The following is a 112506-nucleotide window of genomic DNA, read 5'->3' on the forward strand; positions in this document are numbered from 1 at the left end:
AAATAAATCAGCGAATGTGGGGGCTTTAATCTTCATAGTCACACTTTTCGGTAGTGTGCTAATTATAGCATATCACCCACCTTTTGTGCAGAGGTTCCTTAATGATTTTGTCGATTAGCGGCCGAATTCATAACATCAATGTTTTTTTTGAGATGTCAGAGACTTCCAGTCTTACTTTTGGATGATTAGACTGTTATATTTCCTTGGATTATTCTCAAACTAAAGATTTTTAAAGGACGCGATAATGGATTTCGTAAAGCTTTCCGAACAGCGTTTTACCGCTAAAAAATTCGATGTCAACAAAAAGATTCCTCGTGATGACGTCGAAAAATTAAAGACAATTCTTCAGCTCTCTCCTTCTTCCGTCAACAGCCAGCCTTGGGTCTTCCTTTGGGGCACAAGCGACAATTCCAAGAAACGCGTTCGTCCGGCAATTGCCGACTTCAACTGGAACCGCATCGACACTTGCTCCGACTTTATCGTGATCGCCGTCAGAAAGGGTTTGGACGACAAATTCCAGCACACCCTTCTCGACCAGGAAATCAAAGACGGCCGCATTGCCAACGAAGAAATTGCCAAAGAATGCTTCGAATCCAGAAAATTCTTTATTGATCTGCGTGAACGTACCGGCCAAACTCTCAACTGGGAAACTAAGCAGGCCTATATCGCAATGACAGCATTGCTTTACGGCGCCGCCTCCCTCGGCATTGATTCCACACCGATCGAAGGTTTCGATGAAGACAAGATGGATAAACTCCTGAATCTTGATAACTACGGTGTGCATTCCGTCCTCGTCGTGACCTTGGGCTACGACGCCGAAGACGACCACAACCGTACTCGTCCGAAGTCTCGTCTGGAACAGAGCAAGATCTTCTTCGATCTGGATAAGTTCCCAGGCTAATATATAGATCAACCGCATGCAGCCGCCTTTCGAGGCGGCTTTGTTTTGTCCGGAACTGCGGTTCTCGGACAATTGAGATACGCCGTCATGCTCGTTTTCTCGACTTTCTTTGAACGCGAGCCTTTTAGATAATAAGTTCACCACTTTCACCCAAGGATTTGATGTTGTTTAGGAAACTCTGGCTTTCTTTATGCGCCGGCGCGCTGCTGGCGGCTCATCCGCTTCAGGCGGAGGAACCGACTCAGCTTCGGGAAGTCAGAGTCGCCTACATCGGAATCCTGCCGTCTGAAACCACTGAGCACGCCGTCTACCCTACTTTCGATTTTCTAAAGTCACAGCTCGGGCACAAATACCGATTCAAGCTTTTTGATATTTCAAACCACGATTTCTTAGAAGAAATCAATGTCCTGAAGCCTCATTTACTCTTTGCTCCGAGCGAGATTTATCTTCAGCTTGCGGCGATTCCCCAATTGAACGCTCACGACATTGCTGCTTTGAAGTCGGTTTTCTCTTCTAAGACCAGTGCGTCTGTGGGTTCAGTGTTTATTACACGCGCTGACCGAAACGACATCAACACCATCGCCGATATGAAGGGCAAACGCGTTGCTGCGGCCAACAACGAAAATTTAAGCGAATGGTGGGCAGCGTTAGGAGAACTCAAGGAGCACGGCTACGCTCCGAACCGTTTCTTCGGAAGCGAACGATTCACCCGTGAACGTCACCTCGGAGCCGTAGAAGAAGTTCTTGCCGGATCGAGCGACGTGGGTATTCTTCCGACTTGCCTTCTTGAGGCTTACGAAGGAGTAGGCTTCGTGGCTCCGGGTTCACTGAAAGTGATCGAGCCTTACGATAATGCCAAGGATGAGTCGCCCTTCTACTGCCGCCGCTCTACTCGTGCGCTTTATCCCGGCATTGTGATTTCTTCGCTGGCGAACGCACCTGACGACATCGTCAAAGACGTCGTTCGCACCCTCTTTACGATGTCGCCTTTCCAAGGCAACGAATGGGCTGCCGGTTACGATTACACGGAAGTGCTCCGACTGATGAAAGATCTGAAGTTCGGTATGTACGAGAACCTCAGGGACTACTCTTTGGGCGCCCTTCTTCAACGGTATAAAACTGAGCTACTGATCCTGCTAACGATCCTGCTGTTTTTAATCGGCAACGAGCTGCGCGTCCATCATTTGGTCAACAAACGGACGGCAGAGCTCAAAGGTGCACTGGAAGCCAAGAACGCCGCAGAACAAGAGGCCGTCCTCGGCCGCAAACGGCTCTCTCATATCGAGCGTTCAGGCGTTATTTCGCAGATGTCCAACATCATTGCGCATGAGTTAAAACAGCCCCTAGGCGCACTGCTGAACTATGCAGCCGTCTTGAAACTGCGACTGAACGACAAAATGGCAGAAGACCCATTAACCAAGACCGTCGTCGAGAATATGGATGCGGAAACCAGACGCATTTCCCGTATCGTGGATTCGGTGCGCAAATTTGCAAAAAAAGAGCAGCCTGCACATATCGAATACGATTTAGTTCGAATCGTAGAAAAGGCGATCCGCACTTTCCATCAGCAGGAAGAAGCAAAAACAGCAGTTCCCTTCCGAACGGATGTGGCCACAGCGCCGGTTTTAGCCGATCCTCTTTCCTTGGAACTTTTAATTTTGAATTTAATCCGAAATGCCGCAGCTGCCAGTAAAGAGTCCGGCAGACCCAAGCTCGGCGTTTCGTTAGAGCCGGCAGGCAAACGCTGGAAGGTCACCGTTTGGAATAACGGTCTGGTCCTAAGCGACGAGCAGTTCACACGATTGGAGCACGCCGCTGAGTCCACCAAGCCTGAAGGCCTGGGATTGGGTCTTTCCATTGTGCGTGAGATCGCCGATATGCACTCGGCGTCGCTGCACTTTGAACGCCTGACAAAAGGCGGCGTACGCGCTGAACTTATGATTGATCGTTTAGCGACCAAAGATCCGGAGAAAAAAATCAATGAATAAAGAACATACCTTGATCCGCCTCGTCGACGACGACGAAAGTTTATTGTTTTCTACCAAGATCCTGCTGGAGGCCCTCGGCTGGAAAGTGGCTGCTTATAACTCTCCGACGGAGTTTTTGGTCCGCGACAACCTCAGTATTCCCGGCTGCGCCGTATTAGATGTGCGCATGCCGCAGATGACCGGGCTTGAAGTGCAGGAAACGCTCATTGAGCGCGGCTTTGCTCATTTCCCGCTGATTTTCCTTTCCGGACACGGCGACATTCAAATGGCAGTGAACGCCATGAGCAAAGGCGCCCTGACCTTCTTGGAAAAGCCTGTCGATCCTGAGCGGCTGAACCAAGAAGTCACCCGTGCAGTAAAGCTGGGCATCAGACGAGCGGAAGAAGCCAACGAATTAAATGCATTAAAGCGCCGCTATCGGCAACTCACCAACCGAGAGAAAGAAGTCCTGTCTCTGGTCGCCGAGGGGCTGACCAATAAAGAAATTGCCGACCGTCTCGAACTCTCTGTGCCTACGATCAAAATGCATCGAAGCCGAGCCTCCGAAAAACTTGCAATGGATTCTGTCGCCGAAATCACGCGTGCGCTCATCCTGCTTAACGAAGCTTCCGCGAAATGATCAGAAGAGAGTTTCTCGCCGGCTTGACGAGTTTGAGCGCTTTAGCTGCGGCTCCCGCCATCTCTTTTGCTCAGGCTCCCATGAACCTCGGACAGCAATGGGATGTCATTGTAATCGGCTCCGGCTTAGCGGGTTTGTCTGCCGCTTTATCCGCTTCTGAAAACGGTGCCGATCGCATCCTCGTTATTGAAAAGCTTCCCGTACTCGGCGGCCACTCGCGCTTATCAACCGGCTCCTTCTTAGCCGTTTCCCCGAAGCGGCTTGAACCACTTGGAATCCATACATCGGTAGACGCTGTTCTGGAAGAAATGATGGAAGTCGGAGGCGGACTCGGCAATAAAGATTTAGCTCGGCTTTTGCTCTCTGAGAGTGAGGCGGCCATGGATTGGCTGGAAACGCACGGCCTGGTTTGGAACCCGGAACCTTATGTCGCCGTCGGCTCTCCCTCGGCCTACGCTTTCAGAACGATCCAAGGTTTCACCGGTTCTCACTACATATTCAAACTCAATCAGAGAGCACGCGAACGCGGCGTCCGCTTTTTGTATGACCAGCCGGTCACCGACCTTCTTCAGGATCCGGTTTCCGGCAACGTCAACGGTGTCGTTGTTAAAAGCAAAAACCATGAAGTGATCTACATCCGCGGCAATGCCGTGGTTATTGCAACCGGAGGATATTCGGCAAACAACGCTTTATGCCGCAAATTCAATCCTGAAATCTCGGCGCTTATGCCCTCGACAGCGAATCCCGGAGGAAGATATCTTGACGGAGCTTGGGGCGATGCGTTGGAATTTACCAAGCCCTTCCACGCAGCTACGGTTGATTTGGATAAGATTCAAAGGATTTGCTTTCTTGGCGGTCGCCTAGTCGACTACACCGGCGCAGACATCTATCTGAACAAAAACGGTCTTCGGTTTGTCAATGAAGGGGCGTCTCACGGAGACGTGCTTGCCGAACTCTTGAAGCAGCCTCAAAGAGCAATGTGGGTGATCACTGACTCCCAGTCCAAAAAAGGTTTGTCTCTTGAGAACAAACTCGCCGACGGGGCGGTTAAAAAATTTGATTCTCTTTGTCAGGTCGCTGCCTTCATCGGCTGTCCGGCAGAGACTCTGGAAGAAACCGTTACCAGATACAACGACTTTGTTCTCAAAGGCGTGGACGAGGATTTCGGCAAGAAAGTTATGCTGCAGACCATCAGTTATCCGCCTTTTTACGTCGGCCAGGAAAGAGTGGGCGTTCACTATTGCTGCGGCGGACTCAAGTTCAATGAAAAAGCTCAAGTCTTAAATACCTCCGAAGAACCCATTGCCGGCCTTTACGTTGCCGGTGAGGCCTCAGGCGGTGTTCACGGAAAAGACCGCTTGGGCGGCATCGGCTTAACCGATGCCGTGGTATTCGGCAGAATTGCAGGACGAGAAGCGGCGCTCCTTGAAAGGACGTCCGAGCATGCTGAATTTCAGTACGTTCCGCCGAGAAGCCACAGCATTCAAGAGCTTGATGCTTCTGCGGATTTTGAGCCGACGAGCGATTAAGTACCGTCTCACGGTTTGCTCTAAACTATTACCCAACTTTAATTCTTGGTTGAACTATGAATCCGGACAAGGAAGAACCCGTCTTCGGCGCAGTCGTCGTCGCAGCGGGAGTCGGTTCAAGAATGGGCACCGGCAGCCCGAAACAATATGAACTTATCGGCAGCAAAACGATGCTGGAACGCTCGGTTCAAGTACTCCTCGACGAGCCTCGCATTAAAGAGCTCGTGGTCGTCATTTCACCAGCCGACATAATCGGTCAGAGACTTGTATTTGAAGATCCCCGCGTCCGCATCGCACGTGTAGGAGGACAGACACGGGCCGACAGCGTTAAAAACGGCATCTTGTTTTCTAACCTGAAGTCTTCGGACTGGGTGTTAGTCCATGATGCGGCCCGTCCCTGCCTGCTAACATCCGATGTCACCAAGCTGATGGATTACTGCCAAAGACATCAGGAAAGCGCCATACTTGCCGTTCCGGTCAATGACACTCTTAAAAAAGAAGGCGAAAACGGCACAATCGCCTGCACCGTGAGTCGAGACGGTTTGTGGGCTGCTCAGACCCCGCAGTGTTTCCCAGTCGGCGAATTAACCCGCGCCATGAATGAAGCAGGATCGGCCGTCACGGACGAGGCAAGCGCCATGGAATTTGTCGGAAAGCATCCAGCGCTGGTCGAGGGCACGCCGACCAATATTAAAGTCACGCGCCCGATGGACCTCTGGCTCGCACGAGCCATCTTTTTAGCTCGCAAAGAAAAGGAAAATAATGAGTAACTGCAAAATCAGAGTCGGCCAGGGTTATGACGTTCACCGTTTGGTCGAAGGACGTCCGTTGATTTTAGGCGGCGTTCAGATTCCGCATTCTCTAGGCTTGGACGGACACTCCGATGCCGATGTTCTGCTGCATGCCGTCACCGATGCTTTGTTCGGGGCTGCTGCCATGGGCGACATCGGCAGGCACTTTCCGGACACCGACCCAGCTTATAAGGGCGCCGACAGCACCAAATTGCTTTCCGAAGCGCTGAAAAAAGTGTGGGATAAAGGCTGGAAACCGGTGAATGTAGACTGCACAATCATTGCTCAGAAACCGAAACTTGCCCCATTCATGAACCAGATCAATTCTTCTTTGGCTGCTATATTGCAGCTTCCCGTCGACTGCGTGAACGTCAAAGCCAAGACCAACGAAAAGCTCGGCTTTGAGGGAAAAGAAGAAGGGATTGTGGCTCAAGCGGTCATCCTGCTTGAGGCCCGTGCTTAATCAGCCTTTTCGGGCGTTTCCTTGCCTTCGGTAAGTTTTCTGACGACGGAGGCCTTCGGAACCACCGGAATCGTCATCTGAACGCTCAAACCGTTCGGAATATTCTGGGCTAAGCGGACGGAACCTCCGCCGGCCTTAGCGACGCGGTTGACAATAGACAGACCCAATCCTGTCCCTGAGGCATTTCCGCGGGCAGTATCGCCGCGCTCAAACGGACGCAGAACGCGTTCTAAATCGCTTTCCGGAAGACCTTTGCCGTCATCGGCAACAATCAATTCGGCTGCTCCTCGCTTCTTCAAATAGTGAAGCGTAATGGACAGACGGAGAATGCCGTCGGAGCTGCGGCCGTACTTGCCGGCATTGACAATCATGTTTTGAACAGCACGCGCTAAATCCGTCGGATTGGCGCGGACTTCCAAACCGTCTTCAATCGAAGTAAGAAGCTGAATATCAGGCTGTGAGGCTACACGATTGGCGGCAATCACATGCCTGACGGTATCGGAAATATTGACGACTTCAAGTTCGGCCTCGCTCTGTCGGACGTATGCCATGAACTGCTTAACGATGCTTTCCATCTGATCAAGATCGCTGCACATGGCTTCTCGCGTCTCTTCGGAAAGCGGAGCCAATTCAACTTCAAGTCTTAATCGGGTAATCGGTGTACGAAGGTCGTGGCTGACGCCTGCGAGCAGAAGCTCGCGGTCGCTCGCCAAGCGCTTCAGGTCTGAGACCATCACGTTAAAGCTTTCGTTAACTTCACGGATTTCACTCGGACCGTCGAGAGGCAGCGGCTGCGGGAAAACGCCGCGGCCGAGCTCTCGCGCATACTCACTGAGTTTTGCGAGAGGGTCAATCAAACGGCTGGTTAAAAGTACCGTAAACAGGGCGCAGATGAGCAGCATCCCTGCGAACCAAAACATCCAGTTGGCACCCAATCGAGGGTTTTCGGCCGTTCGTTCTGCTCGGATCCAATATTCGTCCCCATCGATCTCGAAACTGACCCATAAACCGGGAATGCCGTTCAGGCTCTGAGCAAGAATGGTCTTCTTGCCCAAAGACGAACGGACATTATCAAGAATCAGATCGTTGAGACTGTCGCTTTCCAGCGGAACAATACGGTCGTACGGTTCTTTCGGGAGTATCGTCAGGCCCTCACGCTGAGCCAATGCCATGATGAGGTCAAAACGATAACTCGTATCGGCACTGATCAGCGCATAGCGGGTCAGTGTCGTAATTGCGGTAATTCGCAGTGAGGCAGCTTGGGCTCGCGGCGCCTCATTCAAGACAGCCAAGCCGTAGAGCCAAGCGCAGACGCTGGTCAGCACCAGAATAAAGAGCGCTCCGAAAGTTTTCCAAAACAACCCGGAAAAAAACTGCGAACCGAAGCCCTCCTTGCCGGCCTTGTCTGCCATATTGCCTCACTTTCCGATCACAAATTATTTCTTATCCTGAGCGTCGGAAGCGCCGTCAGGAATAAACACGTAGCCTAAGCCCCAAACTGTCTGGAGATAACGAGGTTTGGAAGGATCAGGTTCGATAATTTTACGCAAACGAGAAACCTGAACGTCCAAAGAACGGTCAAAGGCTTCGTATTCGCGGCCGCGGGCCATTTCCATCAGCTTGTCGCGGGAAAGCGGAACTCTCGGATGACGTGCAAATGTCTTGAGAACCGCAAATTCACCGGTTGTAAGCGGAATTTCTTCATCGCCTTTAGAAAGTTTGCGAGTACCCAGATCAAGAGAGAAGTTGCCGAAACGAACGACTTCATCTTCTTTGCTCGGAGCTCCGGGAGGATCAACCGGCTCTCTGCGGCGCAGAATGGCATGCAGACGGGCCAGCAGTTCGCGGGGATTGTAGGGTTTCGGGAGATAATCGTCGGCGCCCAATTCAAGGCCCAAGATTCGATCGATGTCTTCTCCTTTAGCGGTAAGCATCAGGATCGGCGTTGTGTCATTGGAAGCACGGATTCTCTTCAGTATGGAAATTCCGTCTTCGCCCGGCATCATGACGTCCAAAACCACGGCGTCAAAACGTTCTCTTAGCCACAGACGATTCATCTGTTCGGCATTTTCTGCCACAGATACGTGGAAACCGTTATTTGTAAGGAATTGACGAAGCAAATCGCGTAAGCGGCTGTCGTCGTCAACCACGAGGATGCGTGGAGGACGCTTGTTGCTGAGGGCTCCGCCGTCTTTTCTCAATGTCTCTGATTCTTGCATAGCATCTCCTGTCGGAAGATTTACAAATTACATGATGCTACAAAATTTATCCTCTTTTTGGTTTTCTTGCTACATGCCCCTATTCCTTTTGGGCAATAAGTTGAATAGGATTATGAAAATAAAAGAAAGAGGCATTTATTTTGAAAGAGATCCGATATCTACCCGTTGTTTTGCTCTTGCTGCAGCCCGTAGTCGGTTCTGCTCATAATCCGGGACATCCGTCACCGTCAGAAACGACTGCAACTGTCGTGATTGACGCTTCCTCCGCCGAGGAAAACAGCTCTATTCCTCGCCCGCATGCGCCAAACGCAGCTTCTAATCCTAACGTTCCCAAATGTCACTGGGATAAATTGGACGCCGAAGGCCGTGCTTCTGTTTGGCCGACGTTATCGGCCAGGCACCGTGATTACCATTGGCGGCTCATGACCAGTGAAGAGCGCGCCGAGCTTCGGTCTTTCCTTCCGAAGATGGAAAGACGCCGTTTGCGTGAACGTTTTGTGACAAATCATCAGCATGCGCGCGATAACGATCGTCCTTACGTCCTATACAAGCGCCTCTCAAAACAAGAGCTCTGCGAGTTAAGAGAGCAAGTGCGTCAGGCGAACAAACAGCTTGTCCTTTCCAAAATGCTCAAGACGCCCGCCCAGATCGAGTACGAAGATCAGTTCCTTTCAAAACTCGCTGAGATGAACGATTTGAATCATCAGATGGTCATCGTCACGATTCAGGAGTCCGCTATGGAAAGTATGGCGGCTGCCGATCAAAAGGTCACGCCTGCCGCCCAAGAGAGTGCTTCTGCCCGCGTTTCTCCTTAGTCACAGACCGACTAAAATACTCTGCACTATAGGAGTGTTGTATGGCAAGCGCATTACTTTGTCTTGAGTCTTCCGGAAATCTGTGTTCCGTCGCTGTCACCGGTTTCGATCGTGAGGCTTACCTTCAATCCGAGCCCGGACAAAAACACACGAAAGTCATTCTCGGAATGATCCGCGGCTGTCTGACTGCTGCAGGCGGCAGCCGTGAAGGACTTCAGGGAATTGCCTTCGGATCCGGCCCCGGCGCCTTTACCGGACTGCGCGTTGCCTGCGGCTTGGCTCAGGGTTTGGGCTGGGCGCTCAATATCCCGCTCATTCCCGTCAACACCCTGCTCGCGCTCGCCTACATCCATCATGAAACATTGGAAGAAGGCTCCCGCCTTTTGGCCGCGATCGATGCACGTATGCATGAGTGCTACTGCGCTGTCTTCCGTTACGAAAATCATGAATTCAAGGAAGTCACGGCGCCAGCGCTTTGCAAACCATCCGAACTTTTAGCGATCGCAGATGACAACGGCGCCGAATTCCTGTGCGGAAATGCTTTCCGAATCTACGCCGATGAAATCGGAGATCCCGCTCCTAAGAAACTTCTTTCTACGGACGACGTCAACGCTCAAATGATCGTACCGCTCGCCCGAAAATATTTTGAAGAAAATAAAACAGTGGACGCCGCAGAAGCGTCCCCGCTTTACGTTCGAGACCATGTCGCATTGACGATTGAAGAACGCAAAGCAGAAAAATCCCGTTGAGAATCTTTATGGCTGAAAATCTCCTCATCACCCGAATGACTTCGGATGACATCGATGATGTTGTCCTTCTTGACCGCTCCATCTTTTATGATCCGTGGGCTCGAACGTCATTCTCCGGTTCTCTGAAGAAAGACACCTGTCTTGTTCTCAGAAGAGACGGTGAGCTTGAGGGATATGTGATTTTCAGCAGCATTTTTGACGAAGGAGAACTGCTTCGCATCGCCGTCAATCCGCTGTCCCGCCGCAAAGGTTATGCCACGATGCTCATGAAGGAACTAAGCAAGCTGGGACGCGAACGCAACATCGAACATTGGTTCTTAGAAGTTAGAGCCGGAAATCTCGGAGCGATTAAACTTTATGAGAAATTCGGTTTCATCATGATGGGTCGGCGCAAAGGGTACTATCCTTCGCCTAACGGTCGGGAAGACGCCATCACGATGCACGCGTATAGGAAGAAATAAAAGGTGCTTGATCAAAGGAAGTCAGACATATGGAATGCACTCGGCATCGGTTCTCAGTGGATCGAGCGAGATGAGCTGGCTAAAGCTGCCGAAGAAGCTGCAAAAAACAAAGCTGAGGCTTTGGCCGCTGCTTCTCCGAAGCCTCAGCTGCAGAATTCCGTTCCTGCCGCCGCTTCGGCTCCTTCCTTTGTAAACCGTGCGCCTCAAACTCCTCAAGCCAGTTCGGCTCCTGTTGCAAACGCACCTGCGGCAGAGCCAGCCCGCGTTACCGCAGGAATTGCTAATCGCAGCGCTCCGCCGCCCAAAGCGGCTCGTCCCGAGCCGGCGGCGAAGCCAGCTTACCGCAGTGCCAGCGAAGCACGCGGCGTGCGTCCCGAAGCGTATACGGAAGCACGTATTCATCAGATTGCAACCGCCGATTGGCAGACTTTAAAACAGCTCGTGCAGGACTGCCGAGCCTGTGAAATCTCCTCGAGCCGTCTGCATCCGGTTTTCGGACAAGGCAATCCGCCCTGCCGCCTAATGCTGATCGGTGAAGCTCCCGGCGCAGAAGAAGACCGTTTGGGGCAGCCTTTTGTCGGCCCCTCGGGCAAACTGCTGGATAAGATTCTTGAGGCAGCCAAGCTCGATCGCGAGAAGGACCTGTGTATTTTCAACACACTGAAATGTCGTCCGCCGCTGAATGCCACACCGGAAAAAGCCGAAACCATGGCCTGCCGTCCATTCCTGGAACGCCAAATCGAATTGATTGACCCGGAAGTGATCGTTGCAATGGGCAAGCCTGCCGCTTCCTGGTTCTTCCCGGATCTCAAAACGCTCAATCCTTATCGTGGCAAAGTGCACAATTTGACTGTACAAAGCAAGCCTCGGAAGGTCATCGTGACTTATCATCCTTCTTACCTGCTGCGCTCTCCTCAGGAAAAGCGCAAGGCATGGCTGGATTGGTGCTTAATACTCGATACCCTAAGCTAAACAAATGACAAAAGCGATATTTGACTCTTTGCCCGTTATCGGAAAATCTCTTGCAGAAATAAAACCCTCAGACAAATATCGAGAAAAATGTCCGGCAGGCAGTGCGCTTGCCATGTCCATCGCCCAAAACGCCGTTCAGCTCAAAAAACAAAATAAGCTTCTGACGGTCATTTGCGCCGACCCGAGTGATGTCATTCGTCTGCAGGATGAAGTCACTTGGTTTGATCCTTCTTTAAAACTCACGGTTTTTCCCGACTGGGAAACCTTGCCTTATGACGTACTGAGTCCTCACGCCGATCTTGTCGGCGAACGCCTTCAGACGCTGTATCTTCTTTTAAACCGTCAAAAGCGCCAGGACCCGGTTGACGTCTTAATCGTTTCTGCAAGTACTGCAACACAGCGCTTGGCACCGAGAAACTATATCGGCTCGACAACCTTCTTCTTCCGCAAGGGCGACCGCATTGATCCGACTGATCTTCGCGCCGAATTAGTTGCGAGAGGCTATGAACATGTCTCTCAAGTGGTCGCACCCGGCGAATTTGCCAGTCGCGGCGGACTGCTTGACCTCTTCCCGATGGGCTCGGCCAAGCCTTATCGTCTGGATTTCTTTGATGACGAACTCGACGAGATCCGAGTCTTTGATCCGGACAATCAACGATCGGTAGAAAAAGTTGACGAAATCCGCCTGCTTCCGGCCCATGAATTTCCGATGGACAAGGAAGCTAGGTCTGCCTTCTGCTCCCGCTGGCGTGAAACCTTTGAAGGAGATCCGAGCAAAGTCACACTTTACAAGGACATCGAAAACGGCATCGCGGCACCCGGTGTCGAAAACTACTTGCCGCTTTTCTTTGACGAAACGGAAACCCTCTTCGATTACATCGGCTCAGATGCTTCGCTGATCCTTCTCGGGGACGTCAACAGCGCCATCGAGCATTTCGATAAAGAAACCGAACAGCGTGCCAAGTTCCTTCGCGCGGACGGCGAACGTCCGATTTTGGATTTCAAGCGCCTTTATCTCAGTGCTCCGCAGTTCTTTGAATTTGCCGGACAGTACGCGCGCCTCTCGCTCACCGATAAAGAAACAGCGACGCCCAATTTCCCGTCTGTCGCCATTGAACGCAGAAAGGATGATCCTCTCGAGGGATTGAAGGCGTACAAGGATCTTTGCTCAGCCCGCGGCCGCAAACTCTTGGTCATGGCAAACTCAGCCGGCCGTCTGGAAACCATCTCAGACGTCTTCAAAGAGAACGCCCTTAAAGCGCCGTTGGTACCGGGATTTGAGAAGTTTTTAGAAAGCAGAGACAACTTTGCGCTTTGCTACGGTCCGCTCTACGACGGAATGGAACTAGAGAATCCGCCGATTTCCATTCTGACGGAAACAGAACTTTATTCGAACTCCGATCGTCCGGTCAGACGCCGGCGCCGCAGAACAGAGCGCGAAAGCAACATCGAGATGATGATTCGCGACCTCTCCGAACTTAAAGTCGGAGACCCTGTCGTGCATTTGGATCACGGTGTCGGCCGCTATCGCGGTCTGACTTCAATGAGCACGCCGGACGGTGAAGCAGAATTCCTGCAGATTGACTACGCCAAAGAAGCCAAACTTTACGTTCCGGTTGCTCAGCTACATTTGATCTCTCGATATTCCGGTGCTGATCCGGAAACCGCACCTCTGCACTCCTTGGGCAAAGGCGATTGGGAGAAGGCTCGCAAGAAAGCGGCTCTCCAAGTGAGGGATACGGCTGCCGAACTCTTGAACATTTATGCCCTGCGTCAATCCCGAAAAGGCTACGCTTTCAAATTCAGTTTGGCTGATTACGAAGCGTTCTCCGAAGCCTTTGCTTTTGAAGAAACGGAAGACCAGCTCGCCGCCATTAACGCCGTTTACCGCGACATGATCTCGGACAAACCGATGGACCGCTTGGTCTGCGGCGACGTCGGCTTCGGTAAGACCGAAGTTGCTCTTCGCGCTGCGTTTATGGCTGTCATGGGCGGAAAACAAGTCGCAGTTCTTTGCCCGACAACGCTGCTTGCCGAACAGCATGCTCAAACCTTCCGCGATCGTTTTGCCAACTGGCCGGTGAGAATTGCCGAACTTTCCCGATTCCGCTCTTCAAAGGAAGTGAACGCATCGATCGAAGGTATCAAAAACGGCACGATCGACATCGTCGTCGGTACGCACAAACTGCTTTCCGATAAAGTCCAATTTAAAGATCTCGGCCTTGTCGTCATCGACGAAGAACACCGCTTCGGTGTTCGCCAGAAGGAACAGCTCAAATCTCTTCGTTCGGAAGTCGACATTCTGACGCTGACGGCAACTCCGATTCCTCGCACTTTGTCGATGTCTTTGGAAGGCATTCGAGATTTCTCCGTTATCGCAACGGCGCCGCAAAAACGTTTGGCCATCAAGACCTTTGTCCAGCGTGAAAGCGACTCTCTTATTCGAGAGGCAGTTTTGCGTGAATTAAAGCGCGGAGGTCAGGTTTACTTCCTCCATAACGAAGTCGAAACCATTGAAAACGCCCGCATGCGTCTCGAGCAGCTCCTTCCGGAAGCCCGCATCGGCGTTGCACACGGACAGATGAACGAGCGGGAACTTGAACGCGTCATGCGTGACTTCTATGCTCAGCGCACCAATGTGCTGCTTTGCACAACGATTATCGAAACCGGCATCGACATCCCGAACGCCAACACAATCATCATGCATCGTGCCGACAAATTCGGCTTGGCTCAGCTCCATCAGCTGCGCGGCCGCGTCGGACGCTCCCACCATCAGGCTTATGCCTATTTGCTGACGCCGGGCGAAGGTGCGATGACCAAAAATGCCGAGAAACGGCTTGAAGCCATTAAAGAAATGGAAGAACTCGGCAGCGGTTTCTATTTGGCTATGCATGACTTAGAGATCAGAGGTGCGGGTGAGGTCTTGGGCGAACATCAATCCGGCTCGATGACCGGCGTAGGTTTCGACCTCTACACCCAGATGCTCGATTCTGCCGTCACTGCCTTAAAAGAAGGCCGCGAACCTGATCTGCTTCAGCCGCTGGAAGCCACGACAGACATCAATCTGCATGCGCCTGCCCTGCTCCGTTCAGACTATGTTCCTGATGTTCATAACCGTCTGACTTTCTACAAACGCCTTGCACAAGTCAAAAACAAGGAAGATCTTTATCAGATTCAGGAGGAGATTGCCGACCGCTACGGCAAGCTGACTCAGGAAGCCAAGAATCTGATTCTTACGCACCGTATACGTGTGGAAGCCAAGCCTTTGGGTGTTCTAAAGATCGACGCAGGTGAAGACTCCATCATCTTTACCTTTAAAGATAAACCCTCGTTTGACCCCGGAAAGTTCTTCCGCATGCTTCAAGCAAACCGAAATATGCGCATGCTCGGGCCGAATCGGTTACGATTAGAAACTTACACTGATACCGCCGAGAAAAGGGGCGACAACATCTTACGAATCCTCAAGGAGCTCAAGTGAGTCACGATTTAGTTCTTCAAACCAAGATCGGACGTGAAGAAACTTTGGAAAAGTTTCTTCATACCATTGGCAAAAAAGGCACGATCAAAGATCCCTGTGCGGTTCGTCTGCGCCGTGTCAACCGTGAGGAATTCGAGGCTCGCTGGGCTCAGAAAGCAAGAGCCCTTCAAATCGATGCGAATTGGATCGAGCCGGGATTAAAGCTGAAGAATTTCAAGCTTTTTGCCACCGATATGGATTCCACTTTCCTGAATTTGGAAACACTGGATGAAATGGCCTCTTTCGTCGGCAAAGGTGAGGAAGTCGCCCATATCACCGAGCTCGCGATGCAGGGCAAAATCAGAAATTACGCAGAAAGCCTAACTGCTCGCGTCAAGCTGATGGCCGGCGCCGACGCTTCTATTGTTGATCGTCTGATCGATCGTCACATCAAGCCCAATCCAGGCGCCGAAAAACTTGTTGCCGCCTTCAAAGCCGCGGGCATTCCGATGCTGCTCGTCTCCGGCGGCTTTAGCTGCGTAACAGAAGTTGTTAAAGAACGGTATGGATTTACGCACGTGATCAGCAACGAACTTGAAATCGTTAACGGCAAATTAACCGGACGAGTCACCGGACCGTTCGGCACGCCGATTATCGACGGTCGCGGCAAGATTTCTTACGTATCGGCTTACGCACTACAGCACGGAATCGAGCTCTCCGAACTCATCACTATGGGTGACGGCTCCAATGACATTCCTATGCTGGAAGCTGCCGGACTTTCCATTGCATGGCACGCAAAACCAAAGGTTAGACCGCACGCCAAACAAGCTTTTGACTTTGCGCCTTTATCCGGTGTTTTAGCCTTGTTCGATTAATCGAAAAATTCAAAATTTTTGATACCTCTTACACGCCTGCTCAAGGCGTGTAATTTTGTCTGGAACCACAATAGGCAGGTCGAATGGAATAACAGAGCTCTCAGCTCTTACTCGCATAAACCGGCCTCAATCATCCCCCTCTAGAACAACTCAATGTACTCATTACGCGAGAAGAATTTAACCACTACAGAATGAAAGGTTTAGGCTGAAGCCAATACATTTAAGGAGACACCAATGGTTAAGAAAGTATTATCTGCAGTTGCTTTAGCTTCTGTCTTTGCCGCTGCTCCGGCTATGGCTCAGACGGGCGGATTCACCGGCCCCGGAGCCACTCAAGAAGGTACGGTTGCTCAGCTCAAAACGCTCCCTGATGACGCTCATTTGATCTTGAAAGGCAACATTGTACGGAACGTTCAAGGTGACAAGTACGAGTTCAAGGATGGCACCGGCACCGTCGAACTTGAAATCGACCGTAAGTATTGGAACGGTCAGAACGTCAAGCCCGAAAACACCGTGAAGTTAATTGTCGAAGTCGACAAGGACCTTCTCAAGACCGAATACGAAGTCGATGCTCCGGTTGAAGTTCTAAAGTAATCGCAACTTAGTCAGTTTTTAGTATCGATCCTCCCGCTATTTGCGGGAGGATTTTTTGTTTGTGGGCAAAAATTATTAACCTGGAAATATCGAAATAACAATAATAAGGTCTTTCCCTTAATTTGCAATTACAACACGAATATTCGTGCTGTTATTGTATAAGTAAATTTTCAATTTCTAATTAGATCTCCTATATCCAAATTATTTAAACCAAATATCGTCTTGTATATTTTTATACGTGCGTTATTTGAACGTATATCTATGCAAAAACAGTCTCCTTACAATTTGTAAAGAAGCCTAGACTCAAAGTATCGCAATCATTTATGGAGAGTTTAAATGACACTTCGTGTCACACCTTGGGGAAAGGATGATTTCAAAGCGACCAGCGAAGAGGCTGAGTCCAAAGACTGGGCCTATTGGCAAAACCGTCTGAATCGCGCCTCCTTGGTAATGCTGGCAGAGGAAGGAATTATCGATAAAAACATTGTCCCAAGAATCGCTGCGGCACAAAAACACGCAGAAGATCTTCAAAATCTGCCTGGCGCTCCTCGCCTCACAGACATCATGCCGTTGGAAAAAATGCTGATCGAATCCTGCGGTGAAGAAGCTACGCTCATTCACACAGGGCGAAGCCGCCAAGACATGTTCACGACATTGAATGAGGCTCGTCTGCGCTTAGCAGTTTTGGATTTTTATGAAGCACTAAACAAACTGCGGACAAGACTTCTGTCGATCGCTCGAGAAAATATCGAAACATACATTCCGGCGTACACCAACGGCGTCCAGGCTATGCCGATCACTTTGGCCTTCTATCTTTGGGGATTTTTGGAATCCTTCCAAAGAGACTCAGACCGAATCATTGAAAGCTACAAACGCATCAATCAATCTGCACTCGGCGTGGCTGTGCTCGCCTGCTCCAGCTGGCCGTTGAATCGCGAACGCTTGGCTGAATTATTGGGGTTTGAAAAGCCCATCACGAACGGTCTGGATGCCGCTCAAATCAGCCTCTTTGACATTCCTTTGGAGGCTGCCTCGAATGCCGCAAATGTGGCTATCCGAATCGGCACACTCGTTCAAGACCTCGCGCAGCAATATTCACAGACACGTCCTTGGCTGCTCTTGGATTCCGGCGCCGCTTACGGCTCTTCAGCGATGCCGCAAAAACGCAATCCCGGCATTCTCAATAAAACTCGAGGGACAGCAAGCGACGTTGTCGGCGCAATGCAGACATCTTTTTTACGAGCCCATAACTTACAGCTCGGTATGTATGACAACAAAGAAAGCGTGTTGGAAGACTGCTCCGGTGTGTTCGTCAAAGGTGTCGAAATGCTGGAACTGATGGAACAGGCTTTCTCTTTGCTCAAGGTCAATCCTGCTCGTAGTCTCGAGGAGCTAAACAGCGATTGGACAACCACGATGGCGCTTGCCGAGGCCTTACAGCGACAATTCGAAATTCCTTTCCGTATCGGTCACACCTTCGCAAGTCAAATCGTGACCTACGCCAGAGCACGGGATCTCCATCCGGACAACTTCCCGTTTGAAGCCGCAAAAGAAATCTTCGGCAATGTCACCGAGCAGCTTGAAGACAAACGACTTCCGTTTGAACTTACACAGGAAGAATTTCGTACAGTTCTTTCTCCGGAACATGCCGTTCAGTCGGATGTCGGAACGGGCTCTCCGGCCCCGGCTAACGTACGTAGAGGATTGGACGAAATCGCCATACGATTAGAAGAAGACGAACAACGTCTCCGCGCATGGAGGAATGCTTTAGCAGACAGCGATAAAGCGCTCGACGAAGCATTCGAAAAACTTCTCAACAATAAATCTCAGGAGAAAAAATTATGATCTGGATTGGATTAGCAATCGTCGTTGTCACGTTCTATCTCATTTACAAGAACTACGAAGCGCGTTTGGTTTTAGCTTTGTCCGGCTTGGTGATGGCGTTCATCGGACAAGTTGTTGTCGGCACAAACGGAGGAGTCTCTGCCGCTGTGGATGCTTTCGTTAAACAATTAGTCAACGGGGGCCTGGTTCCGACCATTGTTACCGTGATGGGTTTCGGTTACGTCATGACTTTTACCAAATGTTCAGACCATTTGGTAAATCTTCTGGTTAAACCATTGGCTCGCGTTCCGGTAATTGTCATCCCCGGCGCCGTCATCATTACTTGGCTGCTAAACATCGTGCTGCCGTCAGCGGCAGGCATTGCTGCCGCAGTCGGTGTCCTTCTTATTCCGGCACTAATCGCCCTGAAAGTTCGTCCGGTGATGGCTGCCGCTGCCGTCTTCATCGGAACATGGGGTTCCGTCGTCAGCCCCGGCTTGATGTTCAACCCTCAGATCGCCGACATTGCCTTTAAAGCCAAAGAAATTCCGGCTCCGGATGCAATGATCGTGATTATGCAGGAAGCTCTCCCCTGCGCTATCGGTGCACTGGTCGCTGCCATCTGTCTGACGATTATCTGCATCGTCTTGAAAGAAGGCGTCGGATCAACGGAAATCGTCAAAGAACTTCCCGAAGGCGAAGAAATCCAGAAAGACTTCAAGGTCAACCCTATCAAAGCCATCATCCCGATTATTCCGCTTGCATTGCTGGTTCTTGCTTCCAAACAGGTCGGCGTTCTCCCGACAAAGGCTTTCTCGGTTCCCGTCTGCATGCTGATCGGTACAGCCATCGGCCTGATCGTTGCTTTAGTCAATAAACAAAAAATCGGCGATGCTTCCAAGAAATTCTGCCGCGGTGCCGGTGACGGTTTCTGCGACGTAGTTATCCTGATTGCGGCCGCTGCTATGTTTGCCTCGGGCATGAAAGCCATCGGCTTAACCAGCGCTCTCGTAGATGCGATGAAAGGTTCTCAGTCTGTCGCCATGTTCGCTGCCGCTGCAGGTCCCTTCGTAATGGCCGCTATTTCCGGTTCCGGCAACGCTGCCGCCTTAGCCTTCAACCAGGCAATTACACCGAATGCCGCTGACTTCGGTTTGACCATTGTTCAACTCGGTGCAGTTGCTCAGATCGCAGCAGGTTTAGGACGTTCTATGTCTCCAGTTGCAGGCGGCGTTATCATTCTGGCCGGTATCGCAGGCGTCAACCCGATGGAAGTGGTTAAACGTACAGCCATCCCGGCGATCGTCGCTTTGATCGTTGTTACGCTGCTGATGTTTGCAATGAGTTAAACACTGCTCCTTAGCGACAATTGATTTTCAAGCTGCTTGGAAGACATGGCCAAGCAGCTTGTCTTTTGCCGTTTGAAAATTTTCAATAATGCAGATGCCCTTTCAAATCTTCTAAAGCTAATGCTTGTCCTCCATAGCACGCCTTTCCGGACGCTGGAGGACGGAATGGAATGGTGTTCGTTTTCTTGTGTCGTTGGCCTGCTCCAAACAATTGGGCTTGCCTTTCGTTAAAGCCTTGTCCAAAGCGGCATATTGTGCATCAAGCTCAAAGACAACCTTTCGAAATTCAGGATTTTCCATCCATTTTGCAACCATCTGATCATGAGTCATTAGAGAGTCTTCGCGCACTACCGACCTCCTTGGTCTTTTTACCGTTTCGGAAGATACGCTGTCCTGACTGTTTGAGGATAGCTGAGAGACGGAAGGTTCTATGCTCGGCTTTTTGCATTTGAATTCCAAAAAAAGAGCTCCTCTTTCGATTAGAAAAAGGAGCCAAAACTTCTTCCTAAGATCTCTGAAAAGGAAGGACTACTACCTCAAACGTATCTATTTCAATGTCTTGACCTCTGCCGACAGTTTGACCAAACTCAATGCAACTTCTGCAGCTGCTTCAAGCGACGGAATGGGAATGCATTCATAGACGCTGTGATAATTCAACCCGCCTGTGAAAACGTTCGGACAAGGCAAGCCGCGAACAGAGAGACGAGCTCCGTCAGTACCGCCCCGGATCGGCTCTTCCGAAATAGGAATGCCCGCCTGGCGATAGGCTTCTCTAACGATTTCCATAACCTTGGGTGTCTTCTCAAGGTACGGACGCATGTTTTCATAACTATCCTTAATTGTTAAGGAGATATCTGCTCGCGATTCTTCTTCTGCAAGTTTTCGAGTCAAGTCTTTCAGCAAAGTCTTCTTTGCCTCGAACTTTTCTTTGTCATGGTCGCGGATCAAGATTCGGACGGAGGTTTCCGCAACAGTTCCTTCGATCTTATTGGGATGAATGAAGCCTTCATAACCTTCGGTAGTTTCCGGAGCCTGTTCTTCAGGGAAAGCGCCTATCAGCCGAGAGGCTAGCTTGATGGAATTAACCATTTTGCCTTTAGAAAGGCCCGGGTGGACTACCACACCTTTAATTGTCACCATGGCGGTTGCCGCATTAAAGTTCTCAGTCTCTAACGTACCGATTTCGCCGCCGTCAAAGGTATAAGCGTATTCAGCGCCGAAATGCGGAATATCAAAATTCACGGTTCCTTTAGCAATCTCTTCATCGGGCGTGAATGCAACACATATCTTGGCGTGTGTAATTTCCGGATGATCTTTGAGATAGGCCATGCAAGCCGTAATAGCGGCAACGCCGGCTTTATCATCTGCGCCTAAAAGAGTTGTTCCGTCGGTGAAAATCACTTCCTGACCAACATACTTCTTGATCTCAGGAAAATCGTTTTCTCGGAAATAGATTTGTTTTTCCGGATTCAAAAGCACATCACCGGTCTCGACTTGAATAATTTGAGGTTTGATATTGACTGCTGGGGCATCCGGTGAGGTGTCCATATGAGCAATCAAACCAATGGCAGGGCAATCCTCGAAGCCTTTTGCGGCGTCAAGCGAAGCATAAACAACACCTCCTTTGCCGATATGCGCGTCTTCCAGACCATAAGACTTGAGCTCTTCCACTAAAAACTCAGCCATCTTAAGCTGATTCGGAGAAGAGGGCTCATCCTGACTTTCTCGGCAGGATTGGGTTTCGAACTTCACGTATTGAAGAAATTGAGAAACTAAATTTGGGAATTTTTTTGTTGACATTTTTCGATGAGAATTTGAACTTGAACAAAACGAATTATTTTCGTAAAAACAAGATAATGTTATAAGTAGAACCACCTACTACTAAAGTAATATTTTTAAAGTTTTTTACTTATTTTTCATATAGATAAAAACATAAAAATCAACAGGGATTTTTGATTGAAATTAGTGAATATCCCAATTGATTTACTTGAATTTGCTTATTTGTAAATTTCCGTTACATCCTTAACATGACCTCGTTCACTCCACTCAACGAGGTAAAAATGTCCTTTTCCGCTTGGGTTGCTTTGGCCGCCGTCATTGCAACTATTTACGGACTTATTAAGCGTTATGAAACACGCTTGGTCCTGCTGCTCGCCGGTTTAGTTATGTGTTGTTGTTCGTTGGACCCGATGGCTGCCTTCGAACAGTTCGATAAGTCCATGACAAATCGAGCGTTAATTATCTCAATCTGCTCTTCCATGGGTTTTGCGGCATGCGTTACTTTAACTAAATGCGACCTTCATTTGGTCAGCCTTCTTACCAAGCCGCTTAACAAACTCGGTATTCTGCTTCTTCCGTGCTGCATGCTCGTGACGGGCGTGGCTTCCTTGGCGATCGGTTCCCTTGCCGGCTTATGCGCAGCCATCGGCCCGACACTCATCGCTCTTATGCTCCGAGCAGGCTTCAGACCGGCGATCGCCGCTGCTGCCATTATTTCCGCCACACTTCCGAATTATTGGTCTCCGGGATCAACAGATAACATTCTGGTCGCTCAGTTAGCCGGTATTCCGGTGATGGAACAGATCAACCACATTTCCTTCAACATCCTGATTCTTTTCGGCCTGTGCATTGTTGCTTTAACCACGATTTGTTTTATCTTCGGCGATTACAAAAAAGGCGGCTTCCAGCAGTCCATTAACGAAAAAGGACTCATCCGGCCTCTTCCGGAACTTCCCCAGCATCCCAACCTTCTCAAGGCTTTTGCTCCTCTCCTTCCGGTCGTGCTGCTCTTTGTCATCTCGCTTTGGTTTCCCAAAGTAAAGATGAGTGTTGCAACCGCCATGCTGATCGGTTTCATCTATGTCATCTTCGTCACACGCAGCAATCCTGCCGAGCTTGTTAAAAAATTCTTTGACGGCATGGGATCCGGCTACGGCAGCATCATCGGTTTAATTATTGCCGCAGGCGTCTTTGCTGCCGGCTTAAGAAGCTGCGGCGTGGTTTCCGGCTTCATCGACTTCCTTAAAGATTCTTCCGAAATTGCCAAGCTCGGCGGATCCTTCGGTCCGTACATTCTCGGCGTAATGACCGGCTCCGGTAACGCTGCAGCATTTGCCTTCTGTGAATCCGTCGTTCCTCATGCAGCCGAATTCGGTATGAAGATCCAGGACTTAGGCTTCTTAACCTGCTTGTCCGCAACGTTAGGCCGTGTTTCTTCTCCGCTTGCAGCCGGCGTCATCCTTATCGCAGGCATTGCCGGGACTTCTCCGCTCGAAGTCATTAAACGTTCAGCACCGGTGAGCTTAACGGCTATTGCTTTCACTCTCCTTCTTGTTTAACTCAACATCAAATCCGACATGAAAAAACTCACATTAGCCCTTCTTTCCGTCCTTGCTTTCGGCTCTGCTGCAGCCGCTCAGGATTCTGTCACTGTTTACGGACGCATCGACCTCGGCGTCGGTATTTCAAGAATCAATGACGGTTTCGGTTCAAAAGAGAACAATGCTCAGATGGTTACCGGCGCCGGTACGTCCAATCGTATCGGTATCAAAGGAGAAGAAGATTTAGGCAGCGGCTACAAAATTAAGTTCGTATTAGAGAATGGCTTTGACGCTGACACCGGTGCCGAAGCAACCGAAGGACTCGCCTTCAGCCGTGAAGCAACTCTTCAGATTGTCTCTCCATTCGGTACATTGGCGGCCGGGCGCTCTTCAATCCTCGGCACCGACGGCGGAAGCTTCAATATGCTGGGTAACGTCAACCCGTTCGGAACAGGTATTTGGGAGCTCGGCAACCAAAACATCGTCTACGGCAAGATGCCTGCCTCCCGTTTTGACAACGCCTTTACTTACCGTTCTCCGGAATACAGAGGACTTCAGCTGACAACAGAATACTCGATGGGTGAAGAAGGTAAAGAAAACCGCTCGACCTCCAATCATTATTTTGGATTGGGTGTGACGTGGAAAGGAGGACCAGCCGAGACGGTTGTCTTATTTGAACGAGTAAACGAAGCATTGACCACAGAAAAAAGAAGCCCCAAGGACATGTGGCGTATTACGGCCGGCGGAAATTGGAAGTTTTCTGCGGCAACCGCTTACCTTTCCCTGCAGTATTTCAAAAATGCCGATGCGCTTGGAACCGCTTCCTATAGTGCTTTAAAGGATAACGGCATCGGAAGCATCACTTCTGCTCAAATGAAAAAACTCGACGGATTGGAAGGTGAGAACATCATTCTCGGCTTCTCCACGCCGGTGATGGGTGGAAAAGTCTTAGGTGCTGTCGGCTATATCCATGCCAAAACCGATGAACTCTCAAAGAAGCTGAAAGCTGACGGCGGCTTCATTGCTCTTGGTTATCAGTATCCCTTCTCTAAAACGACACGTTTGTACAGTGCTATCGGAGCATCGGCAGCAAAATACAAATCCGGGGATCAATCGGTTAAACCGAGAGGATTCTACGGAACACTCGGACTTTCACATTATTTCTAGCAAGAAGAAATCGGCGTACTTAGCGCTGAGGTCGGTTTAACTCACCGACGTATGGACGAATGCTGCGAAGAGGATGGAGGGCTTCTTCAATGGCGTTCGTCCAAAATTCTTCAGATTCGATGTCCGCTTCGAAATTCTTCGTGAAAATCTCCTCGTACGGCAAGGTGGCATTATCCAAAAGCACCGATTTACCGATACGAGGAATTTCCGTTTTTTCCACTTCTTCCAGTTTCTTCAGCATCATATTGGCAGAGAGGAAACCGACGGTGTATTGAAAATCGTGGTGCGGTGAGTCTGCGTTATATACGTTGTAGAAATGCGGCTTCCTGGCCCACATGTACTGGTCTACGCCTTCAACCGTGTCACCGTAGCAGTCACTCCAGCATTTTCTGGTCAGTTTATTGATGTATTCGACGGAAAGATAGCCGTTTTTCCGCGCTTCAAAGACCTCTTCTGCAAGTCTGAATCTAAACGGGATCTCGATCAAATTAATCATGACTCGCCGCAAACCATGCCAAAGCACGGCAGCCTTTTCCTGAGGCGAAGAAGCTCCCTGCACCAGTCTCCTCAGGAACAGCTCTTCAAAAAGACGACCGATAAGTTCATATCGGGTTTCGGAAAGTCTTCTCTCCTGCATCGGAAGATCACTGATCGAGTATCTAAAAAACGCGTCGCCCAAGATATGGGCTGTTTCAAAGGATCGGTTGATATTCGGCTGGTAATCAACGTATATCGCCACCGCTTTGTCGTAAGGAACTTCAACGCACCAAGCGCCTCCTGAGCCGGCCGAATAATTATGCGTCTCCAGCCAGTGACCTTGTCTGCAGAGCTCAATGAAATCTCGAAACTCAGGAAAGTAAGGTTCGACGGCCTCTGTGATTTCCTTTAGTGTTCCGTCAAGTGTCTTCAGAGATTCAGGCCCTTCAAGATGCGGAAGTGCTGACCCTAATAGTGCCACCGGAATCGTGGGAGACTCCGGACGATTTGTACCTTGATTGATATAGGGAGCTGCAAACCGAAGGCATTCGCGAATCTCAGACAGCTTCTTAGAAAATGCGCTGCGCATTGCTTCGAAGCTCTTTCTATCCAGGCCTTCGATAACCAATGCGTAGTCAAGCGTACTCATGCCGAGCCTGGAGGCTCTGAGTAAGTGCGCACCGGCTACGGCATTAAGGATATCGCAGAACATGGAAGAATTTGTCGCAAAACAAGCAGACAAAGCGTTGAAGAACAAAGTTCTCAGTTCTGGATCCGAAGTGTTTTTGACTGCAAAGTTAGCAACAGACGGCGTAGATTTTTTTACGGTTCCGTCCGGCAGTGTCACGTTCGTTCGAATACTGCTTTTGAGATGCGTATACAACGAAAACAACGGTCCGAGAATCAACCGTTCTTCTTCTAAGGCCTCAACGGGAAACTTCAGCCAAGGCTTAACCTCTTTAAAGCGCTTTTGCTGCTGCAGCCAGCGGTCGAGCTTATCCGAAAGAATTGTCTTTTGTTCAGCAGCTTCTTGTAGGTTTTCCTTTACTTTCTGAAGAGCTTTTTCAGCGCTGTCTATCGTTTCAAGAATGAAGACTTTCTCTGCAGCAATTTTGCTGTCGGCAGACGATAAGGTTTCTGCAGCCCGACAAGCCGCTAACAGCGTTTCTTTGAGACGAGAGATTTGCTCCAATATTTCAATTAATTGCAGCGCTGCAACTTCGTCTTCGGGTTTAAAAAACTGAAGACGGTTAATCATAGAAATGCCGTTCAGCAAAGCCCGTCTCCTAGCGAAGTATGTTTCGCCGGAGAGATCCGAGAGGCCTTTTTTCGACCAGATTTGAACTGTTTCTAATTTCTTTTTCATCTGTGCAGACAACCTAGCATTAACGTTCCGACTTCTTATCGTTTGAGGAACCCGAATCTTCTAAATAATGAAGTTATATTTTTCCTGCAGACGCCTCTTTTGTTCGCCTTCGATTTCTCTTCTTCTTCGGACATAAAAATCGATGAACATCTGAACTCGTCTCAATTTAGAGGCTGCTAACGTTGAACCGATGTAATTATCGAGATTCGGAATCTGCCAGCCGTTGAGGATCGGGATAAGCTGTCCGTTCATCACCTCTTCGAAACAATGATGAAGCGGCATATCAAGAACGATGCCGCAGCCTTCAACTGCCGCGGTTTTTGCCAACAAAATATTGTTGAACCGAATCATCGACTTCCAGCGAAAAGTCTGCTGCCGACCGTTCTTAACCAAAACTTCCGAATGCGGCCTGACTCGGCCCGTATAGACCACACCTGCATGATCGGACAGTTCGTCCGGATTTTCGGGATAACCGGCCTTTTCTAAATATTTGGGCGAGGCGCATGGAACGAACAATGATCGAGTGACCCAGTTTTCCACAAGGTTGGCATCATTGACGGGGCCGTAATACAGCATCAAATCGCATTCTCCGCCCATGAACGCCTTTGGATTGTCGTCCCCGATGACATCGAAAGTAACTTGAGGATGCAGCTGCTGAAATTCGGCAATCAATGGAACAACCTGAGTCTGGAGGAATCCGGGCATTGCACCGAAACGAATGCTTCCCTTGTCGCCTTCTTCGAGTTCCGAGGTCTTCTCCAGCGCCCGACGCACCATCACAATATGAGGTTCAATTTTCGAGCGAAGTTCAAGTGCAACTTGGGTGGGATTCAGACGTTTCCCTCGCCGTTCCAGTAGTTGCACGCCTAACTCTTCTTCCAGTCCTGAAACCATTCGAGATAATTGAGAGCGCTGAAGATTTTCGATATCGGCAACACGCGTAATGGAGCCTTCGTCCATAATTTTGAACAAAAGCTCCCATCGCCCCAGGTGAAGTGCTTTCCATTGGCTGTTAATCATTTTGCTCCTTGAGTTGAATGTAGGCGTAGTTCTGATCGTCTTCCGGCTGCTTATTAAAGATTGTAAGAACTCGGTGCAAATTAAGCACGAAAGAGGCGTTTTTTGTAATTTGAAAGAAAGCGTTGCAGGTAACAAAGGTAATTCGCTTTCTCGTACTGATCTCCTGCTCAGAGCGGGAACTTCCGACTTCATACGAAACCTGCATAAAGCTTTTAGCCTCAAAGATCTAAATTTCCATAGTGAATTTGCCTTTGCTTCCATCCATTTAAGTAATTTCATAGTCAAAAGTTATCAAAGACAACTATCCCTGATATTAGGGAGGTTATGCCGAGACGTTCTTGCTCCCTTATTGCTTACAATTCTGAACAAACATTCAGCCGGGCAGTTACAATCCTGTTATTCATGCGCTTTTGAATTCCATAATTCGATAATTCGATGAACAAACCTATTCAATTAGCTTTTGCCGCACTCGCGCTCTGCGCCGCTCAGCAATGCTCCGCCGCATTGCCCTTGAGCTTTCCTGTCGCACGCGATTGGCTTTATGAGAGAAGCGACAAGCTCAAAGCCAGCGAAGAACAAGTCCAAAGCAAACGAGAAACTCAGAAATCTTTGGAAACTCTGGGCGGCCCAACCGTAACCCTGCAGGCGATGCAAATTGCTGGACAGAAGAAAATCGATATCGATAAATCGATCCCGAATCCTTTGGCTGGCGCCCCGCTTCCAATCCAGCTCCCCGGATCTTTCTCAGTCGGAGTGCACGAAAAAATGTCCTTGAACGGGCCTCGTGTCGCAGCAACCGCAACTTGGCCGATTTATACCGGCGGAAAAATTTCTGCCATGCAGGATGCGAGCAAATACGCCGTTGATGAAGCGGTGGCTCAAAAGCGTGCCGACAGCGAAGATTTAGACGCTCAGCTTGCGGGTTATTACTTCGGAACACAATTAGCGCTCTCGGTTGAAAGGCTCCAAAAGGACATGCTGAACCACCAGGATCAGGAACTTGCCAAAGCGAAGAAATTTGAAAAGCAGGGAATGATCAGCAAGATCGAAAGAATGTCCGTCCAAGTCCAGCGAGACAATAGAAACCGCGAATACCTGAAAGCCAAAGACAACGCTAAGGTTGCCCGTCTCCAGCTGGCTCGACTGCTCCGAGATGAAGAGTTCGGAAAGTTGACGACGCCGCTTTTTGTTCTGAACCGTCCGCTCGAACCTTTGAAGTATTGGGTGGATACTGCATTGGCCTCCAACCCTCAGATCGCAGTCATTCAGGCCAAGGCCGATCAAGCCCAGCAAGGCGTCAAGGCTTCTAAAGGCGCTTGGATGCCGCAGGTTTTTGCATTCGGAACCTACAACTTTGTTAAGCATTACCAAACGCTTGTCGAGCCGAACTGGATCGGCGGTGTCGGCGTCAACATTACACTTTGGGATGCTAAAGACAGAAGAGCCAGCATCCGCAGTGCTGAAGCAACAGTCAGGCAGGCCGAAGCCGGGAAAGCCGAAGCGATCAACCAAGTCAGAACCGGCGTGGAAGTCGCTTGGTTAAGAACACAAAACGCCATTAATCAATATAAATTAAGCGCCTCTACTGTGAAGCTAGCTTCCGAGAACCTAAAACTCAAATCCAAGAGCTTCGACGAAGGCTTGGCGACCGCGCTTGATGTTAACGAGGCTCGTAATCAGCTTTTTGCAGCAGAAGTCGGACGCCGGGTCGCAGCGTTTGAGTTTGTATCGAATTACGCCATGCTGCATGCCATCGCCGGTCAGATGAGCGAATTTATGAATGCCGTCAACAAGCACGAAGTGATTGTGGAAAATTAATCATGGAAGAAAACAATAAACCTCTTCAACCGCAGACAACCCCGACTTCTCAAAAACAGGAAGTCAAAGCTCCGAAAATCAGCGTTATTCTCATGCTGGTCTTTGTGCTTGGCTTGACAGCCTTTATTGTATGGGGCATTTATAAAGCCGCCTTCCCGCCTGCTCCTCCTCTTCAGGGACAAATGGAATCCCGCACAATAAGCGTCGCTTCAAAAGTTCCGGGACGCATCCATAAGGTCTTAGTTTCCGAGGGCGATTTTGTTAAAGCCAATCAGCCGGTTGCGCTGATGAGTCTGCCGGAACTTGAAGCAAAACTTCAACAGGTCCAGGCTCAAGAAAGAGCTGCCCAGGCAAAACAAAGCCTTGTTGATGAAGGCGCACGCCCTCAGGAAAAGCAAGCCGCCCGTGCCCAGTGGGAGCGCGCTCAGGCAGCAGCTGCTTTAGCCCTTAAGACATATAACCGAATCTCTGCACTCTACAAAGACGGTCTGGTCTCCAAGCAAAAGTATGACGAAGTCCAGACTCAGTGGATTGCCGCTAAGCAGCAAGCAGATGCTGCTAAACAGATGTACGACATTGCCGAAATCGGTGCCCGCAAGCAGGAAAAATCCGCCGCTTTTGATTTAGCCGAAGAAGCCAAAGCCGGCGTTAAACAGGTTGAATCCCTCACTGTGGATAAGACTTTAAACGCACCGCTTGACGCCCAAGTAGATAAGGTTATTTTGGTTGAAGGCGAAATTGCGGCTGCCGGGTTCCCTGTCGTTACCTTGGTCGACTTAAATGACCAGTGGGCCTCCTTCAATATCCGCGAAGAAAATATGCCGGGTATCGAAATCGGTAAAGTTTTGCATGCATATGTTCCTGCCCTCGGAGATAAGAAGATCGACTACAAGGTTTACTACATCAGTCCGCGTGCCAATTACGCAACCTGGAGAAGCACACGCATGGATTCCGGCTATGACATGAAAACTTTTGAGGTCCGGGCCCGGCCTGTCGAGAAAATTGACCATCTGCGCCCGGGTATGAGCGTATTAGTTGAAGGTTTTAAGAATTAGGATCGGATAATGCTTTCTCCGTTAGGCTGGTTAAATGCGGCAGCCGCCGTCGCAGTGCGCGAAATTCAGCGGCTTTTACGCACACCGCAGGAAATCATCGTCTGCGGATTCCTTCCGATCTTTTGGGTCTTAGTTGTCTGGCTGCTGCTCGGAAACGGAATTGTGACTCAAGTCCCAACCGGCATTGTCGACAATGACCACTCACAGCTAAGCCGTGATGTGATTTCAAAAATCGATGCTACTCGTTCCGTCGGACTCGTTCCTTTTGCCTCCCATTCTGAAGCCGATAAGGCATTAAGAAACGGAACAATTTACGGTTTTATTGAGATTCCTTTCGGCTACTCACGAGACGTCACGAAAGGTGCAGGCGCCCCGATGGTGCTTTATCTCGATGAGAATCGCTATGCGGTTGCCGGAACTCTTCAAGCGGACTTAACAAGCGTGGCTACAGCGATTTCGCAGGAGCGCATGATCAAAACTTCAATGCTGACCGCAAGCGGAGTCAAAGGAGCCGAGAGGCTGGTCACAGGACTGCACTCCGACTTCTATGCACTAGGCAACATGCAGTTCAGTTTCCTCGCTTTCCTGGGAAGTAACTTGGTGCCGGGCGTCATCATGCTTGCTGCCATCTTATCTTTCGTTTCATCCATTGTTCGTGAGAACTATCAATACCGAATCAATGATTGGTTTGATACCGCAAAGGGAAGCGTGACCGCTGCATTGTTCGGCAAACTGCTCCCGCATTTCTTTTTCTACTCTCTCCTCATTGCTTCCTACATTGCCTTATTTGCCGGTTTCGGAGGCTTTGCTCCGGCTGGATCCCTATTTATTTGGTTTATCTGCGGCGCCGCGTGTTTGGCCGTGATGGCATGCACAGGAGTGTTAATTGTGGGTATCGCGCCAAACTGGCGTTTTGCCCTTGTCGTCACTTCCGGCTATGCCGCTCCTGCGCTTCCCTTTACGGGATTTTCCATGCCGCTGGATTCCATGAGTGAAATGGCTCGGATGTTCTGTAAATGCCTGCCGCTAACATGGTTTATTGAGGGTCAAACTCAACAGTGGACACTGGGAGCAAAAATTTGGGAGATGGGAACAACTTTTACAGCGTTTGCGATTCTCGCTTTTATCCCTCTTGTTATCGGCATACCGATTTTTAAGTGGAAGTACGGAAAGTTTGCAAAACAGGAAAAAATTTTGGAGGCAAAGCATGAACTCTAAATTTCCATCCCTGCTGAAATGCTTCCTATTTACCTTAAAGCAGTGCACCACAAATCTCGCCTGTGCTCCTTTTTTTTGCTTCGCGATCTTTTTCTATTCTTTCTACTACTGCTGGCCCTACATGGAACAGCTGCCTGATCATCTGAACGTCGTAGCTGTAGATCAAGATAATTCTGCACTGTCTCGTCGTTTGACTCAGGCGATGAGGGCTTCTCCCAGCCTTCAGGTCACTCAGCAAACAACCAGCCTGCCCGAAGCCGAAAACCTGATGCGCAAAGGAGGGATCAGCGCAATCTTAATTATTCCTCCGAATTTTGAGATCAACACGCTGACCAACGTGCCGACCGCGTTAGTCCTAGTCACCAACGGTGCCTTTATCGTCAAGAGCCGCGGTTCAATGAGCGGTGTGGGCGGACCGCTGCAAAAAATCGTAGCGGCATCTATCAGTGCGCATCTCGTGGAACACGGGGTGCCCTTATCGGAAATTGCCCGAGCTGCAAACAACCCTCCGTCTATGATCGTTCAAAGTATGTTCAATACGGTCAACGGCTACCTCAATTTCACCGTTCCCATCGTGTTCATGATCATTTTCCAAACGGTCTTCGTCTGCGGTATTGGAATGCTTATGAATGACTGGTTCTGGAAGAAAAAGTATCCATTTCCTCTTGCCCTAGGCGCCCGCCACCCGATGTATTTTCTGGCCATGTACGCTCCGTTTTTCTTTCTGAGTCTGTTCTGGATCCTGTTTATCGAGGGGCAGTCATTCTCCTTCCATGGGGTGAACTCATTCAAAAACGTGCCGGGCACGATTGTCGTTTCAATGATCTACGCCTTTGCCATTACTTCCCTAGGCTTGCTCATCGCGGCCTTTTTGAAGCGCTACCGATTTGTTGTTCAAATCGTCGTACCTTCCTCGATCCCGTTTGTATTTATTTCAGGCAACCTGTATCCGTGGCAAAATATTCCTTGGCCTCTGCAGGCTTTCGGATGGCTTTCCCCCACGACCGCGGGGGCATTTGCCATGCTTCGAGTCTCTCAAGCCGGAGCCTCGCTTTCCGGCGTTGCTTTCCCATATTTAACGCACCTTCTTTTGTTGGGAGCAACATTCCTGACCGGCGCCTATATTCTGATTTACAAAACTCAGAACGATCCTCAGTCTTTGGCCGAGATGGAAGATCTGCGGAACGGCATCGTGGACGAAAAACTTGCGCCGGAACTCACGCCGAAGCAGGAAAAAGAACCGACAGGCAAAGCGGTTTAGTCAGCGAATTCATCGTCATCAAGCCGGATCCTAGAGTTCCGGCTTGACCGCTTTAAAAGTCACGCCGAGCTTGTCCAACTTGCTTCGAAGCGTGTTGGGATGCATTCCTGAAAGAGCAGCAGCTCCGTCGGTGCCGGAAATCTTCCCTTTAGCTGCCTTCAGGACTGCTTCGAAATAATGCTTCTGCATCGCCTCAAAGGTTTCCAGTTTAATCAGCTCATCGGAGACGACGGACATCGCAGGTCCTAATCCTCCGGCTTCTCCTTCGAAGATGACACGAATGTTTTGATAGTCCGAAGAGGTCAGGACTGAACGTTCCAGCGTGTTTTCAAGTTCACGGACGTTGCCGGGCCACTTGTAGTTCAGCATCTGTTCGACAGATTTTTTCGACAGAACCAGAGGCTGAGAGATGCCGTATTTACTTCTCAGACGGTTCAGGAAGAATTCGGTGAGCGGGAATAAGTCTTCCGCTCTTTCCCGCAGAGGAGGAATTCGCAGAGGAAACAAATTCAGGCGATAAAGCAAGTCATTTCTAAAACGGCCTTCTTGGACCATCTCCTTGAGATCTCTATGTGTCGCGGCTACTAATCGGAAATCCACGGGAATTGATTGCACGCCGCCGATTCTTGTCACGACTTTCTGCTGCAGAACGCGAAGGAGGCGCACTTGAGCGGCAAGTGAGAGCTCTCCGATCTCATCTAAGAAAAGTGTTCCTCCGCAAGCACGTTCAAAGACGCCTTTCTTCTGGATTTTGGCGTCCGTAAATGCGCCCTTCTCATGCCCGAAGAATTCATCATCAATCAGGGTCTCCGGAATCGCTCCGCAGTTCAATTTCACAAACGGCCCGGATTCCCGCTTAGAGAGCTGCTGGATCAGGTTCACAACCACTTCTTTACCGCAGCCCGTTTCTCCTAAAACCAGCATCGGTACCTCGGTTGAACTAACCTTCTCCACTTTCGCCGTAATTTCTTTTAGTGAGGGCGTACGCGCCGTGAAGCGATTAACCAAAGCCATTCGGCTTTCTCTTACACAATCCTTCAGGCCGTCGTTTTCGTGAATTAAATCCCGGTTGTTTGCCAGAAGCACGGAATTCAGTGCGTTGGATGTCATTAACGAGAAAGAGTCATGAAGTGACTTCAAAAGATTGCGCTGTGCTTCGTTGAACTGATCATAGCGACGGCTGTAAAAGCAGACGACACCCAAGTGTCGATCTTCTTTGTCCATCGAGAGCATCAGATAGGACTTCACATCGGGAAGGCACTCAGATAGAACTTTTTGAGTGAACCGATCTTCCGATATGTCCGAGCAGTTCAAAACTTTGTCAATGATTTTGAGCGGACGAAGAGATCTGGGCGGTTCAACCGAACCCAGCGGAGAAGAAAGGCCATTTCGTCTGCAGTGCGCCACAAACACAATCGAGTGCTTCTGAACATCGAAGATATTTACGAAAGCGCCGTCCGCATCAAGAAAGTCCTGAAGCACCTCAAAAACACGAGATAGTGACTCTTCTGCGTTAATCGAAGAATTGATCGCAAGGATCGCTGGGAGTTGGAGGTCTTTATTCACGATATTTAGTGACTCACGATATTTCATACTATTTTAACTCACGAAATATCGTTAATAATCTTTACGTATTAATACGCAATTTGAAATTATCTTAATTTTCAAGTAGTTAAGATTTTCGAAAAAGTTGGCACGGTCTTTGCAATGAGATTAATCAAAAGCAATTCACTCACTTACATCCATTGGAGAAAATATGAAGACCACACCTTCTCGCCGTTCTTTCCTGAAATTAGCGGCAGGCTGCACAGCTCCGGCTTTCGGAAGTCTCGCATTCGCGGCTCCTCAAACTCAACAAAAATTCGATAAAGTCGCTGACGTCATCGTCATCGGCAGCGGATTTGCCGGCCTGGCCGCAGCCTTAGAAGCCAAAGAAAAAGGGGCTTCTGTCATGCTGCTTGAAAAAATGCCTGCTTACGGCGGAAACTCTGCCATCAACGGCGGGGCTTTCGCTGTTGCCGGCTCTCCGCTTCAGGAAAAAGAAGGCATCAAGGACTCTCCTGAACTCATGCTCCAGGACATGATTAAGTCCGGCCGCGGTTTGAGCCACGTCGATCTTCTGAAGAACATTGTTTACGGTACTCGTCCTGCTTTTGATTTCACCGTCAAGTACGGTGTTAAGTACAAACCTTTCGTTCAGCACTTCGGCGGCCACAGCGTCCCCCGTATCATGCAGACCGTTGAAAGTACCGGCGGCGGCATCACTCGTCCGCTCGTTGAAGCAGCCAAAAACCTCGGGGTGGACATGCACTTAGGCTGCGCCGTTACTGACCTTGTTCTCAACGACGAAGGCCGCGTCATTGGCGTCAAGGTTCTTGAACGTCATGACTATCGCAAAGAAAACTCCGGCGTTCCTCAGGTTTACGGTGCCAGAAAAGGTGTGGTCGCTGCCACCGGCGGTTTCTCTCAGAACGTTGCTTTCCGTATGCAGCAGGATCCGACACTCGGGCCGAACCTTGAATCCACCAACCATCCCGGCGCCACCGGTGAAGTTCTCCAGAATATGCTGGCCATCGGCGCTCTTCCGATTCAGCTGGATCAGATTCAGCTCGGACCGTGGTCTTCTCCTGACGAACGCGGCTTCGGCTTAGTTTCTCAGTTCAACACGATTGCCGGTTTCCCGAAAGGCATCATGGTTGACAAGCGTACCGGCAAACGTTTCGTGAACGAACTGGCCGACCGCAAAGCTCGTTCAGACGCAATCCTCAAGCAGCTCGACGAAAACGGAAAACCCGTTTATCCGATTTGCTTTACCGACAGCGTCGGCGTCAAACAGGCTCAGACTCTTAAGAACGGCCTGAAGTACGGTGTTATCAAGAAATTTGACACTTTAGGTGAACTTGCCGATGCCTACGGCATTCCTAAAGAAGCTTTGATCAAACAGGTTGAAGAATTCAACGCCTATGTCCGCGAAGGCAAAGATAAGCAATTCGATCGTCCGCTCGCACTGGCTATCGAGATTAAGAAGGCTCCGTTCTATGCAGCCCGCGTCTGGCCGAAAGTCCACTACTGCATGGGCGGTGTCGGAATCACAAAGAACGCTGAAGTCTTAAACGTCAGAACACAAAAACCGATTCCCGGGCTTTACGCAGCAGGTGAAGTAACCGGCGGAACACACGGTGCCAGCCGTCTCGGCGGATGCGCCATCGCTGACGGTCTTGTCACCGGCCGAGTCGCCGGAGACGCAGTCGTCGCCAACACTCCCGTCAACCTCGAATAGCCTCACCACGGAAAGGATAACAACATGAAATCGCTCAATCTCCTCGTCCTCGCTGCCGCATTATTTATCGCCCTTCCGGCATCCGCTCAGCAGGTAAAGCCCTATCACCAGAACATTAAAGACTGCGCCGCCTGCCATACCAAAGAAAACGCAGTTGCCGGCAATCAGTTCGTCACGCCCGACAACAAAGCCTGCTTGACCTGCCATCAAAGCTATGCAGCTGTCGCAGAAAAAACCAAGAACCTGAAGAACGGTGAGCCCAATCCGCATGCCAGCCACCATTACGGCGAAGGCATTGCCTGTACGGCCTGCCACTCCGAGCACAAGACTTCTCAGGTCTACTGCAACAACTGCCACGAATTCAAATATCAGATTAAGTAATTACTCGAATACTCCCCAATACGACCCAAAGAGGAAAATAAAATGAGACTTTCTATCATCGCTTTACTCCTTATGTCTGCCGGAATCGCCAACGCCGGAGTTGTTACGCTCAACGGCTCCAACCTCACTCAGGACGAAGCCTGGGCCATCGCCGAAGGCAAAGACACCGTCGCCATCGCTCCTGAAGCCATGGACCGCCTCAAAAAAGCCCATGAACTTGTTCTTCTGGCAGCCAAAGGCGGCACACCGGTTTACGGCCTGACCGTCGGTGTCGGCCTGAACAAAGACAAACCGCTCTTCAAAGCAAACGGCGAACTCTCCGAAGAAGTCATTGAAGCTTCGAAAGCCTTTAACCACAATGCTCTGAGAAGCCACTCCGCTGCCATCGGCCCCATGATGTCCAAAGAACTGACTCGTCTGCAGATGGTCATTCGTTTGAATACCCTTCTTGCCGGCCAGACCGGTGCTCAGCCCTACGTTGCCGAGCTCTATAAAGAATTCCTGAACAAAGGCATTACACCGGAAATCCCGTCCCGCGGTTCCGTCGGTGAAGCCGACATCACGATGTCTTCTCACGTCGGCGCAGTGATGATGGGTGAATGGCGCGCTAAGGTTGACGGCAAAGAAATGAGCGGTAAGGAAGCGCTTCAGAAGGCCGGTCTTAAGCCGCTGGTTCCGGAAGGAAAAGACGCTCTTGCCATTTTGTCCACCAATGCCGCAGCTGTCGCTGAGACGATGGATGCCGCTCGTCATGCCCGCACCATCATCGATGCCACACCCCGCGTCTTTGCCTTGAGCTTGGAAGCTCTGAACGGCAACATTGCTCCGGTTCTTCCTCAGGTCACCAAAGTTCACCCCTTCTCCGGCTTGGAAGAAGAAGCCGCTAAGATTCGCGACAACCTGAAAGGTTCTTACCTCTGGGAAAAGAACAAGGACCGAGCTCTTCAGGATCCTCTGTCCTTCCGCACAACAGTCTACACCATGCGTGAAGCCCGCGAAGCTCTCAAGGACTTAGATAAAGAAATCAAGGTTCAGATCAACTCTTCCGACGACAATCCCGCAACCATCCTGAACGCCGGTAAGGATTACGCAGACCACAGTCAGGTTGCTATGTACTTCGTCGAAGGCAACGGCCTGAAAGGCGCCATCATCCCGACATCCAACTTTGAACCGCTGCCCGTTGCCATGGCTGCTCAGCGCCTCGGCATCGCGATGACTCATTTGTCTCATAACAGCGTCCAGCGCACGATCCATCTGTCCGACGACCATTTCACCGGTCTGACACGCTTCCTGTCCGATCCTGAAAACAAAGGTCACGCCTTCGGTGCCATCCAGAAGCCCTTCGTTGCCATGCATGCCGACAGCCTCGCTCAGAGCAACCCGGTTTCCGCTCTTGGTACTCCGGTAGCAGGCGACATTGAAGACACCTACACCAACCTCCCGCTAGTTGCTGAAAGACTCAAACGCATCGCCGACAATACAGGCTACGTCTACAGCCTTGAAATGCTTCACTCCACACAGGGTATCGACCTGAGAAAGAAACTCAAAGGCGACTTCAAGATGTCCGAAGCTACCCGCAAGCTCTATCAAGACTATCGTGCCAAAGTCCCGTATGTCAGCCGTGACCGTATCTACACGGACAACATCGAAGACGGCAAGCAGATGATCATGAACGGTGTTGCTTCTAAGTAATCAGAAGAGGAGATAGAAATGAAGAAATCAGCTTTCTTTGCAGCACTTCTTTGTGCCGTCTCCTCCGGCGCCTACGCCGCTTCCGACGTGACGCTTTACGGAGTGGTTGACGGAGCCGTCTCGGTTTCCAAAGTCAAAGGCCAGGCCGCACGAGTGGGTTTTGACAACGGCATTTGGGCCGGTTCCCGCTTCGGTATCAAAGGCAACGAAGATTTAGGCAGCGGATACAACCTCGGCTTCATCCTGGAGCAAGGTTTTAAGACTTTCTCAGGCGACGCCATGAATTCTTCCAAGGCCTTTGCCCGCCAGAGCACATTATCTCTGTCCGCTCCTTTCGGTACCTTTGCTGCCGGCCGTACGGGCGGTTTGTCTTCCGACTGCGGAACCTACAACATCCTGCACGGTTCTTCACTCTGGACGTCTTACTACAGCACGGGCAATATCTACGGCACGTTCATTCTGTCCGACCGTATGGACAACGTCCTGCTGTACAACACACCGGATATGAACGGCTCAACCGTTCACTTCATGTATTCCAACGGCATGGGTGAGAACGGCGACGAACAGAAATGGTCTAAAGACGATCACTACTACGGCGTCGGCTATGAGTATGCCAAGGGCCGAGCTCTTTTCAGCGCCATGTGGGAAATGTATGACCACAAGGAACACAATCTGAAGAGCTCTCAGATCTTCACGATGGGCGGATCTTATGACTTCGGTTCCTTCAGCCTTTACGGCGCCTATCAGTTTGCTTATCGCGCCAGCCGCTTGCCGACTTACGCATTTGCCAACGAGTTAGGACCTAAAGGCGCCAACCAGCACGGCTTCTCCGCCTCCATCGGAGTTCCTGTTGCCGGTGGTACGGCTAAGCTCCAAGGAAACTACGGCTTCGGAAAGATCAAAGAGGGCTCACGCGACTACAGTATGTATTCGATTGCCACCGCCTATGAATATCCGATCAGCAAGAGAACGCTGTTCTACTCCTTCGCCGGTTACGGCCAAGGCAAGAAAGCTGCTTCTTCTATCGGAGAGCTCAACAGCTGGACAATCAGCGCCGGTTTAAGCCACAGCTTCTAACCTGCGTCTGCAGCACTGAAACTTTTTCATTGAGTTGATAACAACACGGCTCCTGCTTGAGATCTCAAACAGGAGCCGCTTTTTATTTTCTGTAACGCTGCGCCAAATGTCTTGCCCCGGAAGACTAAGGTTCTTTTACAACTTCGGCGAAGAGGTCATAGTCGGAAGAATCCGTGACTTTGACGTCCACAAAGTCTCCAGGCTTCACATTCGGATTGTTTTCAATAAAGACTAAGCCGTCAATATCCGGAGCGTCGGCAGTAGATCTGGCCGTCGCAATACCGTCTTCATCGGGCGCTTCATCCACTAAGACTTTGATCGTCTTGCCTACTTTCTCGCGCAGAAGTTCTTTGGAGATTTCGCTTTGAACTTCCATGAAGCGCTCTCTTCTTTCTACGCGAACGCTTTCCGGAAGAGCTCCGGGCAGATCATTCGCAGCCGCGCCTTCTACGGGAGAATAAGCAAAGCAGCCAACGCGGTTGAGACGAGCTTCTTTCAGGAAGTCCAAGAGGTACTGGAATTCTTCTTCAGTTTCTCCCGGGAAGCCGGTGATGAACGTTGAACGAATCGTGATGTCCGGACAAATCGCACGCCAAGCATTGATGCGTTCCATGTTGTATTCGCTTCCCGGGCGTTTCATGGCCTTCAGAATTCTCGGATGAGCGTGCTGGAAAGGAACGTCGAGATACGGCAGGATCTTGCCTTCAGCCATCAGCGGAACGATTTCATCAACGGAGGCATACGGGTACATGTAATGCGGACGTACCCAAACGCCGAGTTTGCCGAGCTCTTCGAATAAGACCTTAATGTTGGTCTTCACGGCCCGTCCGCCGATGAAGTCCAGTTTGTACTTCACATCCTGACCATATGCCGCCGTGTCCTGCGCAATGACGAGCAGTTCTTTCACACCGCTCTTGACGAGATTAGATGCCTCACGAACGACGGAACCGATCGGACGGGATACCAGCGGACCTCTCAGCGAAGGAATAATGCAGAACGTGCAGTGATGGTTGCAGCCCTCGGCAATCTTGAGATAGGCATAGTGTTTCGGGGTCAGAAGAACGCCGCCTGCAGGCACCAAGTCACCGAAAGGCTCATGCGCTCTCGGAAGGTTGTCATGCACCAGACGGAGGACCTCTTCGGTCTGCTCAGGACCTGTCACGCCGAGCAATTTCGGGAAACGCAGGGCGACGAAGTTGCCTTCCTCGGTATTTTTACCGCCCAAGCAGCCGGTCACAATGACCTTGCCGTTTTCGCTCAACGCTTCGGAAATCGCTTCCAGAGACTCTTGAACTGCGGCATCGATGAAGCCGCAAGTGTTCACGATCACAAGATCAGAGTCTTTGTAGGTCGAGCTAATGAGGTACCCTTCGGCTCTGAGTTCGGTAACGATGCGTTCACTGTCGACAAGCGCTTTAGGACAGCCCAGAGAAACAAAACCCACGCGGGGAGGACGTTTGGTCATTTACTTACTTCACAAGTGGTCGTTTAAGAGTTTCGGCAGCTGCTTCATAGCCGCCGAGATTACGGATATTTTTATATCCGAGCTTGCTGAGAATCTGACTTGCCATTTCCGCACGGCGCCCGGAACGGCAGTAAAGCTCAATATCATCGTCAGGCTTGGCACCTAAGGCCTTAAATTGATCCACAAAGTCCGGCGCGGAGTAGTTAGCAACCAAGGCGCCTTCAACCTTGCCCGTCGTCGCAATTTCCGACGGGGTTCGAACATCAACCAAGAAAGTTTTAGCTTGAGCAGCAGTCATCATCAGTCCAAAAAGAACAGCTATCCCTAAAATCTTCTTAATCATAGTTTTTCCTTTCTTTTGCAACGTATTCGCGTACCAGCGTGAGTACATTGCCGTAGTTTTCCGCATTGGTCCAAAGATTTAACTCGCCGTGCAAACCGGCCTGCAGCGTAATCTTTTTCCAATAAGGCGCTTCGTGCACGGCAACAACTTCTCCCCACTCAAACATACGGGAGCGGGAAGAGTGTTTGTTGATGTAGAAGGTGTTCTTGAGTCTGATGATTGAACCCAGCAGGCTAAGAATCAAATCCAAGAAACTTGTGAGGGCTGAAGCCGAAGAACGATACTCACAGAAAACTCCGTCCTGATCCAGCCGGTAATAAACCTGGCGATGCGGCTGCATGACAAGCATGAGCCAAATCACAAACGCCGCCACGCCGGGCACGATCAAGAGCGCCCACGGGGAGTCAAAGATAAGACTGCGGGAAAAGCGGCTGATCACGAACAAAATAAAAACGAAGAAAGCGAAAGCCCAAGCACATTTCTTAGCGTCAATTAATTTGAAGCCGGGCTGAATGTAATACCAGCTGATCTCGCCGGATCTTCTTCTCGAACTATCGCTTGCAGATGAATGCGCCATGGCGTCCTGTTACCTTATCTCTTCTATAGCTGTAAAAATGCTCGGGATCGGAGTATGTGTCACGTTCGCAATCGGTGACTTCAGTCACACCGGCCTGCTTTAAAGCTTCCTTGGCAAAGCGGGCTAAATCCAAGTGCCAGACGCCCTCTCCGATCGATTCCAATGCATCGTCGGCTGCGGCTTTAACAGCAGATGCTCGGTAGTAGTCTGCGACGTCGTCCCGCACTTCGAAATGATCTTTGCGGATATGCGGTCCGATCCAAGCGATGATTTCGTCTTCTTCGCCAATTTCTTTTCTCATGGCTGCGACGGTGTTTTGCAGGACCCCGTCAGCTAAGCCCTTCCATCCGGCGTGAGCGGCTGCAATAACGATTCCTTTTTTGTCGCAAAGCAACACCGGCACACAGTCGGCGGTCATGACAACGCAGGGAATACCGGCGGCAGTCGTAAATTCGGCGTCGGCTTGTTCTTCAGCGTTGTTGTCCTCTGCTCTGACAACTTGAGAAGAATGAACTTGGCTGAGCCACTTGGGCTCGGCGCCTAACATGTCGGTCACAATCCTGCGATTTCCGCGAACCGAGTACTTATTGTCTCCGACATGATTTCCGAGATTAAGGCCGCAAAAGCCGTCTTTGTCGCCATAGGCGCCGGCAGACATGCCGCCTGAACGCAGCGTAAAGAAAGCTTTGATGTTTTCCGGAGCGTTCCATTCGGGAACGATCACTTCCAATTCCGGTTTACTTTGCATGGACTGCATCCTTATTCTTTCGTGCGTTCGATTTTCCAGTTGGAATCGGCGTCATCATCGTCGTCTCCGAAATCGAAGTCATCCCAAGAGCTGATCCTTCCGACGGCTTTCTGATTCTCTGACAACTCATCGTTGTCGATCATGACAACCGGATCTCCGAAGACTTCGGAAGGACGATCCCACGGACCGAAGCCCAATTCATCCATCAAATCCCTAAAATCCTGGGGCGGTTCGGCAAACCATTCCATCGTTTCTTTGGTGACCGGATGGATCAGCCCCAAACGACTGGCATGCAGCGCCTGTCGATCGAAAGAATTCAGCACGGAACCATCTTCTTTGGGTTTGGGAAGCTTATTGCGGTAGAGGGGATCTCCGATCAGCGGCAGGCCGATGGATTCCATGTGCACTCTAATTTGATGAGTACGGCCGGTTTTTAATCGGCAGGCAACCCAAGAGAAAGGCTTACCTTTGACTTCTTTCTGATCAATGCAGCGAATATGTGTTGTCGCGGGTTTAGCTCGGCCGCCTTTTCCGATCGTAAAGCGCAGCGGATTTCGAGGATCACGTTCAATAGCCGCTTCAATGACTTTATCCGCAGGTGCCTTACCGCGTGTCAGTGCCCAGTATTCGCGTTTTACTGTGCGGGCCTGAAGCTGCTGGACCAAATCGAGCATGGCTTTTTCGTTTTTGGCCACAACCATCAAACCGGTGGTGTCGCGGTCCAAACGGTGAACAATACCGGCGCGAGGCAGTGTTCTGAAAATCGGGTTGTAAGCCAGCAGACCGTTTAAGAGCGTGTCGTCCCAATGGCCGGCAGCCGGATGTACAACCAATCCTGCCGGTTTATTGATGACCAAGATGTCGTCATCTTCGTAAACCACGTCGACGTCCATCGCCGTAGCAATGAAATCCATATCTTCAAGGCGAGGCTTAATTTCAACAGAAACTTCGTCGCCGAAACTCATTTTTTCTTTGGGTTTATCAACAGTTTTGCCGTTGACTTTGACCAATCCGTCTTCAATCAGGGTCTTCAGACGAGAGCGGGAAATGTCTTTTAAAGAAGAAGCCAAGACTTTATCGAGGCGCTCTCCGTCAAGATCGAGGGTAACTTCAAAAGTTTCAATTTTTGAAGATTCCTGTAATTCGGTTTCTTCAAAAGCCTCAGTCTGACTATAATCATCTAATTCAATATTCATTTTGACCTTAAGTTCTATGTCTTTTGCCCTGAAAACAATAATCAAGCGGACATTAACGGCCGCCTGTCTGGGTTCCGTTATTTTAGCGACTACATCGTGCAGTATGTTTAAAGGGGTTGAAGACCCGACGGAAGGCTGGACGGCTGACAAACTGTATGTCGAGGCCCGAGACAATCTGAATGAAGGCAACTACGAAACGGCCCGTGACTACTATCAGAAGTTAGAGGCCCGTTATCCTTACGGTCGCTATTCTCAGCAGGCCCAAGTTGAGACTGCTTACTCTTACTTTAAAGAAGGAGAACCGCAGCAGGCCATCGCAGTCTGCGATCGTTTCTTAAGACAATACCCTGAGCATCCGTTGTCTCCGTACGCCCTCTACATTAAGGGCATTGCCACTCTGGACGAAGATGAAGGCTGGATGAGCTATCTGACCCGCCAGGACCTTTCTAAGCGCGACGCTCAGGCTGCGCGCGATGCTTTCGATATTTTCAAAGAATTAGTGCTTCGCTTCCCGAACAGCCGCTACGCCCGCGATGCTCGCGAACGTATGCATGAGCTCGTCGAAGCTCAGGCTAAGTACGAAATTAATACTGCCAAGTATTACTACGTTCGCGACGCCTACATCGCCGCGATTAACCGCGCAGAAAACGTTCTTCTGAACTTCCAGACTTCTCCACAGGCAGAAGAAGCTTTGCTCATCATGCGTGACAGTTACAACAAGCTCGGCATGGATGACAAGGCCGCTGATATTCAGCGAATTCTGGATGCCAATAAGAACCGCGGTTCTTACGATACCTACCTGCGTGCCCAAGAACTTGAAGCCGCACAAGCTGCCGCCGCTCCGCAAGCAGGCACAGCTTCCAAATAAGCTGTTTTAATGCGAAATAAGAAGTTTTTTGCCGTGACAGGAGCAGCGCTGCTGCTTCTGGCCGGCTGCCGCACTATTCCTCAGAACCCTGAGGAGATGACCTGCGGCGATCTGCAGTACCTGGCCGAGGAATCTATCGATAAACTCGGTCTACCCTTTTTTGCTACTCAGGTTAAATATCCCGGCGACTGGCGCCTTTTTGCCCGTAATCAATGGATTAAAGAAGGCAGCCGTGTCCGCGTCCGTGACAATAAACGCGATTACCTTCAGATGGAAATGCTGGAGATCGGCGGCACAATCATGGAGCAGACGCCCTATCGTGTCCGAATTCCTGTCGCGCAGTGCAAGAACGCCAACAAAGAACGCATGGCGACGCTTGAGTACAAAAATCTTATCATTGATTCTCCCGAGAAAATCTCCCGCACAGAGGCAGTGGACTTCAAAGGCAAAGAATCCGTGGACTATCTTGCTCGCCTCATCTGCGGTTTCCAGCCGATCCCGGCTTTAGACAAAACGCAAGTCATGGCACAGAAGTGGAAGAACTGCACGCCCGACTCAGCGAACTGAAATAACTGCTCTAAGAAAATTACGAATTTTCGAAAGCACCTTCTTGAAATTCTATGACCGACCTCCTTTTTAGGAGGTTTTCTATTTGATCTGAAACGTATTTTTTCAAACGCAGGAAGTGATCTCTAGAAAGATTTTATATAATGATAATCATTCTTATTCTCATTCTTTTTTTTTTACTTTTCTACATTCGAGATCATCTTATGTTCAAACTCTTTGCCTCTGCTTTCATCGCCGGTACCTTAGCCATGTCAGCTGCCGCAGCCGCCGACCTTCCTAAAGAAATCAACATTGTCTACGTCAAAGCTCCTTTCAATCTTCAGAACATCGTTATGAAGGAAAAAGGAATGCTGGAAAAAGCATTCGAAAAAGACGGAGTGAAGGTCAACTGGAAGACGATTACTTCCGGCTCCAAGCAAACCCAAGCTATGGCCGGAGGCGCGATTGATATTTCCGCAGTTATGAACACCTCTTCTCTACTGATGGCCAACGGCGCCGGTAATAAGGTGCTGATCGCAACCGGCGTTGCGCATCCTGCAGACACTTTTGCGATCGTCGGTAAACCCGGTGCAAATTTCTCCGTTAAGGATCTCAAAGGCAAAAAGATCGCCGGTCCTAAGGGCACCGTCTTACATCAGCTTTTGGTCGCTGCATTAGCTAAGAATGGAATGTCAATTAACGATGTTGAATTCATCTCCATGGATCAGCCTTCTGCACTTTCGGCTCTTTTAGCCGGCCACATCGACGGTGCTTTGCTGGCTGCCAGCGGCGTCATCAAAGCAGAAAAATCCGGTTCTAAAGTAATCACCACCGCCAAAGATTTGGTGAACGTGAATCTTGTGACGACAGTGCGCGAAGACTTTGCCAAAAAGTATCCTGAAGCATTGGATGTCGTAGTCAAAGTCCAAAGAGATGCCCTCGCTTGGATTGAAAAACATCCAGAAGCAGCTTTGGCTTTAGGCGCTAAAGAACATGGCATTGACATTGGAGAAGCTAAAAAATTAGCTTCCTGGTCCAATTACTACAACACTCTGACGGAAAAGGACATTAAGGGCTTGGAAGAGGATCAGAATTTTCTCATCAATAACAAGATGATGGAAAACCGTGTAGTCGTGAAATCACTGGTCCTTCCGTCTGCGCTCAAATAACTTCAGAAGTTCAAGATGTATCAAGAAATCGACGATTGCATCTTTCTGCGCGAACCTGAAGGCACCGTAAGTTTCTGTCGCGACGATCTTTACCGTTATTCCGGACCGCGTTCCATGATCGCAAGTGCTTTAGTTTTCAGGATAATGAAAGAAGCGATTCATGACTTGTCTCCTTCGGACATTCCTGAAAGAAAAGCCTTCATGATCCTCAGCGGCCATGCAGGTCCCGGAGTCCGAGACGGATTTGAACTGCTCACCCGGGCTTTTACAGAAGGTCGATATCGTGTTGACGCTGTCGGAGCCCCGAAAGAGGCTCCGCGTTCGGCTGCCGGCGGCCATATGTTTTTCCGAATCGGCTACAAAAATAAAGCTATGCTTTACGTTTTGTCTGATGAACTCTTCGGAGAAAAGTGGTTTCGACAGGTTCAAATGCATCAAGAGGGCTCCGTATCTGCGGAGGCTCACGCACAGTACCTTGTTTACAAAAATGACCTCTGCGGAAAAATTTTGTACTTACCGTCAATTTTTTCCATTCGCTGCCCTTGTTCACCCGACGAATTAATCATGTTGGCACCGAAGGTGGATTGATTTTTTCAACCTTATCGTTCAGTACACGCCGGTCTTGTTTTGGGATCGGCGTTTTTTTCAGAAGAAGAAAAAAACTTGTCCGCTTAGCTAAAGGTCTCTGCAGCAAAAAATTTTAGAATACGGAACTAAATACTCTAACTCAGCCTACTCAAACAAATTTCAAATCCTCGGGTTATGCAGACTATTTCTTCAGTTTCAATTATCGGTTCCGGCTCTCTGGCCAATGTCTTTGCAAACGTCCTTCATGACTTTTTGCCGGAGTTCAAACTCCATTCTGTTTTAGGTCGAACTCAAGGGAAGGCTCAGGCCTTCGCCTCAAAATATAACTGTAGAGCAGTCTTTGACATCGAAGATTTTCTGAAGGATGCGGCGCCGGTCGTTGTTGAACTTGCCGGCGGTTTAGCTTTGAAAGAATATGCGCTCCCGATCCTCAAATCCGGAAGGACGTTGATTTGTCTCTCCACCGGAGCTTTTGCTGACGACGATTTCAAGCAGGAAGCAATCCGTATCGCAGCTGAAAACAACGGACGGATCTGCATCGTCAATGGTGCCGTCGGCGGCTTGGACTTCCTTCAAACCTGCTCATTGCAGCACGGTGAACATGAACTCATCATTGAGACAACTAAGTCACCTAAATCTCTGCTCGGCGCACCTGGTCTGGAAGGAATTAATTTGGATTTAGCGAAAAGAGCCGTAGTTTTTGAAGGCGGGGTTCAAGAGGCAATCAAAGGTTTTCCGAAGAACATCAATGTCGGTGTTATCACTGCCCTGGCCTCTGAAAATCCGCAAACCAAAGTCCGAATTGTTGCTGACCCTGCTGCCCGCAGCAATACACATAAGATTACTTATCGCTCAGCTCTGGCCGACGCCACCATGGAGTTTTTTGGCAAGCCGGATCCGGCAAATCCGAAGTCCAGTACGACAGCAGCGCTCAGCGCAGCAGCTTGCCTAAAGAACCTCTACAGCCCCATTACTTTCTGGTAACCACAGTTAAGAAAACGGAGGCTGCCTCTCATGACGCCTCCGTTTCCAATTAACTTTTTCAGGACAGTACTTAGCCTCTCGGCTCCTGGCATCTTTCCAGGAAATTCATTGCCGTATCAAAAACCTTGGTACGGGCGAAGTCCGGCAGACTCTTCCAAATCTTCGTCCCGTATCCCTTGGATAACAGACGGTTATCGCAGAGAATCAACAGCCCTTCATCTTTCTCATCACGAATCAGTCGGCCAGCGCCCTGCTTGAGCAGCATGATCGCTTCGGGAATCGAAATCTCGTTAAACGAACTCTTGCCTTCGGCCTCAAGTTCTTTTGAACGTCCTTCAAATACCGGATCATCGGGCGGCGGGAAAGGAATCTTATCGATCACGACGAGAGACAAAGCATCGCCTTTGATATCCACGCCTTCCCAGAAACTCATAGAACCGACCAGAACGGAGTTTTCTTCGCTTCTGAAACGGCGCAGCAGCTCTTGTTTGGACTGTTCGTTCTGAACAAGGATGTTCATTGAAACGCCTTCCGTCTCGGCAAAGTAACGCAGCGCCTCGGAAATAACTTCCATTGCGCGAAGCGTAGTACACAGCACAAAGGCCCTGCCCTTATTCTTCTTGATAAAAGGCCAAATACGTTTAGCGACTTCGTCAGAAAAATTCGGCGCACTCGGAATCGGCAAGTCCTCAGTGATGTAGAGCATTCCTTGCGCTTTAAAGTCAAAGGGACTTTCCCAAGACTTCGTTTCGGCATCTTCCAATCCGACTTGATCCACAAAATGCTTGAAATTGCCGTTAGCCGCCAGCGTCGCAGAAGTTAAAACCCACGGCTTGCCCTGCACTTCGCGGGCGCTCTTGAGCATCTCAGCATAAGAGAGCGGCGTGGTGTTAAAAAAGATGTTCTTCGGTTTGACGGTAAACCAATCCAAAAGCGGGCCTTTCATCGAACGAGACACGGCTTTGCCGCTGAATACGTCACGCCAGTATTCGATGAGTTCGAGCGCTTCGGTGCACCGTTCGTCGAGCTTCGTCATCTCAGGAGATGCCTCTTTGTGCACATGAACCGCGTTGCTGAGTTTCTCTACCGCATTCAAAAGCTTTTTAAAAGGCTCAACTAAAAGATGCTTATCCTTGAACTTGGCAACGGCAAGTTGTTTATCTTTGGTGTTCAGGATGTTGTGCGTCGTGCTGATTAAATCATCGCAAGCGTTCGAAATGGTCTTGTAGATACCGTTCCAATCAATCTGTTTGTTGACACCGTAACCTTGAGATACCGCGTCCGCAGCCAAATTCCTGACCTCATAAAGGTTCAGCGTCTGAGAAAAGAAGTTCGTCGCGATGTTGGTCAGCTGGTGAGCCTCATCAAGCACCACCAGGTCAAATTCCGGCAGAAAGTCCGTGATTTGATTGTCTTTAAGCGAAATATCGGCCAGGAACAGATGATGGTTAATCACCAAAAGCTGAGCTTCTTTTGCCTTCTCTCTGGCCTGCATCACAAAGCAGTCGTTGTAATGATCGCAATTGGGGCCGAGACAGTTTTCACCGGTACTTGTCACTTCCGGCCAAATACCGGAGTTTTCGGGAACATCGGTAATGTCGCCGCGCTCGCCGGTCACGGACTGTCCGGCAAACTTCTTAATGCGATGAAGATGAACGACTTCTTCTCGAGACTTAGCAACGTAGGAATCTTCCTGAAGCGCATGTTCTAAACGCTGCTTGCAGATGTAGTTGGAACGTCCTTTGAGGAGTGCAACACGGCAGCCCATGCCTAGGGCTTTTAAAAGCGCCGGAATGTCCTTCGTAAAAAGCTGATCCTGCAGCGTCTTTCCTGCAGTAGAAATCAGGACTTTCTGATCTTTCAGGAGCGCAGGAACAAGATAAGCAAACGTCTTGCCGGTGCCTGTACCCGCCTCAGCTACAAGCGTTTTTCCTTTTTCCAATGCTTCCGCCACCGAGGTCGCAAATTCAATTTGCGAGGGTCTCGGCGTGTAATTCGCGGTAACTTTAGAGAGAGGTCCGTCCTTGGCAAAAACGTCGGCAACTTCTTTTACGAATTCTGATGGCATTTAGGTTCCTTGTTTAGGAACACAATCCTATCAGATCAAGGAGTTCCGATCTTTTTTGGATTGTTACAGCCGAGGAATCAAGTCACCTGTGACGCTGTTCTTCTTCTCTTGCTCTTCACGAAGCTTGACCTGACGTTCATACTCCGCAGCTTTTTCTGCGCGCTTCTTGATATTTTCAGCGCGTTTCTTCTCGGCTGCGGCGCGGCGCTCGGCTCTAGCTTGAATACGTTCTTCAGGCGTCATAGAAGGAGCTTCAGGAACTTTACTTTCCTGCTCGGCAATGCGCTGTTCGCGCTCCTGCTGCTTCATGGCATAGGCTTCGGCATTCGCTTTTTCTTCTTCGGGTGTCAGAACGCGATCTGCGGCATGGCCTTCGCCCGGTTTACGAGGCGTGACATCACGTGTCTTGGGAGGAGCTTTAGCCGCGCGCGGAGGCTGAGCATCCATCTTGGCGTTTTTAGCGGCTTGTTTTGCCTCCGCTGCTTTGCGGTCTTTCACAGCTTGCTCGGAGCGTTCCTTTCTCAAGAAGTCTCTGGCCACAAGCCAAACGCGGCGAGCTTCATTGATGTGTTCCGTGCGTTCGGTTTTAGCCTTATCCAAGCAGTAGGTCACAAAAAAGTTTCTGTAGCACTGAGCCGTTTCCTCTTTGTACCAGTTTTCCCAGGCTCGCTTTTCTTCGTCATAAGCCGCAATCACTTCTCTGGCTCGAGCAGCATTTGTAATGGAGTGCGGATCGTACCTCTTGGCAAAAGGTTCGGTCGACGGCGGCTCCACGGCACAGGCATTAAAGCTAATTAAGCCGAGAGTGAGAAGAATAAGCGGAATTCGCATCCGAAAAGCTCCTGAATGATGTGCGGGCTAAGCGAAAAAATAAGACCTGAGATTTATTCTTCCCAGATCTTGTTATTCTAACTAAAAGTTTATGCCTTCCTTATTTACCGCCAAGGCCGCTTCTTTGATGGCCTCGCTGAAGGTCGGATGAGGATCGCAGATCAGTGCCATGTCTTCTGCGATCGCGCCGAAGGATAAGGCATCGCAGCCTTGCGCAATCAGCTCGCCGGCCTGCGGACCGATGATGTGCAGACCTAAAACTATATTGGTCTCCGCATCTGCCAGCATCTTCACAAAGCCCTGCGTTTCACCGACGGCTCGCGCCCGACCGTTTGCCATGAACGGGAAGACGCCGACCTTATAGGCCCTTCCGGCGTTCTTCAGTTCCTCTTCGGTCTTGCCGACCCAGGCAATTTCGGGCTCGGTGTAAACCACGGAAGGCACTCGTTCAATGTGCGTTACCGCTTTACGTCCGGCAATGCGTTCTGCAGCCGCAACGCCCTCTTCTTCCGCTTTATGCGCAAGCATCGGCCCTTTGACAAGGTCACCGATCGCCCACACCCGAGGAAGGTTCGTGCGGTTTTCTGCATCAACTTCAACAAATCCTCTTTCGTCGAGCTTAAGACCGACGACAGGCGCATCCAGCGCGGCAGTGAACGGAACGCGGCCGATGGAGATGATCAGGCGGTCCACCCACATTTCGCTGTTTTTTCCGTCCTTGTCTTTGTACTGGACAATAACGCGGTCACCGTCATTTTGAATACTGTCGATGTGAACACCGAATTCCATATCCAAACCTTGCTGCTTAAATGCCTTCAGGGCTTCTCTGCTCACAGCAGAATCGGCAAAAGGCAGAAGCGTCGGCATAGCTTCAAGAATTCGGACATCGGCACCGAGGCGCTTCCAGACGCTGCCGAGTTCAAGTCCGATCACGCCGGCGCCGATAATGCCCAAAGCAGAAGGCACGCTCTTTAAGTTCAGTGCGCCTTCATTGGACAGAATGCGGTCTTCGTCAAAAGGAACGCCCGGAAACTGTCTGGGTTTGCTGCCGGTGGCCAGAACAACGTTCTTCGCAAAAACACGCGTTTCGTCCTTGCCTTCGACGCCGATCAGATATCCGTCTTCGTCGGAAGTCACAAAGAATCCGCGTCCGCTTAAGAACGTGATTTTGTTCTTGCGGAAGAGATAAAGAATTCCGTCGTTGGTCTGACGAACGATCTTAGCCTTGCGGCCAATCATCGTCGGAACGTCAATCGAGGGTTCTTCGACTTGAATCCCGTGCTCTGAAGCTTTGTCTCTGATTTCTTCAAAAAGGCAGCTGCTCGCAAGAAGCGCCTTAGATGGAATGCAGCCGACATTAGTACAAGTCCCTCCGGGGGCAGGTTTGCCGTCGGTGACCCAATCGTCGATACAGCAAACCGACAAACCTAACTGAGCAGCTCTGATCGCGGAAACATATCCGCCGGGACCGGCGCCGATGACGACGACGTCAAAAGTCTGAATATCATCTTTCATTGGCAGCTCCTTAGAGGTCTAAGAGTAAACGAGCCGGATCTTCGAGGGCTTCTTTCATCGCCACGAGTGCCAGAACGGCTTCGCGTCCGTCAATAATTCGATGGTCGTAGCTCATCGCAAAGTAGTTCATCGGACGAATGACGACTTCTCCGTTTTCTGCCACGGGACGAGGTTTCGTAGCATGGATGCCGAGAATTGCGGACTGAGGCGGGTTGATGATCGGCGTCGAGAACAAGGAGCCGAACACACCGCCGTTGGAAATCGTGAATGTACCGCCTGTCAGCTCTTCAAGCGTTAACTTGCCGTCTTTGGCGCGCTTAGCAAAGTCCGCGATCTTGAGTTCGATCTCTGCAAAGGTCATTTGATCCGCGTCTCTTAAGACCGGAACAACCAGACCGCGCGGAGAGCCCACTGCAATGCCGATATCCATATATCCGTGATAAATGATGTCGTGGCCGTCAACAGAGGCGTTGATGATCGGGTACTGCTTCAATGCGTGAACAGCAGCTTTCACGAAGAAGCTCATAAAGCCGAGTTTGATGCCGTACTTCTTCTCGAAGCTTTCTTTGTACTTCGCTCTCAAAGCCATTACCGGCGCCAAGTTCACTTCATTGAAGGTCGTCAAAATAGCGCAGTTGGACTGAGACTCAACAAGGCGTTCGGCCACTCTGGCACGCAGACGAGACATCGGCACTCTTTGCTCAGGTCTGCCGTCAAGAGATGCTATCGGAGCAGCCGGTTTGGCGGGAGCGGCTTTCTGCGCGGCCTGCTGAGCAGGAGCTGCAGCGACGGCAGATGGTGCTACAGGCTGAGCACTCTTCAAAGCTGCAATAACATCGGGTTTCGTGATACGCCCGCCGACGCCTGTTCCTGCTACCTGAGCTGCGGACAATCCGCTGTTAGCCATGAGCTTTTCAGCTGCAGGCATCATAAAAGCGCCGGAAGCTGAGGCGGCTGCCGCCGGTGCTGCAGGCGCAGGAGCGGAAGTCGGCGAAGGGGCTGCGGTAGCAGGAGCGGAAATAATAACTTCTTCAGCAACGGCAGCTTTCGGTGCTTCCGGCTGATCCGCTGCCATCCCTTCGGTATCGATCGTTGCGATCAGCTGATCACTCAGAACGGCAGCTCCGTCAGGCTGTTCGATGCTGGCTAAAACACCGTCGGCCGGCGCCGGGATTTCCAACACAATCTTGTCGGTTTCAATCTCAATAAGAATTTCATCGGCCTTAACCGGTTCACCGACTTTCTTTTTCCATTCAATCAAACTGGCTTCCGAAACAGACTCGGACAGCTCGGGTACTTTGACTTCAACAATAGACATTTCTTTTTCTCCGAATTCTTTACAAAGCAACGCTTGAACTATTTCGTCTGGATAAAGCCCTTAAGACGTCCGAAAGCGTTTTCCACCAATTCTTTAAGCTGCTCGGCGTGCTTGCTGGCATAGCCGACGGCAGGCGAAGATGAAGCAGGACGTCCTGCATAACTCAATCTTGCGCCGGAAGGCATTTCTTCAAGCAAATGGTGCTGCACATAGAACCAGGCGCCCTGATTCTGAGGTTCGTCCTGGACCCAAACCACCTCGGAAGCGAAGGAGTAACCAGAAGTCTCTTCTCGGAAACTCTTGTGCGGGAAGGGATAAAGCTGTTCAAGACGAACGATGACGACATCATCGATTTCATGCTCTTTGCGGTATTTCACGAGGTCGTAATAAACTTTGCCAGTGCAGACCAGAATTCTTCTGACCTTATCGGCATCGAGCTCTTCAATTTCACCGATGACGGTTTCGAATTTGCCTTCGGAGAGTTCTTCCAAATCGGAACTTGCCATCTTGTTGCGCAGCAGACTCTTTGGAGAGAAGACGATTAAAGGTTTGCGGATATTGCCAACCATCTGACGGCGCAGCAAATGGAAGATCTGAGCTGCGGTTGTCGGCTGACAAATCAGCATATTGGTATCTGCTGCAAGCTGCAGATAACGTTCGACTCGGGCAGATGAATGCTCGGGGCCCTGCCCTTCGTAGCCGTGAGGCAAGAGCATCGTCAAGCCGCTCTTGCGGCCCCACTTGGCCTCACCGGAGCTGATGAACTGGTCGATCACGACCTGAGCGCCGTTGGCAAAGTCGCCGAACTGAGCTTCCCAAATCGTCAGGCACTTCGGAGAAGAGCTGGCATAGCCGTATTCAAATGCGAGAACAGACTCCTCAGAAAGAACGGAGTCAATCACTGTGAACTGAGCCTGATGCTCACCTAGATGCTCCAAAGGAATCCAAATACCCGAATCCCACCGGTCACGGTTCTGATCGTGCCAGACGGCATGACGATGGCTGAAGGTTCCGCGGCCGGAGTCTTCGCCGGAAATACGAACGGAGTATCCGCCCGTGAGCAGCGTGGCAAAAGCCAGATGTTCGGCTAAGCCCCAATCCACACGGATTTCTTCCTGCATCATCAGACGACGATCTGCGATGACCTTTTGAAGGAGCGGGTGGAGCTTGAAGTTCTCCGGAACGGTCGTAATGACATCCGTCAAACGCTTCAATTCGTCCAAAGGAACAGACGTCTTCACATCGTCTGTCCAGCTGCCGTTGTAACGGGACCAATCAACGGCATAAGGGTTCTTGCCTTCGATCAAAGCCGTCTGTCTCGGCGGGATACCGCTTTCCAGACTGCGTCGATATGCGGCAACCATTTCTTTGGCTTCTTCGGGGCTTACGACGCCCTGAAGTGCCAGCTTGTCAGCGTAAACCTGGCGAGTACCCGGATGGACATTGATCTTCTTATACATCAGCGGCTGAGTCAGTCCCGGCGTGTCCTGTTCGTTATGGCCTAAACGGCGGAAGCAGACAATGTCAACCACGACGTCGCGGCTGAAGCTCTTGCGGAACTCCATCGCCAGACGAGTCGCAAATACGACGGCTTCGGGGTCGTCTCCGTTAACGTGAAGAACCGGAGCTTCAATAAGTTTTGCAGGATCCGTGCAATAGGTCATTGAGCCTTTATCTCGCGGGTCGGAAGTCGTAAAGCCGATCTGATTGTTGATCACGATATGCATCGTGCCGCCGGTACCGTAGCCGCGGGTATCGGCAAGGTTCAGCGTCTCCATGACGACGCCCTGACCTGCAAAGGCAGCGTCGCCGTGAACAAGAACGCCCATCACGCGGCGACCTTTAGGATCATGGCGGCGATCCTGTCGGGCGCGAACGCTTCCGACTGCGACCGGGTCGACAATTTCCAAGTGAGAAGGATTAAAGGCTAAAGCCAGATGGATCGGTCCGGAAGCGGTAACGACATCGCTTGAGAAACCGTTGTGATATTTCACGTCGCCCGCCGGCAGGTCTTTACTCTTGTAGTGACCTTCAAACTCTGCAAACAGTTCACTCGGCGCTTTGCCAAGCGTATTGACGAGCACATTGAGACGACCGCGGTGAGCCATACCGATAACCATTTCCTCCAGGCCTTGTGCTGCGCCTGTTTCCACGATTTCGTCCATGGCGACAATAAAGCTTTCTCCGCCTTCGAGCGAGAAGCGTTTCTGGCCGACATACTTGGTATGGAGATAACGTTCCAAACCTTCTGCGGCCGTCAGTTCTTCAAGAATGCGTTTCTTGGACTTGGCGTCCATGCTCGGGGTTGAGCGGCAAGGTTCCAGTTTTTGCTGCCACCAGCGTTTGATCACCGGATCGCTGATGTACATGAATTCGATACCGATATCGCTGCAATAAGTTTGTTTCAAGGCGGCGATTAAATCCCGAAGCGTCATCTTATCGGCGCCGAAATACGTATTAGCTGCCGAGAAGGTGCTGTCCATATCCGTTTCGGACAGTCCGTAGAAGGAAGGTTCAAGCTCGGGAATCTTCGGACGTTCTCTTCTGTGCAGCGGGTCAAGGTTGGCCCAGCGGCTTCCTAAGAATCGGTACGCACCGATGATGGACTGAACCGCAACCTGTTTTTTTGCCAGATCAAGATCTCGTTCACTTACCGGACAAACAGCCGAACGCGGTTCGGATGCTCTCTGTGCGAAAGCCTCAACGATGGGTGCATGAGGAACGTCAATGGTTTCGACACGGCCGTCGGAAGCCGGGGCCTGCTGCAGACGGTCAAAGTACTGACGCCATTTTTCGTCTACGGAATTTGGGTCTTCGAGGTACTGCTCGTATAAATCTTCTACGTAAGGAGCATTCCCGCCGAATAGATATGAATTCTCTATTAAGTCTTTAATCACTTTTTCACCTTGGACAAATTTCTTGCCGCTCAGGGGGCCGCAAATTATCAGAATATTTTGCGGCTGCTTCACAGGTTTCCTGTTGAGCGTGTTTCAGCAAAAACCAGCCGCTGAAACAAATTGATTATAGATTTGAAGCCGCCGCTCAGGAACATTTTTGTAGGCGGTAAACAACTCCGTCGAAGTCTTGATTTTCTAGTTATCAACTCCGATCCTTACCTCTCAAAACACCGGATTTTTGCTTTCCTTCGCTACCTCATTTAAGCAGTCAAACCTATAGTCTTTGTAGTTCTTTTCTAAAATTTTCCTCATAAATTAAGGAATTGAAAATGTTATCCACCATATTGCATTGGACTTGCGACCCAACTTCGGCCAGCATGGCTTCTCTTCTGTTTCGATGGGCGATTGCTTTGGCGATGCTGCCATACGGAGTGCAGAAATGGTTTCATCCGGAAAACGCGGCAAAGTTTCCAAAAGTCTGATTCTTTTCTCCGAAGGTCGGATATTACTCAGCGGCAATCATTGAAACTTTTGTACCGCTTTTCCTTATGGCCGGATTCCTCACGCGTTTGGCAGTCATCCCTGCAATCGTGAGCTTTACGATCGCTACAAAAGTCACCATAGGCAAAGATTTAACCTCCCCGGCTCTTCCATATTTACTCGGCCTTATCGCCATCTTTGTCGTTGGCTCAGGTCTTTACTCTGCAGATTATTGGCTTTTATATATTCTTGCTGGACATTGATTCTTCTGTCGCAAATTAGGACTCGAGCTTCAATTTTTGAACTCGTTGACGTTGTATATTTCTGCGAACTCTAACAACGAATCACAGAACATAATGGATAACTTTCATAAACTCATTGAAGGCTTCCACAACTTCAAGCAGACATATTTCCTTAAGGAAAGACAGTATTTCGAATCACTTGAGAAGGCACAGAATCCTAAAACCTTGGTTGTCGCATGCTGCGATTCACGAGTCGATCCTGCAATTCTTCTGCACTGCAAACCTGGCGATTTGTTTGTGATTAGAAACGTGGCAGCGCTTGTTCCCGCGGTTACCCAAGCCTCAAACCCTTGTTCTGTAATGAGCGCCATTGAGTACGGCGTTAAACATCTCAACGTCGAACATATTGTCGTTATGGGGCATTCTCATTGCGGCGGCATCCACGGACTCATGGCACCAGAAACCATTGCCGGAGAAACTTATATTCAAGACTGGGTCGGTATTGCCTCCCCGGCTTTGGAACGTCTGCAAGCCATGACGGGCGATGAAGATGAAAAAACACGGAGCCGCCACTGTGAAGAAGGCGCTGTGCTAATTTCTCTTGACAACCTGCTTTCTTATCCTTGGATCGCAGAGCGTGTTAAGAACGGACAGCTCAAGCTTCACGCTCTTTACTACGATTTGTCTGAGGGCAACCTTTATCGTTTCAGCCCTGACTCCGAGGACTTTGAACTACTCTTCGACACTCTCGAAAATCCGTGACTGACTTCGGAAAAATTCTATAGTCCACTACAGAAAAATTCCATAGCGGACTATAGGCAAATTCCGTAGCTAGCTACAAAATAACCTAATGTTATTTCCTCAGGCTATCAGCAAGTTTTCCATTTCACGAATTGTCTGGACGGAATTGAATAGACCAACACGATACGCCTAAGCTCTTTTGAGTCTTTTTGCTCGCCGTAATGTCTGGCTTTCATCTGTGAGATACCCTCTAAAAGAATTTCTTCTTCCTTCTCCCCGTCGTATGATACTTTGAACTCGAAAACCCAATGTCTTTCTCCGGCGCTTACTTCTAGATCGCTTCTGCCGTGGGCATTATGCTGCTCAACCTTAGCTTCCAGTCCGGCACCGGAGAAATAAACCTGGACATAGGCTCGCAAGGAAGCTTCGTCTTTTACCGGGTAGTTGTGATAATCAATTGCGGTGAAGAGTCGGTTAAGAATATGGAAGACAGATTCGGCAGATTCTTCAGCGAGTACTTTTACGATCGGACCGGCACCCACTTGCCCGGCAACCTTACCATCGAGCAATCGCTCTATATACAACTGAGCCATAGCCCGCTTCACTTCTAAGTTTGGATAGTCAAGAAAAACCGTATCTCCGTACCTTACTGCCTTGATCGTCAGGTAGCCCGCTTGTGTCAGAAGACCCAGATCTGACAAACTTTCCAAATCAGAAGCACCTGAAAGTGTTGAAAGTGAAATCGATTTTTCTCGTCCATACTCTTCAGGGTGTCTAAGAGCGTGAGATTTTAAATATTCAACTAAGACGGACGGCTTTCCGCCGCTTTCAAACCAATAGTCCACAAAACCGTTTCGAGGTGATGAGAGAAAGTTCAGCATGGACCACGGTGCAAAAACATGTTCTTTCGCAGTTCTTTCAAAGCAAAAGCCGTCGTAATGCTTGATGAGCTTTTCTGTGAGCTCCTCTCTTGAGATGCCTAACAACAAGGTGGCATTATCTAGGTATCCGGAAAAGTATTTCTGCGTTTCATCGTATGTGTAACCTAACAATGTGCCATATTCCACATCTAAAGAGAGGTCCGAAAGATTATTCAGCTCTGAAAATATGCTTGTTTTATTGAACTTGGTAATACCGGTAATGAACGCAAATCGCAGCGCACCTTCATTTGACTTTAATACGGAGTAAAAAGCCGATAATGCTCTTCGAACTTCATTGAAGATAGCTTTATTGTTCAAGCAAGAGGTAAGAGGCGCGTCGTATTCATCGATTAAGAGAACCAAAGAATTCTTTTCCTGAGCAGTCAACCAATCGGATAGCTGATCAGAGACTGTTTGGAAGGGACGAAGTTCGAAGCGGAAACCAAAAGGAGCAAATTTTCGCGAGATAAGCGATATCAATCTTTCTGAAAAAGATTCAGCATCCGCAAAATCCTTAATTTCCGAAAAATCCAGCCGCACAACGTTGTAGTTCGTATCTTCCTTCCAAAGTTTTTCAATAGCCAAACCTTTGAAGTCCCGTAGGCCGAACTTAAATAAAGACTCAAAAGTCGAGATCAGAAGAGATTTACCAAACCTTCTTGGTCTAGCGAGGAAATATTTACCACGATTAACAGCCAAGCTAAAAACCATCTCCGTCTTATCAACGTAGATTTCATCGGCCATTCTCAAAGCAATAAAGTCCGAAGTTCCAAGTGGTAAAGCTTTCAGCTGATTGATCGTCATTTGTTGTCCTCTGAACTCTCCTTTGTCAATTTTAGGATAACAACTCACATCACGCTAAGTAATGACATTGTTTACCTTGAAGGGGCCAAGGAAATTGCTTTTAGCTAAAGAAGTTTCCCTTTTCCAGCCAGCTATTTTTGAAGACAATCTAAGTTATTCAATAGGATTCTTCGGATTCAATTCACGCATCAACAGACGATCCTCGATATGCTGAATAATCCTCGATTTCTCTTCAGTCGTTAAATGATCGAGGTTGTAGAGAGAAAGCATGAACAAACCTTCGATCGCCATGATGGCCGTCGCGCTGTCTAACGAAGCCGGACCGCTGCTGCGGATCTTTTCAAACAGTTTTCTGTACCAGTTATGAAGGGGTTCCATTAACTGAGGATCAAAGGATTGAACTGCAAAGACTGCGGCGCCCCAAGTTCGGTTCGAGGCAGCAATGCCGTTAAATTTTTTATACCAATGAATAAAACCTAAAACCAAGGCCTGCGGATGACCTTTGAACGGTTCCGTCGCTGTTTCCAGCTCATCCGATAAATGTGAGACGTAACTGTCCATTAACGCAATGATCAGTTCTTTTTTTCCCGGAAAGTGGTACAGCAAACCGCCTTTGCTAATTCCTGCTCGATCAGCAACTGCTTCCAGCGTCAGCTGACCGACGCCCTTCTCCGCCGCGATTTCACGCGCGACCTCTAAGATCAGCTCTTTCGTTTTACTACTGGTTTTTCTCGTCTGTTTCTTAGTTTCCATTGAAGAACCTATCTCGCGCAAAAACTTTATAACGGCAATCGATCCGACCGCTCCCCTAATCTTATTATAGTTTTACTTTACTATTCAGTATAGTAATTTAAAATAATTAAAAATATTTTTTTAAGTTTCACTTAAAAGAGTAATCCATCTATCTCATCTTTTTGTATGAAAAATACAGCTATTATTAGTTAGAAAAAAAATCTTTTATCCTCTTAATTAAATGAACTAACATATTGTTTTGTTGTATCTTAAAATTGACAACCCAAATTCTTAACATACAACATTTATTGGTACTTCTCCTAATTATTTAAACCGTCCAGTCGGTATAGTATCTCTAACTGTTAAGACGTTGATCACAAGGAAAACAAATGAAACCCTTATCTTCATTCAGTCGTCGCAATTTCTTGAGAACACTGGCTGTGACTGGTCTGGCCTCCGGATCGGCATTTGCAGCTCCCACATCAACAGCTCAGCCCTTCAATGAAGTCCACGACTTAGTTATCGTCGGCAGCGGCTTTGCCGGACTTTCTGCCGCATACGCCGCTCTTAAAGCCGGCGTCAAAGACATTCTTATCCTCGATAAGATGGAAGCTTTCGGAGGCAACTCCTGCCTCTGCGGTGGACTTATGTCCGTACCATTGAACCCGAAACAGCAAAAACAGGGCATTAAAGACTCTGTTGAGCTTATGGTTGCCGACATGACCAAGGCCGGCCGCGGATTCAACCATCCTGACCTGGCTAAAAAATTCGCAGAAAACGCTGTCAACATCTGTCCGATGCTTGACGAATGCGGCGTTCAACTCATGGATAAAGTCATCCGTCTAGGCGGTCACAGTGCCCCGCGCACCATGGTTCCTACAGCCGCATCCGGCGGCGGAATCGTCGTCCCTATTCACAATTGGCTCAAGAAAAACGGCGTTCAGTTCCGCAACCGCTCTCAAGTCATTGACCTTCTGATGCAGGACGGCAAAGTTACAGGCGTACTCGTTAACTGCGATTACAACTGGAAGGACGGATCTTCTAAGAAGGAACAGAGAATCGGATCCCGCGGCGGAGTCGTAGTTGCCACCGGCGGCTGGGGGCAGGACAAAGATTTCATTAAAACCACTATGCCGGTTTACTCTCTTTTAGAGTGCACCTCTCAGCCCGGAGCCACTGCCGAAATGCTCAAGGCATTACTGAAGTCCGGCTGCCTGCCCTCTATGCTCGATATGTACCAGTTAGGACCGTGGGCCTCCCCTGATGAAAAAGGCGCAGGCCCGGGAAGCTTCTTCGCCGACTACGCTTTTGCAGAAGGCATGGCAGTTAATCCTAAGACCGGCCGCCGCTTCATGAATGAGCTTGCCGACCGTCGCACTCGTGCTGATGCCGAACTCAACGTCCTAAGCGAAAGCACACCGGACAAGATCAACTATCCGATTGTATTCTGCGGAGAAAAGACCACAGAACACGCGGAAGGCTTCAAAGCGGCCTATCGAGACAAGACTGTCTTCCGTTACGAAACACTTGCCGATCTCGCTAAAGCCTATGACATTCCGCTTAAAGCCCTTCAGCAGCAGGTCGATGAATACAACAAGATCGTTGCAGGAACCCTGAAAGATCCGTTTGCTAAACCTCTTGACGTAAAACAGCCCCTTAAAGCCCCGTTCTATGCCATGCGTCTGACACCGAAACTTCATTACTGCATGGGCGGTATCGCTGTGAATCCAAGAGCCGAAGTTCTTTCAACAGCAACACTTGCTCCGATTCCCGGATTGTTTGCAGCAGGTGAAGTCACCGGAGGTGTCCATGGAATGGACCGCCTCGGAGGATGCTCATCCGTTGACTGCATGGTATTCGGCCTGGAAGCCGGCCGTAACGCTGCCGCTTATCTCAAAGCACAGGGGAACTAACATGAAAAAACTCTTTCTTCCGCTCATCGCTGCCCTGCTTTCTTGTTCTGCCTTCGCTGCCGATGCGCCCACTCTTGCCGGCATGCCGATGAAGCACACTATGGCAGCTCAAATGCAGTGCTCGGCCTGTCACGACAACACGACTGAATTTACAAAGCCTTCCACACAAAAGTGTGAAAGCTGTCACGGGCCCATGACGCAAATTAAGACAAAGGCCAACCCGCAGGATAAGTATCCGCATCAGTCCGCTCACTACGGAAATACAGTCGATTGTGTGGTTTGCCACTCCGAACATAAGGCAAGCCAAGACTTATGCAGCAACTGTCATCAAACCAAATGGACTAATTTCAGATAACCAAGCTTAGATCACCAAGGAGAACTCTCATGAAAAAACCGCTTGTCATCTCGATCCTTCTCGCTATCGCCCCTTTATCTTTTGCCGCCACACATAATCTCGACGGCCGCACATTAACCGTGGATGAACTTTGGGCCATTTCCGCTCCCGGAGAAAAAGTTGCCGTTACACCCGAAGGCTGGGCAAGAATCAAAGCTTCCTACAAGGCTCCGATCGATGCCGCTACTGATGGCCGCGATATTTACGGTTTAACAGTTAACTACGGTGCCTTGAAAGACCAAAAAGTAGCCGGCGCCTCCGTTGAAGCCGAACCGAACCGCAGCGCTTCCATTAAGTTCAACGAACGCCAGATGCGCATCCAGGCCGCCGGTCTTGAACCCTACTTCGATGACAGAATCTCCAAGATGGCCATGGTCATCCGTCTGAACCAGATGGCTGCTGGCTACACCGGCATGAGCGAAGCCGCTGCTAAGGCTTTCCAGGAATACATCAACAATGACGTTTGCCCGTTGATTCCCTCCCGCGGTTCTGAAGGCGCCAACGACCTGAGCATGGCCACCCATATCGGCTTGGCTCTCATGGGTGAATGGGATGTCAGCTACCAAGGCAAACGCGTTCCTGCCGCTCAGGTTCGTAAAGAGCTCAAACTCCAGCCCTATCATCCTTTCGGCATGGACGGCATCTCGATTCTTTCTAACAGCAACGTTGCAGAAGCTCAGTCTATTGCTGCTGTTAAGAAGGCAGAACACTACCTCGCTTTGAGCCCGGTTGTGATCGCTTCCAGCTTAGAAGCCTTAAACGGCAACGTTTCTCCATATCTCTGGCATACCGTTGAAACCAAAGGCTGGCCTCAGGGTCATGAAGCTGCAGAAGCTGTTCTGGCCAACTTGAAAGGCTCTTACCTTTGGAAGAAAGACGCCAAACGTTACCTGCAGGATCCGCTGAGCTTCAGATCTGCCGGTTATATCCTGGCTGCCGCCATGGAAGAGCTGAATCAGACGAAAGGCCTTCTGAATACTGCCATCAACCACACAACCGACAACCCGATCGTCAATACCGAAGCTAAGAACGACCGCTGGTACAGCAATGCTGAAGTCTTGGATGAAATGAGAGCCGGCAAGCCGACTGTTTATGTCAACTCCTGCTCCAACTTCGACAACACTCAGCTTGCTCTTCAGATGGAAAGTCTGACAAAGGCCCTCGGTCAAGTCATGCACATCTCTGCATGGAGAACGACCCAGCTGGTTGATGACCACAGAACAGGTCTGCCGACATACCTCGTTGCTAAGGAAAATAAAGGCGGCGACGGATTTGCCAATATCGCACAGTCTATGTCCGGTCTGTATGCCGACGGTATGGCTCTGACCAACAGCGTCATCGGTTATGGTGTTCCGACTTCCATCGGTATTGAAGAAACCTTCTCCAACCTTAACGCAACAGCCGATCGCCTTTCTAAGATGGCCGACGTCGGTTATGAAATCTATGCCTACGAAGTGCTTCATACAACACAGGCTATGGATATGAGAAAACAGGAAGGCAAACAAATGGGTCAAGGCACAGCCAAACTGCTGGATGGTTACAGAAAGGTTGTTCCGTTCGTTACTAAAGACAGAATCTTCACGCCGGACATTAACAACGGCCTAAAGTTCCTCAAGTCCTACCAAGTTCCTGCTAACAACTAATCAGCAGCTTTCGGAAACCCGGTAAGTCGGGTTTCCGATCTCTATTCCAAGAAAGTCAGTGAAACATTTTATCTCCTTCACGCCGGAGTCTCTTCTCCGGCATGCGCTGATCTTTCTTTCAATCCAAATCCCTTTTTTAGAGTCATTTAAAAATGATGAAACGAATTCTTGTCTCTGCGATTATCGCAGGCGCATCCCTCAACGCATATGCAGAATCTAACGTTACGCTTTACGGCGTTATTGACCAGGCCATAGCCGTCACAAAGCACAAACACGAAGCCGCTAAAGTAAGAATTGACGACGGTATCTATGCCGGAAGCCGTTTCGGTATTAAAGGAACCGAAGACCTGGGCAACGGCAATTCCGTCGGCTTTATTTTGGAACAAGGTTTTTACGCCGAATCCGGTGACGCGGCTTTCGAAGGCAAAGCTTTCAGCCGTGAATCTCTGCTCCAAGCTAAGGGCAAATGGGGCGAAGTCGCCTTCGGCCGTGCCGGCGGTCTTTCTTCCGACTGCGGCACTTACACCATTCTTCACGGCTCAGCTCTTTGGACTTCTTACTATACGGACGGAAACGTAGCCGGCGTATTTGTGACATCCGACAGAATGGATAACATGGTTATCTACAAGAGTCCGGAATTTGCCAACACCACCGTTACCGCAATGTATTCCAACGGCATCGGCGGAGATGAACAGAAGTGGAGCCATAACGACCACTACTACGGCATCGGTTTGGATTTCAACAAAAATGAGACTGTTTTCAGTGTCATGGTTGAAATGTATGACAACAAAGACTTGAATGCCGATAAGACTTATCTTGTGACATTAGGCGGTCAGCAGGGATTCGGTAACTGGACGTTCTGGGCAGGATATCAGTATGCCAAAGACAGTCAGATGATGCCGGCTTGGAAAGCTGCTCCGACGGGGTTGAGCGCTTCCGGCGTGACACAGCATGCTGTTACTGCTGCTATCGGATACAAGGTTTTCGGCGGCGAATGGAAACTTCAAGGCAACTATGCTCATGGCAAAGTTAATGAAGACAACAAGAAGTACAACATCTATTCCGTCGGAACTGTCTATGAATATCCGCTTAGCATGAGAACACAGCTCTATACTTATGCAGGTTACGGCAAAGCCAACAAATATCTTAAGAACGACGGAGACTTCAACTCTTGGACAGCTTGTTTAGGTATCAGCCACAACTTCTAATCTGAATTATCTTTCTTAAGGGCCGACTCGGTTTCACCGTGCCGGCTTTTTGCTTTTCGAGGTTCGTACAGATATTGCTCCAGCTTTGGTTGAGAGCGATTTATTGCCGGGACGAAAAATGGAATTTCACATTAACCTATCATAAGATAAAGATTATTAATGTTTATCTATATTTTTTGATTGGTTATGCCTAAAAACACCATGGGAACAAAGCTCCCGCGGAAATTAGAGCAAAAAATGGCAATCGTCGGAGAACAAATCAAATTGGCTCGTCTAAGACGTGATCTCTCAATTGCCCAAGTAGCAGAACGCGCCACTTGCTCACCATTAACAATCAATCGGATTGAAAAAGGATCTCCCACTGTCTCAATCGGGATTTACCTTCGTGTTCTCTACGCTTTACAGTTAGACGATGACATTCTGCTAATAGCAAAAGAAGATATCCTCGGACGCACTTTGCAGGACCTTAGTCTCAAACACCGTAAGCGGGCTTCTAAGAAAGGTTAATCACATGAAAAAAGAAATCTGTTCAACACTGGCCGAAATTGAAAAGCTGCACAACGTCAAAATCCTGTACGCCTGTGAATCCGGCTCCAGAGCTTGGGGCTTTCCTTCGCCGGATTCTGATTACGACGCCCGCTATCTCTACATTCGACCTCTCGAGTCGTATCTAAAACTTTTTCCTGAGCGTGATGTGATTGAGGGTCCTATAGACGAAGTCAAAGATTTTGTTGGCTGGGATTTACAGAAGGCACTTAAACTTCTAATGAAAGGAAACGCTCCGCTCATTGAATGGCTTCATTCGCCTATCGTTTACAAGGACAACTTGTGGCTTAGAGAAAATCTCATCAGGCTTTTCAACAATAACTCTAACTTCAATGCGCTTTATCGTGGCTATTTCGGCCTGGCAATGAACAACTTCAAGGCTTACCTCACCGGAGAAAGTGTAAAGCCCAAAAAATATCTCTATGTTCTTCGATCAATCTTGGCATGCGAGTGGATCAAACAGAGAAACTCCATTCCTCCGGTTTTGTTCCGCGGGCTTTATGAAGAGCTTTTAACACCTTCGGCCCCGATATATTCAGAACTCGAAAATCTTTTGAAAATCAAAGTTGAAGCCAAGGAACGAACCGCCGGCGCCCATTTTCCTGTCGTCGATAAGTTCATAGACGATTTTTTCAAGGAGAGCAAACAGCAATTTTTCTCATCAAAGGAGCCGGTGAACGTTGATGAATACGATAAATTCTTCCTTGAATGCCTTCGACGCGAAAACTAACGCCTCTCAATATGAGAGTTAGTAAAGATTGGACATTTTCGTAGGAGGCGTTAAAGTACAAAGTACTTGGTACTCATAGAATCTGTCATGTTTGCCGTCTTTGTCATCCTTCCGCAGTTCTGCCTGATCCTTCTTGGTTACCTCCTCACCAAGCGTCCTTCTTTTGCCAAAAAAGATTTCTGGAACGTTACCGAGAAGCTGGTCTTTTATGTCCTGTTTCCTCCTTTGATCTTTCTTTCCGTCGCAAAGGCAAACCTACAGATCGGGCAGTGCAGCTACTTTTTGCTGATATCAATATCAGCTATGAGTATTGCGGTTATTACGGCTTGGCTGGCGAATTTCTTAATTAAAGAGAGCCAATGGACAAAATGGTCTATCTTCCACTGCGGATTCCGATTCAATACTTATATCGGTTTTGCCATTTGCTCAACGCTTTTCGGCGATAAGGGCATCGCCTACCTTTCACTTTTAATCGCCTGCTGGGTACCTCTTAGCAACGTCATCGCTACCGTCGGACTGGTTCATGCCTCAAGACTGAGCGGCTCAGAAAACTGCGGAAAAAGAAAAAATTTCCTCGTTGCCGTTTTGTCTAATCCCCTCATCTTGGCAACACTCTTAGGACTAGTTTGCAACTCGTTCAGCATCGAACTCCCGAAACTGCTCGAGGACGTCCTTAAACCTCTAGGACAATCTTCCCTAGCGCTCGGTCTCATCTGCATCGGCGCCGGTCTAAAAATCAACGACCTCAAACGCTATCTTCAACTGATGATTATCGGAAGCCTGCAGCGACTCATGGTTGTCCCGGCCGTTACCCTCACTTTTGCGATTGTTTTCCAGCTGCTTTCTTTGGAAAGCTGCGTCCTTCTGCTTTTTGCCGCTCTTCCAACTGCTCAGTCCTGCTACGTTATGACTGCTTCCATGGGCGGAGACTCGGCTGCAGTCGCAGATTTAACGAGTGCTCAAGTGATTTTTTCGCTTTTAACGCTTCCGTTTTGGATCAACGTCATGCTTAAATTTTTTCCAACCTAATTTTTAAGTCATGCACCGTCTTTGAACTACGAAAATATTAGATGGGTAAATTTTCACCGGTTCCTTGAAAATTATCGCTCAGCGTAGATTAAATTAACCCGATTCAAACGTATACGGCAGTGGTCGCCGTATTAAAATCGAGAGATTGAACTCAGGAAAAAATCACTTAAGGAGATTTTCTAAATGAAGAAACCCGTCAAAGTCGTCGTTACCGGAGCAGCCGGTCAGATCGGCTATTCTCTCCTCTTCCGTATCGGCGCCGGAGATATGCTCGGTACTGACCAGCCCATCGACCTGATGATGCTGGAAAGAAATAACGAACAGTCTCTCAAGAACTCCCGCGGCGTTCAGATGGAACTGGATGACTGCGCATTCCCGCTCTTGAACAGCATCACCGCAACGTCGGATCCTTATGTTTGCTTCAAGGATGCCGAAATCGCCCTCTTAGTCGGTTCCCGCCCTCGCACAGCCGACATGCAGAGAGCCGACCTTCTGGCCGCCAATGCGCAAATCTTCGTTGAACAGGGTAAGGCAATGAATGAAGTTGCCGACCGCAACATTAAAGTCTTGGTCGTGGGCAACCCCTGCAACACCAACGCCTACATCGCACGTCGTTGCGCTCCGGATCTGAATCCCCGCAATTTCACCGCCATGATGCGTCTGGACGAAAACCGCACTCTGACTCAGGTTGCTCAGAAGGCCAACTCTACTGTCGCTCAGATCTCCAAACTAGCAGTTTGGGGCAACCACGGCGGCACAATGTTCCCGGATTTGACCAATGCCACCGTCGCCGGCAAACCTGCCTTGGATCTGATTACAGAAGACTGGTACGAGAACGAATTGATCCCGACCGTTGCTAAACGCGGCAGCGCCATTATTCAGGCTCGCGGTCACTCTTCCGCTGCCAGTGCCGCTAACGCCGCTATCGACCATATCCATGACTGGGTCTTAGGCAGCAACGGTGAATGGGCCACAATGGCTGTTCCTTCCGATGGTTCTTACGGTATTCCTGAAGGCCTCACCTTCGGCATGCCCGTTATCTGCAAAGACGGCGATTACGAAATCGTTAAGGGCCTTGAACTGAACCAGTTCCAGAAAGACCACATCGCTGCAAACATCCGCGCCCTTGAAGAAGAACGCGCCATTGTTGATGAGATCATCGCTAAGGCTTAATTTGCTTTAATGTTTTTTGGGCCGCGGAAGCGGCCCTCTTCTTTTATGAATTCCGTCATCTTCGATACCAATCTGCTGTTGGATTTCTTTGTCTTTCATAACCCACAGACATCGGTTCTTTGGGCGGCGGCAAAAGAAAGAAAATTTAAGACTATCACCTGCGAAGGCGCAGTTTCCGAACTCGAAGATGTCTTGAAAAGACCTCAATTTAAAATTTCGCTTGAACAACTTGAAGCGATTAAAGAGGAATTTCTGAGCGTCGCTGATGTTCTTCCGATCACGACAGAAGCAAAAGCAAGGTGCAAAGATCCACTAGATCAAAAATTTATTGACCTCACGTTAAGCTGCTCCCCCGCCCTGCTCATCTCTAAAGACAAATTAGTCCTAAGATGCGCCAGACACTTAAGGCCGCTTGGGAGCAATATTCTCCCGCCCGAGAAGGCGGTCGCTTTTCTCTTAACAGATAACTAAAAAGGAAACGAATTTTTGATTTCCGTTTCCTCTTTTTCTTCTTAAAGTGTTGCCGTTTTATCGGCTTTTTCCGCAATTTCTGCGTTAAACGCTTCAATCTGTTTAACGCAAGCTAAGTAATTCTGAGAAAGTTTCAAACCATCCCAGCTTGGGAATTTTCCTCTCGGCTGAATGCGGGCCACTCTTTCATCAAAGGCTTTGGTACGAATCCAGCGCTGATTTTCTAGAACAGTCTTGGCACTTTCCGGATCGTTGCAGATCAAAATCATGTCGCAGCCGGCTGCGAGTGCCGCATCGCTGCGGGCTGTGATTTCACCGACCTCGGAGGCGCCTTTCATCGAAAGGTCATCGCTGAAGATCAAACCGTTGTAACCCAGACGGCCTCTCAGTTCTTCCTGAAGCCACTTCTTGGAGAAGCCTGCCGGCGCCGGAGAGACTTGAGGATAAGTGACATGAGCGGGCATCACAGAAGTGAGCAACGTTCCCATGGAAGCGTACGGAACTTCATCGTTGGTTCTGATATCGGTCAAAGGTCTGTCGTCAACCGGAAGCTCGACGTGGGAATCAGCGGTCGCATAACCGTGTCCGGGAAAATGCTTGCCGCAGCAAGCCATACCTGCCTGCGCCATGCCGCTCACCATCGCTGTGGCCAGTATGCTGACAACGCGAGGATTGCGATGGAAAGCTCGATTACCGATAACTGCGCTCTGACCATAATCCAGATCCAGACAGGGAGCAAAAGTAAAGTCGACGCCGCAGGCTCTTAGTTCGGAAGCCATCACCAAGCCGCAGGCCGCCGTCAGATTGTGCGCTCTCTGCGGATCCGTATCGTAAAGCTGTCCTAAAGAACGAGCCGACGGAATCTTCGTGAATTCTTCTCTAAAGCGCTGAATTCTTCCGCCTTCATGGTCCACGCCGATCAGCAGCGAAGGATTTCTCAAAGAATGGATGTCATGCGTCAGGTTATGGAGCTGCTCGCGGTTCTCATAGTTGCGCGTAAACAAGATGACCATGCCGACCATCGGATTCTGAAGAATTTTGACTTCTTCATCCGTCAGACTGGTTCCGGCGATATCAACTACGACTGGTCCGAGAGGACGATCGACTTTTTCCATGGTTTATTCCTTTTCAATCACAACCATCGCCATTGCTGACGAATCCGTGTCACTTATAGAGACATGACACTTTAATCTCTGATTCTTAATTTGTACGGCCAACTTGCCCGAAAGTTGGACATAGGGTGCGCCGAGCTCGTTATTTAAGATACTGATATCCGAAAAATTCACGGCTCCGCGAAATCCTGTACCAAGCGCTTTTGAGAATGCTTCTTTTGCTGCCCAGCGGCTTGCGAGATAGCGATATCCCCTTTCTTCAGAAGCCTCGCAGCGAACGGCATAAACAGGCTGCTCAGATTCTGAGAGCACCGTCTCGCAAAACTTCGGCTGCCTCAGGCATGCCTTTTTGATGCGGGCAATATCAACAATATCGCAGCCGATTCCGCTGATCATCTTTAATCCTCTTTTGGCTCTTCACCGTAGGCGTCGTCCAGCGGAATGCCGGGCAGACTCATAAATCCAAAAGCCACGGCAGTAATCGCGCCGAGAATTCCCCAAACAATCCAGTTCGGCGGTAAGCCGAGCGTGAATTCAGCAAGTAGATAAAAAATCGCAACCTGAGGCAGAACGGCCCAAAACACCGGTTTTCCGTCATCATGCAAGCGGCGAACCGAAATCGTAAAAGAAGGCACAGCAATGTAGAGCCAGCCGCAGAGAACCAAGCCCACAAACACCAGAATCGTGTCTGTTGTCGTGTCCGAGATCACCATCAGCAAAGCAAGATAACAGACGGCAAAGGCCCAGAATCTCCAAAACCTTCCTAAGCCGGCACGGCCCTGCAGTTTGGCGTAATTGCGCGTCATGTCGTCATAAAGCTCACGGACATGCAGGGGCATTCTGTCGCGGTAGGACTCGAGTTCAAACGGATTTTTTCCCGGGGTCGGATTTTTCATTTTTTTCTATAACTTATTCAATTCGTTAAGGATACGGCGCGTGTTGAGCGGCGCGTCCTCGAGATAATAGCGGATAAGGTCACGCATCAACATTCGGGCTTCCCATTCCTGCGTTCCGCTCTGAAGCGTATTGCTGCTCAGGGCTTCTAACGTCACACCTGATATACCGCTGCCCTCAAAGGCCGTGCCGTCATTGGCAACAAAATCGCCTCGAACAAATCGATAGTGCTTAGCGGGAAACGGACCGGAAGGAAGCGCATAACCCAACACCTTTAAAAAGTCACGTTCAAAGTAGCGGAGCGGAACAAGGTAATCCTTTTCGACAGCCAGTTTTTTGAGCGTGTCGTAATAGATCGTGAATAATGCCGGCTCCGGCTCTCCTCTAGGCAGCAGGCGAACTAAGAGTTCATTGATGTAAAAGGCCGACATGAGAACTTTTTCGTTCATTGGTATCGTCCCGTACCATTCGCAGCGCGTAAGATTTTTTACTTCGCCTTTGCCGGAATAGGAAACTGCAAGAGGACAGAATGGATTAAGCAGTCCGCGGTATTGAGACATCGGTCGTTTTGCTCCGCGCGCAACCAAAGGAATACGTCCGTAATCGCGGGTAAAAAACTCCACGATAAGACTCGTCTCTCTCCATGGATAAGTGTGGAGAACAAACGCGGGCTGCTGATCAACCCGATATTCCGAACGACCTTTCTCGGCCATCAAATGAACCTCAAAATAAAGAGGTCATTTTAGCAAATAGGCATGAATCCCCGCTGCAGCGGTTCGATCGCAAAAAGACCGCCATTGGTTAGAAGATGAACGGATTGACGTTAGAGATTTCCATTATTACCGCTGTTCAAACGTCAAAAAGAGAAGCCGCCCGTGTCGCAAACTCGTAAAATATTTTTGGGTTACCCCTATCCCACCGTTTGAGTATGCCGATGATCCCAGAATTAACCGACACAGTGCGACAAAATTTGCAGCTTTGTCTTCGCTGTTTGGTCATTTGCTGTTTCTGCTCGTTAGTGTCATTCAGTGGAGATAGTCTTGCTAAAGAAGAGAGGGTTATTACAATCGGTGTACTTGAGAGCTCCCTTAGTGCAGCCGACAAATCGGCTATCTCCCAGACGCTTGAAGCTCTAAAGAAACTCCCTGGATACCGTTTAGATGTTCAATACTACAACCCGTCTGAACTCGAGGATCAACTCGTTCGAAAGAGGCTCGACTATTTCATTGGTACCTCCGGTTTTTATCGAAAGTTTCAATCCTTTGGTCTAAGAAGCGTCGCAACGCTCTTTACCGAAGTCGCCCCTAATCCCAGATATGCCACAGGTTCAGTCTTTGTCGTAAGGAATGACAGTCCCATCAAAAAAATTTCGGATTTAAAAGGTAAAACGGCGCTCGCCTCCTGGGCAAAGGGCTTTTCTTCCTTCTATACGCCGATGGGAGAGATCTACAAGCAAGGTTTTGATCCGGAGTCCTTCTTTTCTGTCTATAAAACGTATGGGCCGCCGATGAGCGACCTGCTGCAAAAACTCGATAAGAATGAAGGAGACGTGGTCCTCATGCGTGCCTGTCTGCTCGAAGACCTTGAGAAAACGCAGCCAGATATTTTCAAGCGTTATAGAGTACTCAATGAGAAAAAAGACAACCTGCTGTGCTGCAAGCACTCGACGGACTTGTATCCCAATTGGACTTTGGTCGCAACGCCTTTAGCGCCATGGACAGAAACACGTGAAATCACTAAATGTTTGTTAAATATCCCGGATTCAGCAGGCTTCGGCTGGGCAACGGTTCCGGATTTCAACACGATCGACGAACTCTACAAATCACTTAAAGTAGGTCCATATTCCTATCTGAGGATTCAAACCGTTCAAGGTTTCATCTATCGCTACCGTTTTCCGCTCCTGTTTGCCCTCTTCTGCATCTTAATGCTGTGCGTTCACTCTTGGAGAACCAATGTCTTGGTGAAGAGAAGAACCCAATCCCTGCGGATCGCTTATGAAAAAGAGGCTGAACTCAGAAGAAAAGTCCGTGAAAGCGAACAGCGCATTGATCAGCTTCAAAAGACCGAAATCATCGGCGCGATGTCGAGCCTGATCGCGCACGAGATCAATGGCCCTTTGACTACAATCGACAATTACTGTCGAGGCATCAAACGCAAACTTGAGGTCGAAGGGAATGACAACAGCTGGCTGGATAGACCGATGTCCTTGATTGTCAAACAAACCGCCAAGATTTCGGACATTGTCTCGAGGGTCCGCGCTTATGCAAAACGTGACGAACCGGAATTTACAAAAATTGAAGCGGATAAACTTCTTAGAAGCTGCGTCAGCGATATACGCATGCGCTATCCCAATTGCCAAATCGTTCTCAGCCACACAGAACCGGCGGTTGTGCTGGGACACATTCTTGAGTTCGAAGTTCTTTTAGAAAATATCATCAAGAATGCCATCCAAGCTGCCCAAACAGCCGACACAAATCGGATAGAAATTCGGCAATTATGTGAAAACAACTCAATGTACGTTCGTATTTTGAATGCGTCCTCTGTCCGTTCGTCTGAAGAACTCGAAAAGCACCTTCAGCCTCTGCACTCCTCTAAAAATCAAGGCTTAGGAATCGGATTGCTGATCTGCCGCACGATTGCAGAAAAAATGCGCGGTAATTTAAGTGTTACCTATAAGGACGGTGAAGTCTTTACAGAGGTTAAGATTCCTTTATTCGTTCCTCAGGAAAAAGAAAATGCTGATCAGAATTGTTGATGACGATGAGGATCTGGCTGAAAGCCTGAAATTTTTGTTGGAGCCGGAAGGCTGGGAAGTCGTCAGCTACCCCAGTGCTGAAGACTATTTGAAATCAGATGCGCCGAGCGTGGAAGGGTGTCTTCTGCTGGATATTCGCATGCCTGGCCTTTCCGGGCTGGAACTCCAAGAAAAAATGAAGGAACGCGGCTGGGAGGTGCCGATCATTTTCTTAACCGGGCACGGAGATGTCGACGTAGCTGTGCAGGCGATGAAATTCGGCGCTTATGATTTCCTTCAAAAACCTGTCAAAGCCGAGCGACTCATCCAAGCCATTTCCAGCGTTGCCTCAATGCTCAAGGAGAAGCGGGATTACGGTGCAAGTTTGGAATATTGGTACAAGAAATTCCAGCTGCTCACCGACCGCGAACGGAGCGTCACGATACTGGCGTCTCAAGGCCTCTTGAATCAAGAAATTTCCGAGCGTCTGAATATAAGTACCAGAACAGTGCATACGCATCGACTGAATTCCTACAAAAAATTAGATGTTCACAGCACTTCAGACTTAGCCCCAATCGCGGCTCTGTATAGAAGCCGCAAAATAACTCTGTGAAAAATCCGTTTCATCGATTCAGACAGGCTAAAAGATATTTTTTTTGAAGAGAATTTGATAATTCTCAAATTGCTTAAGCAATCAAAAAATAAAAATAACCTTGTTTCCACAAGGAGATTGCAAAATGCATACCAAATTATTACTCACAGCCTCTATTGCGCTTGCCTTAGCCGGCAATTGCTTCGCTGCCGTCAAAGACGGTTCCTACACGACTACCGTCACCGGACACAATGCTCCGTTAACGGTTACTGTTGACAGCAAAAACGGAAAAATCAGTGACATCTCCGTCAAAGATTTAGAGAGCCCGGGTGTCGGTAAAGTTGCGATTAAACAACTTTCTGCCGAAATCAAAGATCATCAAACAACCAAACTCGACAAAATCAGCGGCGCCACTATTACCAGTTTCTCTCTTCTCGGCGCTGTGAAACAGTGTCTGAAACAAGCCGGCGCACAAGGCGACGAATTCAATAAACCGCTCCCTGCCGCAGATAAATCTCCTATCAAAGACAATGCCGACGTTGTTATTGTCGGTGGCGGCGGAGCGGGACTTGCCAGTGCAGTTTCTGCTCTGCAGAACGGTGCAAGCGTCATCATTGTTGAAAAACTCGGTTTCTTGGGCGGTTCCACGAACGTCTGCGGCGGTGCCCTGAATGCTTCCGGTACCAAATACCAGAAGGCGCTTGGCATTGAAGATAATCCTCAGAAACATTTCGAACAAACGATGAAAGGCGGCCACAATGTCAGCGATCCTAAACTCGTCAAAGTCTTAGCCGACAACGCGCCTTCAGCACTTCTTTGGCTCGAAAGCATGGGTCTGAAGTTCAACCCGAAAGTCGGCGCAGCAACCGGCGCCCTGTTCCAAAGAAGTCATTATCCTAATCCGGCCGGCGGCAACACCTACGTTCAAGTGTTAGAAAAACAACTGCAAAAATACGGTAAGGACAAACTTCGTGTGTATTTGGAATCTCCGGCAACCGAACTGATCATGAAGGACGGCAGAGTTGTCGGAGTCAAGGCTGACAACCACGGCAAACCACTCACGCTGATGGCTAAGAACGGGGTCGTTATCACGACAGGCGGTTTCGGATCCAATGTTGAATTCCGCCAGAAAGTGAATACCGGCGTATGGAAAGAAGCTGATCTCGGCAAAGAAATCGGCTGCTCCAATATCGGCGTAGCTGCTCAAGGCCAAGGTCTCCAGCTGGCACAGAAAGCCGGAGCCGAATTGATCGGTCTTTCCGACATTCAGGTTCATCCGAACGGCTCTCCCGGAACCGGCTTGATGCTTGACATCAAGACCTCCGGCAGAAACCGCTTGTTCATCAATACCAACGGCGACAGATTTGTGAACGAAGGCGCTGCCCGTGACGTGCTTTCTAAAGCTGTTTTCGCTCAGCCCGGTTCCACCTACTGGCTAGTCCAGAACAAACTTCGTTATCCGGATGAAAACGCCATTGACCTTCTGAGCGGAAGAACCATGCGCGATATGCTTGCTCAGGGCAGAGTAAAGAAAGCCGCCAACCTGGATGAACTTGCCAAGATTATCAATGTTGATCCCAATCGCTTAAAGGCAGCCATTGAAAGCTACAACAAGGTCGCTCGCCACGAAGTCGAAACCGATCAATTCGGATTCAAGGCCAACCATACAGACGACCGTCCGATGACCGAAGGTCCGTGGTACGTCGCCAGAAAGGTTCCGACCATTCACCACACAATGGGCGGCATCCATATTGATACCGGCGCCCACGCCGTTAATGCCAACGGACAGCGCATTCCCGGACTTTATGCAGCCGGCGAAGTTACTGGCGGTATTCACGGAGCTAACCGTCTAGGCGGAAATGCCGTGGCCGACTTAATGGTGTTTGGCCGCATCGCGGGTAAGAACGCAGCAGAAGCTAAATAATTCAGCTTCAAAAATAACTAAGAATTCTCCTTGTTCATGAGTGGACAAGCCGCCGGTTCTCAGAAAAATCTTCTGAGAACTGGGCGGCTTATTTTTTAGGTACAGACTGCTTAAAGTTTGGTCTTTTGAAGCCATAGCTGCGGCAGAACTGCTAATTCGTGATAAACATGCTCTAAAAAATCCCGAGCGGCGCTGAGCTGTTCGGGATTCTCGTTGAAGAACGAATTACTATTTGACAACAATCAGTTCGTACTGCGGATTGCCCATATTCTTTTCTGCCATGGCAGAGAGCTGACGAAGACCGTGGCGACTTTGGATTCTTTCAATGACGTCTTTTCCGTCAGGTGCCGCAAAGACTAGGTCGCAGGAGGCCTGATCAATAGCCAACAGGTCGTTAGACGCCAAGATGCCGATGTTCTTCATCGTCGGTTTCTGAGCGCTGGTACCTGCACAGTCGCAGTCAACACTCATGTTTCTCAGAACATTGATGAAGGTAATGTGTTTGCCGAAGTGATTGATCACTGCCTGAGCAGAATCAGCCATCAACTCCATGAACGTGTCTTTTACCGGCATAGCTCCGAAGTTAGGTGCCCCGGTCATACTGGCCCCATGCACTTGACGTTTGCCGACTTGACCGGAAGCGCAGCCGATGGCGATGTTCTTCATCGAGCCGCCGAAGCCGCCCATGGCGTGACCTTTAAAGTGAGTCAACACCAACATAGAGTCGTAATCGACGAGGCCTTTGCCCATCGCGACTTCTTTGAGATGGAATCCGTCACGAACCGGCAGATTGACATCACCGTGCTCATCCATGATATCGACAGGGCAGAATGTCCAGCCGTTAATTTCAAGGGTCTTTCTATGGTCGGCAGTGTTTTCTCTTCCGCCGCCGTAAAGCGTGTTCGTTTCAACAATCGTGCTGTTAGGAATCGTCTTTTGCAGAGCCTGAACCATGTCGCGCGGGAGAATATTCGGTCCGTGTGGTTCGCCGGTATGCAGCTTGATCGCTACTTTTCCGTAGATTTCTTCGTTGACCAAGTTGTAAAGCTTGATCAATGAGGCAGCATCAATAACGGGAGAAAAATAAACCTTCGCTACAGAGCCTTCAACCTTTTGTCCCGTGACATTCTTAGAGCCGATAACGGGTGTCTTTTGAACTAAAGGAAGTTGTTCGACAGCAGCGGCCGAAGAAACAGCGGACACAGAACCGTCCAAAGCCAATACGGCAGCAGCCGCACCTTTGAGCATTCCTCTTCTAGAGATACGAGACTTTTCCATACGAGTTTCTCCTTCTTATCTAAGCCGATACTTAAATTTTATTGGCTTTTTATAAAAATCCTTTTGCCAATTAATACCGATTTTTTATGGATATTTATAAGAAAATTGAAGCAGTTAACCGTAGATAATTACTTTTGAACTGCTCATTCATGAGGCGATCCGGCCGGCCAATAAAAAATCTCGGAGGACCTTTCGATCGACCGAGATTTTGTTCCGTCAGTAATTACTGACCGGCTATTAATAGCCTAAGGATTTCAGCACTTGAGCGTCATCGCCCCAGCCTTTACGAACACGTACCCAAACTTCGAGGTAAACGTTCTTGCCGAGCATCTTGGAGATGTCTTCACGAGCCAGGCGTGAGATTTCACGCAGTTTGGCGCCCTTCTCACCGATCACAATGCCTTTATGGCTTTCGCGGTTGACTAAAAGGGTTGCGAAGATTCTTGCCTGATCATCGGTTTCCTCCCATTTATCGATCATGACGGCAATACCGTACGGCAGTTCGTCACCCAACAAACGGAAGGCTTTTTCACGAATAATCTCAGCCGCTAAGAAGCGCGGAGATTTATCGGTGTAGATGTCATCTTCGTAAAGCTTGTCGCCTTCAGGCAGATACTTACGAATCACGTCAAGCAGAACGTCCAGCTGACGGGTCTTTTCGGCGCTGACCGGAACCACATCGGCAAACGGGAACTTCTCCATGGATTCCTTGATCAAAGGAAGCATGGCCTGACTTTCTTTAACTTCGTCTGTCTTGTTGATCGCCAAAATCACGTTCTTGGCGTCTTTGCTCAGAAGGTTCAGGACAACCTGATCTTCAGGACGCCAGCCGGTGGCTTCAATCACCATGACGACAGCATCAACATCGGACAAACTCGAGCGGACGGACTGATTCATACGAGCCAGAAGTTCGGATGAATGCTTCGTCTGAAATCCCGGTGTATCGACGAACAGGTACTGAGCATTATCAGTGGTCAAAACGCCCATGATCCGATCACGAGTCGTCTGGGGTTTCTTGCTGGTAATACTGACCTTTTCCCCGACCAGCGCGTTGATCAGCGTGCTCTTGCCGACGTTCGGACGGCCAATCACTGCAACATAACCGCTGCGGAAGTCTTCAGATTTTTCAGTCTCTTTATTTTCACTCATAAACTTAGCCTTTCAAATTTCTAATGGCTTCGCTATCCAGAGCTTTCTGAGCTGCATCCTGTTCTGCCTGACGGCGAGATTTGCCCACGCCCGTCAGTGAGATTCCGAGGTCGGGGATATCGACCCGAACTTCAAATTCCTGATCATGAGGCGCACCTCTGATCTCGACGATGTCATAAAGAGGCAATCCGAAGTGCATCCTTTGGAGCACCTCCTGCAGATTCGTCTTGGCGTCCTTACCGAGCGTAGTGGGTGTCAGCTGGCTGAGCATCGGCTCATACAAGCGAATAATCACAGTTTGCGCCTCTTCAAAGCCGCCGTCGGTGAAAACCGCCCCAAAAATGGCCTCAACTGCGTCGGCAATAGTTGACGGACGATGATTTCCGCCGGTGTGTTTTTCACCAGCACCGACCTTGAAGAAATCGGAGATGCCGATTCGCTCGGCAATTTCTGCTAAGGCAGACTGCCTGACAAGATTGCTTCTGACACGGGATAAAGACCCCTCATCAAAATGTTTATCTTTTAAAAACAAAGCGTTCCCGATCACGCAATTCAGGACCGAGTCGCCTAAAAATTCCAGACGTTCGTTGTGTTCCGCACTGAAAGAACGGTGCGTCATGGCGCGGCGCAGAAGCTCTTTGTTCTTGAACGTATAACCGATTCTTTCTTCTAAGACTGTTAAAGGAAGCATGGGAGATCCTTTTAATTGAAGAAACCGATGCGGCTCGGTTTCGAGACGTTCATCCAAACCATAAAGGCTCGGCCGACTAAATTCTTTTCAGGTACAAAGCCCCAGTAACGGCTGTCCTCGGAGTTGTCGCGGTTGTCGCCCATGACAAAGTACTTGTCTTTAGGCACCGTGCAGACCAGACCGCCGGGAACGTAGTCGCAGGCTTTCGGGTCAGTGTGGCTCGAGAGCGGATAAACACTGGAGGGTGCTCTCGGATTGAGAAGCAGATGGTGCTCGGTCTTATCGAGTTTTTCGAGGAACTCTTCTAACGACTGCATCTTAGCTTCATCGTAGTACTCACCGATTTCGCCGATAGGAACGGGTTTGCCGTTAATAGAAAGCTTCTTGTTGATGTATTCGATCTTATCGCCCGGTAAACCGATCACGCGCTTGATGTAATCGATGTTTTCGTTGGGCGGATAACGGAACACAACCACGTCTCCGCGTTCGGGTTCACCGATCGGAAGAATCTTGGTGTTGAGCACCGGCAGTCTCAGACCGTACTGATACTTGTTCACCAGAATCATGTCGCCGGTTTCCAGCGTCGGCATCATCGAGCCGCTCGGAATACGGAACGGCTCAAAGAGGAAGGAACGCAGGATAAAGATGAAGAAAATCACCGGGAAGAAACCGGCCGTGTATTCCAGCCATTTCGGACGGTCTGTCGAGGCCTGAACAATCGCATTTCTTGCGGCAACGACCGTCTGCTCCCCTCTGCGCAGGGATTCGGCATTATCGCGGTCAAACTCAGTCAGTTCGTCCTGGGCGACGGCACGGCGTTTCGGAGCCCAAATAAAAACATCCAATACCCAAAGAACGCCCGTGAAGACGGTCAAGAGAAAAAGGATTAAAGAAAAAGTCATTTCAAATCATCCGATTGAGGGGTTGTTATTTATCGTCTTGCTGAAGGATGGCAAGGAAGGCTTCCTGCGGGATCTCCACAGTACCGACCTGTTTCATACGTTTCTTACCGGCCTTCTGTTTTTCCAGAAGTTTGCGTTTACGCGTAATGTCGCCGCCGTAGCACTTCGCCAAAACGTTCTTACGAAGCGCTTTGACGTTTTCTCGTGCAATCACATTCACGCCGATCGCCGCCTGAATGGCCACGTCGTACATCTGACGCGGAATGATGCTGCGCATCTTGGTCACGATTTCGCGGCCGCGTGCTACTGAATTGGCACGGTGAACGATCGAGGACAAAGCGTCGACTTTATCGCCGTTAATAAGAATGTCGATCTTGACCACGTCGGCGGCACGATACTCTTTGAACTCATAGTCCATAGAAGCGTAGCCGCGTGTTAAGGATTTCAGCTTGTCGAAGAAGTCAAGCACGATTTCAGCAAGCGGCAGGTCATAGTGCAGGTGAACCTGACGGCCGTGATAGGCCAAGTCGAGCTGGACACCGCGCTTCTGATTGCACAGTGTCATAACAGCACCGACGTACTCATCGGGCACGAAGATCGTCACGGAGTCAATCGGCTCACGAATTTCAGCGATCTTGTCAACCGGCGGCAGCTTGGACGGATTTTCTACGTGAATGACTTCGCCGTTGCGGAGAAGAACTTCATACACGACGCTCGGAGCGGTCGTGATCAAATCCATGTTGTATTCGCGCTCGAGTCGCTCCTGCACAATGTCCATGTGCAGTAAGCCGAGGAAGCCGGCACGGAAGCCGAAGCCCAAGGCCTGAGAAACTTCCGGTTCGAAGTGCAGCGCAGCATCGTTGAGCTGTAGTTTAGTTAAAGCATCGCGAAGTGCATCGTACTGGTTGGATTCCACCGGATAGAGACCGGCAAACACCTGGCTCTTCGCTTCTTTAAAACCGGGAAGTGCTTCTTCAGCGGGTTTGGCGGCATTGGTAACAGTGTCGCCCACACGAGCGTGTTTCAGCTCTTTAATACCGGCAACCACAAAACCTACCTGTCCGGCAGAGAGCTCGGATTTGGTCTGAGACTTCGGTGTGAACACACCGACCTGCTCAACCAAATGGTTGGCGCCGGTAGCCATTAAACGAATCTTGTCTTTAGGTTTGATCGTACCGTTGACAACACGAACCAGCATGACAACGCCGACGTAATTATCAAACCAAGAGTCAATAATCAGCGCCTGCAGCGGAGCGGCAGGATCGCCCTGAGGTGCCGGAATCCGCTCAACCACACGCTCGAGAATCTCATCGATACCCATGCCGGTTTTTGCGGACGCTTCAATGGCGTCTGTTGCATCCAGACCGATCACATCTTCGATTTCTTCTTTAGCCTCATCCGGGTTCGCGCTCTGCAAGTCCATCTTGTTGAGAACCGGAAGAACTTCTACACCGAGTTCAATCGCGGTGTAGCAGTTAGCCACGGTCTGGGCCTCAACGCCCTGTGTTGCGTCCACTACGAGAAGCGCGCCTTCGCAGGCGGACAAGGAACGGCTGACTTCATAGCTGAAGTCGACGTGTCCCGGGGTATCAATCAAATTTAATAGATAGGTCTGACCGTCTTTAGCCTTATAGTTCAGCGTTGCTGTCTGGGCTTTGATCGTAATGCCTCTTTCCTTTTCCAGATCCATAGAGTCCAGAACCTGGGACTCCATTTCGCGCTCGGAAAGACCGCCGCAGCGTTGAATTAAACGATCGGCGAGGGTGGATTTTCCATGATCGATATGCGCGATGATGGAAAAGTTTCTGATCTGCTTCATAGCAATCCTTTGACATCAAACGTTTTGGTGTCAAAACGAAAAACAAAAAGCACTGATATTTTTGTGAGAGTGATCGCAGTCAAAACCCGAAGTCGCTCACAGAAATAGTCAAATGCACCAATAACTTAGTTTTTAACTAATTCCGCGGAATTCCCCGTGCGTAAGCGCGGGGATGGATAGCGGACGGCCGAATGTCAATTCGGCCGTTGATTTTTATGTATCTCTTGATAATAGCAGTTGTGGCGCCGTTTCTGACAGAGATTAAAAAGTAACTTTTTGTCCAAAAACGTTTGCCCCAAAGCATCCTTCGAATCTGATTGAAGAATTCTTGACGAATTTTCAGAGAGGATATCCTTATGTTCCCGTGTGTCAACTGGCCAAGGGTATTTATTTGTTTAAATAAAAGTTCCACATTCTAATTCGACTTTTAAAAGCCGTTCGAAGAATTACGGATCAAGATTCTTTCAAAGGCACTGGACTAAAATAATTCTTATCCAATAAATAGTTAAAGATATTTCTTGACCATTACGGTTTGCTTAACTTAAATAAATTGCCACCCTTGCCGACAAAATTTTCAAGCACAGAAGATCCTCCGGGACCGGCTGTCATAGCTTAAATTGTGAGTCCAACAAGCCTAATTTTCACAGATGATTGGCGTCAGTTACATTAAAAAATCAAAGTTATTATGGTTTTCTTATTCGGCTTCTATCCTGCGTAGGAGGTTCCATCGGCAGCAGCCATGATGAGTAACCAACCTCAGATCCTATTTTGACTCTCAGCATCTTTGGTGCTTGTCGTTTTTTCAGGCCTTTCTGAGGCCGGCGTAACCGGTTTTACATCTGTCTATTGACTTAACTCATGTTCTGTTCTTATTCGTTCTGCTCTAGGCCGTTAGGATTGTCATTTGCTTAAAGCTTTCGCCTTTGTTTGCCATTGCCCAAACTTGTCGAGCAAGCTTGTTCGCAATTGCTATCACAGCGACTTTCTTAGGTTTTCTTCTCAAAATACCTTCTATCCAGGGTGACTTATTCTTATATCGCGTTAACGCCTGAGCACACTCAACAAATACGGCCCTGGATTCGCTGTCGCAATTGAATTTCGAGGGTATGCCGATAACAACATTTTTTCCCCCTGAGCCTCGGCTTCTTGGCGCTAGTCCGATGTAGGCAGCAAATTGGCGGCCATTTGCAAAAATGTCCGGGTCACAAAGTAATACGCAGAGCATTGCTGCCGTGAATGGACCGACTCCGGGAGTTTTGAGAAAATTCTCATAGTTTTTACAGCCTCGAGCCAATTGTTCGATTTCTCGATCTAATCTTTTTTGTCTTTCTGTCTTTGTCTTAATAGATTCAACTGTTGTCCGGAGTTCTTCTGCAACTAAGGGAGAAACACCTCCTCTTTCCTTCAAGTTAACCAGGGCAGAAGAAATGCCTTTGTTAAACGCAGCTACAGACCTTCCCATCACAATGCCATACTCGGCTAGAAGACCTCGGACATGATTGATTTCCTTGATCCTATCCTTCGCTACTTGAGAGCGGATTCTTCTGAGTGTTTGCAAGTCGCGAATTTCTGTTGACTTTACTGGGACACGTCTGACTCCGTTGAACATTGCCTTATAAATTCCGATTGCATCGTTGTGGTCATTCTTCTGACCCGAGACAAATGGTTTGACGGCCTTGGGCGACATTAAGTGCACTTCATGTCCCATAGCCTCAAGCTTTCTGGCCCAATCCTGAGAAGCACCGCAGGCTTCCATCCCGATAAGGCATTTACTCCTGTTTCTGAAGAAATCGAGGAACTCTGCTCTTTTGACCTGTCTGTCGGTTATTTCTCCGTCTTCAGTGACAAAGTGAATCTGCATGATTTTTTTAGCTAAATCCACGCCCGCAAAACCCGAGTATTGTGTATGATTGTCCATGAGGAGCTCCTTTTAATATCTTTCGATTGCTCGTCGAAAAAGCATATATGGTCGCATCCGCGAGGATTGACGCCGCAGAGGTTGTACCTCAGGAGTTCCTCACTTCGCCACTCCTAAGCCCACCTTAGCAACCCCTTCCTATTCATTTCCTCTAGTGCCGGTTCGCTCTTTAAAGCACTCAAAAGAGAATTTATTACTGACAGCTTTTGAATACGGTTGGCTGCACCGATTTATGCATTTCGTCTAACTACGTTAATGAAAAACAAAAAAGCCTCTTTGCTTTTAACTCAGGCTCTTGAATGAGTCAAGAAACCGTGAAATAGGCTGTAACGGAACGAAGCGAGGTTACAGCCTTATGTCGCGAAAGTTCTTGACTCCTGAAGATGAATACGCTGTGAGTAGGACGGTTAAGGCATCCGAAGCCTTAACCGTCTTACAGACTCATGCGTTAAGAATTTACAATCGCGGTTATTTGGAAATTGTTAAAGAGCAATGCCGTAACCAAGATGTTTTATTGCGGATTAAGCTTTAATTTCCAAGCGTGTGAGCTTTTGATTTTCTTCATCCTCACTGGTTTGTCGTAAAGGCACGGGAACATTATCGTTGTTTTTAGTTTACGCACTAAATTTGATAGACAAATCGTTGGAGGGTAAGAGATCAATAGATGAACGTGATCTTCCTCCCCGGAACATTCCAAAAGCCTGACTCGATCACGCCGGCACACTTCCGAAAAAATTTCTTTGAGCCTTTCGATCATTGATGAAATAACTTTTCGTCTGTAAGCTACTACGAAGATCAACTGAGCTTTGAGATTGAAAACACAATGAGAACCGGAAGATAACTGCATATGATTCAAAAAGTCGAGCGACACGTTATTCGTAAAAACAATGCTAACTGGCAAGCCTGCCATAAGCTTTGTTCATTGTCGCGCAAGCTCGGCAACTGCGCAGTCTATCTACTTAGACATCGAGTCTTTGAAAAGGCGTCTGTATTGACACGCAAAGAACTTGATACGGAACTCAGGCATCGATACGGCAGTGACTATCGAGCTATGCCGTCGGCTGCCTCCGCGCAAAGACAAGGACAAGTCATAGCCAAACAGTTCAAAGGCTTTGCCAAGGCGGCTGTTGAATACTCGAAGCATCCTGAGAAGTTTCAAGGAAAGCCTCGCTTACCGGGTTATAAGAGAAAATATCGGACATTCTATGTCGGCCGCAACGGCTATCAAATCCGCGATTACCGACTGACGATCACGGGAGGAAAAGATATTGGTTTTTCTCCTATACGTGTAGTTTGCTGCGAACATCAGGAGTTCAACGCCAAAGCGGAGGAAGCAGTTACGGGTGACCTGAGAATTATTCCGATGGGAAATACATTCGTTGTAGAGCTGGCTTATCATGTCGATAAGGAGGAGTGTAACAATCCAAAAAGCATTTCTTTGAATCCGAATGAAGCTTTGTGCTGTGATTTAGGCATTGATAATTTTGCAACTTTCGTTTCGACCAAACCCGGAGTAAGACCGTTTTTGGTCAAGGGCAAAATACTTAAGAGCATCAATCAGCGGTACAACAAACAAGTCGCCGAACTGAAAAGCAAAAAACACTATGAGCACATCCAAATAAAAGGAGTCAAGCGTTATTGGCAGCTCCAAGACTTGATGCACAAGGCCAGTCGCCTGGCTGTCAACTTCTGTCTTGCGCATGATTTGGGTCGTATAGTCATCGGAACAAACAGGAACTGGAAACAGAGAGTCAACCTTGGCAAACGCAACAATCAGAATTTCGTAATGCTGCCGCATGCTAAGTTTATTGAGATGGTTCGGTACAAGGCTGAAGAATATGGCATCCAAGTGACAGTGCGAGAGGAGAGTTACACCTCTAGGGCCAGTGCAATGGACTTCGATGAAATTCCTGACTTCGATCCAAAGGAAAGAAAACCAGCGATTTCCTTCTCTGGGAAGAGGATCAAACGCGGCCTCTATCAGTCATCAAAAAGACATTTGCTCAATGCCGATATCAACGGCGCAGCAAATATCGGCCGAAAAGAACTCGGGGATGAGTGGCTCAAAAAGCTGCTCGAACTCGATGGGGGCGTCTTTGTGGACACGCCCGCAGTTGTCCGAAACCTGCATGAATGTGTAGGTGTTCGTCAGTTGCTAAAAATGGGAGCTCGCTCCCATGAAACCGCGCACGTAAGTGCGCGGTAGTTCATATGGGATATTTTAGCTAACTTTAAACGGCCTCCTGACGCAAAGTTATCTACGAATTATTGCCGTTTTGCGTAGCTTCGAGGTCACGCAAAAAGAAAAAGACCGCCGAAGCGATCCTTTTCCCAAAGCGAATCGTTTGCTTAGATCTGTCCGAAAATCAGAGATCCGTTTGTTCCGCCGAAGCCAAAGGAATTCTTCATGGCATAGCGCATCGGCATCTCACGAGCAACATTGGCGCAGTAATCCAGATCGCATTCCGGATCCTGATTGAAAATATTGATCGTGGGAGGAGAAACTTGATTCTTCAGTGCCAGAACTGTAAAAACGGATTCGATCCCGCCGGCGCCCCCCAAGAGGTGACCGGTCATAGACTTGGTGGAGTTGACCACGAGCTTCTTCGCATCGTCACCGAAAGCCAGTTTGATGGCATTGGTTTCATTAACGTCACCGACAGATGTGCTGGTTCCGTGGGCATTCAGATACTGGATATCCGACGGGTTCAGGCCGGCCTGGCGCATCGCGTTCTTCATGCAGCGCATGGGGCCCTCGGCACTCGGTGTTGTAATGTGATGCGCATCGGCAGAAAGACCGTAGCCGACGATTTCGGCATAAATCTTGGCACCGCGCTTTTTGGCGTGTTCGTAGTCTTCAAGAATCAGAACACCGGATCCTTCGCCCAGCACAAAACCGTCGCGGTCTTTATCGAACGGACGGGATGCCGTTGTCGGATCATCGTTTCTGCGGGAAAGAGCATGCATATTGTCAAAGCCGCCGATACCCAACGGGCAGACCGTGCTTTCCGCACCGCCGGCAACCATGACGTCCGCATCTCCGCGGCGAATCATCCACGCAGCTTCACCGATGCTGTGCAAGCCGGTTGTGCAGGCTGTGGAATAAGCCACGGACGGTCCCTGAAGATTGCGCATAATGGAGAGCTGCCCTGAAACCATGTTGGCAATCGCGCCGGGAATCAGGAACGGAGAGATGCGTCGTTCGCCTCTTTCCATATACGACTGATAGTTCTGGCAGATAATCGGCAAGCCGCCGATTCCGCTGCCGATGGCACAGCCCGCTCTCTCAGCTTCCTCGCCTTCAAAAGTCAGGCCGCTGTCATCCAGTGCCTGGACAGCTGCAGCAATACCTAATTGAATAAAACGGTCGAAACGCCGAGCTTCTTTTGCCGGGAGATATTTTTCGACTTCAAAATTTTTAACTTCACCGGCAATACGGCTGCCGAAAGAGGATGCATCAAATTGCGTAATAACGCCGATGCCGGACTTGCCGGCAAGGGCGTTATTCCAACTTTCTTCGACCGTGTTGCCGATTGGGCTAACCATGCCCAATCCGGTAACAACCACACGACGCATTCAGGAGCTCCGTTCGGCCTTTAATTAAGCCTTCTTGTGAGCTTCGATGAAATCGATAGCGTCCTGAACGGTCTGGATCTTTTCCTGCTGGTCGTCAGGAATTTCGATGCCGAACGTGTCTTCAAGAGCCATGACCAATTCAACGGTGTCAAGAGAGTCTGCACCGAGGTCGGAGATGAAAGCGCTTTCATTCTTGATATCGGCTTCATTGATGCTGAGCTGTTCAGCGACGACCTTCTTAACCTGTTGTTCAATATTGTCCATTTAAAAACCTCTTTTCTAGAGTGAAAAAAATTATTCATAGCCCCATCTCGGGCCTAATTTTGGCATTTTATCAGAGCCGCAGTAACGTGAACGGCCGAAAATAGCCGTTGTTACATCCTCATGCCGCCGTTAACTTCAATGACCTGACCGGTGATATAGGCAGCTGCGCTGGAAGCCAGGAACACCACGGCTTCGGCAACATCATCTGCAGAACCTAAGCGTCCGAGCGGAATCTGTGCAAGAAGAGCTTGCTTCTGCGCATCGTTCAGCGCGTCGGTCATATCGGTTGCGATAAATCCGGGCGCAACGCAGTTGACGGTAACACCGCGGGAACCGATTTCTCTGGCGATGGATTTGCTCATAGCGATCGTACCGGCCTTGGCGGCAGCGTAGTTCGCCTGGCCGGCATTGCCCATCATGCCAACGATGGAGGCTATGTTAATGATGCGACCGTGACGGGCTTTCATCATGCCTTTGAGGCAGGCGCGGGAAAGACGGAATCCGCCTGTGAGATTCGTTTCGATCACTTCATCCCACTGAGAATCTTTCATACGCATGGAAAGCGTATCGCGAGTGATGCCGGCGTTGTTCACTAACACGGTAACGGAACCGAAGTCGGCTTCGAGCGCTTTCATGAAAGCGTCGGTACCTTCGCGGGCAGCAATATTTAAAACGCGGCCTTCGCCTTTGCCGCCGAGTTCCTGGATACGAGCGGAAATCTTTGCAGCGCCGGAGTCACTTGTTGCCGTGCCGATCACTGTGGCACCGGCTTTAACGCAGACGTCCAGAATGGCTGCTCCGATACCGCGACTGGCGCCGGTGACTAATACGATTTCGCCGGCGAGTGCGTCAGCTGTAAAAACGGACTGAGTCATGAATCATTTCTCCTGGTTTGCCGCAGCAGCTTCTTCTAAGGCTGCACGGCTGTTTAATGCTTTAGCAGTAATTCCTTTGGTGATGCGCTTGACCATTCCGGACAAAGCTGCTCCGGGACCGACTTCATAAATTTCCATGACGCCGGCCTCTTCCATCTTATGAACTGTATCGGCCCACAGAACCGGAGAGGCAACCTGAGCCGCCAGAACGTCGCGAATGGCGTCGGGTTCTTCGTGGATTTGGACGTCAACGTTATGTAAGACCGGCAGGAAAGGTTTCTGAAGGTCAACGGTTTTCAGCTTTTCTTCCATGGCAAGCGCAGCCGGTTTCATCAAAGAAGAATGGAACGGACCGGAAACATTCAGTTTGATAGCGCGCTTAGCACCGGCAGCCAAACTCTTTTCCATGGCTTCCTGAACAGCTGCAACGGTACCGGCAATCACGACCTGCCCCGGAGTATTGAAGTTAACGGCTTCGACAACGCCATTTGTAGCGCATTCAAGGCAGACGGTCTTCACTTGGTCGTCGGATAAACCGAGGATCGCAGCCATCGTACCTTCACCGACGGGAACCGCGGCCTGCATTTGTTCTGCGCGATAGCGAACCAGCTGCAGAGCATCCGTAAAGTCGAGCGCACCGGCAGCAACCAAAGCAGAGTATTCACCGAGGCTGTGGCCGGCGAGCAGATCCGGCTTGCGACCGCCTTCCTGGAGATAAAAACGATACATAGCAATCGAAGCGCAAACCAAGGCTGGCTGAGTATTGACCGTCAGGCTAAGCTCTTCAGCCGGACCTTCAGCAATCAACTTGGACAAAGCAAAACCTAAAGCCTCATCGGCTTCCTTGAGTGTTTCGCGAACAATCGGCTCGTCGGCTAAGGTTGAGAGCATTCCGACAGCCTGGCTTCCCTGACCGGGAAATACAAAGGCGATTTTTTTATCTTGCATTTTTCTTTTATTGACAATTAGAACTTGAGCAATACGGAGGCCCAGGTAAAACCTCCTCCGACTCCCTGCAGCAGAACGAGATCCCCGCGTTTCAGTCTTCCGGATCTGTGTGCTTTATCCAAAGCAAGCGGAACGCTGGCAGCAGATGTGTTTCCGTGCTGATTGACGGAAATCATCAGGTGTTCCTCATCAATACCGAGTTTTTCGCGAACCATATTCATGATGCGCAAGTTGGCCTGATGAGGAATATAAAGATCCACGTCGTTCGTAGCCAAGTTGGCTTTGGTCAGTACATTGCGAGCGCTTTCCGTCATTTTTTCTACCGCAGCCTTAAAGACCAAGCGGCCGTCCATGCGGATGAACGGATCACCGACGACTTTACCGCCGTCGATATGACTGTCTGCGGCCAGTACATGCACTCCGCGCGTGCCGTCTGCCTTCAGTTCAGAAGCCAAAATACCGGGCTCATCGGATTTTTCCAGAACCACAGCTCCGGCGCCGTCGCCGAACAAAACACAAGTTGTTCTGTCTTTCCAATCCAAAACACGAGACAGAGTCTCTGCACCGATCACCAAGACGCGCTTGGCAGAACCAGCACGAATCATTGAGTCAGCAATCGAAAGTGCATAGGCAAAACCGGAACAAACGGCCTGAATATCAAAGGCACCGGCGCCCGACGCACCGAGAATCGCCTGAACTTGGCAAGCCGTGCTCGGGAAAACGGAATCCGGAGTGGTCGTCGCGACAATAATCAGATCAATTTCGTCAGGAGAAAAACCACCTGCTTCCAAGGCCTGTTTTGCAGCCTCGGAGGCCAAATAAGTGGTGGACTCTTCACCGGAAGCAAGATAGCGCTGTTCGATGCCCGTGCGGGTACGGATCCATTCGTCGCTCGTCTCGACACCGATTTTGGCTAAATCCTGAGCCAACTCTTCATTGCTTACCGCTCTCTTCGGAAGAAAACTTCCGGTGGAGGCGATACGAGAAAAACAATTTTCCGACACTGGGAAATCCTCTAAATAACTATGAGCGACAGATTACTTTAATTAGGACTTGCGAATACAAGCAGAAAACCCGTATTACACACAAATACAAATTTTCCGCAGAAAAACAAAAAGCTCTCCGAAGAGAGCTCTGCAGAATGTCTTTAGACTCGATCGCCGCACCGTCCGTCGTGGGTCTCAGATGAGAGCGATCCGGGTCAGTGAAGACTTATTCCTGGTCGTCAGCCTTAGTAGCGATGACTTTCTTACCACGGTAAAAACCGGTGGCAGAAATGTGATGACGACGGTGAACTTCGCCGGTTGTCGGTTCGACAGCCAGAGGCGGGTTCGTCAGAAAATCGTGAGCACGGTGATTGCCGCGCTTGTTGGTCGATTTCTTATTTTGCTGAACAGCCATGGTAACCCCACGTAAATTAAAATCTAACTTTCAAAATCGAGCGGGCAACAGTTACGCTTCCGCTCCTGGAAAATCAGGCATTCTACACTAACCTTAGACCTTACGCAAACCTTTGAGATCTTTGAGTTTTGCAAAAGGATTCGGCTTCTGAACTTCGTCTTTTGACTCTTCAGGTCCGTCGGTCTGACAGCCTTCTTCGTGAGCCGGAACCAAGGGAAGAGAAAGAATCAGTTCTTCTTCAATCCAGTCGGCAATATTGAGCTTGTCGCTGCCGACGATGACTTCGGTGTCATCATCTTCGTCGATCGGAATCGAATCGGCTTCTTCTTCGCTCTTAGCGAAGCGGAAAGCAACTTCTCTCTCAATCTTGAAATCCATCGGTTTCGTGCAGCGATTGCAAACCAAAGGAACAACGGTCGCGAGTTCCATGACGGCGCCGGGCCATCCCTTTTTAGCCGTCATTCCGCAGATTCGGTATGTCACGGTTCCTTCGGTCGGAAGAATCATGTCTTTTAAGCGCGGAAGATCCGACAATTTTGCCTGCCCTTCGATGACTTTCTTATCTCTGGCCAGGTCATAAGCATTCACATAGTCGGTTTGTTTTAGGTATGCGGACATTGAATTTCTCTCTTTCTGCGATAAGCACTGAACTAGAATAGTCTCTTTCAAGTTTGAGTGCTTTTAGGAACGACCCAATTATGGACAACAAAGCCGCATTAATTTTAGGTTCAAGTTCTCCTTTCCGACGCGAGCTTTTAGAGCGTCTCCAGATCCCTTTCACTACCTGCTCTCCCGACGTCGATGAAACGCCGCTCAAAGGAGAAAGCCCGAAGGATCTCTCACTGCGCCTTTCCGTACTGAAAGCTCAGGCAGTTGCCGCCCAGCATCCGCACTGCGTGGTCATCGGCTGTGATCAGGTCTTGGAATTAAACGGTCGTCCGGTCGGAAAACCCGGCAATTTCGAAAACGCCTTCAAGCAGCTCTCCAAGATGTCCGGTCAGACCGTTACATTCCATTCTGCCATGACCGTCATTGACGCCAAAGGAAATCTGCAGAGCACGGTCGTCCCGACATTTATCCGTATGCGCAATCTGCCTCCGGAAGGCATTCGTGAGTACCTTGAACGCGAGAAGCCTTTCAATTGCGCCGGATCAGCCAAAATTGAAAAACTTGGTATCGCCTTAGTCGCCGAGTGCAAATCCGACGATCCGACCGCCATCATCGGACTGCCGCTGATTGAATTGACGACTATGCTTGCTCAGGCCGGCATTCACGTTCTTCCGGAGCTTAACTGATGAATAAAGGAAAGCTCTTCATGCTGCCGGTCCCTATCGCCGATGGGGTACTGAACGACACACTGCCCGAACACACGATTCAAACGGCTCGTGAACTCAAGTTCTTTTTAGCTGAGAACGCCAAGTCGGCAAGAGCTTTCCTGAAATTCTGCGGCCACCCATCGCCTATAGCCTCGCTTTCTATTGAAGAAATCGGGCATCGTCCGGATTCTGCAAAGGTACGAGGCTGGCTCAAGCCTGCATTGGAAGGAAACGATATCGGCATTGTGAGCGAAGCCGGATGTCCGGGCGTCGCGGATCCAGGCGCACAAATCGCTGCGGAAGCTCATAAGCTTGGTATCCGCGTCGTACCGCTCGTCGGACCGTCTTCTATTCTTTTAGCTTTAATGGCTTCCGGTATGGACGGACAGCATTTCCGTTTCTGCGGCTACCTTCCGATTAAAGAGCCTGCCCGCACCAATGCAATTAAAGATCTTGAAAGAAAGAGCGCTTCTTCGGAAGGAGAAACTCAGCTCTTCATCGAAACACCCTACCGCAACAGCGGCATGCTCGCCGATCTTGTTAAAAACTGCGCGCCTACGACGCTTATTCTCGCGGCCACAGACATCTCCGGGCCGGAAGAGCGCATTCGCACGTTCTCCGCAGCGGATTGGAAAAAACAAGATTTGTCGCTCCCTAAGCTTCCGACTGTCTTCGGAATTCTCGGTGCTAAGCGAACTCGTCGAGCTTAGTCTTGAGCTCAGCCATGGTGCTGACAATAGCGTCGGGCCCGTAAGCCTCCAGACGCTCTATCGGCGCCGCACCCCACGTCACAGCAATCGTGCGGACTCCGGCCGCTTTGCCTAGCTTAATATCGTGCTCAGTGTCGCCGATCATCACAATCTCGTCCATTGTGAGCCCGTTTCTTTCAAGCAGAGTATTCAGCATTAGAGGGTCGGGTTTTGGGAGCGCTTCATCGGCTGTGATGGAATCATCAAAATAATCCCACACATTCATCCGATTAACGATTCTTGAGAGGCCCTTGCGGCTTTTACCGGTTGCAATCGCGGTTTTGATGCCGGCGTCTTGAAGTTCACACAGAAGTTCCAAAACGCCCGGAAATAACTTCAGAGAAGGATCGCTCTGAAGAAAATAGCGCACGTAAATGTCTTTGTAACGACCGTACTCGCTTTCAGGAAGATCCGGCGCCACGATCGGAATGATGTCCTTGAAGCCTAACCCGATAATACTCTTTGCCGTCTCATAACTGACAGGCGCAATCCCGATTTCTTCATTTGCCAACTGGATGCCGCGGGCAATCGCAGGAACTGAATCAACTAAGGTGCCGTCAAAGTCAAAAACGGCCATCTTCAGAGCGTGCATTCTTCTTTTTCCTGATTTAGTAGGTTTGAGGACTGAGCTATTTATTCTGAGCCTTTCTTTGCTCTAAAACCTCAATGAGCTCTACACAATCTTTAGGAAGCGGAGCTTCAATCTCGAGTTCCTCTCCTGTAATCGGATGATGAAAACGAATCTTGCCTGAGTGCAGGAACATCCGTTTGAACGGCACACCCAGCGAACCGTGGGCAACTTCATCATTAAATGCGAAATCGCCATACTTCTCGTCTCCGACCAGCGGGAAGCCTAACTCTGCTGCATGCACCCTAATCTGATGGGTACGGCCGGTGAGAAGATCGACTTCAACTAAAGAAACCGGTCCGAAACGTTCTTTCAATCTAAATATAGAGTGGCTCGAAAGCCCGTTTTCCGGATCAACGCGCACACGACGCTCTCCCGAGGGCGTGACGTACTTAAAAAGCGGAAACTTCGCGTGCTGACGATCGTTCTGCCAATCCCCTTTAACCAATGCCTGGTAGGTCTTGTGCATCTCTCCTTCGCGGATCATTTCATGGAGTCGCACCAAAGCTTTCCGAGTTTTAGCCAGCACCAATACGCCGGAAGTCCCTCTGTCCAAGCGATGGACGAGTTCTAGGAACGGAAGTTCCGGGCGGCTCGCTCTCATTCGTTCGATCAGACCGTAAGAGATGCCGCTGCCGCCATGGCTTGCCATACCGGCCGGTTTGTCCACAACCATGATGTTTTGATCTTCAAAAAGAATCGGCGGCATTTCCGAGAGCTTCAAGGGAGGTGCCGAATGTTCGGATTCTTTTTCGGTATAGCGGATCGGCGGAATACGAACTTCGTCTCCGCTCTGCAGACGAGTGTCGACATGAGCTCGTCCTTTATTGACTCGGACCTCGCCGGAACGCACTACGCGGTAGATCAAAGATTTCGGCACGCCTTTAAGCTGTGAAAGCAGAAAGTTATCCAGTCTTTGACCGTCATTGCTTTCGTCAACCTTCTTGAAGATAACCTTCGGCTCGGCGGCTTTTCTTTCTTTCGGTTCTTGTGCCGATGTCTTCACCCTTGGTAAAGCAGTCTTTGGCTTTGGGCGCTGAGTGACCTTTCCGGTCGACGCGGAAATGTTTAAGTCTGCTAACAAATCTTTTCCGCTGCGGGTGCGGCTTTTCGCAGAAGTACGACCCTTTTTTGGGTCTGTTCGCTCATTATTTTGGCGAGATTTCATCATTTGTTCTAAAATCCTGTGCGAGAGGTTTGACCGTCAGAACAACTCGGCGCCGCAGGTTTGCGCGTCTGAAATCTGTCGGTTCAACTGTTCTCAATGACCTCCGCCGATTGTAATCTTTTGACGACAAACGGAATGCGATGCGTACCGATTCTAGGGTCTCTCCGCTTGAGCTGACCGATGATGAACGGAACACGCTAAACATCGTTTTTCGCAACGATGCCGGCAGGAGATTTTGTAATGAATGATAGGCGGTGCTCCGATTTTCGAATCGTCGCAGCTCGCCAATGGCCTTCGGGTCATTTGCTGTAAAGAATTTTTATTAACAAGGGGCGCAGCATCCGGTTGATGCGCGCACAAATTTTGGAACACATGCTGCACTCGTGCAGCAAAAGTATTGGAAAAAAGAGAGTGGCTTACCTCCGCTGTTTCGATCGGCCTGCCTATTCCTGCCTAACGGGAAGGGATAATTGTGCCTGCACTGCGGTCTCCTCTCTCGATTTTATAAAGCCTCCTGCGGACAATTTCCGCGATTCACTCAGGGAGATCCCTTTGCCCGTTCCACTTGTTCCGGAACCTGTTTGATATCTTTTCTCTACGGCACGCCTATGGTCCGCGTCAGTGACTGAGGAGTGCTTGATGAAGCGCATGTTATTTAACGCCACGCATGCTGAGGAGCTGCGTGTCGCTATTGTTGAAGGTCAGAAGCTCATTGATATTGATATCGAGTCTTCCGAACGTCAGCAGAGAAAGTCCAATATCTACAAAGGCGTAATCACCCGTATTGAACCGTCTTTGGAAGCATGTTTCGTCGATTACGGCGAAGAACGCCACGGTTTTCTCCCTTTTAAAGAAATTTCCCGCTCTTACTTCAAAGAAGGTGTTGATGTTCGCACTGCGACCATCAAAGAAGCACTCTCCGAAGGAACCGAGCTCATCGTTCAGGTTGAAAAAGAAGAACGCGGCAACAAGGGTGCGGCACTGACCACTTTCATTTCCTTGGCCGGTCGCTACCTCGTCCTTATGCCGAACAATCCTCGCGGAGGCGGTGTCAGCCGTCGTATCGAAGGCGAAGAACGCGAAGAGCTTCGTGAAAACATGTCCAAGCTCCCGACACCGAAAGGCATGAGCCTCATCGCTCGTACCGCTGGTATCGGCCGTACGGTCGAAGAACTCAAATGGGACTTTGATTACCTTCTCCAGCTCTGGCAGGCCATTGTTGAAGCTGCCACACCGCAGTATGAAGACACCGAAGGCAACTTCGTCACCGCTCCCGTCGGTCCTCTCGGCCAGAAATACGAACGCGTGAATCCGGCCCCCTTCCTGATCGTTGAAGAAAGCAATCTCGTGATTCGCGCGATCCGCGACTACTTCCAGCCGGACATCGCTGAAATTCTCGTTGACACCGACGACATCTACGAACAGGCTAAGCAGTTCATGGGCCACGTCATGCCTGACATGATCAACCGTGTCAAGCGCTACACGGACGATGTGCCCCTGTTCTCCCGCTTCCAGATCGAAAATCAGATCGAAACGGCCTACTCCAGAACCGTTCCCCTCCCCTCGGGCGGCTCGATTGTGATCGACCACACTGAAGCCCTGGTTGCCATCGACGTTAACTCCGCCCGCGCCACCGCCGGCGGAGACATCGAAGCCACTGCCTTCCACACCAATGAAGAAGCTGCTGAAGAAGTTGCGCGTCAGATGCGTCTGCGTGACCTCGGCGGCTTGATCGTCATCGACTTCATCGATATGGAAGATCCGGCCCATCAGCGTGCTATCGAACAGCGCATCAAAGAAGCTATTCGTCACGACAGAGCCCGCGTCCAGATCGCCAAGATTTCCCGCTTCGGCTTGTTGGAACTCTCCCGCCAGAGACTTCGTCCGTCTCTGTACGAAGGCAGCCACATCACCTGCCCGCGCTGCAACGGTATCGGCGCTATTCGTGACACCGAATCCAGTGCGATTCAAGTGCTTCGTATTCTCCAGGAAGAAGCGCTCAAAGACGGTACCACTGCTCTTCAGGCCCAGGTTCCGGTCGATGTTGCAACGTACCTGCTGAACGAAAAACGCGACGACATCGCCAAGATCGAACATCGTCACCACATTGAAGTCATCCTGATCCCGAACAAGACGCTCGAAACACCGCACTATCAGATCGAACGCCTTCGCACCGAAGATCAGCTGCTGACAGAAGGTGCTCCGAGCTACAAGCGCGTGGAAGAGCTTGCTCCTGAGCCCGAAGCTCCTTACTCCAGAGCTCAGAACGTCGCGCCTTCTACTAAGCCTCGTCAGATCCCTGTCATCAAAGGCCTGCCCGTCAGAGAAGACGCTCCGAAGCACGTTGAGCCTGCCAAACCTTCCAAAGAACCTGCCAAGAAAGAAAAGAGCTTCTTCCAGAAGATTCTTGCTTTCTTCACCGGAAATTCTGAAGCTGAAGAGAAAGAAGAAGCCAAGAACAAATCCAGCCGCGGCGACAAATCTTCCGTCAGAAAAGAGCGCGGCGAGCGTAAGAATCGTCGTCAGGAAAGAGACGATCAGCGTAAGACACGTACGCCTGTCGCTAAACAGGAAAAAGTTGAGCGCGCGCCCAAACAGCCGCGTCAGGTAAAACCGACCAAGACTGAAGACAGACGCCAGAAAGAGACGGTTGAAAAAGCCAAGAATGTTCCTGCCGTTCGTCCGGCCGCTGTCGAAAAGACAGAAAAGCCTGAAAGAATCGAACGTACTCGCAAGGCTTTGAAGGAAAACGGCGCTTTACAGGATAAAAGAAGTGCCAAGCCCGTTCAGGCTCCGGCAGCTGTTGAAGAAGCAGTAAAACCTGTTGAAAAACAGAACGTTCCGGCGCCCGTCGAAGCCGTCCAGGTTCAGCCGCAGGTTGAAAAACCCGTACCGGCTCCCACTCCGGCGCCTGTCGCTGCCGAAACTCCGGCTGTCCAGGCTGAAGAAAAGAAAGCTCCGGCAGATGCCGTCGAAGGAATCATCGTCGAAACTGCCGTCCGTGTAGTGCCGTCCGTTGAATCACAGTCCAACGCCACAGAACAGCGTCCTCGCACTCGCAGAGCACGTCGTCTGCGCAAGGACAGAGGCGACAGAGAACCGCGTGCCTCAAGATCCGTTGTGCCGCCCGCACCTGTCTCTCCGGTCGTTGCCGCCATCGAAGACGTTGTCATGAGTGAACACGCCGTTCCTCAGGTGAACGCGGCTACCATCCGTGCTGACGAACATCTGCCTCGTGTGGAAGCAGACAAGCTGCATCTTACGGAAGAAGCTCCGAAACACGCTCGTCCGAGACGTGAAAGGGCACCCCGCAAACCGGCTGCAGATTTTGTAACCAAAGTCGAAAGCCACGATTCCGAGGTTCAGGCCGTCAGTTCCGCCGCTCCCCAGGCAGAAGCTGTGAAGGAAGCTCCGAAACCTGAGCACGTCCAGACTGAGGTTGTTAAACCCGTTGTGACAGAGAACACTGTCGTAAAACCGGCAGATGTCAAACCTGTCGAAACCAAACAGGTTGAAACTGCCACTCCGGTCAAAGCTCAGAAAGAAGCCGCTTCCATTGAGAAACCGGTCGATCTGAAACCGATGCTTGAAAAAGCAGGTCTTGAACTCGTCGGAACCACGAAAAAAGACATTCCCGTCAGAGAAGAGGCTCCCAAGCCCAAGCTCGGACGCAAACGCATCAAACGTGTCGTCCAGGAAGACTCTGCTCCGCTTGAACTCGTCCAGACGAAGAAAGAGTAATCCGACGCATCGGATGTAATAAAACCGAATCGGTCTTGCGGCCGGTTCGGTTTTTCTTTTGATCGTTAGCTTTGTTTTTCTTTGCGACGTTCTCTGACGGTCTTACCTCCGATTCCATAGTTTTCCATCGGAATCTCATCAATGATGACAACCATGTTTGAGGTGTTCTTTCCAAGAACATCGCCGACGAGTTTCGTCACGCCTGCGATTAACTCTTTCTTTTGTTCTGACGTGGGGCGTTCTTCATCGCCTGTAACGCAAATTCTAACGAATGGCATAATACAGCTCCTAAGGAAATGATCGTTTCACTGTACAAGCCATGCGAACGAGCGTCAACGTCTTCAAGACGATTCCGACAGGCAATAAAATTAGCGGGCGCCCCGAAGGACTACCCGCTTTTTCGTCAAACGACTCTTAGCTTATTGCTGTGCCTGAGGCTTTGCCGGAACCGCCGGTGCGTTTTCTTCCTCATGTCTTTCGGTGAGCATGAAGTTCAACTCACGCTGCAGCAGCATAATGACCGTATAACGATTGATGATTTCGCGATAGAGCTGAAGGATGGACAAGTACAGTTCAGAACGATGAAGAGGCATCTTATTGACTTCAATTTCCTTCATCAGTTCGAGCTGGAATGCATTGACTTCCTCAAGGTTCGTATTGGATAAGCGAAGAAGCACTTCGTCCGTTGTCGAACCGTTCATCACGTACTCAGACAGAGATTTCTGGAAGTTCGACAATGCGTCAACGGCCTTAAGCAAATTGGTTCGGAGCTGGCCCTTGAAGACCGAGTGGCTGTTAGCCAGATGCTGTTCCATCTGATTGACTGTATTGCGCAAATCCTGAGCAACGTCTTTGACATTTGAGAACGTGCGGTAATAGTAATTACGTGCGTCGTAGTCTTTTCCTGCACCCTGACCATGACTGATCATGAGGTAGTACTGGCTTCGAAGCAGAGAAATGTGATCTAAGAGTTCCTGAGCCTCAAGCTTGTCTTTTTTCACCGCCGAATAGTCTTCCGAGAGGAAGTTCATCGTGGTGTTGGAGAAGATGTCGATCGTCTGCTTCAGGTTACGGTCGATCGCAGCGTTAAAGCGTTTACGCAGCTCTTCTTTGGATAAACCGGCTTCGAAACCTTCCATCGCTTCAACTTTCTTATCTTTACTGAAAAAGTTGGAGCGAACCAGAAGAGCGACGACACAGACACCGCCGATTACCATAAAGATTGGTCCGAACCAGATGCACAGTAGAACGGCAATACCGGCGGCGATGAAGGCTGTGAAAGCCGTCAGGAACCAGCCGCTGATTACCGCCATCACACCGGAAATTCGGTAAACAGCCGTTTCTCTATCCCAGGCGCCGTCTGCTAAAGAGCTGCCCATAGCAACCATAAAAGTGACGTAGGTTGTAGACAGCGGAAGCTTCATGCTGGTCGCAGTCGCAATCAGAATACTGGCGAGCACCAAGTTCACAGAGGCGCGAACCTGGTCAAACGGCAGAGGGACTTCGCCTTTTTTCAAGCGCGGTTTTTCAAAGTGTCTGTCGATGTTATCCAACACAGAACGCGGCAAGATCTGATTGATGATTCGATTGACACCGAGGCCGGAGCGGACCAAAACACGGGCGCCAACAGTAGAGCCAAACTGTTCTTTTTCGCTGCGTTCGCTGGCGGACAAATTGATCGCAGTCTGGACCACACGCTGAGCTTTCGGGCTGAACCAAAGCGTGCAGACCATGATCAAACCAGAAATGATGAGCCAAATCGTCGGAGTAACGACAGACTCCTTAAGAGCGCCCATGTACAGCGTTGTCGGCGTGAGGGCGGGATTCGCAGCTTCTGCTGAAGCGGCGATACCGGCACTTTGCATCGCGGCTAAAGGCACACCCACGAAGTTCACCAAGTCGTTGCCTGCGAACGCAAAGGCTAAGGCGAACGTACCTGCCAAGATAACGATACGAAGTGCATTAAAGTTCCAGAACCAAATCAGGATCTGGAAAACGACAGTAATCGTGAGGAAGAAACTCCACATTAGGGTTTCGGTGTTTGCATCCAGCCACGCGATCAGCGCAGGCGTCATGAAGGAAGCACCCTTTGCACCCTTAACAATCAGGAAGTAGAAAATCGCGGTAAGGCACAGGCCTGAATAAATACCGCCGACGTAACGATAAACTTTCTGATAACGGAACGTGAAGAGGTAACGCATCAGCCACTGAATGATCGTACCGAAGGTAAAGGCAATCACGACGGAAGCCAAAATACCGATGATAATCGACAGGGCCTTTTCGTTGTTAATGTAAGCGCCAAGTCCGATAATGGTTCCGGTCGAAACCCACAGCTTGTATGCCGCAGAAACGACGGAAGCACCAAGGAGCTCGAAAACGATAGATACCGTGGTCGAAGTAGGAAGACCAAGAGAGTTAAAGGTATCTAAGAGAAGAACATCTGTAAGCATCACCGCGAAGAAGATGAGCATGACGTCCCAATAGGTAAAAAGCTGCGGACTAAAAATCCCGCTTCTCGCAATTTCCATCATTCCGCTTGAGAAGGTGCAGCCTAAAAGAACACCCGCGGCGGCAACACCCATAACGATGTTGTATCGGGCACTCTTAGACCCCAATGCAGAACTCAAGAAGTTCACGGCGTCGTTGCTGACACCCACAAACAAGTTGAAGCTTGCCAGGAGCATCAGAAAGACCATCGTGCACGTGAGAAATGTATCCATAGTAGATGGTTATCTTTATAAAAAAACAAAGGGATTCTAGTGGGTGAATATGACGAATGCGTGACACAAAACTCAGCATTTCCTCTACTTTCCAGACTACATCTTCTTAACAGACTAAATAATGGGTACTATCATGGGCGACATCCCCAATGTAGGCGAGATAAGTAGCCATTTTGGAGGATGAGAAACTTTATGCATTAGTATCAACCTCTACACATTTTTGAGTTAGCATTCTTTTGTTCAAAACTTGTAAGAGCAATTTCTAAAGAGGTTATTGTGAATTTGAAATCTATTACTGCTCAATCAGTCGTTGCTTTGTCCCTTGTGTCCGTCTGCTCAATGAGCCAAGCGGGTTTTCTGGACAACCTGTTCTCGAGCTCAACAAAAGAACCCGTTGCTCTTTCTACGACAACTCAGGAGATCATGAAAAATCATCCCGTTTGGGTGATTGACGGAAAAGATACTTCCGCTTGGTCTGTCGTTGAAGGGAAAAAGCCGCGCCGCGGAGCAGCTCCGCTGCTGCTGAAGCAAGACAGAGGTGACCTTGGTCTGATTCCGGCTCAAACAGATGCCGGCTACATTGCAACCAAAACCGAAAAGATCTCTCTTTCTTATCCGACCAGCATCGTCTTCGAAAAGAATGGCACCGCTCTCCTTAAGTTCGGTGCAAGCAAGAGCCCCGTCCAAATCGGTATCAAGCTTCGTGCCTTCGACGTCAGCGGATTAAAGATGTCCGAATTCCTGAAAAACCGCAAAGGCGAACCTCTTGCCGAAGCTGAGAAAGTCGGTAATGAAGTTTTCCCGGCCGGATCTATTGCCTACAAGGCCGACACAACCTTCCTGAATGACGAAATGGTCATTCCGATCAACCAGAACTTCACAAGCGCCTCCACCAGCGACGAACTGCTGAAGAATTTCTCTTCCATTCCGTTCTGCCTCAAACGCGTCTCCGGCCACGCCTACGGCATTATGTTTGATAAAGCCGATCCGAAGGCTGTGAGCGGCACTTTCCGCGTGACTCCGGTTAAGAGAGAAACCATGTTCTGCACCCCGACAGGTGAAGCCCCAGTTGCGACCGGTAAATGGAACGTTGTCAACAACGGCCGCTCTCATGCTGTCGTGCTGACCATGCCGAAGGAAGTCACACCTGCTGAATACGGTATTGAAGAACAGGAAAGCGGCGTCTCCAAGATGGCTTTCGTGGCCCCGGGCAAAGGCGACAAGATTTTCCGTCCGGGCAAATTCTTTGCTAAAGGAACTACTCTGGAAAGCCGTCGTTTCTTCTTCAACACAACAGCTGCCGAAGCTATTCTTAAAGCAGCCAAGTAGTTAGAAAAAATCAGAGTTTTCTGATTTTCAAGCCCGTTTCCTGTCGTGGGAGACGGGTTTTATTTATGCCGCTACTCAGTAAGAAAAAATCCTGAACTCAGTAATGAAATTCAGGATTCTTGTTTTTGAATTTTAGTTTCTACGAGAAAAACTCTCTGTCTTCATCGGGGAACGATTCGACATCTGCCCAGCCTGCTTTGCCGTAGGCATAGCGGAAAATATCCGCTCCCTGCTCACGGATCAAAGCTGTATCGCTTAACGTGCGACGCCAAACTTTCGCTCCTGCCAAGCCCGTCAGCAGTCCGTGCATATGCCGGCAGCAGGCCCGCAGAGAATGATCATCCGGCTTAATGAAGCGAACATACTCTTCCATGGCGTCGATCACTCGATCGCGCGTCACGGGAGCGTGTTCGTCGTTGTAAAGGCGGGCATCAACATCAGTGAGAAGCCACGGTGTGTAATAAGCGGCTCGACCCAGCATAACGCCGTCCACGTGTTTGAGTTCGGCTTCACATTCGCCTAGATCCTGAAGCGCGCCGTTAATGACAATGATCGCTTCCGGAAAATCTTTCTTAAGCTGATAAACCACTTCTCTGCGAAGCGGCGGGATTTCACGGTTTTCTTTTGGCGACAATCCCTTCAGCCATGCATTACGGGCATGAACAATAAAAACACGAACGCCGGCATTAAATAACGTACCGACAAAGTCACGCACAAAACCGTAATCATTATTGGCATCAATACCGACGCGATGTTTGATGGTGACTGGCAGATGAGTTGCGTCCTGCATGGCTTTAACGCAATCCGCGACCAAGCCGGGTTCGGCCATTAAACAAGCACCGAACGAGCCTTTCTGCACACGTTCGCTCGGACATCCGCAGTTAAGATTAACTTCGTCATATCCCCATTGCTGAGCAAGCTTAGCGCCGTGGGCCAGATCCTTCGGATCGGATCCTCCGAGCTGCAGAGCAACCCGATGCTCCGCTTCGGAAAAATCAAGATGATGGGGAACATCGCCGTGAACCAGCGCTCCGGTCGTCACCATCTCGGTGTAAAGTCGAGCACGATGAGAAAGCAGACGATGAAAGTATCTGCAATGGCGATCTGTCAGATCCAGCATCGGTGCGACACAAAAGCGCCACCCGATCGGGTCGTAAACATTATCTGTCATGAAAGGATTCCGTCAATGTAGTACCAACGGCCGTTTTCTTTTACAAATCGGCTGTTTTCTTTCAAAGTGATCATATTTCCGGCATCGTCTCGTGCTTTCGCAACGAATTTCACACGTGCCGTTGTCTCCGATAAAGGCATGAAGGCCTCAATCTTGAGACTGCGCCAATGGAGCGGCTCAAAATCTAATTCTTTGGGGCGGGTGCTCTCGTGCCAGGTTCTGAGAAGATAGTCCTTGTCTTCCTTCACGAAAGCCGTATAGCGAGAACGCATAAGCGCCCTCGCATCGGGTGCGGGGGCGCCGGCAAGAAGCGGCCCGCAGCAGTCTTCATAAGGCTTGCCGCTGCCGCACGGACATTTGGGTTTAGATTCCCGGGCCAACGCGACTGTCTCCGCGTGCAGCACGGCGGCGTTCGAATTCCTTCAGCCAGCGCTTACGGATACGAATGCTCTTCGGTGTGATTTCAGCCAGTTCGTCATCGTTGATGAATTCAACGGCACTTTCCAGTGTCAGCTGAATCGGAGGAACAAGACGAATGGCTTCGTCGGTACCTGAAGCACGAATGTTGGTGAGTTGTTTTCCCTTAATCGGGGTCACGACAATGTCGTTGTCACGAGAGTGAACACCGATCACCATGCCTTCATAAATAGGTTCTCCCGGACCGATGAACAAACGTCCTCTTTCCTGAATCTTCCACAGAGCATAAGCAACGGCGTTGCCGTCGTCCTGGCTGATGATGGCGCCGTTGCGGCGTTCACCCAAGTCTCCGGACTTAACAGGACCGTACTCATCAAACACATGGCTCATGACACCGGTGCCGCGAGTCATCGTGAGAAAGTCGTTCTGGAAACCGATCAAGCCACGGGCGGGAATGCGGTATTCGAGACGAACACGACCTTTTCCGTCCGGCTGCATGTCCTGAAGGTCGCCCTTTCTGCGGCCGAGCTCTTCCATGACGGGACCTTGATGGTTTTCTTCCACGTCAACGGTCAGCATTTCGAACGGCTCCATCTTGACGCCGTCGACTTCTTTGTAAACGACGCGCGGACGGGAAACAGCTAGTTCATAGCCTTCACGACGCATGTTTTCAATCAAAATCGTCAGGTGCAGTTCACCGCGGCCGGCCACTTCGAAAACGCCTTCGTTGTCGGTCGGTTTCATGCGCATAGCAACATTGCTCTTTAATTCGCGTTCAAGACGTTCGCGAATCTGACGACTGGTGACGAATTTGCCTTCCTTACCAGCCAGAGGGCTGGTGTTGACATGGAAGTTCATCGTCAGAGTCGGTTCGTCAACGTGCAGGAGCGGCAGCGCATCCGGATGGTTCACATCGGTTAAGGTAGTACCGATGCCGATTTCTTCGATACCGTTGATCAGAACGATGTCGCCGGCTTCAGCCTCGTCAACCAGTTTTCTTTCCAAGCCCTGGAACTTCAGAACCTGATTGACCTTGGCGCGCTTCGGTTCGGAATCCGGGCCGTTCATGATCAGAACTTCCTGAAGCGGTTTAATGCGGCCGCGCTTAATACGGCCGATACCGATCTTACCGACGTAGCTGGAGTAGTCCAGAGAGGAAATCTGCATCTGCAGAGGACCGTCAGGATCGTCGTCACGAACCGGAACTTTTTCCAGAATCGTGTCGAAAATCGCCTTCATGTTTCCGATCTTCTTCAGTTCTTCAACATCATCCGTGAAACCGGCAAACCCGTTCAGAGCAGAAGCGTAGATCACAGGGAAGTCCAGCTGTTCTTCTGTAGCGCCCAGTTTGTCGAACAGATCAAAGGTTTGGTTGATAACCCAGTCAGGACGAGCGCCCGGACGATCAATCTTGTTAATCACAACAATCGGTTTCAGACCTAAAGCCAACGCTTTCTTGGTCACGAAACGAGTCTGCGGCATCGGGCCTTCTACCGCATCCACGAGCAACAGAACGCCGTCAACCATAGACAAAACGCGTTCGACTTCACCGCCGAAGTCCGCATGTCCCGGGGTATCGATGATGTTGATGTGGGTGCCTTCGTATTCGACGGCGCAGTTTTTCGCCAAAATCGTAATGCCGCGTTCGCGTTCGATGTCGTTACTGTCCATCACGCGCTCGGCAACAGCCTGATTGGCACGGAAGGTGCCGGACTGTTTCAGCAGCTGATCCACCAACGTGGTTTTACCATGGTCCACGTGAGCAATAATCGCAATATTTCTAATCGCTCGAGTCATATTAAAAATTATCTATCGTTGTCTACAAACGAAATTAATCGATCCGGCGCCAGGACTCCGTCGGAAGTCAAACGTCCGACGCCGAGTAAAAATTCAGTTTTTTCAGCTGAGATACCGTACACACGCACTTTAGCCTCCTCGATCGAACGCTCGTCCGTGCGTACCTTCATACCGTTCAGAAACTTCTTAGTCGCTTCTTCATCTAGCTTGACGGGCGCAAGACTCTGCAGCAATCGATCCGGAGGAAGCAAAACAGCAATGCGCTGCTCCTCAGTCATGCGTTCAAACAGATCCAAATCCACAGCTTCTTCAATGTGGAGATCGGCAATAGCCGTCCTCCGCAGCGTCTTTAAATGGGCGCCGCAGCCTAAGGCTTCGCCTATGTCTTCCCCAAGCGTACGAATATAGGTACCCTTGGAGCAACGCACCAGAAGGGTGACTTCAGGCGGTTGGAAGTCCACGATGTCAAGTGAGGATATTACTACTTTACGGGGCTCTCTCTCGATTTCTTCACCTTTTCTTGCGAATTTATACAAAGGAACTCCGTCCTTTTTCAAGGCTGAATACATCGGAGGTATTTGAACGATCTCTCCTCTGAATCTCTCTAAAACGGCACAGAATTCTTTGAAGGTAAATTTCGGCTCGGCCGAAAAGATGACTTCGCCTTCAGCGTCTCCTGTAGAGGTCTTTTCTCCGAACTTCACCGTCGTTAAATATTCCTTATCGGCGTTGAGTAAATCGGCAGAAAACTTTGTCGCTTCCCCGAAACACAAGGGAAGCAGTCCGCTTGCTAAAGGATCAAGCGTGCCGGTATGGCCGGCTTTTTGTGCATTCAGAAGGCGGCGTGCCTTCTGTAAAGCGCTATTGCTCGACAAACCTACCGGCTTATCGAGCAATAAAACGCCGTCAATTTTTAAACCTTTGCGACGACGACCCAATTATTCACCTTTGACTTTTTCTCCGTCCTCTTCGCGAGCCTGACGGATCAGCTGATCCATTTCAAAGCCGCGTTCGACGCTCTTGTCATAGACAAAATGCAGCTGAGGAACGGTGTGAATCTTCAAAAGCTTGAAGATTCTGGAGTGAAGCATCGGAGCTGCGCTGTTCAAAGCCTCGGTGGCTTCCTCAGGCGTAGAACCGATGGACGTAAAGTAGATCGTCGCATGTGCGTAATCAGGAGTAATTTCGCACCCTGTCAGCGTTACGAGACCAGTCTTCGGGTTGCTTACTTCTTTCTGAATCAGTTCGGCAACGTCACGCTGGATTTGGTCCGCAATACGGTTGGCGCGTCCCGGTTTGGTGGGTTTAATCATTTTTCAACTCCTCAATAAAACCAGCTAAATACAAAGGAGCCCGAAAGCTCCTTTGTGTTCAGGCTATATCAATCTCAGATCGTTCTTGCGACTTCCTCGACCTCAAAGATTTCGAGTTTGTCATCGACCTGAATGTCATCGTTTCCTTTCAGAGAGATGCCGCACTCGGCACCGGCCTTGACTTCCTTAACGTCGTCTTTGAAGCGGCGCAGAGAGTTAATCTCACCTGTCCAGATAATCACATTGTTGCGCAAAAGACGGGCATGAGAGTTGCGTCTGACGACCCCTTCGAGCACCATGCAGCCTGCCACTGCGCCCACTTTGGGGACGCGAATGACCTGACGGATTTCAACGAGACCTACGTGGTTTTCGCGGCGTTCCGGAGCTAGCATGCCGCTCATGGCAGCCTTAACATCATCTACGGCGTCGTAGATGATGTTGTAGTAGCGGATGTCGATGCCGTTGTTTTCAGCCAGTTTTCTAGCCAATGCATCGGCACGGACGTTGAAGCCTAAGACAACAGCATTGGAAGCAATCGCCAAGTTGATATCAGATTCACTGATACCGCCTACGGCTGCGTGAACCACGCTGACCTTAACTTCATCGGTAGAAAGTTTGGTCAAAGCGTGAACCAAAGCTTCCTGAGAGCCTTGAACGTCGGACTTGATAACCAGAGACAGGGTCTTCTGGCCTTCCGGATTCTGACCAAAAAGACCGCCGAGTTTGTCATTGACCTGGCGAGCCAGCTTAACGTCACGGTACTTGCCCTGACGGTAGTTGGCCAATTCACGAGCCTTACGCTCTTCGGAAACGACGATGAGTTCGTCACCGGCCTGCGGAACGTCGGAGAGGCCTTGAATTTCCACCGGGATGGAAGGACCGGCGCTCTGAACCGACTTGCCGTTTTCGTCAACCATGGCGCGAACGCGACCGAAAGTGGCGCCGGCCAAGACGATATCACCGCGCTTTAAGGTACCGGCCTGAACGAGGACGGAAGCAACCGCACCCTTACCGCGGTCAAGGCGGGATTCAATCACGACGCCCTTAGCAGGACCTTCTTTCACAGCCTTCAATTCAAGAATTTCGGCCTGCAGAAGAACGTTTTCAAGCAGCTCGTCAATGCCCTGTCCGCTCTTAGCAGACACGCAGACGAACGGCACGTCGCCGCCGTAATCCTCAGGGATGACTTCGTTGGCAACGAGTTCCTGTTTGACACGATCAGGATTAGCTTCCGGTTTATCAATCTTGTTAATGGCAACCACCAGAGGAACGTTGCCGGCCTTCGCGTGAGCAATAGCTTCCTTGGTCTGCGGCATCACGCCGTCGTCGGCTGCAACCACCAAAATAACGATATCGGTTACCTGAGCACCGCGAGCACGCATGGCCGTGAAGGCTTCGTGTCCCGGGGTATCCAAGAAGGTAATAATGCCTCTCGGGGTTTCAACGTGGTAAGCACCGATGTGCTGTGTAATACCGCCGGCTTCGCCTGCGGCAACACGAGTACGTCTGATGTAGTCCAGCAAAGAAGTCTTACCGTGGTCAACGTGACCCATAATCGTCACGACCGGAGGACGAGGTTCCTTCGGATAGTTGGCCAAAGCCTTGGCTTCTTCTTCAGCCAGGAAGGCTTCCGGATCTTCCGGTTTAGCGGCGATCGCACGATGACCCATTTCTTCGACCACAATCATGGCCGTTTCCTGGTCAAGCATCTGGTTGATCGTCACCATCTGGCCGAGCTTCATCATCTGTTTAATGACTTCAATGGCCTTGACGCTCATCTTCATAGCGAGATCAGCGACAGTGATGGTTTCCGGAACTTCAATGTCCTTAACAACGGGTTCCTGAACAGCAGGAGTCTGCGGTCTTCCGCCCTGGCCCTTGTTGTTCTGGTTCTGGTGCTTGTTGCCGCGTTTGTTGCGGCGGTCATTCTTCCAGCCGCTGCTTTCTTCCGAAGAGTTGTCGCCGCCGCGGGTCTTGAGAGTGCGGCGTTTCTGATTTTCGTCGCCCCAGTTGTCTGCGTTCTTAGCGTTGTTCTTCGTACCTTTGTTTTCTTTCTTGACGCTGTTCTTGTGAACCTTCTTCTGTTCCTGCGGTTTTTCTTCCTGAGCCGGTTTCTTAGCGGTCAGAACCTTCTTCGGAGCAGACATCATTTCTCGAATAGCGCGAGCTTCGGCTTCAGCAGCGCGGCGAGCAGCATCTCTGTCGGCTTCAGCCTTGACAGCGGCTTCCTTAGCTTCTTTAGCAGCACGAGCAGCGGCCTCGGCTTCTGCCTTAGCTTTCTCTATGCTGCGCTCTGCCTCAGCCTTCTGTCTGCGTGCAGCTTCTTCGGCTTTAGCCTTTTCCTGTTCGGCTTTGAGTTTGGCAGCACGTTCGGCCTCTTCTTTGGCCTTGCGTTCGGCCTCTTCCTTAGCGCGGGCAGCAGCTTCTTCAGCTAAACGACGAGCTTTTTCTTTCTGCTCTTCCATTGCCTTCTTGGCTTCTTCGCGGGCTTTATTAACGACATCCGGGTTCTTCACCAAAACGCGTTTGCGGCGCACTTCCACTTGAACGGCGTGAGAGGAACCTCCTCCGTTCTGAGTGATGACGCTCTTTTCCCGCTTTGTCAGCGTAATTTTGCGGCGGCCTGCATTCGAGCTGCCGCGGGCAACCTGCAGGGATGTTAAGAAACGATCCTTATCAGCTTCGCTTAATTCGTCGGCGGGTGTGCTCTGGGAGAGGCCGGCTTCCTTCAACTGGGAAAGGAGGGTCTCAACCGGCAAATTCAAGTCGGCGGCTAAATCTTTAACAGTGGTTTTTGCCATATTCCTATATTCCCTCCTTTGTATTAGCTCCAGCTTTCGCGAGCCTTTGTGATCAGGGCGGCAGCCTTGTCGTGGTCAATACCCGTCATTTCAACGAGTTCGTCCGTAGACAAATCGGCAAGCTGATCAAGGGTCTTGATGCCGGCAGGCTTCAGTTTATTTGCAATTTCATGAGTCATCCCCGGAAGGTCGACAAGAGATTTGTCGGCCCACTTGAGGAGCTCTTCACGTTCAAGCGCAGAAGTCAGCAATGCCGTTCTGGCTCTGGAACGCAGTTCTTTAACGGTATCTTCATCGAACTGTTCGATGCTAAGCAGTTCTTCTTCCGGCAGATAAGCAACTTCTTCAAGTGTCTCAATGCCGTTTTCAATCAGAACCTGAGCAACTTCCTCATCGATATCGAGGCGGTCGCAGAGTTCCTGGCGACGCGGAGCGATTTCATCTTCACGCTTCTTAGCCGCCTGGTCGTCATCCATCACTTCAATTTCCCAGCCGGTCAGCTCGGAGGCAAGACGCTTGTTGACGCCGTTGCTGCCGATTGCGATCTTGCTGTTGTCAAGGTCAGGGGTCACGACTTCAACCTTGTGTTCGTCTTCATGGACGATGATGGAGGAAATCGTTGCGGGAGACAGCGCGCTCATGACGTATTCGGCAGGCTGATCAGCCCAGCGGATAATGTCGATTCTCTCATTCATCAGTTCGCCGGAAACGGACTGAATACGAGAGCCTTTGACACCGATGCAGCTTCCGATCGGATCAATGCGCTTGTCCTTAACCTGGACGGCAACTTTGGCACGGATGCCGGGATCGCGGGCAATGCCCTTGATCTCAAGCAGGCCTTCGTTGATTTCGGGAACGACCTGACGCATCAGTTCGCCCAAGAATTCATTGCAGGTACGGGACAGGGTGATCTGCTGCTGTCTGGAGGTCGGATCGATTTTCAGAACATAAGCGCGAACACGATCGCCCGGACGGAGGTTTTCCATCGGGATCATCTGATGTCTAGGCAGACGAGCATCGATGCGGCCGATTTCGATAATCGCATCGCTCTTGTCAAAGCGCTTGACTTGGCCGGTGACAACCTTAACGTCCTTGTAGCGTTCAAGGAATTCGTTTAAAAGCTGATTACGCTCGGCTTCTCTCAGGCGCTGAATAATGACCTGTTTTGCGTCTGTCGCAAAACGACGGCCGGTTACGTTGACATCGGGCAGAGGCTTACGAACATAGTCGCCGACATTCATTTCGCCCTGGTCGCTGTAGTCTTCCTTAGCCTCCCACTGAAGAATCTGACGATCCGGCTCCTGAAGGCCCTGTTCGTCAGGAACGACTAACCACTGACGCCAAACTTTCTGGTCGCCGGTTGTCGGGTCGACTTTGACGACGATATCTGCGTCTTCGCCCGGGAACTCAGCCTTTTTAACTGCGCTGGCCAAAGCACTTTCCAATGCAGCCAGAACGACGGACTGACCAACGTTCTTTTCGTGGGCGAGGACTTCCACCATTGTTAATAAATCACGGCTCATTATTTTGCACCTCTGAAATTCAGGTCGGGCACGAGGTTAGCCCGCTCAACATCATTAAAGGGGAAGGTAACGGTCACTGCAGGCGTGTCACTCTTGGCCTTGGTTTTGGCAGCGCGCTGCTTTTCAGCCGGAGTGCGTGCAACACGATTTTCCGAGAGTGTCATCGTGATCGAGGGGTTGTTTTCATCACCTTCAACGGCGTCAAGGGTTCCGTCCAAACGACGGCGGCCGTTTTCGGGAAGACCTTCACCGGTGATCGGAGCAAAAAGTTCGACGTGAACGTTCTGTCCGACGAATTTCACAAAATCACGAGGACGTTTCAACGAACGATCAACACCCGGAGAAGACACTTCAAGACGATCGTAGTCAACGTTCTCAACCGTCATTGCGTTGTTGAGCTGGTTGCTGACTTTTTCGCAGTCGTCCAAAGTAATCCCGCCGTCTTTATCGATCGTGACGCGGATCAAACCGCGCGGGAGTTTTTCCACATCGACGAGCTCGTAACCCAAGCCTTCGACGGTGGCATCGATCATTTCAAATAATTGTGTCGAAACTGCCATTGCAGATTTAACCTCAATACCTAAGTAAAAAAAAATGGGCTTCAAAGCCCATCTCTTAAAAAATTCTTTTTGATAGGTGCTCGACCGACCGAAGGCCTTTCGAGCGCTTTATGACGCATACAACGCGCCTTAAAGCAAAAACTAGCGCAATTGTACATCATGGACAACTCTAATAGACAGATTTTTCGTAACTTTTCAAGACATAACTCTTTCATTTCCACTACTGTCCAAAATAAATTTGAACGATTGACATAGCCCCAATGCAAACATGCTGGCGATCCGATAAAGTTGATTTTTGCGAAATAAACAAACGGAACGC

Annotated in this window: 102 protein-coding genes; 50 read left to right on the forward strand and 52 right to left on the reverse strand. The window is 49.8% G+C overall.

All coding sequences use genetic code 11. The features are described 5' to 3' along the window. Window positions 1-244: 244 nt before the first annotated feature. From ACZND6_RS01360 to ispF, 6 genes are all read left to right on the forward strand, one after another. Window positions 245-901, forward strand: coding sequence for a nitroreductase family protein (locus ACZND6_RS01360; RefSeq protein WP_022099936.1), 657 nt, complete (start codon window positions 245-247; stop codon window positions 899-901). Between the two features lie 161 nt (window positions 902-1062). Further along, window positions 1063-2889, forward strand: a complete 1827-nt coding sequence (locus ACZND6_RS01365; RefSeq protein ID WP_046447914.1) for a sensor histidine kinase — start codon at window positions 1063-1065, stop codon at window positions 2887-2889. Next, window positions 2882-3508, forward strand: a complete 627-nt coding sequence (locus ACZND6_RS01370; RefSeq protein ID WP_022099933.1) for a response regulator transcription factor — start codon at window positions 2882-2884, stop codon at window positions 3506-3508. The genes ACZND6_RS01365 and ACZND6_RS01370 overlap by 8 nt, the downstream gene beginning before the upstream one ends. Further along, on the forward strand, window positions 3505-5037 hold the full coding sequence (locus ACZND6_RS01375; RefSeq protein WP_293737268.1) for an FAD-dependent oxidoreductase: 1533 nt from the start codon (window positions 3505-3507) through the stop codon (window positions 5035-5037). Before ACZND6_RS01370 ends, ACZND6_RS01375 begins: the two co-directional genes overlap by 4 nt. Window positions 5038-5093: 56 nt before the next feature. Next, window positions 5094-5807, forward strand: a complete 714-nt coding sequence (ispD, locus tag ACZND6_RS01380) for a 2-C-methyl-D-erythritol 4-phosphate cytidylyltransferase (RefSeq protein WP_022099931.1) — start codon at window positions 5094-5096, stop codon at window positions 5805-5807. Further along, a complete protein-coding gene (gene ispF, locus ACZND6_RS01385) occupies window positions 5800-6291 on the forward strand; it encodes a 2-C-methyl-D-erythritol 2,4-cyclodiphosphate synthase (protein WP_022099930.1) in 492 nt (163 codons plus the stop codon). Before ispD ends, ispF begins: the two co-directional genes overlap by 8 nt. Here ispF and ACZND6_RS01390 read toward each other — a convergent pair. Together ACZND6_RS01390 and ompR are read right to left on the reverse strand one after the other, a co-directional pair. Further along, entirely contained in the window at window positions 6288-7703 is a 1416-nt protein-coding gene (locus ACZND6_RS01390) for an ATP-binding protein (protein WP_489524313.1), read from the reverse strand. The genes ispF and ACZND6_RS01390 overlap by 4 nt on opposite strands. A gap of 24 nt (window positions 7704-7727) precedes the next feature. Continuing rightward, complete coding sequence (gene ompR, locus ACZND6_RS01395) at window positions 7728-8510, reverse strand: osmolarity response regulator transcription factor OmpR (protein WP_008864815.1); 783 nt, start codon at window positions 8508-8510, stop codon at window positions 7728-7730. Between the two features lie 140 nt (window positions 8511-8650). Between ompR and ACZND6_RS01400 the strand changes: the two genes are divergently transcribed. The 9 genes from ACZND6_RS01400 (at window position 8651) to dcuC (ACZND6_RS01440) (ending at window position 19606) form a co-directional block, all read left to right on the forward strand. Continuing rightward, window positions 8651-9325 (forward strand): hypothetical protein, encoded by a 675-nt coding sequence (locus tag ACZND6_RS01400; protein ID WP_046447911.1) that lies wholly within the window; start codon window positions 8651-8653, stop codon window positions 9323-9325. Window positions 9326-9366: 41 nt separating this feature from the next. Continuing rightward, window positions 9367-10074 carry a tRNA (adenosine(37)-N6)-threonylcarbamoyltransferase complex dimerization subunit type 1 TsaB gene (gene tsaB / locus ACZND6_RS01405; protein WP_293737267.1) on the forward strand — a complete coding sequence of 236 codons (708 nt, stop codon included), beginning with the start codon at window positions 9367-9369 and terminating at the stop codon, window positions 10072-10074. Window positions 10075-10082: 8 nt separating this feature from the next. Beyond that, window positions 10083-10535: a ribosomal protein S18-alanine N-acetyltransferase gene (rimI, locus tag ACZND6_RS01410; RefSeq protein WP_293737266.1), complete on the forward strand. Its 453-nt coding sequence runs from the start codon at window positions 10083-10085 to the stop codon at window positions 10533-10535. A gap of 3 nt (window positions 10536-10538) precedes the next feature. Next, window positions 10539-11507 (forward strand): uracil-DNA glycosylase, encoded by a 969-nt coding sequence (locus ACZND6_RS01415; RefSeq protein WP_300876257.1) that lies wholly within the window; start codon window positions 10539-10541, stop codon window positions 11505-11507. A gap of 4 nt (window positions 11508-11511) precedes the next feature. Then, a complete protein-coding gene (mfd, locus tag ACZND6_RS01420) occupies window positions 11512-14985 on the forward strand; it encodes a transcription-repair coupling factor (RefSeq protein WP_300876260.1) in 3474 nt (1157 codons plus the stop codon). Next, window positions 14982-15839: a phosphoserine phosphatase SerB gene (serB, locus tag ACZND6_RS01425; RefSeq protein ID WP_293737263.1), complete on the forward strand. Its 858-nt coding sequence runs from the start codon at window positions 14982-14984 to the stop codon at window positions 15837-15839. Before mfd ends, serB begins: the two co-directional genes overlap by 4 nt. 234 nt (window positions 15840-16073) lie before the next feature. Continuing rightward, the gene (locus tag ACZND6_RS01430) at window positions 16074-16433 is read left to right on the forward strand and encodes a NirD/YgiW/YdeI family stress tolerance protein (protein ID WP_293737262.1); all 360 of its coding nucleotides are present in this window, start codon (window positions 16074-16076) and stop codon (window positions 16431-16433) included. 336 nt (window positions 16434-16769) lie between these two features. Beyond that, window positions 16770-18278: an argininosuccinate lyase gene (locus ACZND6_RS01435; RefSeq protein WP_278852103.1), complete on the forward strand. Its 1509-nt coding sequence runs from the start codon at window positions 16770-16772 to the stop codon at window positions 18276-18278. Then, on the forward strand, window positions 18275-19606 hold the full coding sequence (gene dcuC / locus ACZND6_RS01440) for a C4-dicarboxylate transporter DcuC (RefSeq protein WP_300875970.1): 1332 nt from the start codon (window positions 18275-18277) through the stop codon (window positions 19604-19606). Before ACZND6_RS01435 ends, dcuC (ACZND6_RS01440) begins: the two co-directional genes overlap by 4 nt. Before the next feature lie 117 nt (window positions 19607-19723). On the opposite strand, the gene ACZND6_RS01445 is transcribed toward dcuC (ACZND6_RS01440), so the two are convergent. Next, complete coding sequence (locus tag ACZND6_RS01445) at window positions 19724-19954, reverse strand: hypothetical protein (RefSeq protein ID WP_008811032.1); 231 nt, start codon at window positions 19952-19954, stop codon at window positions 19724-19726. Between the two features lie 198 nt (window positions 19955-20152). Beyond that, on the reverse strand, window positions 20153-21406 hold the full coding sequence (pepT, locus tag ACZND6_RS01450) for a peptidase T (RefSeq protein WP_300875972.1): 1254 nt from the start codon (window positions 21404-21406) through the stop codon (window positions 20153-20155). Window positions 21407-21666: 260 nt separating this feature from the next. Between pepT and dcuC (ACZND6_RS01455) the strand changes: the two genes are divergently transcribed. Continuing rightward, a complete protein-coding gene (gene dcuC, locus ACZND6_RS01455) occupies window positions 21667-22944 on the forward strand; it encodes a C4-dicarboxylate transporter DcuC (RefSeq protein ID WP_008811030.1) in 1278 nt (425 codons plus the stop codon). An 18-nt stretch (window positions 22945-22962) separates the two neighbouring features. Next, the gene (locus tag ACZND6_RS01460; RefSeq protein ID WP_008811029.1) at window positions 22963-24093 is read left to right on the forward strand and encodes a porin; all 1131 of its coding nucleotides are present in this window, start codon (window positions 22963-22965) and stop codon (window positions 24091-24093) included. Between the two features lie 19 nt (window positions 24094-24112). Here ACZND6_RS01460 and ACZND6_RS01465 read toward each other — a convergent pair whose 3' ends face one another. From ACZND6_RS01465 to ACZND6_RS01475, 3 genes are all read right to left on the reverse strand, one after another. Further along, window positions 24113-25846: a hypothetical protein gene (locus ACZND6_RS01465; RefSeq protein WP_244862385.1), complete on the reverse strand. Its 1734-nt coding sequence runs from the start codon at window positions 25844-25846 to the stop codon at window positions 24113-24115. A gap of 150 nt (window positions 25847-25996) precedes the next feature. Beyond that, a complete protein-coding gene (locus ACZND6_RS01470) occupies window positions 25997-26956 on the reverse strand; it encodes a LysR family transcriptional regulator (protein ID WP_141555128.1) in 960 nt (319 codons plus the stop codon). Continuing rightward, window positions 26949-27161: a hypothetical protein gene (locus tag ACZND6_RS01475; RefSeq protein WP_021867446.1), complete on the reverse strand. Its 213-nt coding sequence runs from the start codon at window positions 27159-27161 to the stop codon at window positions 26949-26951. Before ACZND6_RS01475 ends, ACZND6_RS01470 begins: the two co-directional genes overlap by 8 nt. A gap of 230 nt (window positions 27162-27391) precedes the next feature. On the opposite strand from ACZND6_RS01475, the gene ACZND6_RS01480 reads away from it, so the two are divergent. Genes ACZND6_RS01480 through ACZND6_RS01495 form a run of 4 tightly spaced genes read left to right on the forward strand, consistent with a single transcriptional unit; the run spans window position 27392 to window position 32308 of the window. After that, entirely contained in the window at window positions 27392-28774 is a 1383-nt protein-coding gene (locus ACZND6_RS01480) for a TolC family protein (RefSeq protein WP_008811026.1), read from the forward strand. A 2-nt stretch (window positions 28775-28776) separates the two neighbouring features. Continuing rightward, window positions 28777-29829, forward strand: a complete 1053-nt coding sequence (locus ACZND6_RS01485) for an HlyD family secretion protein (RefSeq protein WP_008811025.1) — start codon at window positions 28777-28779, stop codon at window positions 29827-29829. A gap of 9 nt (window positions 29830-29838) precedes the next feature. Next, window positions 29839-31047, forward strand: coding sequence for an ABC transporter permease (locus ACZND6_RS01490; protein WP_008811024.1), 1209 nt, complete (start codon window positions 29839-29841; stop codon window positions 31045-31047). Further along, the gene (locus tag ACZND6_RS01495; protein ID WP_489524314.1) at window positions 31037-32308 is read left to right on the forward strand and encodes an ABC transporter permease; all 1272 of its coding nucleotides are present in this window, start codon (window positions 31037-31039) and stop codon (window positions 32306-32308) included. Before ACZND6_RS01490 ends, ACZND6_RS01495 begins: the two co-directional genes overlap by 11 nt. Window positions 32309-32338: 30 nt before the next feature. Here ACZND6_RS01495 and ACZND6_RS01500 read toward each other — a convergent pair whose 3' ends face one another. Further along, window positions 32339-33901: a sigma-54-dependent Fis family transcriptional regulator gene (locus ACZND6_RS01500; RefSeq protein ID WP_300875988.1), complete on the reverse strand. Its 1563-nt coding sequence runs from the start codon at window positions 33899-33901 to the stop codon at window positions 32339-32341. A gap of 163 nt (window positions 33902-34064) precedes the next feature. Here ACZND6_RS01500 and ACZND6_RS01505 point away from each other — a divergent pair, with 163 nt between their 5' ends. Genes ACZND6_RS01505 through ACZND6_RS01520 form a run of 4 tightly spaced genes read left to right on the forward strand, consistent with a single transcriptional unit; the run spans window position 34065 to window position 38738 of the window. Continuing rightward, complete coding sequence (locus tag ACZND6_RS01505; RefSeq protein ID WP_300875991.1) at window positions 34065-35588, forward strand: flavocytochrome c; 1524 nt, start codon at window positions 34065-34067, stop codon at window positions 35586-35588. A 24-nt stretch (window positions 35589-35612) separates the two neighbouring features. Next, window positions 35613-35969 (forward strand): cytochrome c3 family protein, encoded by a 357-nt coding sequence (locus ACZND6_RS01510; protein WP_008811020.1) that lies wholly within the window; start codon window positions 35613-35615, stop codon window positions 35967-35969. Window positions 35970-36011: 42 nt separating this feature from the next. Beyond that, a complete protein-coding gene (locus ACZND6_RS01515) occupies window positions 36012-37661 on the forward strand; it encodes an HAL/PAL/TAL family ammonia-lyase (RefSeq protein ID WP_008811019.1) in 1650 nt (549 codons plus the stop codon). A gap of 18 nt (window positions 37662-37679) precedes the next feature. Beyond that, entirely contained in the window at window positions 37680-38738 is a 1059-nt protein-coding gene (locus ACZND6_RS01520; protein ID WP_008863851.1) for a porin, read from the forward strand. A 124-nt stretch (window positions 38739-38862) separates the two neighbouring features. Here ACZND6_RS01520 and rimO read toward each other — a convergent pair whose 3' ends face one another. Genes rimO through ACZND6_RS01545 form a run of 5 tightly spaced genes read right to left on the reverse strand, consistent with a single transcriptional unit; the run spans window position 38863 to window position 43067 of the window. Then, window positions 38863-40203: a 30S ribosomal protein S12 methylthiotransferase RimO gene (gene rimO, locus ACZND6_RS01525; RefSeq protein ID WP_489524315.1), complete on the reverse strand. Its 1341-nt coding sequence runs from the start codon at window positions 40201-40203 to the stop codon at window positions 38863-38865. A gap of 4 nt (window positions 40204-40207) precedes the next feature. Beyond that, the gene (locus ACZND6_RS01530) at window positions 40208-40546 is read right to left on the reverse strand and encodes a rhodanese-like domain-containing protein (RefSeq protein ID WP_008864121.1); all 339 of its coding nucleotides are present in this window, start codon (window positions 40544-40546) and stop codon (window positions 40208-40210) included. Then, window positions 40539-41123 carry a hypothetical protein gene (locus tag ACZND6_RS01535; protein ID WP_022099608.1) on the reverse strand — a complete coding sequence of 195 codons (585 nt, stop codon included), beginning with the start codon at window positions 41121-41123 and terminating at the stop codon, window positions 40539-40541. The genes ACZND6_RS01530 and ACZND6_RS01535 overlap by 8 nt, the downstream gene beginning before the upstream one ends. Next, complete coding sequence (gene pgeF, locus ACZND6_RS01540; protein ID WP_370748052.1) at window positions 41098-41871, reverse strand: peptidoglycan editing factor PgeF; 774 nt, start codon at window positions 41869-41871, stop codon at window positions 41098-41100. The genes ACZND6_RS01535 and pgeF overlap by 26 nt, the downstream gene beginning before the upstream one ends. 11 nt (window positions 41872-41882) lie before the next feature. Continuing rightward, on the reverse strand, window positions 41883-43067 hold the full coding sequence (locus ACZND6_RS01545; RefSeq protein ID WP_293737711.1) for an RluA family pseudouridine synthase: 1185 nt from the start codon (window positions 43065-43067) through the stop codon (window positions 41883-41885). Between the two features lie 16 nt (window positions 43068-43083). On the opposite strand from ACZND6_RS01545, the gene ACZND6_RS01550 reads away from it, so the two are divergent. From ACZND6_RS01550 to ACZND6_RS01570, 5 genes are all read left to right on the forward strand, one after another. Continuing rightward, window positions 43084-43935, forward strand: coding sequence for an outer membrane protein assembly factor BamD (locus tag ACZND6_RS01550; protein WP_293737712.1), 852 nt, complete (start codon window positions 43084-43086; stop codon window positions 43933-43935). 9 nt (window positions 43936-43944) lie between these two features. Continuing rightward, the gene (locus tag ACZND6_RS01555) at window positions 43945-44502 is read left to right on the forward strand and encodes a hypothetical protein (protein WP_293737713.1); all 558 of its coding nucleotides are present in this window, start codon (window positions 43945-43947) and stop codon (window positions 44500-44502) included. A gap of 203 nt (window positions 44503-44705) precedes the next feature. Beyond that, on the forward strand, window positions 44706-45650 hold the full coding sequence (locus ACZND6_RS01560) for an ABC transporter substrate-binding protein (RefSeq protein ID WP_293737714.1): 945 nt from the start codon (window positions 44706-44708) through the stop codon (window positions 45648-45650). 15 nt (window positions 45651-45665) lie between these two features. Then, window positions 45666-46238: a hypothetical protein gene (locus tag ACZND6_RS01565; RefSeq protein WP_300876549.1), complete on the forward strand. Its 573-nt coding sequence runs from the start codon at window positions 45666-45668 to the stop codon at window positions 46236-46238. Between the two features lie 174 nt (window positions 46239-46412). After that, the gene (locus tag ACZND6_RS01570) at window positions 46413-47222 is read left to right on the forward strand and encodes an aspartate dehydrogenase domain-containing protein (protein WP_489524316.1); all 810 of its coding nucleotides are present in this window, start codon (window positions 46413-46415) and stop codon (window positions 47220-47222) included. Between the two features lie 70 nt (window positions 47223-47292). Here the strand turns inward: ACZND6_RS01570 and yoaA are convergent, their stop codons facing one another. From yoaA to ACZND6_RS01595, 5 genes are all read right to left on the reverse strand, one after another. Continuing rightward, window positions 47293-49290, reverse strand: a complete 1998-nt coding sequence (yoaA, locus tag ACZND6_RS01575) for a DNA repair helicase YoaA (RefSeq protein WP_489524317.1) — start codon at window positions 49288-49290, stop codon at window positions 47293-47295. Between the two features lie 63 nt (window positions 49291-49353). Next, window positions 49354-50121: a hypothetical protein gene (locus tag ACZND6_RS01580; protein ID WP_489524318.1), complete on the reverse strand. Its 768-nt coding sequence runs from the start codon at window positions 50119-50121 to the stop codon at window positions 49354-49356. An 81-nt stretch (window positions 50122-50202) separates the two neighbouring features. Further along, a complete protein-coding gene (gene lpdA / locus ACZND6_RS01585) occupies window positions 50203-51636 on the reverse strand; it encodes a dihydrolipoyl dehydrogenase (protein ID WP_370748056.1) in 1434 nt (477 codons plus the stop codon). Between the two features lie 10 nt (window positions 51637-51646). Then, on the reverse strand, window positions 51647-52954 hold the full coding sequence (odhB, locus tag ACZND6_RS01590) for a 2-oxoglutarate dehydrogenase complex dihydrolipoyllysine-residue succinyltransferase (RefSeq protein ID WP_489524319.1): 1308 nt from the start codon (window positions 52952-52954) through the stop codon (window positions 51647-51649). Window positions 52955-52992: 38 nt separating this feature from the next. Then, on the reverse strand, window positions 52993-55851 hold the full coding sequence (locus ACZND6_RS01595) for a 2-oxoglutarate dehydrogenase E1 component (RefSeq protein WP_300876567.1): 2859 nt from the start codon (window positions 55849-55851) through the stop codon (window positions 52993-52995). Window positions 55852-56180: 329 nt separating this feature from the next. Here ACZND6_RS01595 and ACZND6_RS01600 point away from each other — a divergent pair, with 329 nt between their 5' ends. The 3 genes from ACZND6_RS01600 to ACZND6_RS01610 all read left to right on the forward strand — a co-directional run bounded on the left by ACZND6_RS01600 (window position 56181) and on the right by ACZND6_RS01610 (window position 57335). Then, the gene (locus tag ACZND6_RS01600) at window positions 56181-56333 is read left to right on the forward strand and encodes a hypothetical protein (protein WP_300876570.1); all 153 of its coding nucleotides are present in this window, start codon (window positions 56181-56183) and stop codon (window positions 56331-56333) included. A gap of 66 nt (window positions 56334-56399) precedes the next feature. Next, window positions 56400-56594, forward strand: coding sequence for a hypothetical protein (locus ACZND6_RS01605; protein WP_418805394.1), 195 nt, complete (start codon window positions 56400-56402; stop codon window positions 56592-56594). Between the two features lie 93 nt (window positions 56595-56687). After that, entirely contained in the window at window positions 56688-57335 is a 648-nt protein-coding gene (locus ACZND6_RS01610) for a carbonic anhydrase (RefSeq protein WP_300876573.1), read from the forward strand. 107 nt (window positions 57336-57442) lie between these two features. Here ACZND6_RS01610 and ACZND6_RS01615 read toward each other — a convergent pair whose 3' ends face one another. Beyond that, window positions 57443-59038, reverse strand: coding sequence for an AAA family ATPase (locus ACZND6_RS01615; RefSeq protein ID WP_489524320.1), 1596 nt, complete (start codon window positions 59036-59038; stop codon window positions 57443-57445). 153 nt (window positions 59039-59191) lie between these two features. Then, on the reverse strand, window positions 59192-59791 hold the full coding sequence (locus tag ACZND6_RS01620; protein ID WP_293737721.1) for a TetR/AcrR family transcriptional regulator: 600 nt from the start codon (window positions 59789-59791) through the stop codon (window positions 59192-59194). A gap of 368 nt (window positions 59792-60159) precedes the next feature. On the opposite strand from ACZND6_RS01620, the gene ACZND6_RS01625 reads away from it, so the two are divergent. The 9 genes from ACZND6_RS01625 to ACZND6_RS01665 all read left to right on the forward strand — a co-directional run bounded on the left by ACZND6_RS01625 (window position 60160) and on the right by ACZND6_RS01665 (window position 68877). Then, a complete protein-coding gene (locus tag ACZND6_RS01625; protein WP_300876576.1) occupies window positions 60160-61683 on the forward strand; it encodes a flavocytochrome c in 1524 nt (507 codons plus the stop codon). Window position 61684: 1 nt separating this feature from the next. Next, a complete protein-coding gene (locus ACZND6_RS01630; protein WP_293737723.1) occupies window positions 61685-62038 on the forward strand; it encodes a cytochrome c3 family protein in 354 nt (117 codons plus the stop codon). Window positions 62039-62067: 29 nt separating this feature from the next. Further along, the gene (locus ACZND6_RS01635; protein ID WP_300876579.1) at window positions 62068-63720 is read left to right on the forward strand and encodes an HAL/PAL/TAL family ammonia-lyase; all 1653 of its coding nucleotides are present in this window, start codon (window positions 62068-62070) and stop codon (window positions 63718-63720) included. A 152-nt stretch (window positions 63721-63872) separates the two neighbouring features. Then, window positions 63873-64928, forward strand: coding sequence for a porin (locus ACZND6_RS01640; RefSeq protein ID WP_489524321.1), 1056 nt, complete (start codon window positions 63873-63875; stop codon window positions 64926-64928). A 186-nt stretch (window positions 64929-65114) separates the two neighbouring features. Continuing rightward, window positions 65115-65435 carry a helix-turn-helix domain-containing protein gene (locus ACZND6_RS01645; protein ID WP_489524322.1) on the forward strand — a complete coding sequence of 107 codons (321 nt, stop codon included), beginning with the start codon at window positions 65115-65117 and terminating at the stop codon, window positions 65433-65435. Between the two features lie 4 nt (window positions 65436-65439). Further along, the gene (locus ACZND6_RS01650) at window positions 65440-66204 is read left to right on the forward strand and encodes a nucleotidyltransferase domain-containing protein (RefSeq protein ID WP_302295628.1); all 765 of its coding nucleotides are present in this window, start codon (window positions 65440-65442) and stop codon (window positions 66202-66204) included. Window positions 66205-66291: 87 nt separating this feature from the next. Then, complete coding sequence (locus tag ACZND6_RS01655) at window positions 66292-67233, forward strand: AEC family transporter (protein WP_118631349.1); 942 nt, start codon at window positions 66292-66294, stop codon at window positions 67231-67233. A 183-nt stretch (window positions 67234-67416) separates the two neighbouring features. Further along, a complete protein-coding gene (locus tag ACZND6_RS01660; protein ID WP_489524323.1) occupies window positions 67417-68406 on the forward strand; it encodes a malate dehydrogenase in 990 nt (329 codons plus the stop codon). Between the two features lie 45 nt (window positions 68407-68451). Beyond that, complete coding sequence (locus ACZND6_RS01665) at window positions 68452-68877, forward strand: putative toxin-antitoxin system toxin component, PIN family (RefSeq protein ID WP_293737395.1); 426 nt, start codon at window positions 68452-68454, stop codon at window positions 68875-68877. Window positions 68878-68918: 41 nt separating this feature from the next. Here the strand turns inward: ACZND6_RS01665 and nagZ are convergent, their stop codons facing one another. The 4 genes from nagZ to recO are packed head-to-tail and all read right to left on the reverse strand — an operon-like array spanning window position 68919 to window position 71596. Continuing rightward, window positions 68919-69992: a beta-N-acetylhexosaminidase gene (gene nagZ / locus ACZND6_RS01670; RefSeq protein WP_008810977.1), complete on the reverse strand. Its 1074-nt coding sequence runs from the start codon at window positions 69990-69992 to the stop codon at window positions 68919-68921. Between the two features lie 3 nt (window positions 69993-69995). Beyond that, a complete protein-coding gene (gene acpS / locus ACZND6_RS01675; RefSeq protein ID WP_008864145.1) occupies window positions 69996-70385 on the reverse strand; it encodes a holo-ACP synthase in 390 nt (129 codons plus the stop codon). Window positions 70386-70387: 2 nt separating this feature from the next. Then, window positions 70388-70885: a DUF805 domain-containing protein gene (locus tag ACZND6_RS01680; RefSeq protein ID WP_008810975.1), complete on the reverse strand. Its 498-nt coding sequence runs from the start codon at window positions 70883-70885 to the stop codon at window positions 70388-70390. A 6-nt stretch (window positions 70886-70891) separates the two neighbouring features. Then, entirely contained in the window at window positions 70892-71596 is a 705-nt protein-coding gene (gene recO / locus ACZND6_RS01685; protein WP_118631353.1) for a DNA repair protein RecO, read from the reverse strand. Between the two features lie 305 nt (window positions 71597-71901). On the opposite strand from recO, the gene ACZND6_RS01690 reads away from it, so the two are divergent. The 3 genes from ACZND6_RS01690 (at window position 71902) to ACZND6_RS01700 (ending at window position 76133) form a co-directional block, all read left to right on the forward strand. After that, the gene (locus ACZND6_RS01690) at window positions 71902-73638 is read left to right on the forward strand and encodes a sensor histidine kinase (protein WP_370748067.1); all 1737 of its coding nucleotides are present in this window, start codon (window positions 71902-71904) and stop codon (window positions 73636-73638) included. Then, complete coding sequence (locus tag ACZND6_RS01695) at window positions 73619-74230, forward strand: response regulator transcription factor (protein ID WP_008810972.1); 612 nt, start codon at window positions 73619-73621, stop codon at window positions 74228-74230. The genes ACZND6_RS01690 and ACZND6_RS01695 overlap by 20 nt, the downstream gene beginning before the upstream one ends. A 124-nt stretch (window positions 74231-74354) precedes the next feature. Beyond that, window positions 74355-76133, forward strand: a complete 1779-nt coding sequence (locus tag ACZND6_RS01700; protein ID WP_370748069.1) for a flavocytochrome c — start codon at window positions 74355-74357, stop codon at window positions 76131-76133. 228 nt (window positions 76134-76361) lie between these two features. Here ACZND6_RS01700 and ACZND6_RS01705 read toward each other — a convergent pair whose 3' ends face one another. From ACZND6_RS01705 to tnpA, 8 genes are all read right to left on the reverse strand, one after another. Continuing rightward, window positions 76362-77411: a DUF362 domain-containing protein gene (locus ACZND6_RS01705; RefSeq protein WP_293737399.1), complete on the reverse strand. Its 1050-nt coding sequence runs from the start codon at window positions 77409-77411 to the stop codon at window positions 76362-76364. A gap of 237 nt (window positions 77412-77648) precedes the next feature. Continuing rightward, window positions 77649-78560, reverse strand: a complete 912-nt coding sequence (gene era / locus ACZND6_RS01710; protein WP_293737400.1) for a GTPase Era — start codon at window positions 78558-78560, stop codon at window positions 77649-77651. Between the two features lie 4 nt (window positions 78561-78564). After that, window positions 78565-79251 carry a ribonuclease III gene (rnc, locus tag ACZND6_RS01715; protein ID WP_489524324.1) on the reverse strand — a complete coding sequence of 229 codons (687 nt, stop codon included), beginning with the start codon at window positions 79249-79251 and terminating at the stop codon, window positions 78565-78567. Between the two features lie 11 nt (window positions 79252-79262). After that, entirely contained in the window at window positions 79263-80153 is an 891-nt protein-coding gene (gene lepB, locus ACZND6_RS01720; protein ID WP_293737401.1) for a signal peptidase I, read from the reverse strand. Between the two features lie 25 nt (window positions 80154-80178). Next, on the reverse strand, window positions 80179-81972 hold the full coding sequence (gene lepA, locus ACZND6_RS01725; RefSeq protein WP_293737402.1) for a translation elongation factor 4: 1794 nt from the start codon (window positions 81970-81972) through the stop codon (window positions 80179-80181). 136 nt (window positions 81973-82108) lie between these two features. Then, a complete protein-coding gene (locus tag ACZND6_RS01730) occupies window positions 82109-82384 on the reverse strand; it encodes a transposase (RefSeq protein WP_363324214.1) in 276 nt (91 codons plus the stop codon). A 471-nt stretch (window positions 82385-82855) separates the two neighbouring features. Next, entirely contained in the window at window positions 82856-83890 is a 1035-nt protein-coding gene (locus ACZND6_RS01735; RefSeq protein ID WP_278385356.1) for an IS110 family RNA-guided transposase, read from the reverse strand. A 511-nt stretch (window positions 83891-84401) separates the two neighbouring features. Beyond that, entirely contained in the window at window positions 84402-84800 is a 399-nt protein-coding gene (tnpA, locus tag ACZND6_RS01740; RefSeq protein ID WP_363324548.1) for an IS200/IS605 family transposase, read from the reverse strand. Between tnpA and ACZND6_RS01745 the strand changes: the two genes are divergently transcribed. Beyond that, window positions 84738-86096, forward strand: coding sequence for an RNA-guided endonuclease InsQ/TnpB family protein (locus tag ACZND6_RS01745; RefSeq protein ID WP_293737404.1), 1359 nt, complete (start codon window positions 84738-84740; stop codon window positions 86094-86096). The genes tnpA and ACZND6_RS01745 overlap by 63 nt on opposite strands. Window positions 86097-86239: 143 nt before the next feature. Here the strand turns inward: ACZND6_RS01745 and fabF are convergent, their stop codons facing one another. From fabF to ACZND6_RS01780, 7 genes are all read right to left on the reverse strand, one after another. Further along, complete coding sequence (gene fabF / locus ACZND6_RS01750) at window positions 86240-87466, reverse strand: beta-ketoacyl-ACP synthase II (RefSeq protein WP_489524325.1); 1227 nt, start codon at window positions 87464-87466, stop codon at window positions 86240-86242. 24 nt (window positions 87467-87490) lie between these two features. After that, window positions 87491-87730, reverse strand: a complete 240-nt coding sequence (acpP, locus tag ACZND6_RS01755) for an acyl carrier protein (protein ID WP_008810964.1) — start codon at window positions 87728-87730, stop codon at window positions 87491-87493. Between the two features lie 110 nt (window positions 87731-87840). Beyond that, window positions 87841-88605 (reverse strand): 3-oxoacyl-ACP reductase FabG, encoded by a 765-nt coding sequence (gene fabG / locus ACZND6_RS01760; protein ID WP_008863571.1) that lies wholly within the window; start codon window positions 88603-88605, stop codon window positions 87841-87843. 3 nt (window positions 88606-88608) lie between these two features. Beyond that, window positions 88609-89553 (reverse strand): ACP S-malonyltransferase, encoded by a 945-nt coding sequence (gene fabD, locus ACZND6_RS01765; protein ID WP_293737406.1) that lies wholly within the window; start codon window positions 89551-89553, stop codon window positions 88609-88611. A 17-nt stretch (window positions 89554-89570) separates the two neighbouring features. Continuing rightward, on the reverse strand, window positions 89571-90557 hold the full coding sequence (locus ACZND6_RS01770) for a beta-ketoacyl-ACP synthase III (RefSeq protein ID WP_008863569.1): 987 nt from the start codon (window positions 90555-90557) through the stop codon (window positions 89571-89573). Between the two features lie 208 nt (window positions 90558-90765). Continuing rightward, entirely contained in the window at window positions 90766-90954 is a 189-nt protein-coding gene (rpmF, locus tag ACZND6_RS01775; RefSeq protein ID WP_008810960.1) for a 50S ribosomal protein L32, read from the reverse strand. A gap of 93 nt (window positions 90955-91047) precedes the next feature. Beyond that, window positions 91048-91572 carry a YceD family protein gene (locus tag ACZND6_RS01780; protein WP_021868347.1) on the reverse strand — a complete coding sequence of 175 codons (525 nt, stop codon included), beginning with the start codon at window positions 91570-91572 and terminating at the stop codon, window positions 91048-91050. 80 nt (window positions 91573-91652) lie between these two features. On the opposite strand from ACZND6_RS01780, the gene ACZND6_RS01785 reads away from it, so the two are divergent. Both ACZND6_RS01785 and ACZND6_RS01790 read left to right on the forward strand, forming a co-directional pair. Continuing rightward, window positions 91653-92249, forward strand: a complete 597-nt coding sequence (locus tag ACZND6_RS01785; RefSeq protein ID WP_370748076.1) for a Maf family protein — start codon at window positions 91653-91655, stop codon at window positions 92247-92249. Beyond that, complete coding sequence (locus tag ACZND6_RS01790; protein WP_370748078.1) at window positions 92249-92980, forward strand: SAM-dependent methyltransferase; 732 nt, start codon at window positions 92249-92251, stop codon at window positions 92978-92980. The genes ACZND6_RS01785 and ACZND6_RS01790 overlap by 1 nt, the downstream gene beginning before the upstream one ends. Here the strand turns inward: ACZND6_RS01790 and ACZND6_RS01795 are convergent. Both ACZND6_RS01795 and ACZND6_RS01800 read right to left on the reverse strand, forming a co-directional pair. Next, the gene (locus tag ACZND6_RS01795; RefSeq protein ID WP_489524326.1) at window positions 92958-93611 is read right to left on the reverse strand and encodes an HAD family hydrolase; all 654 of its coding nucleotides are present in this window, start codon (window positions 93609-93611) and stop codon (window positions 92958-92960) included. The two genes, ACZND6_RS01790 and ACZND6_RS01795, sit on opposite strands and share 23 nt — an antisense overlap. Window positions 93612-93648: 37 nt before the next feature. Continuing rightward, a complete protein-coding gene (locus tag ACZND6_RS01800) occupies window positions 93649-94818 on the reverse strand; it encodes an RluA family pseudouridine synthase (protein WP_489524327.1) in 1170 nt (389 codons plus the stop codon). A 636-nt stretch (window positions 94819-95454) separates the two neighbouring features. Here ACZND6_RS01800 and ACZND6_RS01805 point away from each other — a divergent pair. Next, complete coding sequence (locus ACZND6_RS01805) at window positions 95455-98556, forward strand: Rne/Rng family ribonuclease (protein ID WP_489524328.1); 3102 nt, start codon at window positions 95455-95457, stop codon at window positions 98554-98556. Between the two features lie 65 nt (window positions 98557-98621). On the opposite strand, the gene ACZND6_RS01810 is transcribed toward ACZND6_RS01805, so the two are convergent. Both ACZND6_RS01810 and ACZND6_RS01815 read right to left on the reverse strand, forming a co-directional pair. Continuing rightward, window positions 98622-98834, reverse strand: a complete 213-nt coding sequence (locus ACZND6_RS01810) for a tautomerase family protein (RefSeq protein ID WP_008810953.1) — start codon at window positions 98832-98834, stop codon at window positions 98622-98624. A 141-nt stretch (window positions 98835-98975) separates the two neighbouring features. Further along, window positions 98976-101276 (reverse strand): inorganic phosphate transporter, encoded by a 2301-nt coding sequence (locus ACZND6_RS01815; protein WP_489524329.1) that lies wholly within the window; start codon window positions 101274-101276, stop codon window positions 98976-98978. Window positions 101277-101552: 276 nt separating this feature from the next. Between ACZND6_RS01815 and ACZND6_RS01820 the strand changes: the two genes are divergently transcribed. Next, on the forward strand, window positions 101553-102605 hold the full coding sequence (locus tag ACZND6_RS01820) for a hypothetical protein (protein ID WP_293737415.1): 1053 nt from the start codon (window positions 101553-101555) through the stop codon (window positions 102603-102605). 139 nt (window positions 102606-102744) lie between these two features. On the opposite strand, the gene dusA is transcribed toward ACZND6_RS01820, so the two are convergent. The 9 genes from dusA to ACZND6_RS01865 form a co-directional block, all read right to left on the reverse strand. Further along, complete coding sequence (gene dusA / locus ACZND6_RS01825; protein WP_008810950.1) at window positions 102745-103776, reverse strand: tRNA dihydrouridine(20/20a) synthase DusA; 1032 nt, start codon at window positions 103774-103776, stop codon at window positions 102745-102747. After that, the gene (locus ACZND6_RS01830) at window positions 103773-104156 is read right to left on the reverse strand and encodes a YchJ family protein (protein WP_039895886.1); all 384 of its coding nucleotides are present in this window, start codon (window positions 104154-104156) and stop codon (window positions 103773-103775) included. Before ACZND6_RS01830 ends, dusA begins: the two co-directional genes overlap by 4 nt. Next, window positions 104140-105990 carry a translational GTPase TypA gene (typA, locus tag ACZND6_RS01835; RefSeq protein ID WP_008810948.1) on the reverse strand — a complete coding sequence of 617 codons (1851 nt, stop codon included), beginning with the start codon at window positions 105988-105990 and terminating at the stop codon, window positions 104140-104142. Before typA ends, ACZND6_RS01830 begins: the two co-directional genes overlap by 17 nt. An 8-nt stretch (window positions 105991-105998) precedes the next feature. Beyond that, window positions 105999-106928: a tRNA pseudouridine(55) synthase TruB gene (gene truB / locus ACZND6_RS01840; protein ID WP_008863559.1), complete on the reverse strand. Its 930-nt coding sequence runs from the start codon at window positions 106926-106928 to the stop codon at window positions 105999-106001. After that, window positions 106929-107303 (reverse strand): 30S ribosome-binding factor RbfA, encoded by a 375-nt coding sequence (rbfA, locus tag ACZND6_RS01845; RefSeq protein WP_008863558.1) that lies wholly within the window; start codon window positions 107301-107303, stop codon window positions 106929-106931. Window positions 107304-107377: 74 nt separating this feature from the next. Further along, window positions 107378-110104: a translation initiation factor IF-2 gene (infB, locus tag ACZND6_RS01850; RefSeq protein ID WP_155165095.1), complete on the reverse strand. Its 2727-nt coding sequence runs from the start codon at window positions 110102-110104 to the stop codon at window positions 107378-107380. 23 nt (window positions 110105-110127) lie between these two features. Next, window positions 110128-111627 carry a transcription termination factor NusA gene (nusA, locus tag ACZND6_RS01855; RefSeq protein ID WP_293737417.1) on the reverse strand — a complete coding sequence of 500 codons (1500 nt, stop codon included), beginning with the start codon at window positions 111625-111627 and terminating at the stop codon, window positions 110128-110130. Further along, a complete protein-coding gene (gene rimP, locus ACZND6_RS01860; protein WP_300816813.1) occupies window positions 111627-112187 on the reverse strand; it encodes a ribosome maturation factor RimP in 561 nt (186 codons plus the stop codon). The genes nusA and rimP overlap by 1 nt, the downstream gene beginning before the upstream one ends. 41 nt (window positions 112188-112228) lie before the next feature. Next, on the reverse strand, window positions 112229-112506 hold a 278-nt coding region (locus tag ACZND6_RS01865; RefSeq protein ID WP_489524330.1), incomplete at its 5' end, for a hypothetical protein.

This window comes from Parasutterella sp. (genome assembly GCF_057870745.1).

Excerpts from the sequence above, each read along its gene's own strand:
- ACZND6_RS01360 (WP_022099936.1), top strand. The coding sequence starts at position 245 with ATGGATTTCGTAAAGCTTTCCGAACAGCGTTTTACCGCTAAAAAATTC.
- ACZND6_RS01365 (WP_046447914.1), top strand. The coding sequence starts at position 1,063 with ATGTTGTTTAGGAAACTCTGGCTTTCTTTATGCGCCGGCGCGCTGCTG.
- ACZND6_RS01370 (WP_022099933.1), top strand. The coding sequence starts at position 2,882 with ATGAATAAAGAACATACCTTGATCCGCCTCGTCGACGACGACGAAAGT.
- ACZND6_RS01375 (WP_293737268.1), top strand. The coding sequence starts at position 3,505 with ATGATCAGAAGAGAGTTTCTCGCCGGCTTGACGAGTTTGAGCGCTTTA.
- ispD (WP_022099931.1), top strand. The coding sequence starts at position 5,094 with ATGAATCCGGACAAGGAAGAACCCGTCTTCGGCGCAGTCGTCGTCGCA.
- ispF (WP_022099930.1), top strand. The coding sequence starts at position 5,800 with ATGAGTAACTGCAAAATCAGAGTCGGCCAGGGTTATGACGTTCACCGT.
- ACZND6_RS01390 (WP_489524313.1), bottom strand. The coding sequence starts at position 7,703 with ATGGCAGACAAGGCCGGCAAGGAGGGCTTCGGTTCGCAGTTTTTTTCC.
- ompR (WP_008864815.1), bottom strand. The coding sequence starts at position 8,510 with ATGCAAGAATCAGAGACATTGAGAAAAGACGGCGGAGCCCTCAGCAAC.
- tsaB (WP_293737267.1), top strand. The coding sequence starts at position 9,367 with ATGGCAAGCGCATTACTTTGTCTTGAGTCTTCCGGAAATCTGTGTTCC.
- rimI (WP_293737266.1), top strand. The coding sequence starts at position 10,083 with ATGGCTGAAAATCTCCTCATCACCCGAATGACTTCGGATGACATCGAT.
- mfd (WP_300876260.1), top strand. The coding sequence starts at position 11,512 with ATGACAAAAGCGATATTTGACTCTTTGCCCGTTATCGGAAAATCTCTT.
- ACZND6_RS01430 (WP_293737262.1), top strand. The coding sequence starts at position 16,074 with ATGGTTAAGAAAGTATTATCTGCAGTTGCTTTAGCTTCTGTCTTTGCC.
- ACZND6_RS01435 (WP_278852103.1), top strand. The coding sequence starts at position 16,770 with ATGACACTTCGTGTCACACCTTGGGGAAAGGATGATTTCAAAGCGACC.
- dcuC (WP_300875970.1), top strand. The coding sequence starts at position 18,275 with ATGATCTGGATTGGATTAGCAATCGTCGTTGTCACGTTCTATCTCATT.
- pepT (WP_300875972.1), bottom strand. The coding sequence starts at position 21,406 with ATGTCAACAAAAAAATTCCCAAATTTAGTTTCTCAATTTCTTCAATAC.
- dcuC (WP_008811030.1), top strand. The coding sequence starts at position 21,667 with ATGTCCTTTTCCGCTTGGGTTGCTTTGGCCGCCGTCATTGCAACTATT.
- ACZND6_RS01460 (WP_008811029.1), top strand. The coding sequence starts at position 22,963 with ATGAAAAAACTCACATTAGCCCTTCTTTCCGTCCTTGCTTTCGGCTCT.
- ACZND6_RS01470 (WP_141555128.1), bottom strand. The coding sequence starts at position 26,956 with ATGATTAACAGCCAATGGAAAGCACTTCACCTGGGGCGATGGGAGCTT.
- ACZND6_RS01475 (WP_021867446.1), bottom strand. The coding sequence starts at position 27,161 with ATGCAGGTTTCGTATGAAGTCGGAAGTTCCCGCTCTGAGCAGGAGATC.
- ACZND6_RS01480 (WP_008811026.1), top strand. The coding sequence starts at position 27,392 with ATGAACAAACCTATTCAATTAGCTTTTGCCGCACTCGCGCTCTGCGCC.
- ACZND6_RS01485 (WP_008811025.1), top strand. The coding sequence starts at position 28,777 with ATGGAAGAAAACAATAAACCTCTTCAACCGCAGACAACCCCGACTTCT.
- ACZND6_RS01490 (WP_008811024.1), top strand. The coding sequence starts at position 29,839 with ATGCTTTCTCCGTTAGGCTGGTTAAATGCGGCAGCCGCCGTCGCAGTG.
- ACZND6_RS01495 (WP_489524314.1), top strand. The coding sequence starts at position 31,037 with ATGAACTCTAAATTTCCATCCCTGCTGAAATGCTTCCTATTTACCTTA.
- ACZND6_RS01500 (WP_300875988.1), bottom strand. The coding sequence starts at position 33,901 with ATGAAATATCGTGAGTCACTAAATATCGTGAATAAAGACCTCCAACTC.
- ACZND6_RS01505 (WP_300875991.1), top strand. The coding sequence starts at position 34,065 with ATGAAGACCACACCTTCTCGCCGTTCTTTCCTGAAATTAGCGGCAGGC.
- ACZND6_RS01510 (WP_008811020.1), top strand. The coding sequence starts at position 35,613 with ATGAAATCGCTCAATCTCCTCGTCCTCGCTGCCGCATTATTTATCGCC.
- ACZND6_RS01515 (WP_008811019.1), top strand. The coding sequence starts at position 36,012 with ATGAGACTTTCTATCATCGCTTTACTCCTTATGTCTGCCGGAATCGCC.
- ACZND6_RS01520 (WP_008863851.1), top strand. The coding sequence starts at position 37,680 with ATGAAGAAATCAGCTTTCTTTGCAGCACTTCTTTGTGCCGTCTCCTCC.
- rimO (WP_489524315.1), bottom strand. The coding sequence starts at position 40,203 with ATGACCAAACGTCCTCCCCGCGTGGGTTTTGTTTCTCTGGGCTGTCCT.
- ACZND6_RS01530 (WP_008864121.1), bottom strand. The coding sequence starts at position 40,546 with ATGATTAAGAAGATTTTAGGGATAGCTGTTCTTTTTGGACTGATGATG.
- ACZND6_RS01535 (WP_022099608.1), bottom strand. The coding sequence starts at position 41,123 with ATGGCGCATTCATCTGCAAGCGATAGTTCGAGAAGAAGATCCGGCGAG.
- pgeF (WP_370748052.1), bottom strand. The coding sequence starts at position 41,871 with ATGCAAAGTAAACCGGAATTGGAAGTGATCGTTCCCGAATGGAACGCT.
- ACZND6_RS01545 (WP_293737711.1), bottom strand. The coding sequence starts at position 43,067 with ATGAATATTGAATTAGATGATTATAGTCAGACTGAGGCTTTTGAAGAA.
- ACZND6_RS01550 (WP_293737712.1), top strand. The coding sequence starts at position 43,084 with ATGTCTTTTGCCCTGAAAACAATAATCAAGCGGACATTAACGGCCGCC.
- ACZND6_RS01555 (WP_293737713.1), top strand. The coding sequence starts at position 43,945 with ATGCGAAATAAGAAGTTTTTTGCCGTGACAGGAGCAGCGCTGCTGCTT.
- ACZND6_RS01560 (WP_293737714.1), top strand. The coding sequence starts at position 44,706 with ATGTTCAAACTCTTTGCCTCTGCTTTCATCGCCGGTACCTTAGCCATG.
- ACZND6_RS01565 (WP_300876549.1), top strand. The coding sequence starts at position 45,666 with ATGTATCAAGAAATCGACGATTGCATCTTTCTGCGCGAACCTGAAGGC.
- ACZND6_RS01570 (WP_489524316.1), top strand. The coding sequence starts at position 46,413 with ATGCAGACTATTTCTTCAGTTTCAATTATCGGTTCCGGCTCTCTGGCC.
- yoaA (WP_489524317.1), bottom strand. The coding sequence starts at position 49,290 with ATGCCATCAGAATTCGTAAAAGAAGTTGCCGACGTTTTTGCCAAGGAC.
- ACZND6_RS01580 (WP_489524318.1), bottom strand. The coding sequence starts at position 50,121 with ATGCGAATTCCGCTTATTCTTCTCACTCTCGGCTTAATTAGCTTTAAT.
- lpdA (WP_370748056.1), bottom strand. The coding sequence starts at position 51,636 with ATGAAAGATGATATTCAGACTTTTGACGTCGTCGTCATCGGCGCCGGT.
- odhB (WP_489524319.1), bottom strand. The coding sequence starts at position 52,954 with ATGTCTATTGTTGAAGTCAAAGTACCCGAGCTGTCCGAGTCTGTTTCG.
- ACZND6_RS01600 (WP_300876570.1), top strand. The coding sequence starts at position 56,181 with ATGTTATCCACCATATTGCATTGGACTTGCGACCCAACTTCGGCCAGC.
- ACZND6_RS01605 (WP_418805394.1), top strand. The coding sequence starts at position 56,400 with ATGGCCGGATTCCTCACGCGTTTGGCAGTCATCCCTGCAATCGTGAGC.
- ACZND6_RS01610 (WP_300876573.1), top strand. The coding sequence starts at position 56,688 with ATGGATAACTTTCATAAACTCATTGAAGGCTTCCACAACTTCAAGCAG.
- ACZND6_RS01615 (WP_489524320.1), bottom strand. The coding sequence starts at position 59,038 with ATGACGATCAATCAGCTGAAAGCTTTACCACTTGGAACTTCGGACTTT.
- ACZND6_RS01620 (WP_293737721.1), bottom strand. The coding sequence starts at position 59,791 with ATGGAAACTAAGAAACAGACGAGAAAAACCAGTAGTAAAACGAAAGAG.
- ACZND6_RS01625 (WP_300876576.1), top strand. The coding sequence starts at position 60,160 with ATGAAACCCTTATCTTCATTCAGTCGTCGCAATTTCTTGAGAACACTG.
- ACZND6_RS01630 (WP_293737723.1), top strand. The coding sequence starts at position 61,685 with ATGAAAAAACTCTTTCTTCCGCTCATCGCTGCCCTGCTTTCTTGTTCT.
- ACZND6_RS01635 (WP_300876579.1), top strand. The coding sequence starts at position 62,068 with ATGAAAAAACCGCTTGTCATCTCGATCCTTCTCGCTATCGCCCCTTTA.
- ACZND6_RS01640 (WP_489524321.1), top strand. The coding sequence starts at position 63,873 with ATGATGAAACGAATTCTTGTCTCTGCGATTATCGCAGGCGCATCCCTC.
- ACZND6_RS01645 (WP_489524322.1), top strand. The coding sequence starts at position 65,115 with ATGCCTAAAAACACCATGGGAACAAAGCTCCCGCGGAAATTAGAGCAA.
- ACZND6_RS01650 (WP_302295628.1), top strand. The coding sequence starts at position 65,440 with ATGAAAAAAGAAATCTGTTCAACACTGGCCGAAATTGAAAAGCTGCAC.
- ACZND6_RS01655 (WP_118631349.1), top strand. The coding sequence starts at position 66,292 with ATGTTTGCCGTCTTTGTCATCCTTCCGCAGTTCTGCCTGATCCTTCTT.
- ACZND6_RS01660 (WP_489524323.1), top strand. The coding sequence starts at position 67,417 with ATGAAGAAACCCGTCAAAGTCGTCGTTACCGGAGCAGCCGGTCAGATC.
- ACZND6_RS01665 (WP_293737395.1), top strand. The coding sequence starts at position 68,452 with ATGAATTCCGTCATCTTCGATACCAATCTGCTGTTGGATTTCTTTGTC.
- nagZ (WP_008810977.1), bottom strand. The coding sequence starts at position 69,992 with ATGGAAAAAGTCGATCGTCCTCTCGGACCAGTCGTAGTTGATATCGCC.
- acpS (WP_008864145.1), bottom strand. The coding sequence starts at position 70,385 with ATGATCAGCGGAATCGGCTGCGATATTGTTGATATTGCCCGCATCAAA.
- ACZND6_RS01680 (WP_008810975.1), bottom strand. The coding sequence starts at position 70,885 with ATGAAAAATCCGACCCCGGGAAAAAATCCGTTTGAACTCGAGTCCTAC.
- recO (WP_118631353.1), bottom strand. The coding sequence starts at position 71,596 with ATGGCCGAGAAAGGTCGTTCGGAATATCGGGTTGATCAGCAGCCCGCG.
- ACZND6_RS01695 (WP_008810972.1), top strand. The coding sequence starts at position 73,619 with ATGCTGATCAGAATTGTTGATGACGATGAGGATCTGGCTGAAAGCCTG.
- ACZND6_RS01700 (WP_370748069.1), top strand. The coding sequence starts at position 74,355 with ATGCATACCAAATTATTACTCACAGCCTCTATTGCGCTTGCCTTAGCC.
- ACZND6_RS01705 (WP_293737399.1), bottom strand. The coding sequence starts at position 77,411 with ATGGAAAAGTCTCGTATCTCTAGAAGAGGAATGCTCAAAGGTGCGGCT.
- era (WP_293737400.1), bottom strand. The coding sequence starts at position 78,560 with ATGAGTGAAAATAAAGAGACTGAAAAATCTGAAGACTTCCGCAGCGGT.
- rnc (WP_489524324.1), bottom strand. The coding sequence starts at position 79,251 with ATGCTTCCTTTAACAGTCTTAGAAGAAAGAATCGGTTATACGTTCAAG.
- lepB (WP_293737401.1), bottom strand. The coding sequence starts at position 80,153 with ATGACTTTTTCTTTAATCCTTTTTCTCTTGACCGTCTTCACGGGCGTT.
- lepA (WP_293737402.1), bottom strand. The coding sequence starts at position 81,972 with ATGAAGCAGATCAGAAACTTTTCCATCATCGCGCATATCGATCATGGA.
- ACZND6_RS01735 (WP_278385356.1), bottom strand. The coding sequence starts at position 83,890 with ATGGACAATCATACACAATACTCGGGTTTTGCGGGCGTGGATTTAGCT.
- ACZND6_RS01745 (WP_293737404.1), top strand. The coding sequence starts at position 84,738 with ATGATTCAAAAAGTCGAGCGACACGTTATTCGTAAAAACAATGCTAAC.
- tnpA (WP_363324548.1), bottom strand. The coding sequence starts at position 84,800 with ATGGCAGGCTTGCCAGTTAGCATTGTTTTTACGAATAACGTGTCGCTC.
- fabF (WP_489524325.1), bottom strand. The coding sequence starts at position 87,466 with ATGCGTCGTGTGGTTGTTACCGGATTGGGCATGGTTAGCCCAATCGGC.
- acpP (WP_008810964.1), bottom strand. The coding sequence starts at position 87,730 with ATGGACAATATTGAACAACAGGTTAAGAAGGTCGTCGCTGAACAGCTC.
- fabG (WP_008863571.1), bottom strand. The coding sequence starts at position 88,605 with ATGACTCAGTCCGTTTTTACAGCTGACGCACTCGCCGGCGAAATCGTA.
- fabD (WP_293737406.1), bottom strand. The coding sequence starts at position 89,553 with ATGCAAGATAAAAAAATCGCCTTTGTATTTCCCGGTCAGGGAAGCCAG.
- rpmF (WP_008810960.1), bottom strand. The coding sequence starts at position 90,954 with ATGGCTGTTCAGCAAAATAAGAAATCGACCAACAAGCGCGGCAATCAC.
- ACZND6_RS01780 (WP_021868347.1), bottom strand. The coding sequence starts at position 91,572 with ATGTCCGCATACCTAAAACAAACCGACTATGTGAATGCTTATGACCTG.
- ACZND6_RS01785 (WP_370748076.1), top strand. The coding sequence starts at position 91,653 with ATGGACAACAAAGCCGCATTAATTTTAGGTTCAAGTTCTCCTTTCCGA.
- ACZND6_RS01790 (WP_370748078.1), top strand. The coding sequence starts at position 92,249 with ATGAATAAAGGAAAGCTCTTCATGCTGCCGGTCCCTATCGCCGATGGG.
- ACZND6_RS01795 (WP_489524326.1), bottom strand. The coding sequence starts at position 93,611 with ATGCACGCTCTGAAGATGGCCGTTTTTGACTTTGACGGCACCTTAGTT.
- ACZND6_RS01800 (WP_489524327.1), bottom strand. The coding sequence starts at position 94,818 with ATGATGAAATCTCGCCAAAATAATGAGCGAACAGACCCAAAAAAGGGT.
- ACZND6_RS01805 (WP_489524328.1), top strand. The coding sequence starts at position 95,455 with ATGAAGCGCATGTTATTTAACGCCACGCATGCTGAGGAGCTGCGTGTC.
- ACZND6_RS01810 (WP_008810953.1), bottom strand. The coding sequence starts at position 98,834 with ATGCCATTCGTTAGAATTTGCGTTACAGGCGATGAAGAACGCCCCACG.
- ACZND6_RS01815 (WP_489524329.1), bottom strand. The coding sequence starts at position 101,276 with ATGGATACATTTCTCACGTGCACGATGGTCTTTCTGATGCTCCTGGCA.
- dusA (WP_008810950.1), bottom strand. The coding sequence starts at position 103,776 with ATGACAGATAATGTTTACGACCCGATCGGGTGGCGCTTTTGTGTCGCA.
- typA (WP_008810948.1), bottom strand. The coding sequence starts at position 105,990 with ATGACTCGAGCGATTAGAAATATTGCGATTATTGCTCACGTGGACCAT.
- rbfA (WP_008863558.1), bottom strand. The coding sequence starts at position 107,303 with ATGATTAAACCCACCAAACCGGGACGCGCCAACCGTATTGCGGACCAA.
- infB (WP_155165095.1), bottom strand. The coding sequence starts at position 110,104 with ATGGCAAAAACCACTGTTAAAGATTTAGCCGCCGACTTGAATTTGCCG.
- nusA (WP_293737417.1), bottom strand. The coding sequence starts at position 111,627 with ATGAGCCGTGATTTATTAACAATGGTGGAAGTCCTCGCCCACGAAAAG.
- rimP (WP_300816813.1), bottom strand. The coding sequence starts at position 112,187 with ATGGCAGTTTCGACACAATTATTTGAAATGATCGATGCCACCGTCGAA.